Source organism: Corynebacterium rouxii, assembly GCF_902702935.1.
Lineage (GTDB): Bacteria > Actinomycetota > Actinomycetes > Mycobacteriales > Mycobacteriaceae > Corynebacterium > Corynebacterium rouxii.
In genome coordinates this window covers 859923-975265 of record NZ_LR738855.1, presented here as the reverse complement: position 1 = coordinate 975265, position 115343 = coordinate 859923, and the positions used below count along the sequence as shown (strand labels likewise).

The 115343-nt window shown below is 53.9% G+C and carries 109 protein-coding genes, 1 tRNA gene, 3 pseudogenes and 1 riboswitch (2 of these 114 cut by a window edge); of the genes and pseudogenes, 45 read left to right on the top strand and 68 right to left on the bottom strand.

Annotated features, from left to right (window positions below; all coding sequences use genetic code 11):
• The 3 genes in view from lysA to CIP100161_RS04975 are tightly spaced (at most 11 nt apart) and all read right to left on the bottom strand, a layout consistent with a single transcriptional unit that may run on beyond the window.
• Positions 1 to 905, bottom strand: partial view of a diaminopimelate decarboxylase gene (gene lysA, locus CIP100161_RS04985; RefSeq protein WP_155872400.1) — the 5' portion only. The gene continues 424 nt to the left of window position 1, outside the view; only the first 905 of its 1329 coding nucleotides appear in the window; it begins with the start codon at positions 903 to 905; its stop codon lies off the left edge, out of view.
• A 2-nt stretch (positions 906 to 907) separates the two neighbouring features.
• Positions 908 to 2560, bottom strand: a complete 1653-nt coding sequence (argS, locus tag CIP100161_RS04980) for an arginine--tRNA ligase (protein ID WP_155872398.1) — start codon at positions 2558 to 2560, stop codon at positions 908 to 910.
• A gap of 11 nt (positions 2561 to 2571) precedes the next feature.
• Entirely contained in the window at positions 2572 to 4230 is a 1659-nt protein-coding gene (locus CIP100161_RS04975; protein ID WP_155872396.1) for an L-lactate permease, read from the bottom strand.
• Between the two features lie 437 nt (positions 4231 to 4667).
• Between CIP100161_RS04975 and CIP100161_RS04970 the strand changes: the two genes are divergently transcribed.
• The 4 genes from CIP100161_RS04970 to CIP100161_RS04955 all read left to right on the top strand — a co-directional run bounded on the left by CIP100161_RS04970 (position 4668) and on the right by CIP100161_RS04955 (position 7816).
• Positions 4668 to 5453 (top strand): (Fe-S)-binding protein, encoded by a 786-nt coding sequence (locus tag CIP100161_RS04970; RefSeq protein WP_155872394.1) that lies wholly within the window; start codon positions 4668 to 4670, stop codon positions 5451 to 5453.
• Positions 5450 to 6994, top strand: a complete 1545-nt coding sequence (locus CIP100161_RS04965) for a LutB/LldF family L-lactate oxidation iron-sulfur protein (protein ID WP_014310310.1) — start codon at positions 5450 to 5452, stop codon at positions 6992 to 6994. Before CIP100161_RS04970 ends, CIP100161_RS04965 begins: the two co-directional genes overlap by 4 nt.
• A 1-nt stretch (position 6995) precedes the next feature.
• A complete protein-coding gene (locus tag CIP100161_RS04960) occupies positions 6996 to 7625 on the top strand; it encodes a LutC/YkgG family protein (RefSeq protein WP_155872393.1) in 630 nt (209 codons plus the stop codon).
• Between the two features lie 118 nt (positions 7626 to 7743).
• Positions 7744 to 7816: transfer RNA gene (locus CIP100161_RS04955), tRNA-Arg, on the top strand.
• Positions 7817 to 7964: 148 nt separating this feature from the next.
• On the opposite strand, the gene CIP100161_RS04950 is transcribed toward CIP100161_RS04955, so the two are convergent.
• Positions 7965 to 8165: a PspC domain-containing protein gene (locus CIP100161_RS04950; RefSeq protein ID WP_088774723.1), complete on the bottom strand. Its 201-nt coding sequence runs from the start codon at positions 8163 to 8165 to the stop codon at positions 7965 to 7967.
• A 105-nt stretch (positions 8166 to 8270) separates the two neighbouring features.
• Complete coding sequence (locus CIP100161_RS04945) at positions 8271 to 8753, bottom strand: MarR family winged helix-turn-helix transcriptional regulator (protein ID WP_155872391.1); 483 nt, start codon at positions 8751 to 8753, stop codon at positions 8271 to 8273.
• A gap of 244 nt (positions 8754 to 8997) precedes the next feature.
• On the opposite strand from CIP100161_RS04945, the gene CIP100161_RS04940 reads away from it, so the two are divergent.
• Entirely contained in the window at positions 8998 to 9528 is a 531-nt protein-coding gene (locus CIP100161_RS04940) for a YceI family protein (RefSeq protein ID WP_155872389.1), read from the top strand.
• A 77-nt stretch (positions 9529 to 9605) separates the two neighbouring features.
• On the opposite strand, the gene CIP100161_RS04935 is transcribed toward CIP100161_RS04940, so the two are convergent.
• The 4 genes from CIP100161_RS04935 to CIP100161_RS04920 are packed head-to-tail and all read right to left on the bottom strand — an operon-like array spanning position 9606 to position 17234.
• Complete coding sequence (locus CIP100161_RS04935) at positions 9606 to 12170, bottom strand: AAA family ATPase (RefSeq protein WP_155872387.1); 2565 nt, start codon at positions 12168 to 12170, stop codon at positions 9606 to 9608.
• Complete coding sequence (locus CIP100161_RS04930) at positions 12170 to 13291, bottom strand: metallophosphoesterase family protein (RefSeq protein ID WP_155872385.1); 1122 nt, start codon at positions 13289 to 13291, stop codon at positions 12170 to 12172. The genes CIP100161_RS04935 and CIP100161_RS04930 overlap by 1 nt, the downstream gene beginning before the upstream one ends.
• Before the next feature lie 31 nt (positions 13292 to 13322).
• The gene (locus CIP100161_RS04925) at positions 13323 to 14144 is read right to left on the bottom strand and encodes an SWIM zinc finger family protein (RefSeq protein WP_155872383.1); all 822 of its coding nucleotides are present in this window, start codon (positions 14142 to 14144) and stop codon (positions 13323 to 13325) included.
• Positions 14145 to 17234, bottom strand: coding sequence for a DEAD/DEAH box helicase (locus CIP100161_RS04920; protein ID WP_155872381.1), 3090 nt, complete (start codon positions 17232 to 17234; stop codon positions 14145 to 14147).
• Positions 17235 to 17453: 219 nt separating this feature from the next.
• On the opposite strand from CIP100161_RS04920, the gene putP reads away from it, so the two are divergent.
• The 3 genes from putP to CIP100161_RS04905 are packed head-to-tail and all read left to right on the top strand — an operon-like array spanning position 17454 to position 20174.
• On the top strand, positions 17454 to 19019 hold the full coding sequence (putP, locus tag CIP100161_RS04915) for a sodium/proline symporter PutP (protein WP_155872379.1): 1566 nt from the start codon (positions 17454 to 17456) through the stop codon (positions 19017 to 19019).
• Between the two features lie 39 nt (positions 19020 to 19058).
• A complete protein-coding gene (locus tag CIP100161_RS04910) occupies positions 19059 to 19649 on the top strand; it encodes an HNH endonuclease family protein (RefSeq protein WP_155872377.1) in 591 nt (196 codons plus the stop codon).
• Positions 19650 to 19697: 48 nt separating this feature from the next.
• The gene (locus tag CIP100161_RS04905; protein ID WP_155872375.1) at positions 19698 to 20174 is read left to right on the top strand and encodes a DUF2269 family protein; all 477 of its coding nucleotides are present in this window, start codon (positions 19698 to 19700) and stop codon (positions 20172 to 20174) included.
• 126 nt (positions 20175 to 20300) lie between these two features.
• Here CIP100161_RS04905 and CIP100161_RS04900 read toward each other — a convergent pair whose 3' ends face one another.
• Together CIP100161_RS04900 and CIP100161_RS04895 are read right to left on the bottom strand one after the other, a co-directional pair.
• Entirely contained in the window at positions 20301 to 20711 is a 411-nt protein-coding gene (locus CIP100161_RS04900) for a hypothetical protein (protein ID WP_155872373.1), read from the bottom strand.
• Between the two features lie 87 nt (positions 20712 to 20798).
• Entirely contained in the window at positions 20799 to 22832 is a 2034-nt protein-coding gene (locus CIP100161_RS04895; RefSeq protein ID WP_155872371.1) for a DEAD/DEAH box helicase, read from the bottom strand.
• A gap of 288 nt (positions 22833 to 23120) precedes the next feature.
• On the opposite strand from CIP100161_RS04895, the gene CIP100161_RS04890 reads away from it, so the two are divergent.
• The gene (locus tag CIP100161_RS04890) at positions 23121 to 23912 is read left to right on the top strand and encodes an Eco47II family restriction endonuclease (RefSeq protein WP_155872369.1); all 792 of its coding nucleotides are present in this window, start codon (positions 23121 to 23123) and stop codon (positions 23910 to 23912) included.
• Positions 23913 to 23976: 64 nt separating this feature from the next.
• Here CIP100161_RS04890 and dcm read toward each other — a convergent pair whose 3' ends face one another.
• The 6 genes from dcm to CIP100161_RS04860 form a co-directional block, all read right to left on the bottom strand.
• Positions 23977 to 25212 (bottom strand): DNA (cytosine-5-)-methyltransferase, encoded by a 1236-nt coding sequence (dcm, locus tag CIP100161_RS04885; RefSeq protein WP_155872367.1) that lies wholly within the window; start codon positions 25210 to 25212, stop codon positions 23977 to 23979.
• A 182-nt stretch (positions 25213 to 25394) separates the two neighbouring features.
• Positions 25395 to 26624, bottom strand: a complete 1230-nt coding sequence (gene galK / locus CIP100161_RS04880) for a galactokinase (RefSeq protein WP_155872365.1) — start codon at positions 26622 to 26624, stop codon at positions 25395 to 25397.
• Positions 26608 to 27738 carry a galactose-1-phosphate uridylyltransferase gene (galT, locus tag CIP100161_RS04875; RefSeq protein ID WP_155872363.1) on the bottom strand — a complete coding sequence of 377 codons (1131 nt, stop codon included), beginning with the start codon at positions 27736 to 27738 and terminating at the stop codon, positions 26608 to 26610. The genes galK and galT overlap by 17 nt, the downstream gene beginning before the upstream one ends.
• A complete protein-coding gene (locus CIP100161_RS04870) occupies positions 27738 to 28019 on the bottom strand; it encodes a hypothetical protein (RefSeq protein WP_155872361.1) in 282 nt (93 codons plus the stop codon). The genes galT and CIP100161_RS04870 overlap by 1 nt, the downstream gene beginning before the upstream one ends.
• A gap of 12 nt (positions 28020 to 28031) precedes the next feature.
• On the bottom strand, positions 28032 to 29690 hold the full coding sequence (locus tag CIP100161_RS04865; protein WP_155872359.1) for a sodium:solute symporter family protein: 1659 nt from the start codon (positions 29688 to 29690) through the stop codon (positions 28032 to 28034).
• A 36-nt stretch (positions 29691 to 29726) separates the two neighbouring features.
• Positions 29727 to 30644: an aldose 1-epimerase family protein gene (locus tag CIP100161_RS04860; RefSeq protein ID WP_155872357.1), complete on the bottom strand. Its 918-nt coding sequence runs from the start codon at positions 30642 to 30644 to the stop codon at positions 29727 to 29729.
• Positions 30645 to 30947: 303 nt separating this feature from the next.
• On the opposite strand from CIP100161_RS04860, the gene CIP100161_RS04855 reads away from it, so the two are divergent.
• Positions 30948 to 31490: a hypothetical protein gene (locus tag CIP100161_RS04855; protein ID WP_155872355.1), complete on the top strand. Its 543-nt coding sequence runs from the start codon at positions 30948 to 30950 to the stop codon at positions 31488 to 31490.
• An 8-nt stretch (positions 31491 to 31498) separates the two neighbouring features.
• Here CIP100161_RS04855 and CIP100161_RS04850 read toward each other — a convergent pair whose 3' ends face one another.
• Genes CIP100161_RS04850 through CIP100161_RS04840 form a run of 3 tightly spaced genes read right to left on the bottom strand, consistent with a single transcriptional unit; the run spans position 31499 to position 34772 of the window.
• On the bottom strand, positions 31499 to 32311 hold the full coding sequence (locus CIP100161_RS04850) for a hypothetical protein (protein ID WP_155872353.1): 813 nt from the start codon (positions 32309 to 32311) through the stop codon (positions 31499 to 31501).
• 49 nt (positions 32312 to 32360) lie between these two features.
• Positions 32361 to 33170 (bottom strand): (2Fe-2S)-binding protein, encoded by an 810-nt coding sequence (locus CIP100161_RS04845; protein ID WP_155872351.1) that lies wholly within the window; start codon positions 33168 to 33170, stop codon positions 32361 to 32363.
• Between the two features lie 18 nt (positions 33171 to 33188).
• Positions 33189 to 34772, bottom strand: coding sequence for a carboxylesterase/lipase family protein (locus CIP100161_RS04840; protein WP_155872349.1), 1584 nt, complete (start codon positions 34770 to 34772; stop codon positions 33189 to 33191).
• A gap of 19 nt (positions 34773 to 34791) precedes the next feature.
• On the opposite strand from CIP100161_RS04840, the gene CIP100161_RS04835 reads away from it, so the two are divergent.
• The 4 genes from CIP100161_RS04835 (at position 34792) to CIP100161_RS04820 (ending at position 44168) form a co-directional block, all read left to right on the top strand.
• Positions 34792 to 35604 (top strand): shikimate 5-dehydrogenase, encoded by an 813-nt coding sequence (locus CIP100161_RS04835; RefSeq protein ID WP_155872347.1) that lies wholly within the window; start codon positions 34792 to 34794, stop codon positions 35602 to 35604.
• A gap of 109 nt (positions 35605 to 35713) precedes the next feature.
• The gene (locus tag CIP100161_RS04830; RefSeq protein WP_155872345.1) at positions 35714 to 36544 is read left to right on the top strand and encodes a hypothetical protein; all 831 of its coding nucleotides are present in this window, start codon (positions 35714 to 35716) and stop codon (positions 36542 to 36544) included.
• 7 nt (positions 36545 to 36551) lie between these two features.
• The gene (locus tag CIP100161_RS04825) at positions 36552 to 40292 is read left to right on the top strand and encodes an ABC transporter ATP-binding protein (RefSeq protein ID WP_155872343.1); all 3741 of its coding nucleotides are present in this window, start codon (positions 36552 to 36554) and stop codon (positions 40290 to 40292) included.
• Between the two features lie 162 nt (positions 40293 to 40454).
• On the top strand, positions 40455 to 44168 hold the full coding sequence (locus CIP100161_RS04820) for a multifunctional oxoglutarate decarboxylase/oxoglutarate dehydrogenase thiamine pyrophosphate-binding subunit/dihydrolipoyllysine-residue succinyltransferase subunit (protein ID WP_155872341.1): 3714 nt from the start codon (positions 40455 to 40457) through the stop codon (positions 44166 to 44168).
• Positions 44169 to 44225: 57 nt separating this feature from the next.
• Here CIP100161_RS04820 and CIP100161_RS04815 read toward each other — a convergent pair.
• A pseudogene (locus tag CIP100161_RS04815) lies at positions 44226 to 44906 on the bottom strand (hypothetical protein).
• A gap of 50 nt (positions 44907 to 44956) precedes the next feature.
• Positions 44957 to 45466 carry a general stress protein gene (locus tag CIP100161_RS04810; RefSeq protein WP_155872338.1) on the bottom strand — a complete coding sequence of 170 codons (510 nt, stop codon included), beginning with the start codon at positions 45464 to 45466 and terminating at the stop codon, positions 44957 to 44959.
• 125 nt (positions 45467 to 45591) lie between these two features.
• Between CIP100161_RS04810 and CIP100161_RS04805 the strand changes: the two genes are divergently transcribed.
• From CIP100161_RS04805 to CIP100161_RS04795, 3 genes are read left to right on the top strand one after another with little or no spacing between them, the layout of a single operon-like run.
• Positions 45592 to 46881 carry a magnesium transporter MgtE N-terminal domain-containing protein gene (locus CIP100161_RS04805; protein ID WP_155872336.1) on the top strand — a complete coding sequence of 430 codons (1290 nt, stop codon included), beginning with the start codon at positions 45592 to 45594 and terminating at the stop codon, positions 46879 to 46881.
• Positions 46882 to 46884: 3 nt separating this feature from the next.
• Positions 46885 to 47481, top strand: a complete 597-nt coding sequence (locus tag CIP100161_RS04800) for a DUF1003 domain-containing protein (protein ID WP_155872334.1) — start codon at positions 46885 to 46887, stop codon at positions 47479 to 47481.
• A 12-nt stretch (positions 47482 to 47493) separates the two neighbouring features.
• Positions 47494 to 48627 carry an Mrp/NBP35 family ATP-binding protein gene (locus CIP100161_RS04795; protein ID WP_155872332.1) on the top strand — a complete coding sequence of 378 codons (1134 nt, stop codon included), beginning with the start codon at positions 47494 to 47496 and terminating at the stop codon, positions 48625 to 48627.
• Positions 48628 to 48630: 3 nt separating this feature from the next.
• On the opposite strand, the gene tatB is transcribed toward CIP100161_RS04795, so the two are convergent.
• Genes tatB through sigE form a run of 3 tightly spaced genes read right to left on the bottom strand, consistent with a single transcriptional unit; the run spans position 48631 to position 50210 of the window.
• Positions 48631 to 49074: a Sec-independent protein translocase subunit TatB gene (tatB, locus tag CIP100161_RS04790; RefSeq protein WP_155872330.1), complete on the bottom strand. Its 444-nt coding sequence runs from the start codon at positions 49072 to 49074 to the stop codon at positions 48631 to 48633.
• A gap of 30 nt (positions 49075 to 49104) precedes the next feature.
• Entirely contained in the window at positions 49105 to 49518 is a 414-nt protein-coding gene (locus tag CIP100161_RS04785; protein ID WP_155872328.1) for an anti-sigma factor family protein, read from the bottom strand.
• Between the two features lie 41 nt (positions 49519 to 49559).
• Complete coding sequence (sigE, locus tag CIP100161_RS04780) at positions 49560 to 50210, bottom strand: RNA polymerase sigma factor SigE (protein WP_166443143.1); 651 nt, start codon at positions 50208 to 50210, stop codon at positions 49560 to 49562.
• Positions 50211 to 50365: 155 nt separating this feature from the next.
• On the opposite strand from sigE, the gene CIP100161_RS04775 reads away from it, so the two are divergent.
• On the top strand, positions 50366 to 51043 hold the full coding sequence (locus CIP100161_RS04775) for an O-methyltransferase (RefSeq protein ID WP_155872324.1): 678 nt from the start codon (positions 50366 to 50368) through the stop codon (positions 51041 to 51043).
• A 58-nt stretch (positions 51044 to 51101) separates the two neighbouring features.
• Here the strand turns inward: CIP100161_RS04775 and glgC are convergent, their stop codons facing one another.
• Entirely contained in the window at positions 51102 to 52328 is a 1227-nt protein-coding gene (glgC, locus tag CIP100161_RS04770; RefSeq protein ID WP_155872322.1) for a glucose-1-phosphate adenylyltransferase, read from the bottom strand.
• A gap of 93 nt (positions 52329 to 52421) precedes the next feature.
• Here glgC and glgA point away from each other — a divergent pair, with 93 nt between their 5' ends.
• The 3 genes from glgA (at position 52422) to CIP100161_RS04755 (ending at position 55822) form a co-directional block, all read left to right on the top strand.
• Positions 52422 to 53594 carry a glycogen synthase gene (glgA, locus tag CIP100161_RS04765; RefSeq protein WP_155872320.1) on the top strand — a complete coding sequence of 391 codons (1173 nt, stop codon included), beginning with the start codon at positions 52422 to 52424 and terminating at the stop codon, positions 53592 to 53594.
• Positions 53595 to 53659: 65 nt separating this feature from the next.
• Positions 53660 to 54400 carry an acetolactate decarboxylase gene (gene budA / locus CIP100161_RS04760; RefSeq protein WP_155872318.1) on the top strand — a complete coding sequence of 247 codons (741 nt, stop codon included), beginning with the start codon at positions 53660 to 53662 and terminating at the stop codon, positions 54398 to 54400.
• 9 nt (positions 54401 to 54409) lie between these two features.
• The gene (locus CIP100161_RS04755; RefSeq protein ID WP_155872316.1) at positions 54410 to 55822 is read left to right on the top strand and encodes a GH32 C-terminal domain-containing protein; all 1413 of its coding nucleotides are present in this window, start codon (positions 54410 to 54412) and stop codon (positions 55820 to 55822) included.
• 58 nt (positions 55823 to 55880) lie between these two features.
• Here CIP100161_RS04755 and CIP100161_RS04750 read toward each other — a convergent pair whose 3' ends face one another.
• The 7 genes and pseudogenes from CIP100161_RS04750 to dapE form a co-directional block, all read right to left on the bottom strand.
• Positions 55881 to 56750, bottom strand: a complete 870-nt coding sequence (locus CIP100161_RS04750) for a methyltransferase domain-containing protein (protein ID WP_155872314.1) — start codon at positions 56748 to 56750, stop codon at positions 55881 to 55883.
• 26 nt (positions 56751 to 56776) lie between these two features.
• Positions 56777 to 56944: a DUF3117 domain-containing protein gene (locus tag CIP100161_RS04745; protein ID WP_003850969.1), complete on the bottom strand. Its 168-nt coding sequence runs from the start codon at positions 56942 to 56944 to the stop codon at positions 56777 to 56779.
• An 86-nt stretch (positions 56945 to 57030) separates the two neighbouring features.
• Positions 57031 to 57309 carry a hypothetical protein gene (locus CIP100161_RS04740; RefSeq protein WP_155872312.1) on the bottom strand — a complete coding sequence of 93 codons (279 nt, stop codon included), beginning with the start codon at positions 57307 to 57309 and terminating at the stop codon, positions 57031 to 57033.
• Between the two features lie 4 nt (positions 57310 to 57313).
• A pseudogene (locus CIP100161_RS04735) lies at positions 57314 to 57985 on the bottom strand (glycosyltransferase).
• Positions 57982 to 58606: pseudogene (locus tag CIP100161_RS04730) on the bottom strand (dihydropteroate synthase). The pseudogenes CIP100161_RS04735 and CIP100161_RS04730 overlap by 4 nt, the downstream one beginning before the upstream one ends.
• A complete protein-coding gene (locus tag CIP100161_RS04725; RefSeq protein WP_155872310.1) occupies positions 58599 to 59363 on the bottom strand; it encodes an LOG family protein in 765 nt (254 codons plus the stop codon). Before CIP100161_RS04725 ends, CIP100161_RS04730 begins: the two are co-directional and overlap by 8 nt.
• A 7-nt stretch (positions 59364 to 59370) precedes the next feature.
• Complete coding sequence (dapE, locus tag CIP100161_RS04720) at positions 59371 to 60468, bottom strand: succinyl-diaminopimelate desuccinylase (RefSeq protein WP_155872308.1); 1098 nt, start codon at positions 60466 to 60468, stop codon at positions 59371 to 59373.
• Between the two features lie 80 nt (positions 60469 to 60548).
• Between dapE and CIP100161_RS04715 the strand changes: the two genes are divergently transcribed.
• The 5 genes from CIP100161_RS04715 (at position 60549) to CIP100161_RS04695 (ending at position 66617) form a co-directional block, all read left to right on the top strand.
• Positions 60549 to 61460, top strand: coding sequence for a DapH/DapD/GlmU-related protein (locus tag CIP100161_RS04715; RefSeq protein ID WP_155872307.1), 912 nt, complete (start codon positions 60549 to 60551; stop codon positions 61458 to 61460).
• A gap of 69 nt (positions 61461 to 61529) precedes the next feature.
• Complete coding sequence (locus tag CIP100161_RS04710; RefSeq protein ID WP_155872305.1) at positions 61530 to 62894, top strand: amino acid permease; 1365 nt, start codon at positions 61530 to 61532, stop codon at positions 62892 to 62894.
• Positions 62895 to 62904: 10 nt separating this feature from the next.
• Positions 62905 to 63879 (top strand): 2,3,4,5-tetrahydropyridine-2,6-dicarboxylate N-succinyltransferase, encoded by a 975-nt coding sequence (dapD, locus tag CIP100161_RS04705; protein ID WP_155872303.1) that lies wholly within the window; start codon positions 62905 to 62907, stop codon positions 63877 to 63879.
• A gap of 61 nt (positions 63880 to 63940) precedes the next feature.
• The gene (locus CIP100161_RS04700; RefSeq protein WP_155872301.1) at positions 63941 to 65353 is read left to right on the top strand and encodes an amino acid permease; all 1413 of its coding nucleotides are present in this window, start codon (positions 63941 to 63943) and stop codon (positions 65351 to 65353) included.
• Positions 65354 to 65441: 88 nt separating this feature from the next.
• Complete coding sequence (locus CIP100161_RS04695) at positions 65442 to 66617, top strand: HNH endonuclease signature motif containing protein (RefSeq protein WP_155872299.1); 1176 nt, start codon at positions 65442 to 65444, stop codon at positions 66615 to 66617.
• A gap of 6 nt (positions 66618 to 66623) precedes the next feature.
• On the opposite strand, the gene CIP100161_RS04690 is transcribed toward CIP100161_RS04695, so the two are convergent.
• From CIP100161_RS04690 to typA, 9 genes are all read right to left on the bottom strand, one after another.
• Positions 66624 to 67181: a GtrA family protein gene (locus CIP100161_RS04690; protein ID WP_155872297.1), complete on the bottom strand. Its 558-nt coding sequence runs from the start codon at positions 67179 to 67181 to the stop codon at positions 66624 to 66626.
• Between the two features lie 327 nt (positions 67182 to 67508).
• On the bottom strand, positions 67509 to 67682 hold the full coding sequence (locus CIP100161_RS12550; RefSeq protein WP_232053189.1) for a pseudouridine synthase: 174 nt from the start codon (positions 67680 to 67682) through the stop codon (positions 67509 to 67511).
• Between the two features lie 57 nt (positions 67683 to 67739).
• Positions 67740 to 67973, bottom strand: coding sequence for a pseudouridine synthase family protein (locus tag CIP100161_RS12545; protein WP_155872295.1), 234 nt, complete (start codon positions 67971 to 67973; stop codon positions 67740 to 67742).
• A complete protein-coding gene (gene dapC, locus CIP100161_RS04675; RefSeq protein ID WP_155874530.1) occupies positions 67933 to 69030 on the bottom strand; it encodes a succinyldiaminopimelate transaminase in 1098 nt (365 codons plus the stop codon). Before dapC ends, CIP100161_RS12545 begins: the two co-directional genes overlap by 41 nt.
• Positions 69031 to 69062: 32 nt before the next feature.
• Positions 69063 to 69380, bottom strand: a complete 318-nt coding sequence (gene fdxA, locus CIP100161_RS04670) for a ferredoxin (protein WP_003850933.1) — start codon at positions 69378 to 69380, stop codon at positions 69063 to 69065.
• Positions 69381 to 69429: 49 nt separating this feature from the next.
• A complete protein-coding gene (locus tag CIP100161_RS04665; protein WP_155872293.1) occupies positions 69430 to 69810 on the bottom strand; it encodes a hypothetical protein in 381 nt (126 codons plus the stop codon).
• Positions 69811 to 69836: 26 nt separating this feature from the next.
• A complete protein-coding gene (mshB, locus tag CIP100161_RS04660; RefSeq protein WP_155872291.1) occupies positions 69837 to 70718 on the bottom strand; it encodes an N-acetyl-1-D-myo-inositol-2-amino-2-deoxy-alpha-D-glucopyranoside deacetylase in 882 nt (293 codons plus the stop codon).
• The gene (locus tag CIP100161_RS04655; protein WP_155872289.1) at positions 70718 to 72247 is read right to left on the bottom strand and encodes an ABC transporter family substrate-binding protein; all 1530 of its coding nucleotides are present in this window, start codon (positions 72245 to 72247) and stop codon (positions 70718 to 70720) included. Before CIP100161_RS04655 ends, mshB begins: the two co-directional genes overlap by 1 nt.
• A 10-nt stretch (positions 72248 to 72257) precedes the next feature.
• The gene (typA, locus tag CIP100161_RS04650; RefSeq protein WP_010934703.1) at positions 72258 to 74168 is read right to left on the bottom strand and encodes a translational GTPase TypA; all 1911 of its coding nucleotides are present in this window, start codon (positions 74166 to 74168) and stop codon (positions 72258 to 72260) included.
• A gap of 357 nt (positions 74169 to 74525) precedes the next feature.
• On the opposite strand from typA, the gene CIP100161_RS04645 reads away from it, so the two are divergent.
• From CIP100161_RS04645 to CIP100161_RS04630, 4 genes are read left to right on the top strand one after another with little or no spacing between them, the layout of a single operon-like run.
• Entirely contained in the window at positions 74526 to 75212 is a 687-nt protein-coding gene (locus tag CIP100161_RS04645; protein ID WP_155872287.1) for an Rv1157c family protein, read from the top strand.
• A 3-nt stretch (positions 75213 to 75215) separates the two neighbouring features.
• The gene (locus CIP100161_RS04640) at positions 75216 to 75749 is read left to right on the top strand and encodes a DUF402 domain-containing protein (protein ID WP_155872285.1); all 534 of its coding nucleotides are present in this window, start codon (positions 75216 to 75218) and stop codon (positions 75747 to 75749) included.
• Complete coding sequence (gene arsC, locus CIP100161_RS04635) at positions 75746 to 76090, top strand: arsenate reductase (glutaredoxin) (protein WP_155872283.1); 345 nt, start codon at positions 75746 to 75748, stop codon at positions 76088 to 76090. The genes CIP100161_RS04640 and arsC overlap by 4 nt, the downstream gene beginning before the upstream one ends.
• The gene (locus tag CIP100161_RS04630; RefSeq protein WP_155872281.1) at positions 76091 to 76819 is read left to right on the top strand and encodes a S1 family peptidase; all 729 of its coding nucleotides are present in this window, start codon (positions 76091 to 76093) and stop codon (positions 76817 to 76819) included.
• Positions 76820 to 76940: 121 nt separating this feature from the next.
• On the opposite strand, the gene CIP100161_RS12540 is transcribed toward CIP100161_RS04630, so the two are convergent.
• The 14 genes from CIP100161_RS12540 to CIP100161_RS04560 form a co-directional block, all read right to left on the bottom strand.
• Positions 76941 to 77096: an integrase core domain-containing protein gene (locus CIP100161_RS12540; protein WP_155872279.1), complete on the bottom strand. Its 156-nt coding sequence runs from the start codon at positions 77094 to 77096 to the stop codon at positions 76941 to 76943.
• On the bottom strand, positions 77077 to 77595 hold the full coding sequence (locus CIP100161_RS04620; RefSeq protein ID WP_155872277.1) for a DDE-type integrase/transposase/recombinase: 519 nt from the start codon (positions 77593 to 77595) through the stop codon (positions 77077 to 77079). The genes CIP100161_RS12540 and CIP100161_RS04620 overlap by 20 nt, the downstream gene beginning before the upstream one ends.
• A 281-nt stretch (positions 77596 to 77876) precedes the next feature.
• Positions 77877 to 78194, bottom strand: coding sequence for a hypothetical protein (locus CIP100161_RS04615; RefSeq protein WP_232053095.1), 318 nt, complete (start codon positions 78192 to 78194; stop codon positions 77877 to 77879).
• Positions 78195 to 78282: 88 nt separating this feature from the next.
• Positions 78283 to 78870, bottom strand: coding sequence for a hypothetical protein (locus CIP100161_RS04610; RefSeq protein WP_155872275.1), 588 nt, complete (start codon positions 78868 to 78870; stop codon positions 78283 to 78285).
• 4 nt (positions 78871 to 78874) lie between these two features.
• Positions 78875 to 80023, bottom strand: a complete 1149-nt coding sequence (locus CIP100161_RS04605; RefSeq protein WP_155872273.1) for a hypothetical protein — start codon at positions 80021 to 80023, stop codon at positions 78875 to 78877.
• A 1-nt stretch (position 80024) separates the two neighbouring features.
• A complete protein-coding gene (locus CIP100161_RS04600) occupies positions 80025 to 80720 on the bottom strand; it encodes an ATP-binding cassette domain-containing protein (RefSeq protein WP_155872271.1) in 696 nt (231 codons plus the stop codon).
• A 2-nt stretch (positions 80721 to 80722) separates the two neighbouring features.
• Positions 80723 to 81130, bottom strand: coding sequence for a hypothetical protein (locus CIP100161_RS04595; protein ID WP_232053092.1), 408 nt, complete (start codon positions 81128 to 81130; stop codon positions 80723 to 80725).
• A gap of 315 nt (positions 81131 to 81445) precedes the next feature.
• Positions 81446 to 83128 (bottom strand): dipeptide ABC transporter ATP-binding protein, encoded by a 1683-nt coding sequence (locus CIP100161_RS04590; protein WP_155872269.1) that lies wholly within the window; start codon positions 83126 to 83128, stop codon positions 81446 to 81448.
• A gap of 2 nt (positions 83129 to 83130) precedes the next feature.
• On the bottom strand, positions 83131 to 84084 hold the full coding sequence (locus CIP100161_RS04585) for an ABC transporter permease (RefSeq protein WP_155872267.1): 954 nt from the start codon (positions 84082 to 84084) through the stop codon (positions 83131 to 83133).
• Complete coding sequence (locus tag CIP100161_RS04580; RefSeq protein WP_155872265.1) at positions 84077 to 85003, bottom strand: ABC transporter permease; 927 nt, start codon at positions 85001 to 85003, stop codon at positions 84077 to 84079. The genes CIP100161_RS04585 and CIP100161_RS04580 overlap by 8 nt, the downstream gene beginning before the upstream one ends.
• An 88-nt stretch (positions 85004 to 85091) precedes the next feature.
• Positions 85092 to 86681 (bottom strand): peptide ABC transporter substrate-binding protein, encoded by a 1590-nt coding sequence (locus CIP100161_RS04575; RefSeq protein ID WP_155872263.1) that lies wholly within the window; start codon positions 86679 to 86681, stop codon positions 85092 to 85094.
• A gap of 247 nt (positions 86682 to 86928) precedes the next feature.
• Positions 86929 to 87399: a nucleoside/nucleotide kinase family protein gene (locus tag CIP100161_RS04570; protein ID WP_155872261.1), complete on the bottom strand. Its 471-nt coding sequence runs from the start codon at positions 87397 to 87399 to the stop codon at positions 86929 to 86931.
• A complete protein-coding gene (locus tag CIP100161_RS04565; RefSeq protein ID WP_155872259.1) occupies positions 87396 to 88151 on the bottom strand; it encodes an energy-coupling factor transporter transmembrane component T family protein in 756 nt (251 codons plus the stop codon). Before CIP100161_RS04565 ends, CIP100161_RS04570 begins: the two co-directional genes overlap by 4 nt.
• Positions 88148 to 89527, bottom strand: a complete 1380-nt coding sequence (locus CIP100161_RS04560) for an ABC transporter ATP-binding protein (RefSeq protein WP_155872257.1) — start codon at positions 89525 to 89527, stop codon at positions 88148 to 88150. The genes CIP100161_RS04565 and CIP100161_RS04560 overlap by 4 nt, the downstream gene beginning before the upstream one ends.
• Positions 89522 to 89634, bottom strand: a riboswitch (TPP riboswitch). It overlaps the preceding gene by 6 nt.
• 36 nt (positions 89635 to 89670) lie before the next feature.
• Between CIP100161_RS04560 and CIP100161_RS04555 the strand changes: the two genes are divergently transcribed.
• On the top strand, positions 89671 to 90846 hold the full coding sequence (locus CIP100161_RS04555) for a chloride channel protein (protein ID WP_155872255.1): 1176 nt from the start codon (positions 89671 to 89673) through the stop codon (positions 90844 to 90846).
• A gap of 11 nt (positions 90847 to 90857) precedes the next feature.
• Here CIP100161_RS04555 and CIP100161_RS04550 read toward each other — a convergent pair whose 3' ends face one another.
• Both CIP100161_RS04550 and CIP100161_RS04545 read right to left on the bottom strand, forming a co-directional pair.
• Positions 90858 to 91451 carry an ECF transporter S component gene (locus CIP100161_RS04550; protein WP_155872253.1) on the bottom strand — a complete coding sequence of 198 codons (594 nt, stop codon included), beginning with the start codon at positions 91449 to 91451 and terminating at the stop codon, positions 90858 to 90860.
• 141 nt (positions 91452 to 91592) lie between these two features.
• Positions 91593 to 92486, bottom strand: coding sequence for a 2-dehydropantoate 2-reductase (locus CIP100161_RS04545; protein WP_155872250.1), 894 nt, complete (start codon positions 92484 to 92486; stop codon positions 91593 to 91595).
• A 79-nt stretch (positions 92487 to 92565) separates the two neighbouring features.
• Here CIP100161_RS04545 and CIP100161_RS04540 point away from each other — a divergent pair, with 79 nt between their 5' ends.
• Entirely contained in the window at positions 92566 to 93480 is a 915-nt protein-coding gene (locus CIP100161_RS04540; protein WP_155872248.1) for a DUF808 domain-containing protein, read from the top strand.
• Between the two features lie 74 nt (positions 93481 to 93554).
• Here CIP100161_RS04540 and ychF read toward each other — a convergent pair whose 3' ends face one another.
• Positions 93555 to 94640, bottom strand: a complete 1086-nt coding sequence (gene ychF, locus CIP100161_RS04535) for a redox-regulated ATPase YchF (protein WP_003850882.1) — start codon at positions 94638 to 94640, stop codon at positions 93555 to 93557.
• 353 nt (positions 94641 to 94993) lie between these two features.
• Here ychF and CIP100161_RS04530 point away from each other — a divergent pair, with 353 nt between their 5' ends.
• From CIP100161_RS04530 to CIP100161_RS04515, 4 genes are all read left to right on the top strand, one after another.
• Complete coding sequence (locus CIP100161_RS04530) at positions 94994 to 96643, top strand: sodium-dependent transporter (RefSeq protein ID WP_155872246.1); 1650 nt, start codon at positions 94994 to 94996, stop codon at positions 96641 to 96643.
• Positions 96643 to 96813 carry a methionine/alanine import NSS transporter subunit MetS gene (gene metS / locus CIP100161_RS04525; protein ID WP_155872244.1) on the top strand — a complete coding sequence of 57 codons (171 nt, stop codon included), beginning with the start codon at positions 96643 to 96645 and terminating at the stop codon, positions 96811 to 96813. Before CIP100161_RS04530 ends, metS begins: the two co-directional genes overlap by 1 nt.
• A gap of 87 nt (positions 96814 to 96900) precedes the next feature.
• A complete protein-coding gene (locus tag CIP100161_RS04520; RefSeq protein ID WP_155872242.1) occupies positions 96901 to 98322 on the top strand; it encodes an AI-2E family transporter in 1422 nt (473 codons plus the stop codon).
• A gap of 66 nt (positions 98323 to 98388) precedes the next feature.
• Positions 98389 to 99180, top strand: coding sequence for a DUF6542 domain-containing protein (locus CIP100161_RS04515; RefSeq protein WP_155872240.1), 792 nt, complete (start codon positions 98389 to 98391; stop codon positions 99178 to 99180).
• 63 nt (positions 99181 to 99243) lie between these two features.
• Here CIP100161_RS04515 and CIP100161_RS04510 read toward each other — a convergent pair whose 3' ends face one another.
• Positions 99244 to 100239: a 4-hydroxy-3-methylbut-2-enyl diphosphate reductase gene (locus CIP100161_RS04510; protein WP_155872238.1), complete on the bottom strand. Its 996-nt coding sequence runs from the start codon at positions 100237 to 100239 to the stop codon at positions 99244 to 99246.
• 112 nt (positions 100240 to 100351) lie between these two features.
• On the opposite strand from CIP100161_RS04510, the gene xseA reads away from it, so the two are divergent.
• Together xseA and CIP100161_RS04500 are read left to right on the top strand one after the other, a co-directional pair.
• Complete coding sequence (gene xseA, locus CIP100161_RS04505; RefSeq protein WP_155872236.1) at positions 100352 to 101593, top strand: exodeoxyribonuclease VII large subunit; 1242 nt, start codon at positions 100352 to 100354, stop codon at positions 101591 to 101593.
• Between the two features lie 28 nt (positions 101594 to 101621).
• Entirely contained in the window at positions 101622 to 101879 is a 258-nt protein-coding gene (locus tag CIP100161_RS04500; protein WP_155872234.1) for an exodeoxyribonuclease VII small subunit, read from the top strand.
• 9 nt (positions 101880 to 101888) lie between these two features.
• Here CIP100161_RS04500 and CIP100161_RS04495 read toward each other — a convergent pair whose 3' ends face one another.
• Positions 101889 to 102467, bottom strand: a complete 579-nt coding sequence (locus tag CIP100161_RS04495) for a DUF4245 domain-containing protein (RefSeq protein ID WP_155872232.1) — start codon at positions 102465 to 102467, stop codon at positions 101889 to 101891.
• 302 nt (positions 102468 to 102769) lie between these two features.
• Between CIP100161_RS04495 and glpX the strand changes: the two genes are divergently transcribed.
• From glpX to CIP100161_RS04475, 4 genes are all read left to right on the top strand, one after another.
• Positions 102770 to 103786, top strand: a complete 1017-nt coding sequence (glpX, locus tag CIP100161_RS04490; RefSeq protein ID WP_155872230.1) for a class II fructose-bisphosphatase — start codon at positions 102770 to 102772, stop codon at positions 103784 to 103786.
• 256 nt (positions 103787 to 104042) lie between these two features.
• Positions 104043 to 105446: a class II fumarate hydratase gene (locus CIP100161_RS04485; protein WP_155872228.1), complete on the top strand. Its 1404-nt coding sequence runs from the start codon at positions 104043 to 104045 to the stop codon at positions 105444 to 105446.
• 144 nt (positions 105447 to 105590) lie between these two features.
• Positions 105591 to 106238 (top strand): TetR/AcrR family transcriptional regulator, encoded by a 648-nt coding sequence (locus tag CIP100161_RS04480; RefSeq protein ID WP_155872226.1) that lies wholly within the window; start codon positions 105591 to 105593, stop codon positions 106236 to 106238.
• 1 nt (position 106239) lies between these two features.
• Positions 106240 to 107805, top strand: a complete 1566-nt coding sequence (locus tag CIP100161_RS04475; RefSeq protein WP_155872224.1) for an MDR family MFS transporter — start codon at positions 106240 to 106242, stop codon at positions 107803 to 107805.
• 2 nt (positions 107806 to 107807) lie between these two features.
• On the opposite strand, the gene CIP100161_RS04470 is transcribed toward CIP100161_RS04475, so the two are convergent.
• Together CIP100161_RS04470 and CIP100161_RS04465 are read right to left on the bottom strand one after the other, a co-directional pair.
• Entirely contained in the window at positions 107808 to 108374 is a 567-nt protein-coding gene (locus CIP100161_RS04470) for a GNAT family N-acetyltransferase (RefSeq protein WP_155872222.1), read from the bottom strand.
• Between the two features lie 79 nt (positions 108375 to 108453).
• The gene (locus CIP100161_RS04465; protein WP_155872220.1) at positions 108454 to 109134 is read right to left on the bottom strand and encodes a LysR family transcriptional regulator substrate-binding protein; all 681 of its coding nucleotides are present in this window, start codon (positions 109132 to 109134) and stop codon (positions 108454 to 108456) included.
• A gap of 64 nt (positions 109135 to 109198) precedes the next feature.
• Here CIP100161_RS04465 and CIP100161_RS04460 point away from each other — a divergent pair, with 64 nt between their 5' ends.
• Positions 109199 to 109543, top strand: coding sequence for a DUF5997 family protein (locus CIP100161_RS04460; RefSeq protein ID WP_155874528.1), 345 nt, complete (start codon positions 109199 to 109201; stop codon positions 109541 to 109543).
• Positions 109544 to 109613: 70 nt separating this feature from the next.
• On the opposite strand, the gene glyA is transcribed toward CIP100161_RS04460, so the two are convergent.
• A complete protein-coding gene (gene glyA, locus CIP100161_RS04455; protein WP_155872218.1) occupies positions 109614 to 110903 on the bottom strand; it encodes a serine hydroxymethyltransferase in 1290 nt (429 codons plus the stop codon).
• Between the two features lie 208 nt (positions 110904 to 111111).
• On the opposite strand from glyA, the gene coaA reads away from it, so the two are divergent.
• Entirely contained in the window at positions 111112 to 112038 is a 927-nt protein-coding gene (gene coaA, locus CIP100161_RS04450) for a type I pantothenate kinase (RefSeq protein WP_155872216.1), read from the top strand.
• On the opposite strand, the gene CIP100161_RS04445 is transcribed toward coaA, so the two are convergent.
• The 4 genes from CIP100161_RS04445 to mca are packed head-to-tail and all read right to left on the bottom strand — an operon-like array spanning position 112035 to position 114687.
• Positions 112035 to 112535, bottom strand: a complete 501-nt coding sequence (locus tag CIP100161_RS04445) for a hypothetical protein (protein WP_155874527.1) — start codon at positions 112533 to 112535, stop codon at positions 112035 to 112037. The genes coaA and CIP100161_RS04445 overlap by 4 nt on opposite strands.
• Before the next feature lie 46 nt (positions 112536 to 112581).
• Positions 112582 to 113379: an isoprenyl transferase gene (locus CIP100161_RS04440; protein WP_155872214.1), complete on the bottom strand. Its 798-nt coding sequence runs from the start codon at positions 113377 to 113379 to the stop codon at positions 112582 to 112584.
• 24 nt (positions 113380 to 113403) lie between these two features.
• Positions 113404 to 113745: a hypothetical protein gene (locus CIP100161_RS04435; protein WP_155872212.1), complete on the bottom strand. Its 342-nt coding sequence runs from the start codon at positions 113743 to 113745 to the stop codon at positions 113404 to 113406.
• Positions 113746 to 113799: 54 nt separating this feature from the next.
• Entirely contained in the window at positions 113800 to 114687 is an 888-nt protein-coding gene (gene mca / locus CIP100161_RS04430) for a mycothiol conjugate amidase Mca (protein WP_155872210.1), read from the bottom strand.
• A gap of 301 nt (positions 114688 to 114988) precedes the next feature.
• On the opposite strand from mca, the gene CIP100161_RS04425 reads away from it, so the two are divergent.
• A protein-coding gene (locus CIP100161_RS04425) for a DUF4307 domain-containing protein (RefSeq protein WP_155872208.1) crosses the window boundary here: on the top strand, positions 114989 to 115343 show its 5' portion. It continues 113 nt past the right edge of the window; 355 of the gene's 468 nt are visible here — the first part of the coding sequence; its start codon is at positions 114989 to 114991; its stop codon lies off the right edge, out of view.

Sequence of the window (115343 nt, the reverse complement as noted above, 5' to 3'; positions counted from 1 at the left end):
CCAGCAATAGCTCGCCCAGGTTCAACTAGTACTTCCGGCGCACTGATTCCAATTTCATCAGCCGCAGACTGTACTGCTTTGAGCAAATCTTGAGCCACAGCGGCCACGTCCAATGGTGTTTCACCTTCAGTATATGCAATTCCATATCCGCCACCGAGGTCAAGCTGCTCCAAATCCACACCGAGCTCACTGTGAATCCGAGAATACAATTCGAGAACACGCTGGGCGGCTAAACTGAAGCCTTGGGCATCAAAAACCTGTGAGCCCACGTGGCAATGCAAACCAATCAGATACAACGAATCCGATTCAATAGCGCGTGCTGCTGCAGCGTACGCCGAGCCCGACGCCAACGAGAAACCAAACTTCTGGTCTTCGTGACTGGTAGCAATGAACTCATGGGTATGCGCCTCGATACCGGGTTTAACACGCACCATCACTGGCTGCTGAATTCCTGCTGCACCAGCAATTTCTTCTAAACGTTCGAGTTCTACCATCGAGTCGATCACGATGTGACCAACGCGGGCGTCGACAAGCGCTTGCAAAAAGGCACAATCTTTATTGTTACCATGTGCCGTTATGCGTTGCGACGGAAAACCTGCCCGCAGTGCTACCTGGAATTCCCCATGAGAAGCAATATCAAGACTTAGGCCTTCTTCCTCAACCCATCGAGCGATTCGACGTGTAAGAAAAGCTTTGGAAGCGTAATGGACTTTATCCGCGCCGCCAAATGCTGCTGCCATATCACGACACCGGCTACGGAAATCTGCCTCATCAACGACAAAGACAGGGGTTCCGTATTCCTGAGCAATGGACGCCAACGACACACCGGCGACGCTGACATCTCCCCCAGCCTCACGCGCAGCATGACGTGGCCACACGTGGGAAGGCAACGCGTTGAAATCCATGACTACATACGCTCCGGTGCAGAAACGCCAACCAGCCCCAAAGCGTTAGCCAATACTTGGCGCGTAGCGCTTGCCAGGGCCAAACGTGCAGTGTGAATAGGCTCTGCCGACTCACCGGCCTTAGGAAGGATCTGGCAGGAATCGTAGAAACGGTGGAAGGTACCTGCTAGATCTTCAGCAAAGCGGGCAATTCGGTGTGGCTCACGAAGCTCGGCTGCTGCCTTAACCACAGCTGGGAACTCGCCAAGCGTACGGATGAGGTCACCTTCACGCTCATGAGTCAGGAGTGAAAGGTCGGGATCAATTGCGGTCACACCGAGATCAGCCGCCTTACGTGCAATCGAGCACAAACGTGCGTGACCATACTGAACGTAATAGACAGGGTTATCGCTGCTTTGCTGCTCCCACAGCTGCAAGTCAATATCCAAGCTGGAGTCGACCGAGGAACGAATCATCGAGTAGCGAGCACCATCGATTCCGATAGCTTCCACCAGGTCGTCCAAGGTGATAACGGTGCCTGCACGCTTAGACATCCGGACTGCTTTGCCATCACGGACAAGGTTCACCATCTGGCCGATAAGGACCTCAACGTTAGAAGGCTCGTATCCCATCGCAGCTGCCGCTGCACGAAGACGAGAAATATAGCCGTGATGATCCGCACCGAGCATGTAGATGCACAGGTCATGGCCACGGTCGAACTTGTCTGCAACATATGCAATGTCGCCCGCAATGTAAGCAGCATCGCCATCAGACTTGATTACTACACGATCTTTATCATCACCATATTCAGAGGACTTAAGCCACCAAGCACCCTCATTGAAGTACAGGTTGCCGTTATCCTTCAAAGTCTGGATAGCTTTGTCTACGGCACCAGATTCAAACAACGAGTTCTCATGGAAGTACACATCAAAGTCGGTGCCAAATTCATGCAGGGATTCCTTGATGTGTGTGAACATCATCTCTACACCAGTAGCTCGGAACGTCTCATTAAGCTCTGCTTCTGGGAGGTTCAAAACATCTGGATGCTGTGCCATCACGGCATCTGCGATTTCCTTGATGTAGTCTCCGCCGTAACCATCTTCCGGAGTTGGCTCCCCCTTAGCCGAAGCCACCAACGAGTTAGTAAAACGGTCAATCTGGCGACCATGGTCGTTGAAGTAGTACTCACGGGTAACTTCGGCACCAGAAGCCTCAAGCACACGGCCCAATGAGTCGCCCACAGCAGCCCAACGAGTGCCACCTAGGTGAATTGGACCGGTGGGATTCGCGGAAACGAATTCGAGGTTCACACGGCGGCCTTGGTAAAGATCGGAATGACCAAAGGAAGCCCCCGCTTCCAAGATCTTTGCCACGATTTCACCTTGGGCTGCTGCTGCAAGTCGGATATTAATAAAGCCAGGGCCTGCGATCGACGCCTCGTCGATTGCCGTGTTGGCAGCGAGGGAGTCGGCAAGCACCTGGCCTAACTCTCGCGGATTCATCCCAACTTTTTTAGCAATCTGAAGAGCAACGTTGGTTGCATAATCTCCATGCTCTGGGTTGCGTGGGCGCTCCACCACGACAGTTTCAGGGAGCACCGTGGTGTCGAGCTCACGCGCCGACAAAACATCAATTGCTGTTTGTTTAATTAGTTGAGAAAGATCCGCAGGTGTCATGGGTTAGAAGTTTAGCCCACAACCATCCATCCGAGAATTGGGGTTGACTGAAGGTACGCAATGATGCAGATGTAGACCAGAAGTCCGAGGGAGTACTTCCAAGCCTGCGCCATGATCTTGCGTTCGCCATTTTCCATGTTGACAGCGTTGGCGGCAATGGTCAGGGTCTGTGGACTCATCATCTTACCCAAGGTTGCACCAGCAGTATTAGCACCGACCAACAGGGTTGGGCTTACACCCACCTGGGTTGCGGTAGTGGACTGCATTTGTGCAAACAGTGCGTTAGCAGAGGTTGCAGAACCAGTAACCCACGTACCGATCCAGCCCAGCAGTGGCGACAGCAGTGGGAAGATAGTGCCCGTTGCAGCCAAGAATGCACCGATGGAAGCGGTCTGACCTGACAGGTTCATGACGTATGCAAGTCCCATCACGGCAGCAATAGTCAGTGCCGAGTAGCGCATCTTGTATGCACCTTCGGCGAGTTGACTAAATCCTGCTTTAAAGGACATCGGATACTCACCATTGCTGTTCTTTGCAGCCAGAGAGTAGACCAGTACGGTGATCAAGCCACAGAAGAAGAGAATCGTGCCAGGGGTAGACAGCCAGTTGAAATTAAAGATGGTGTTAGGAATTGGCTCACCAGCTTGGTTAACCAAGTGACCGTGAAGTCCAGGCCACTGAACCTTGATATCGGTAGATTTCAGAGCAGCTGGGATATTAACGCCGATCTTCCATAGGCTGGTGATCGAGAAAACAACAACCACAAGCAAGTATGGGAACAAGGCAAGGAATGCTCGATCGCCAGAAAGGTGAATGGTTGATGCATCAATCTCGGAGGCTTGATCTTCTGGAGTCTTTGGCTTCCAAACACGAAGGAACGCAACGCCACAAATGAGGGAAAGCAGGCATGCGACCACATCGGTAAGTACATAGGAGAAATAGTTAGAAGCCAAGAACTGGCCGCCACCGAAGGTGATACCCAACAGTAGTGCCATGGGCCATGTCTGGCGAACACCACGAGTGCCGTCCATGATCAGCGCCAAAATGAACGGGACGATCAAGGCAATGAGGGAAACCTGTCGTCCGGCCATAGCAGCTACCTGCTCACCTGGAATCTGCGTAAGCAGACCACCGGTAGTAACAGGAATACCCATGGCACCGAATGCCACAGGCGCACAGTTAGCAACAAAAGTAACAAGAACTGCCTTCATTGGCTTCAGGCCAATAGCAAGCAACATCGCCGCGACGATCGCAATTGGAGCACCAAATCCAGCAAGCGCCTCCAAAAGACCACCGAACGCGAAGCCGATGAGCATGGCCTGAACGCGCATATCGCCGCGGCCAATCTTGGAGAAAATCGTGCGAAGATCTTCAAAACGGCCCGACTTAACGGTGAGATCGTAAACCCAAACAGCCATCCAGATGATGTACACGATTGGGAATAAACCGAAGGCCACGCCTTCGGTAAAGGAAAGAAATGCGAGATTGGCAGGCATCTTGAAGAGGAAAATACCAACGAGAAGTGCCACGCCCACACTTGAAAGTGCAGCCCAGTGGGCTTTCATCTTGAGGACCATCAAGAATATGAAGAAGCCGATCAACGGCAGGATCGCGCATAGCGCCGAGAGACCGAGGCTACCGCCTACGGCATCTATGACTGGTGTAAACACGAGGCTTAACTCCCATCATCGGGGGGACAAAAAGTTCACTCATTATTGTGCGCTTTTTTAGCTCATAAGTCATATTTAGGGATAATTATGACTTCAACCACAGAGTTTGGGTGGTTAATATAGTTGAAAAATCGCCCCTCCGCCTTGTATTTATCACCACAATTTAGGCACCCATTTAAGCATTGAGCACCCACCCCCTCGGGTGCCATCAGAGGTCGATTGTTACATATCCGCACCCTATGCCCATTTCCGTTCGGAAAATCGGAATTAGAAAACAAAAAAGTTTCGTTAATAACCGCAGGTTAGGGCACGCTTACACACTTTGTTTTTCTGGTTTCATCAGTAAGATTGGTTATGTCCAGTGGCATGTCACGCTTCCGATTCTGTGGAAGTAAAAGAACCAAAGCCACATATCCACAAAGCAAGGAGCAAGTACCGTGAGAGTTGCGCTCTTTTCCACTTGTATCGGCGATGCAATGTTCCCCGATGCATCCAAAGCAACCGCACTTGTGCTTTCACGCCTCGGCTACGAAGTCGTATTCCCTAAGGGACAGACATGCTGCGGCCAGATGCACGTCAACACCGGCTACCAAAAAGAAGCCATTCCGCTCATTAAGAACTACGTGGACGCATTTGCCGACGATTCCATCGACTATGTTGTGGCACCTTCCGGTTCCTGCGTCGGCGCTGTTCGCGAGCAACACGAGCACATCGCAGACCGCTACGGCAACGCTGCATTGAAAGATGGCGCACACATCGCCGCAAAGAAGTCCCTCGATCTGTCAGAATTCTTGATCGATGTTGCAGGCGTTGAAGATGTCGGAGCTTTCTTCCCACACAAGGTCACCTACCACCCTTCCTGCCACGGCCTTCGTTTCATTGGCCTAGGTGACCGCCCATACCGACTGCTGCAAAACGTTGCCGGCATGGAGCTTATCGAGCTTCCAAACAAAGAAGAGTGCTGCGGCTTCGGCGGAACCTTCTCCCTGAAGAACGCAGAAACTTCTGCCGCCATGGTGTCTGATAAGACCCGCAACATTGAGCTGACCGGCGCCGAGTACATCACCGGTGGCGACTCCTCCTGCCTGATGAACATTGCAGGCAATCTGTCCCGCAAGCATGTAGGTATCCGGGCCATCCATATGGCCGAGATTCTTGCCTCCACCAAGGAGCACCCTTGGACCCCAACCACTGCCGCTTACTCCCGAGAGGTCATGCTGTGAGTATTTCACTTGGAACCCCAGCGATGCCGCCACGCGCATCGGAGCGCAGCCAGCTGCGCGGTGACGAGAACTTCGTCCACGCCGCTCACCATGAGCTGTACAATGCAACCCAGCGTCGTAACCTCACCAAGGCAACGACCACCATTCGTACCAAGCGCCTTAACGTCACTGCTGAAATGCCTGACTGGGAAGCAGTTCGTGAAGCAGGTTCTGGTATCAAGCGCGATGTTGGACAGCGCCTCGACGAGTTGCTCGTACAGTTCGAGGAGGCCGTTACCGCCCGCGGTGGCCATGTCCACTGGGCTCGTGACGCAAAGGAAGCCGGCGACATCGTCACCAAGCTGGTAGAAGAAACCGGCGAGAAGAACGTCGTAAAGATCAAGTCCATGGCAACCATGGAAATCGATCTGAACAACCGCCTTCGGGAAGCTGGCATTTCCGCCCGTGAAACCGACTTGGCTGAGCTTATCGTTCAGCTAGGCAAAGACAAGCCATCTCACATTCTGGTTCCGGCAATTCACCGCAACCGCGCTGAGATCCGCGACATCTTCATCCGCGAAATGCCCAACACCGACGACTCCCTTTCTTCTGAGCCTGCAGAGTTGGCAGAAGCATCCCGCTCCTTCCTACGCGAGCAATTCATGAAGGCAAAGGTTGCTATCTCCGGCGCCAACTTTGGTATCGCCGAAACCGGCACCGTAACCATCATGGAGTCTGAAGGCAACGGCCGTATGTGCTTGACTCTTCCTGAGACCCTGATCTCGGTCATGGGTATCGAGAAGATCATCCCAACGTTCCAAGACCTCGAGGTCTTCTTGCAGTTGCTGCCACGTTCCTCCACCGGTGAGCGCCAAGCACCATACGTTTCTACATGGTCCGGCGTTACTGAAGGCGACGGCCCGAAGAACTTCCACATCGTGTTGGTTGATAACGGCCGTACCGCAGTGCTCTCCGACGAGATCGGCCGCGAAGCACTCAAGTGTATTCGTTGCTCTGCATGCCTCAACGTATGCCCAGTCTACGAACGCGCTGGTGGCCACGCTTACGGTTCGACCTACCCAGGTCCTATCGGCGCCATCTTGTCCCCACAGATGACTGGTATCAAGGATAAGCACGATCCAAACGCTTATCTTCCATACGCATCGTCTTTATGTGGCCGCTGTAACGAAGTTTGCCCAGTGAAGATTCCATTTACTGACATCCTTCTCGAGCTGCGTCACAAGAAGATTCAGACCGACGCTCCAAAGATTGAGAAAGCCATGATGGGCGCTATGCAGCTCGCATGGGGCAACTCAACCATGTGGAACATGATCACCCGCATGGTATTCATGGGTCGCATCATGGGCGGTGCAAACGGCAAGATCACCCACCTGCCAAGCTTCTTGGCTGGCTGGACAGACGTTCGCGACACCGCAGTCCCACCAAAGAAGTCCTTCCGCCAGTGGTTCGAAACTGAGGAAGCACAACAGCTGCTTGCCGACGCTCGCCGCGACGGCATCCACCCAAATAATCCAGAAGTTAACCAGAAGAAGGAGAACTGAGATGGATGCCAAAACCGAGATCCTCGAGCGTATCCGTAATGCTAACAAGCTAGCCAAGGCTCCTGAAGGCGCATACCCAGTTGTCCGCGAATACATCACGAACACTGATATGCCACGCGAAGAGCTCAAAGAGCTCCTCGTTGACCGTCTCTTGGATTACAAGGCGCAAGTTGTCGAGTGCACCGACGCTGAGCTGAACGACACCGTGGCTAAGATCCTCAACGATCGCGACGCTAAGGACATTCGCTTCGCACCAGGCCTCGACACCGCACTGTTCGAGAGCTTCAACGGCACTGCTACCCCAGACTCCGCAGACGTTGATCCTCGTACACTTAACGATGTCGATGCAGTCGTAACTGACTCTCACGTGTCGTCTGCACAGACCGGCACCATCTGCTTGGTTTCTAATGAGGTCTGTGGCCGCCGTGCCCTGACTCTTGTACCAGACTGCCACGTGTGCATCGTCCGCATGGACAACGTTGTCTACGGCGTTCCAGAGATGGTTTCCCGCCTAGACCACACCCGTCCTAACACGATGATTTCCGGTCCTTCCGCAACCTCCGACATCGAGCTCAATCGTGTTGAAGGTGTGCACGGTCCACGTACCCTCATCTGCGTAGTCGTCAGCTAAATTCCGTTTTAGGCTGAAATAAACCACGCGGCCCAAAGTCTTTCCTTGCTTGGCTTTGAGCCGCGTCGCTTTTTTCTTTCAAATAGGTTAAAATAAACCCCGCTGCTTAATACAGCCTGTCTCCGTAGCTCAGTGGATAGAGCATTGGTTTCCGGTACCAAAGGTCGCAAGTTCGAATCTTGTCGGGGACACATTTCCAGCAAAAGGTGGAACGTAGTATTAACTACGTTCCACCTTTTGCCTTCTATTCTGCGCGCATCTCCACCCGAACGATTTTGGACATATAACGCAGATACTAAAGGCGTACACGGTAATTCGTGTACGCCTTTACTACCCCTCCTAGCGACGCGGCATAATCAGCCAAGCAATCACATAAAGGATGACTTGTGGCCCCGGTAGGAGGATGGAGCAAACAAACAAAACGCGAAGAAGCGCAATATTAATGTTGTAAGTCTCGCCGATTCCCGACAGCACCCCTCCTACCCATTGCTGGCTATTGCTGCGGGCGAGCGGACGGTTGAGGCTGTTAGAGGAATTCATTATTTGAGCCCTTTCATACGGTTCTAGCTGTTTGCGCTTACATCGTTAATTATCCAAATGATAGAGCTCATTTACATCGGGGAAGTCCCTGAATAACACCCTGATTTAATCGTCTAATGGATTACCCGTAGATGTCTCATATTCAACATCAATCACCTTTTGGAAGTATCCGCCTAAAACTTTCGCCTCTTCTTCGGTCATGACATCAAAAATGAGTTTGCGAACTATTTCCACATGACCAGGAGCTGCATCACGTAGCCGCTTCTCTCCCTCCGGAGTTAACTCTACAAAGACGCCTCGCGCATCATCAGAGCATTTGGTTTTAGTCACCAGCCCACGGCGTTGCATACGGGTAATTTGATGTGACGTTCTGCTCCTATCCCACTGGAGAGACTCACACAGGTCTCGAAGGCGAATCTCATGCCCAGGGCGTTCCGAAAGACTAACTAGGACAGAAAACTCGGGAGTCGTCAGCCCTTGGCTGGACTGAAGTTCTTCATCGATCCCTCGTGTTACTTTGCGCTCCATTGCCAAGAAAAGTCGCCATAAAGATTGTTCGTCTTGCGTTAGCCATCGTGGGGTTGTCATGTGGTTCAGATTAGACCGAAATTCCGTAAATGGAAAATAAACATAATGGCCCCTGCCTGCGGATTAGCCATAGGATACAAAATTTTTAACAGTTTTGTTGACATGTCACTCGTATCGTGTATAGTAGTCTACGTCAGGGCGAGGATGACATGACAACATAGTCATTTATGTTTTACCTATCTCCCTGATTCTGATCCATTTAGATATTCGTAATCTATTACCAACTTTATTTAGGAGATCCCCCATGCATAACCTCAACGGAACCTACGTTCTTGACCCAGCCCACACCGTTATCGGTTTTATTGCTCGTCACGCAATGGTCACCAAGGTTCGCGGCAGCTTCGGCGAGTTCGAGTCTTCCTTCACCATCAACGATGAAGATCTACAGGCTTCTGCAACTATCAAGTCTGCATCGATCACCACCGGCAACACTGATCGTGACGCACACATTCGTGGCGATGATTTCTTCTCCACCGAGGCTTTCCCAGAGCTTACTTTCACTGCTACCGATGTAGTAATCAAGGATGAGGATTCTGCAAAGGTCACCGGTGATCTCACCATCAAGGGTGTTACCAAGTCTGTAGTACTTGACGTTGACATCGAGGGCATTGCAGAAGATCCATTCGGCAACGTTCGCTTAGGCTTCGAGGCCAAGACCAAGATCAACCGCCGCGATTTTGGTATCGATTTCAATGCACCTTTGAAGACCGGCGGCATGCTGGTTTCCGATGAGATCAAGATTGAGATCGAAGGATCTGCAATCAAGCAGTCTTAATACATTCCTTCCGATATCTAGGGTTCTAGGTCGGTGGCCTCCTCAGTTTCATGCAGCGTAGGCCACCGGCCTTCTTTTTATTCCATAAGGTCAGAGATACGCAGCTCATGCTTTCCAGCTACATAGTCGTAGCGTTGCGGCATACAAGTGAGTACGAACACTTGTTGGTTTTGGCCTTGACGCGAAAATAAGGTAGCCATCATCTCCAATCGGCTGGAATCAGTGGAGCCTAAAGCATCATCAATAAATACTGGAACTGTTTCTCCACCTTGTGCAGCAAGATCTGCAACTGCAAATCGTTGCACGATAGATAGCTGTTCTTGAGCACCTCCCGACAGCTCATCTACCCCAACGGTTTGCTCCTTCATAGTACGTTTAACCACACTAAGGTCTGGGTCGAGCTCGAAAGCTACGCCTTTACCAAAAACTGGTGCAGCAAACTCAGTGAGACGCTGTGTAAACGGAGCAGCATATTTCTGTCGCGCTATATCGCGGTGCCGAATGAGAGTCGTGTACAACAACATCGCTGCCTGTGCCCGTTGTTGCACTGCCTCGAGAGTTCGTGATGCTACATCTCGTTGGGCTAACGCAACGTCGAGTTGCTCAGCCGCTCCTGCGGCGTAATCGATCTGTGTTTGGAGTGCTTTGAGATTCGCTTCGCAATCTCGAATTGTGTTTTCTAGCGACTCAACTCTCGCAGCGGCGCCAGCGTAAAGGTCTTTAGCTACTTGAAGATTGTCAGTTTCTCTAAGCTCCGCAAGATGTTCGTGCTGCCTTTTAAGCTCAGCTGATACGGACTGAAGCTCAGAGTGTAAAGCTTCAAGTGGCCGTTGCTCTTCTTGTTCCTTGATCTTGTGATCACAGCGATCAAGATTTTCACGTTCGGCTTCCACACGCGCTTTCACCGTTGCATAGCGCACCTGAATGTCGTTGGAATCCCAAGCCCCCAATTCTTTCTGATACGCATCTGCATCTTGTTGATATTGGAGATACTCTTTTTCTGCATCATCGATGAGCTGCTGGAGATCATCTGTTTCTTGAATGTCAAGCTCAGCTACTTGCAGCTCCGCATCAGCGATTTCACGCTCGAGATCGGCCTTGTCGCCAAAGAGTGTCGCTATCTCGTTTTTGCGTTTATTAAGGCGTTGAAGATCTTTTTCTGCATCAACCCACGCTTCGCGCTGAAGACGAAGCATTGCGATATCTTTCGCATCGCCTAGAGCTGCACGGAGAGTCTCTTGAGTTTCTGCTCGTTTTTGTTCGAGTTGTTCTCCTTGTTCACCTGGTTCAATGGTGAGGGAAACATCACCGATTACAGCTGTAAGTTCCGAAGTAATCCGTGTAGTCCAGTCTGCTTCACTTAGTGATACCTCTTCACCACCGACCTGAATAGTTACGGGTTGAGCTGCGTTTATACGCATAGTAGCGGCTTGAGCTTCAATCACATATGCGGCAGCCTTGGCTCGATCATTGGCTTCTTCCGCCGCGCTTAATTGAGCACTAGTCACTTCGGGAACAGTGCGAAGCTCTTCTAGTTGCCCTGAGATAGCGACTAGTTCTTTGTAAGAAGTACGCAATGTGTCAAGCCGCAGCGATTCTTTAAGTCTTTCGAACCGTTGCCGCATTTTTTCAGCATCGGAGCGTGCCTTTTCATGCTGAGTACGCAGTTTTTCGCGTTCCTCGCTCAATGACTCGGCCTTGTCTTTCAGATCCGATTCCTCTTGGATTCGTATTTGAAGAACTTCGCTTAATCGACTTTGTTCTTTACGCAATTCCTCACGGGCGTCAATATCAGCTTGAAGAATCCGTTCTTGATCTTGGGCAATTTTTAATTGAGCTCTGGCATTTTCAAGCTGTTGGGCGGCCAATTCTGCGGCCTTGAGTTCTTGTTGCCGAGTAGTCAGTGTTTCATGTGCGTTTGGAAGATCTTGTTGGGCACGATCACGGTCACGTTGAAAACCTGCTACTGATTCGACACGTCGATCTAGGATTTCTTTCTGCTCAGTGGCCACAAGTACAGCTTGTTCCGCTTCAGCAACAGCTGTTTCAGCTATGCCTAATTCGCCACTTTTTTTAGTGGCACCCGATTTGGTGAAGTAGCGATCTTTTTCTTTTTCCACAGCCAAGATCAAAGAGTTGTCTTCACCACCTGTCTGGTCAGCGGTACCACCGAGCGCTTGGGTAACAGAGGAAATACCTGCGGCACTCAACATGGAGGTGATGTCGCCTTGCTCCACGAACAGCGCGGAAAAAAGGTCGTGATCAAGGTGGACATCAAGAAGCCCAGATAGTTGCGAGTCTGCTTCTTTTCCCGTGTAATTTGCGGGTTGTGGTTCAAAAATCGTCAGTTCGGAACTTTTCTTTTTGTTAAACACCTTGTTCATGCGGAATCGCACTGGGCCTAAGTCTGCTTCCAAACAAATGCGGGTTCCAACGTCGTGGCCTTTGGGTTGGATAGCTTTGACACTTTGCTTGTTGGTGTCATGATTTTCACCCAACACCAACTTGATTGCTTCCATGATCGTTGATTTACCGCGCTCATTTTCGCCACTGATAACGATGACGCCGTTGGAAGGTAGGTCTTTTAATACCAAATGTGAGATGGCACGCATGTGCTCGATCTCAAGGGAACGGATACGCACTAATCTTCCTTTGCTAGTCGAAACAGTAGTTTGAGGGCATCATGGGCAACCGGATCGTCACTATCGACGAGCTCGTGCAGCGTTTGTTGAGCAAAACCACTAAGCCCCAATTGGTCAAGCTCGTCTTCGCGAGGTTCTAGGTATAAATCCATGAGTCGTCGCCGCTCATAGAGTGCCGCAAAGATAGGTCGTAATTTTTCACACTCTGTTTCGAGGTATTGCATCGTCTGCATAGAAACAGTGCCACGTAGCGCGTATTTCACCACGGTATCTTCCTTATCGGAATACGCAGACAAGTGTGAAATAAAAGCTTGTGCGTCTTCGAAAGAGTTAATGTCCCACGTGACAGCCTCAAAGTTCCACTTTCCAACTGGCACTTTTTCTACAGATACTTGATGATTTTCAATGGCAACCACCAGCACATTTCCTGAGTCAATTTCCCCGCCACCACTAGGAAACTCAATAAAATCTGTTGTTTCTGGAGCACCGGAGTACCAAACCTTTCCTGTGGACCCCAAACTTTCTGTCGAGTGAGTGTCCCCAAGGGCCAAGTAATCGATAACCCCTTCATTAATACATTGCTCAACGAAAGCGAGATCAATAACATCCGGTTTCATCTCATTATCACGAGAAAGCGTTTGCCCATGTCCTACAGCGATACGAGTTGTGGTTCCCGAAGGCGAAAGTGGCTCCAGAGCTAGCCGAACGAGATCACGCGTTGCTGTTTTTGCCGTCAGCGGCGCCCCCACCAATTCCACTCCTGAGCGAATAACTATAGGATCCGAATGCGAAATGACATGAACATGTTCGAGCACTTCGGTTCGCGCAAGTTGTGAATCCGCAGTGAGGGGATCATGGTTGCCAGGCAAAAGATATACCGGAACAGGCACCTTCTTTAAGGCTTCCATAGCACGACCAAATGTGGCGGGTTTCAGAGAGTTATGTTCGAAGATGTCTCCTGCCATCACAATGAATTCACAATTGTGTTGGGCCGCAATCTCCCCCAGTCGCGTAATGGCGGCGATACGGTGGGCGTCGAAACGCGATTGTGCGTCTGAGTCGAGGAATTGCCGAATCATGCCGATCTGGAGATCGGAGGTGTGAAGGAACCTAACTGTCATGAAATTGTTCTATCATTCTCCCGTGACACGCTTACCCCTTTTCGTGGGTAAGATGGTAGTACATGTCTTCGATGTCGCTGACTGCGCGAAGCTCATCAATGTTGGTGTAAGACACCAGTCTCATAGCTTTATGCAGCAACGATGCATCAGAATCGTCTAAAGCTGGGGCGATTTTAGGCTCCGGCAAAGATGGTAAATCGCGGCCTTGCCAGAATCGTTCTTTAAGGTCTTGCGTACTTGCAGCACGTGCTTGCATGGTTACGGCTTGCTCAAGCTGAGCTAAATCGAGCCCACGAAGACGAAAGGCCAACAATGGATCCGCTTCAACTTTTTCTGAGGCCACCGTCGCAACAGCGACTGCATGTTTACAGCACACGACATGATCTGGGCAATCACAACGAAAGGTCACTTGGGTACCAAGCAACAAATCCAAAATCTCTTCTGATAGTCGGCCATGACGTGCAGCGTTGAGGCCATCAGGCGAAGTAGCAATGTACTGAGTGATCTGGCTTAAGCCGTCGGTACTTAAATATGGAAATGCGATGCTGACTTGGAATGGGAGGTTTTGGGATCCGGCAACGTCGGCAGTAATCAGCGAGTTTCCAAATTTTACGTTGAGCACATGGCCGGAACGTGCATAATCACGCCCACGCTTTAACCGGCCAGCGTCTACTTCCTGCCTAGCCAAGTCGCGGATTCGCAGAGCTACTGGGGAAAAATTGCGGGACTCGACGATCTCAGGTGTCTCAGGTTCAGTGCGAACCGTCGTTTTTGCACCAAAATTGGCATAAATAACGTTGTCGACTCGCGCGTGTCGACGTCTCTTGCCCTGGGGTGGTTCCTGCTGTGCCATCTATTCCCGTCCTCGATAACTCATGAGCATAGCGAGTTCTTCCGCAGACAGCTCGGTAAGCCAGCCTTCGCCTTCCCCAACTACGGCTGAAGCCAATTGAGTCTTACCATCCAAAATATCTTGAATGGATTCTTCAAGAGTGCCAGCGGTAATCATCTTGTACACCGTGACATCCTTACGCTGGCCAATACGAAACGCTCGGTCCGTAGCTTGGTTTTCTACAGCAGGGTTCCACCAGCGATCCATATGCACCACAATAGAGGCATTGGTGAGGTTAAGACCCGTACCTCCGGCTTTCAGCGACAGAATCATTGCGGGTGGCCCATCTGGTGTTTGGAATTCTTCTACCATTCGATCGCGTCCGGTTTTACTCACTCCGCCATGAAGGAATGGAATCGTGGCGCCAAAATAGTCACTGAGATACGGAACGAGAAGATCACCAAAGGCACGGTACTGCGTAAAGATCAGAAGTTTTTGATCGGAATCAACGGCGTCATTGATCACGTTCATCAACTCAGCAACTTTGCCAGACCGGTGTTTGCCTTTAATCGTCATGGCCGAGCCATCGCCAAGGAAGTGCGCTGGGTGATTGCAAATCTGCTTGATCTTGGTTAGGGCAGACAACACCAGACCACGCTTATTCATACCCTCAGCCTGATCAAGCTGGTTTTTCACGCTATCTACGTATGCTTTGTACAAAGCAGCTTGCTCCGAGGTCATATCTACCGTCAAAACAGTTTCAGTCTTTTCCGGAAGATCATTCACGATCGCAGAATCGGTTTTCAGGCGCCTCAAAATAAAGGGTGCAGTTAATGCTCGCAAGCGCTCGGTCATGTCTTCGTCATGTTCACGTTCAATGGCACGTGCGAAATGATTACGGAAGAACGAAGCGCTGCCTAATACCCCTGGGTTGCAAAAATCTAGAATAGATCGCATCTCTGATAGGCGATTTTCTACCGGTGTTCCGGTCAACGCAACTCGGTGTTCTGAAGGCAGCGAGCGTACTGCTTTGGAGACCTTAGTTGCCGAGTTTTTAATGTGCTGGGCCTCATCAAGCACCACGCGTCGCCACGTGATCTTGCCTAACAACTCAAAGTCACGGGCCGCAGTGCCATAGCTGGTCACGATCACATCGCTTGACTGCGCTAACTTAATAAAATCATCATCGGTTTTACGCGTAGAACCATGATGGACGGCAACCCGCATGGTGGGTACAAATTTTCGCGCTTCCCGTGCCCAGTTTCCCACGACAGAAGTAGGCGCGACCACGAGCGTGGGACCGCGCTGGTGCTCACTGCGCTCAACTGCTTCTAAAGAAAGCAGCTGAAGTGTTTTGCCCAAACCCATGTCATCGGCGAGAACAGCTCCCAAGTGATTGTGTGCCATCCAGTAGAGCCAATCTACTCCCCTGCGTTGATATTCACGCAGATCAGCATGAACAGTTTCGGGGATCGAAACGCGTTGAGGTGCCGGTGATTCCTTCCCCATGGCCCCACCTGCAAGGCTGGCGTGCCATGGAGAGCCTGTATAGGCAATCGGCTCATTTTCTTGTGCTTTGAGCGCGAGTTCACGTAACTCTGCGAGCGTTACTTGTCCGAATTCCGCGAATTCATTGTTAAATTCCTCGGCAAGTTTTTCTGCACGCGCCTCCAGCATCGGCCACCGCGGGTCGTCGTTAGCTTTGGCTAGTTCCGCTTCCATCACCGCAGTATCAAGGGCTTGCTTTTTACGTTTACGCGATTGCGCAGCGACGTCCTTCATGTAGTCGCCGATACGTCGAATCGCTGCAGTATCTGCCATAACCCATTCACCACGCAAATGGATAAGACCAGACTTGGAACGAACAAGTTCCACCATTTCAGCTTCGGTTAGCTCGATGTCTCCGACCGACATGTGCCAGTCGTAATCTACGATCTTGTCTAAACCGATAGTGGCCTGGGTCGATGCTTCTGCGGGATCACTGAGACGCAAGTGAGCTTTCGTTTCTTGCTGGTCCCACGAACGCGGCAGCAAAACGTTAAACCCGCGAGATTTCAGCTGTGCCGCGGCATCACCGATAAATTCGACAAGCTGATCTGTTGTGACATAGCAATCCCAGTCCCCTGCACCTTCCTCACGTTGCAGTTCAAATAGCTGAGTGGGCGTGACGTTGGAATCAGTACCCTGTTTTTCCAAGATCGGGGCAACAAGAATTGCTTCACGTCTCAGTGCGTTTAAGCGTTCCCTTGTGGCTGAGTCGTAATGCGACAACATGATCGGCTGCGGGGAATCCACCCCGGAGCGGACTCGGACGCGAATGGGCCAGAGCATGTCGGCTGGGTCGATACGATCTTCACGATCTTTCGAGGGTTCTTCCACGATAAAAACCAGTTGAACGTTGACTGATGTCATGGAATCGCGCCACTCATTAAGGGCTGACACAAGTTGCGCCGTACCACGCCGTAACGGAGTGCTACGCATAAGAGCTTCGGGGAAGCTATGCCATTCGCTCGAACGCGGATTATCAAGCAAATCCTGCAATAAGGAGTTAGCTATCCAATGCGGAAGCTCATCAGCGATATCCTCTGCCACTGACGATCCGGCATTAGCGATCAGCACTCCCGGCGCGGCTGCCGTCATTTGTGCAATCCATCCGCGTTCTTGAAGTCCCGCAGATAGCTGCCATGTGGGCCACCATTGATGGTCAGCATATCCCAGTTTGATAGTCAACCGACCAGCGCGAACAAATTGTTCTAGGCCTTGATAAAGGCGCACCATCCACATCAAATCCGGTGCTAAGGTTGCGCGTTGGGCACTGCTTGCCATCATGGGCGTGATCGCTGCGATTTGTGAAAGGACTCTGACGGCTTGCTCTGGAGTAAAAGCTATGGTGGGCAGTTGGAGGGTAACCTCCCTCCCCTTGGGGGTAAGCAGCTTAGTTTTAACTTGGTGTGTAAATCTCTTGCCGTGAATCAGCGTTGCGACGCTATCTGGAAAAGTGTTATCCGGCACCGCATCAGATAACACAATTTTGTGCCCTTCCACCTGCTCAATCCACAAATGCAGGCCAGAATTCTTCAGCCACAATGCATGGAGTAGGTGCGTGCTCATTTCATCATTTCTACCAGTTCGGAGACTTTTGGGGAGTAACGGCTTTAAAATACACCGCTTCTTCTCTATCTTCCTCCGACAGTCTTTCCGTGAGTGTCACGACTACAGGGTAAAGTTTTCACGTCAATTGTTTTTCGTCGCGTTCGTCCAGCACACGGTTCTTATACTTCTACCTCCGTGCGTCGTTCGATCAGGCACCACGTGAGGAGGCTAGAGAGGATGACCGAACATACGTGGTTCATCGTCGCCATCATTATTTATATGGCGGTGATGTTGGCTATCGGTTATTGGAGCTACCGCAAAACTGACCAGTATGACGACTATGTGCTGGCGGGTCGCGACCTCAACCCCTTTGTTGCCGCGCTATCTGCCGGTGCTTCTGATATGTCCGGTTGGCTGCTCATGGGTTTGCCCGGCGCGTTGTTTGTCACGGGCATGTCTGAGCTGTGGATTGCTGTGGGCTTGTTGATCGGTGCGTGGGCGAACTGGCGCTGGGTAGCACCTCGCTTGCGCTCTTACTCGGAGATTGCTCAGAATTCGATTACGCTTCCGTCATTTTTTGAGAATCGACTCGAGGATTCTTCACGGATTCTTCGTATTGTCAGCTCGTTGATCATCATTGTGTTTTTCACCTTCTATGTGTCCTCGGGCATGGTTTCGGGTGGCCGCTATTTCGAGTCAACTTTTGGCGGTGCGTATCTCGACGGCATGTTGATCGTTGCTTGCATTACGGTGATTTACACGTTTATCGGTGGCTTTTTGGCTGTGTCCTATACGGATGCCGTTCAGGGTTCCATCATGTTTGTGTCGCTCGTTCTCGTTCCGCTAGCAGCGTTGTTGTATCTGGATGATCCCAGTTCGATTTGGACGTGGGCGACATCGCATGACTACGGCCCCTACATGGATGGCGTAGGTAATCCGCATTATTTCTCGATGATTTCTGGTGTCTCAGTCGCTGCGGTGATCGGTAATCTTGCTTGGGGTTTGGGCTATTTTGGCCAGCCACACATTATCGTCCGTTTTATGGCTTTGCGTAAGCCATCGGATGCGGGCCAAGCTCGGTGGATTGGTACCGCATGGATGTTGTTGTCCATTTTGGGTGCAACGTTTACCGCGATTATTGGTACGGCATTCTTTGGACAAAATCCTCATGTTGAGGTTGTTGATAAAAAGGCTTACGAGACAATTTTCTTGGACATGGGTCGCGTACTTTTCCACCCGCTTATCGGCGGTTTGATTCTTACCGCGGTTTTAGCAGCGATTATGTCGACGATCGCTTCACAGCTCCTAGTCACCTCCACCTCGTTGATTGAAGACCTATTTAAGGCCTTTAAAAAGAACCTTCCCAGCGAGACTGTGATGATCAATCTTTCTCGTACCGCCGTCATGGCAGTAGCTATTGTGGCCGGCGTATTGGCTATTGACCCCCAAGATTCTATTTTGAATCTGGTGGGCTTTGCGTGGGCAGGTTTCGGTTCAGCGTTTGGCCCGCTGGTATTGCTCACCTTGTACTGGAAGCGTTTGAATTTCGCAGGCGCTATCTCAGGCATGCTCACTGGTGCTGTGGTCTCGTTTGCATGGGGAATGTCTCCGCTAGGCGATAGTTTGTACGAGATTGTCCCAGGATTCTTCGGGAGCTTGTTTGTCATGGTTGTTGTATCTCTTGCCACCCCAGCGCCATCGACGTCGGTACGCGCGGCTTTTGATCGTGCGACGGAACTGACAAAGGTCTCACAGGCTCACCCTGAGCTAGAAGTCAGCGAAGTTCAAGAAAAGTTACTCTAATAGGGAACCAGAGAGTGCGCTTTATACGTCCAAACATGTATGAAGCGCATTTTCTTTACCCTCCTAGTCGCGGCTACGTGTTTCGCCGTGTATATATCGATTCCCCACGGCTGGCACTTTCATGACCTGCGAGAAGTTTCGCATCGCGTCACAGTTATCGGATATGAGCGCTCCCAATTTGGCGAGGGCTGGGGAATCCAAAGCAGTGGATGCTCCACACGAGACGAGGTGCTAGCAGCCACGCTTATCGACGCCCACCTCAGCGTCGATTGCATGCTTACGCAAGGACACGGCGACGATCCGTATTCGCTTCGTCCGATTGCCGTCAACGCTCGTGGCAATCAAGAACCAATTGAGCTCGACCATGTGTATCCGCTCTCCGCCGCTTGGGACATGGGTGCCTACGCTTGGGATAAGGAACGGCGAATATCGTTTGCTAATGATCCGTTGAATCTTGTCGCCGCTTCCAAACAACAAAATCGTCAAAAATCTGACAAGCTTCCTAGTGAGTGGCTACCCGCGGCACACAAGCAACGATGCTGGTACGTCAACCGATTAGCCGATGTGGCACGTAAATACGATCTACCTCTAAGTTCTGCAGATCTGAAGGTGATGCGGCGGCAGTGTTAAGATGTGTTTTTAATCTCACCCATTGTATGAAAGGCTCGTGCGGTTCCCATGAACTCCGTCCTAATTTTGCTGCATATCGTTACAGCTATTTTGTTCCTCGGCCCCGTTACGGTGGCTGTTTCCACTTTCCATACCCGTGCCTTCGCTGCACACAACGGCGATGAGACTGCCAAGGGTGCTGCTGCAGTGTTGTACAAGATCACGCAGACCTACGGCATGCTCTCCCTCCTAGTGCCGCTGGTGGGCTTTGCTGTGATGTTCACCAGAGATTCCTACTGGAGCAACGGTGTTTACCACGCTTCGATGGCGTTGTCTGTCATCGCATGGGCTCTGCTAATTTTTGTCATTATGCCTAAGCAAAAGAAGATGATGGGCAACTTGGGCCTCCTAGAGGCTGACGAGCAGGCCGAGGGCGGATTTGAGATCGCCGATTGGAAGAAGGCTAAGAGCCAACTGTCAATGTTTGGCGGCATCTTCTCCTTGATCTGGGTGATCGTAGCAATCCTGATGGTTGTTATTAAGTAGTTGTAATCACTCATAAAAATCCACACCGGCGATGTTTTACTGCCGGTGTGGATTTTGTATTTCTAGTGCTGAAGCGACTGCCACGCTGGCTCTAGCCCAGCTTTTGGTTTTCTCTTCGAGAGCGTTTTACTGAACTTCCCACCCTGCTGGTGTGGAGGTTAGAGTCAGTGCGTCGACGTGGTCAAAGGGGTGTGTGCACAAATCCATGGCGCTGCGCTTGTATTTGTGTGTTTCATATTCACCGTTGGCAGCATGCATGACAATGAAGTTGTCGGTGTCTTTGGCGCCTTCTTCAGGAATGTTGAGGTTTTCCATTCCTAGGCGATCTGCAGCGGCTTTACGATCTTCGAAGGGGCATATGGAGCTGACGCTTACCCATTCGCCGTCATAGACGTCATTCACTGTGACTGTGACTGGCGATTGTTGTCCTTTGAGCGCCTGCTCTAGGGGGTCATGGCGCAGAAGCCAGACCATTGTCACACCAAGGGCCAAAAAGGCGATAAACACTGAAATTACTGCAAAGATGTTGCGTTCCATGGTGATTGTCTCCTATCGAGTCGGAGGCTGCTGGAATGAAAAAGGGAGCACGGGTAATAACCGTACTCCCTTATTCCAAATTTCTTATTAGTCGCGGTATCCGCCGCGGCCACCACGGTAGCCACCGCGATCTCCACGGTCGTTGCGGTCACGTCCGCCTCGTCCGCCACGGCCGCCTCGTCCGCCACGACGATCATCACGATCGAAGCGGTCGCCGCCGCGGTATCCACCGCGGTCGCCATCGTCGTTGCGACGTGGTGGTCGGCCGTTATCCTTTTCGATGTGGATCAGCTGGCCGGAGATGCGAGTGTCGCTGAGACGATCGATCACGCTTGGGTCCATGTTCTTTGGCAGCTCAACCAAGGTGTGATCAACGAAGATGTTGATGCGACCGAAGTCCTTGTTGGACAGGCCACCTTCGTTTGCCAAAGCTCCAACGATGGCACCAGGGCGAACATGCTGGCGCTTACCAACCGCAAGGCGGTAGAGCTGCATGTCGTCGTTACGCTCGAAACGAGAGCCACGGTCGCGTCCGCCACGGCGATCATCACGATCGAAGCGGTCACGTCCACCACGACGGTCGTCGCGGTCACGACGCTCACGACGCTTCTCTGGTGGCGGCTCCTTCATCAAGAATTCGGAGCCAGCGCGTGCCTGAGTAGCCAATGCTGCAGCGATGTCTTCTAGCGGAACATCGTGCTCTTCGGCGTAGGACTTAATCAAGTTACGGAAGATTGCTACCTGATCGTCTTCAAGAGATTCGGTGATCGAGTCAGCAAACTTGGCCTTCCGAGACTCGTTAACCTCGTCAACGGTTGGCAGATCCATTTCGATCAGCTTTGCGTTGGTGGCACGCTCGATGGAACGTAGCATGCGGCGCTCACGAGGGGTAACGAACAAGATTGCTTCGCCGGAACGACCAGCACGGCCGGTACGACCAATGCGGTGGACGTAGGATTCCGTGTCGTTAGGAATGTCGTAGTTGAACACGTGGGTGATACGTTCCACGTCCAAGCCACGGGCAGCAACGTCGGTAGCTACGAGGATGTCAAGACGACCGTCCTTGAGCTGATCAACGGTGCGCTCACGCTGAGCCTGAGCGATGTCGCCGTTGATAGCAGCAGCGGAGAATCCACGTGCGCGAAGCTTTTCAGCGACCTCTTCAGTCTCGTGCTTGGTGCGCACGAACATAATCATGGCCTCAAACTCGGTGACCTCGAGAATACGGGTCAAGGCATCGAGCTTGTTGCGGTGTGCAACGTTGAGGTAACGCTGAGTGATGTTCGTGTTGGTGCGCGTCTGCGACTTCACCTGGATCTCATGAGGATCCTTCATGTAGTCGCGAGACAAACGACGAATGCCGTTTGGCATGGTGGCAGAGAACAGCGCAACCTGCTTGTCCTCTGGGGTGTCCTCCAAAATGCGCTCAACGTCTTCTTGGAAGCCCATGTTGAGCATCTCGTCTGCCTCGTCCAGAACAAGGAAGCGGAGGTTGGAAATATCAAGGGAGCCCTTCTCCAAGTGGTCGATCACACGGCCTGGAGTACCCACGATGATCTGTGCGCCACGGCGCAGGCCGGACAGCTGAATGCCGTATGCCTGACCGCCATAAATTGGCAGCACGTGGATGTCGCCCAAATGATCTGCGAAGGACTGGAAGGAGTCTGCAACCTGCAATGCAAGTTCGCGAGTTGGGGCGAGGATCAACGCTTGTGGGTGGCGCTTCTTGACGTCGATACGCGACAAGATAGGCAACGCGAATGCTGCCGTCTTACCTGTACCCGTCTGCGCGAGGCCCATAACGTCATGACCCTGCATCAGCACCGGAATGGTCTGCGCCTGAATTGGGGATGGCGTTTCGAAGCCAACCTTAGCGACTGCCTTCAGGATTGCGTCTGGGAGACCTAGAGCCTCGAATCCATCTTTTTCTGCACTGTCCGCTTCTTGCTGAGCGGAGTCGGTGGCCTCAGAAGCGTTCGCAACCCTGGAGTCGTCTACATCGGCAACGACATCATTATTGATGGTGGTGCCTTCGTCTACCTGCGAATTATCCTGAGATTCCGACAAAATCTTAATATCCAGCTCGTTCTCGCCGCTGGTGGCGTTATCGGTAATGCTCATTGCCCCACCACGCTACGCCACATCCACGCGTTTTACCTAATCATTGAACATTTAGTGTTACACCTTACAAAGATGCACGCTTTGCGACGTTTCGCCCACTTCTAAATTGACTCAGCCCAATGACACTGCGGAAGCAATAAGGGAAGTTAAGGGAAATCTAAACCGCAATTTGTTATAACTAGACAAAATTAAGACAAATTTTAGGATAACGCATAGTCCCCTATACTAAACCTAACATTTATACTCAATTCGTGATTTAAAACACTCGCATTTTTAAGAAAAATAATAATGCTCCTGGTAAAATTTCACATAAACGATTCGAATTCGAGAGGAAATATACTTACTAATAGACAAAAGAATCTCGACTGGATAGATTATGATCGACTACTCGAGATCACGAAGAAGAATTTTTCCCGATCTTTAAATAGATCACGGGAAACCCTCACCGATGCAAAAACAGAACCTACGTTGAATATTCTTCGAGGCTATTTGCTAAACATGTCAAAAGAAGAAATAGGAACAATTGAAAAAAGCGTTGCCCTTACCAAGACTTTTCAAAACGCAATCGGCGACTTCCATCAAGAAGTACTAGGCTCCGCTAAAGGATGGCGCTCCACTGGAACGTCCGGAGGAGTTCTCGACATCATGAGCGACAATCCCATTAAACAAGCTGGCAATAAAAAGATTCTCGCCGAAGTAAAAATGCGTTACAACACGATTAAAGCTTCAGATGAAAAAAACACCTGGGATAAGCTGGATCAAGCGGCTCGCCTTCATGGTTTAAAAGATCACGTATCCTATATCATCCAGATCGTGCCGAAAAAGCGAGTTGCCTATGACCAGCCATGGAAAGTGACAGGACGTGATCTGAGAGAACACGTTCGTTGCATCGACGGCACCACCGCCTATTACTATGTAACAGGTCAAGAAAATGCTTTAAAAGATCTTTTACTCCTACTCCCCGACTTACTATCTGAAGCTTTCCCAGGGGAAAATAAGATCGAAGATTCAAATAATTTTGTATCTAACTATTTCGATTTAGCACTTCCTCCACGCCCTTTCAAAATAAATCTCCCTTAAAGAAATGTTGCTTTCCTAATTTAACTCAGGACAGCAACATTTCTTTCACAATTTTACTTAATGATTAAGCCATTCTTCCTAAGTCTTCTTCAATTTCATAACCTTCAGGAATATTACCGTTAAGCATGGCTTTAATTCCAATACCTAAATGGTATGCAAGATTACAAGGAACAGCGTTTCCGATTTGTTTATATTGGTTCGTCACGCCCCCCTGAAACTCCCAACTGTCAGGAAACGTCTGGATACGTGCATACTCCCTTACTGTTAAAGGTCTAGTCTCAGAGGGATGACAACGCTCAGTCTGTTTCTGAGCCGGATTACAAGTCAAAGTCAATGAAGGTTCATCCCAAGCTAATCGACGCGCCATTCCCGTTTTACCTCCTGTATGAAAATAACTAGCTTTCATATACGATCTTTGAATTTCATCTGGAAGATCACGCCAATATCCCCCTTCAGGCACTAGCTTCATAACATCACGTTTCCAGTCTGCGTATTTAGCTCCGTCACTAACTGGGCATCCTTCCAATGCGTCCCGCAACGAAATTGTGTAATCTTTTTCTTGGGGAAAAAGAATATTTAAATTAAGATCGTCTCGAACAGCAATAAGAATCAGTCTCTCCCGCTTTTGCGGAACATCAAAATATTGAGATTTCATGAGCCTAAAAGCAACTCGATACCCAATATTTTGTAGTGTTTCAACCATTACCTTAAAAGTTCGGCCATTATCATGAGTCAATAGTCCTCGGACGTTTTCACCCATAGCAACCTTAGGTTTAATTTCTTGAACACACCGAGCAAATTCATGAAACAGCGTTCCGCGTGTATCAGCAAACCCCCGTCTATGACCAGCATAACTAAATGCCTGACATGGAAATCCCCCTTCGACTAAATCTACTTTCCCGTTAAACTTTGTAAAATCAAGTTCATGAATATCGCCATGAATCACGTTCCATTCTGGCCGATTTAAACGAAGTGTTGCAGCGGCATGCTTGTCAAACTCGTTAACTAAAATATGTTGAAACCCAGCATTAGCAAGTCCTAATGCTGTACCCCCAGCCCCCGCAAATAGATCCACAGAAGTTAACTTTGTTGGTTCCGATACGAGAACCCGATAATGATTCTCGGAATCTTCTCCTGATAACTTACGTTGCAGCCGTTGAATCTCCTTAAGGTTAAATCGTCTGTTATTATTCTTATCCCTTCCTCCTTTTATCAAACCCTTTTTCTCCCACCTTCGAATGCTATCCACAGAAACATTGAGAAGATTTGCAGCTTCCGATACGCTAACCAATTCCACCATGATCCACTTTCACATATTGTAACCCTTACCTAGGCAGAGGTTACAATATATATCTTTTGATTCAAAATTCCTCCATTTTGAACCGATAAAACTCAAGATGGATGCATGATTTTTAGCTAACCTGTGGACTAGTTGGAGCCCTTCGCAATCACACATGATTGCGAAGGGCTCTCCCCTATGTATCAGCTCAGACGTCGTGCGCCTTGGCCTGGCGAGGCCACCACAAATGTGGGTTCTGGGTAGCCCTGGCGTTGCGCAGCGTCTGCAATTGCTGTTGCAACCTCTTCTACTCGGTTAGCTGCGACGAAGGTAATCACCGAGCCGCCGAAGCCACCACCTGTCATTCGTGCACCATATTGCCCAGCTGCATCGAAAGCTGAATCAAGCTCGGGTGTAGACACCTCATATTGGTCCCGTAGTGAGATATGGGAGTCCTTCATGAGCTCACGGAAGCGGTCAAAGTTCCCCGCATCAAGCGCGGTGGCAGCTTCTGCGGTGCGCTCAGTTTCCTCAACGATGTGCTTCACCCGCCTTACTACGACATCCACATCTTTGCCGTTGGCAGTCGCCCAATCGCGGGTGCGATCGAGAATGTCACCATCGCTGCTCACGCTGCGAATGGTGGCCGCTTCCCCTCCTAGAGCATGAGCGACTTCATCTGTCACACCGCGTCGAGAAGCATATTGGCCGTCGTTAAGCGTGTGTGGCGCATTCGTATCCGCGATAAGTAAAACAAGGTCACGCGATTCTAGATCAAAAGGTACGAGCCGGAATTGGTCGGTGTGGAAGTCAATAACAAGAGCTTTGTCTTCTTCGCCAAAAATCGACGCCCGTTGGTCAAGCCCGCCTGTCGACGCCCCCACGACCTCATTTTCCGCACGAATTGCTGCTTCGACCAGCCCGGCGCGAGCAGCTGCGTCTGGTGTGCGTCCGACCGCGAGTTCGTATGCCGCTACTCCTATGGAGCATTCCAGTGCGGCTGAGGAAGATAGCCCGGATCCTACGGGAACATCGGATACGATGGCGATATCGAGGCCATCGCACTGTGGGATTACGCCTGATTGCACGCCCGCCCAGATGGTTCCTACAACGTATCCTGCCCAGGTGGTGGGATTTAGAGGGCCGACTTGATCCAACGCGATACTAAATCGTGCAGGTTCTTGTGCGCCGGGGATGAGAGATACGAGGTTGAGGAGGGCGTCGTTACGCCTGCGTACTGCCACTGCCGTGTTTTGTTGCAGTGCAAATGGGATTGATATTCCGCCGGCGTAATCAACGTGGTCGCCAATGACGTTCACGCGCCCTGGTGCTGCCCATACGCCTTCCGGGTCGTTACCGAAGACTTTGGTAAACAGTGCTCGGGCATCGATGTCTAATTGTTCGGGGCTTCGGGTGTTAATCCAGCGTGGCATGTGGCCATACCTCCTTGAATCGTTGTGCAATGCGTTCTGGGGTGGTGTCGTTGATCCAGACCCCTTGGCTTGATTCGGAACCAGCGAGGAACTTCATGCGGTTAGGCGATCGCATGAGAGAGAACAGTTGCAAATGAAGACGACCGAATCGTCGTATTTCGGGGTCAACTGGCGCTTGGTTCCAGCCAGCAATGTATGGAGTCTTTGCTACCCCTTCGAAGAACCTATCCACTGCCGTGTAGAGGCGCTTGAGCAGTGCCGCTAAATCATCGCGTTCAACGTCAGCGAGTTCAGTGAAGTCAGCTACTGCACGAAGCGGCATGACCATTGCTTCTACCGGCCACTTTGCGGCTGCCGGGACGAAGGCGATGAAGTGCTCTGTGCGTTCAATTACGCGTGTTTGAGCCGCAGATTCCTCACGGATGATTGCGCCGAAAAGATCGTCGCCATCGTGTGTTTCGGCGTAGCGTTGCGCGTTATCAACAATCGCTTGCAGCCGTGGCGAAAGGAACGGGTAGGAGTAGATCTGACCATGCGGGTGCTGGAGAGTTACGCCGATTTCTTCTCCCCTGTTTTCAAAGGGGAACACTTGCTGCACACCAGGTAACTGGGAAAGAGCTGCGGTTCTGTGCGCCCACGCGTTGATCACCGTGCGGATGCGTGACACCGGCAGATCCTTGAAGGACTTATCTACATCTGGGGTAAAGCAGACAACCTCGCAGCGTGCAAGCGCAGGACGACGCGGATAGAGATCAATGCCGTCGACGTAGTCTTCCCAATCCTCTCCTACAGCAATGTTCATAGAAAACGATGGGAAACGGTTTTCAAACACGACAACGTCATAGGTAGGCGACGGGATCTCCGTGGGGAGGTGGCCAGGTGTGGTTGGTGCCAAGGGATTTTCATTTGCCGGTGGCATGAACGTGCGGTTCATGCGGTGAGCGGCGTAGGCGACCCACGTGTCGGTGAGTGGATCGTGTCGGATCTCCGAGAGCGGCTGTGTATGGGGAAGGTCCCTAGAATCGTGAAGAACTCGTTCTCCCTCGCGCAGCTCGTGGTCATCGAAGTAGATGATCTCGCGACCGTCGGCAAGCGTGGAAGTAGTCACGTTCATTATTTTTCACCTACGGATTCTTCAATAACGATCGGGCGAAGTTTTGCCCAAGCAAAAAACACCACGCCAACAATGACCATGGCAAGGCCCGCCCACAAATTGTCCTGAGCATTCTTAGCCACACCTGTATCAGGATTAATACCTGGATCGAGTGCAAAGCTGCAGACCACCAAAATCACACCATAGAGGCCAATCAATGCTCCGATGACGTTCCTAATATCAAATGCGCCGGCGAGGTGAGCCCGCGATCCCGCTGGTTTTTGCGTTGTAGTGTTGTGCATTTTCCTCTCCTCCTAGGCAAAGATGACGTTGAGGGCTATGACCATTACCAAGCACAGCATTCCTAGCGGAACAGTGCGGCGGTACCAGGGCTGTCCTTCTTCGGAGTGATCCTCGAAATGATCCTTTGGGGTAACAGACTTTACAAAACCCACCAGCTCGTGGTCCGGCTTCGGCTGGGTGAACATGGTAACGATCACGGAGACGAGGATATCGACGCTAAACGCGATACCGGCAGCAACGAATGCGGTTCCCTGCCCTGGCAAATTAAGCAGCGTTGCAGAAGATTCAGTAAAGGTAGCCAAGTACCAGTAGAAGATTGCCGACGCAGTACCTGCCACAAGGCCGGTCCAACCTGCGTGAGGAGTCATGCGCTTCCAGAACATACCCAAGATGAAGGTGGCAAACAGTGGTGCGTTAAAGAAGCCGAACAGTGTTTGCAGGTAGTCCATGATGTTGCCAAAGTTCTGGGCGAGCAACGCAGTAAACACTGCTATCAGGGTGGCAGCAACTGTGGCAAGGCGACCGAACTTCAGGTAGTAGTTATCTTCGCGATCTTTGACCACATAGGTTTGCCAGATGTCATAAGAGATCACGGTGTTAAATGCCGAAATGTTCGCAGCCATACCAGCCATGAACGAAGCCAACAGACCAGCGATGGCAACACCCAACAGACCGTTCGGGAGAAGGTCACGCATGAGATACAAGATGGCATCGTTAGGCTTGCCGGCTGGATTATCACCAATCAGCTCAGCAACAGTGACCGATGCGACCATGCCAGGAAGCACCACGAGGAACGGAACAAACATCTTGGGGAATGCGCCGATAATCGGAGTCTTGCGCGCAGCAGAGATCGACTCCGACGCCATAGCACGTTGCACCTCAACGAAGTTGGTTGTCCAATAACCAAATGACAGCACAAAACCCAAGCCGAAGGTAATACCAATCACAGAGATCACCGGATTATCAAAACCCGAAATCTCTACGCCTGGCCACGTGTGGAAGTTGTGCTCGATTGCAACCTGCTCTTTTAGGCCCTGCCACCCTCCTACTCGATTAAGACCAATGATGGTGATAGGAAGCAGCATGGCAAGAATGACAAAAAACTGCAGCACCTCGTTATAAATCGCGGCAGACAAACCACCCAAAGTAATGTACGACAGCACAATGACCGCAGCCAATACGAGGGCGACCCACAATGGCCAACCGAGAAGTGCGTTAACAACCTTCGCTAAGAGGAAGAGGTTCACACCGGCGATCAACAGCTGTGCCACAGCGAAGGACACAGCATTGACCAAGTGGGCTGCGCTGCCGAAACGGCGGTGCATGAATTCAGGAACGGAACGCACTTTAGAGCCGTAGTAGAACGGCATCATCACGATTCCGAGGAACACCATGGCAGGTACTGCGCCGATCCAGAAATAGTGCATGGTTTGAAAACCATATTGCACGCCGTTGGCCGACATGCCGATGATCTCCACAGCACCTAAGTTGGCGGAGACGAAAGCAAGACCTGTGACCCAGGCCGGCAGACCTCGCCCTGATAGGAAGAAGTCAATGGAGGAGGACACGCGTGCTTTCGCTGCCCATCCGATGCCCAAAACAAATACAAAGTACAAGGCGACGAGTAGGTAATCGACCCACGTCGCGTCTAGCCTCAATGCGGTATCCATGAGGATCATCCTTATGTCGTTGATCTTTAATGCTGGTTAAGAGTGCTTGTTATATGCGGAAATCGTGATCGTTCCGTGCCACGGAGATGCCGTACCAATCGTGTCGATTCCCAGATTCAGCCCGTTGGGAGACGTTGTCATCGGTTCCACAGCCACCGACCGACCACGCCCTGGATATGGCAATTCCCATTGCGGATCTGGGGTAAAAATCTGGAACCACGAGAACTGCTCGCTGCAATGCATTTCTACGCCTTGGCCATGAGCCTCTAGAACGGTGGTTACGGGAGTGCGACTGGCAAAGAAGCAATCGTCGAGAAGCTTTCCTGCTATGGGTACCCCACTTGCGACGTCGATAGTCGGTTGAACGAGCTCACCGGTAGGAAGGTTTCGATCATCAAGCATCCATTGCTTATCGACGTCCACCCGAAGCGTGGTCTTATCAACCTCTGCACCTTGGGCCGATAAATACGTGTGCCATCCAAAACCAAAGGGCACAGCCTCATGCGGCGTGGTAGCCGTGAACTGTGCCCTTAAACCCGAATCCGTAAGTAGATAATCAGCCGCAAGCTCAATAGCCCAGGGCCATCCCTGCTGTGGCTCAATAGTGGTAGAAAGCAATACCCTCGCTGGTCGAATTAGTTCAACCTTCCACACAATGTCTGCCACAAAACCATGGATCGCATTATTTCGATCCGGCTCGGTGATAGATAATTGATAATCTTGGCCCTGAAAACTAAACGCCCCAGCATCTGTTCGATTAGGCCATGGTGCTAAAACAACGCCCGCGTTGAGTGGCGGAAACTCATCGTCTGGGTAGGTTTCCACCAACGGGCGACCGTCGTAAGTAAGGGATTTAATTCCGCCACCATAGGTGGCAATCTGCGCTAGATAGTACCCAGAAGAAATAGTAATAACGGGGGCACGGTTGCTTGGTTGTTCTCCTAGTGAATCCATTTCATGTAATCCTCCCTCGTCAAGCAGACTTCCTATAGTTCGGTTTACGCTTGTTATAACCAGAGCGCAACGGTTTGCACTTAATAGGTCTGACATATCGAGGAGGTCACATATTTCTACCCCCATAATCGGCAAAAATCGCACCAATACTGGGAATGACTTTCAAACCACCCTGCAAACATAAGCGTTAAGAGGTCTTATACATCCCCCATCTTCGACAAAATAAGCACCTCATTGCTTTTTCGAACACTTGTTTGTACGATAATGCGTATACATGTTCGATGGAGGTTGTAGTCTCAAGCCATGAAATTCATTCAGAACCTAACAAAGATCCACCAATCCACCCCTCATATGGCACATGCACACCGAAGTAACAGTGCTGTCGATTCCCAGGTCGCTTCTACTTTGCGCGAAGACACTGTGGCACGTTTTTCCATGCTTATGAAGCACCCTCGTTCCCTCGCCCGCCCCACCGTAACGTGGCGTCCGCCTTCTCTTAAGCTTGTTGGACTTCACAGCACCATATCCCCGCAACCCCACCTAGTGGCTTCTATTAGCCGGCGACGCATTGGCCCAAATGTCAAAGCACGGCTCAAAGGTTTTGGCGTGCGCCAACAACCCGCTTATGTCATGAGCGTGCGGATAAGCGATTCGAAATCCAATATAGTGTCATTCGAACACGCAGAGCAATGGATGCTTGAGCTCGTGGGGCCCCAATACGCCGAATGCATCCATATGATCACAGATCATGGACAGTGCCCAGTGTTCGTCTGGATCGTCGGAGGAGATTTCCAACCACTGCCATCACCGGCGTCGATGTTTCAGACGTTCCAAGCAGCTGCCTAGCCTAGGCGCTATGCATCCGCGTCTTCGTCATCCTCGTCGAGATCATCAAATTCAAGGTCGTCATCATCGTCTAGCAAATCCTCAGACTCAAAGCTGGTTCCCTCGGACTCAAGATCAGCCTCTGCAGATTCCAACGGAGCCAGCTGTTCTTCCCAATCATTAGCATTTTCAAGAGCAACGGAGAGGACATCAAACAACTTGTCACAATCAGAATAAGAACCTAGCTGCAGAACTTCCCCAGCCTCTTCTGTCAGTTCAGCTGCAACATCATAAAACAAGCGATCGCGCTCTTCGTTACTGAGTGAATCATGGGACTGATCACTCCACAGCTCATCGATTGCTTGGTCCACCAGATCGTCAAAGCTCTCGCCAAACGCTACAAAAGTAACGGTAGCAAGCGCCTCGCCATCGACCACGTCGACAACGACCTGCAGCTCCGAGTTTTCAGCGACTTCAGCATGCACCATATGTGGATCATGTGGATCCTGGAAAAACTCCAGCTCCGCAATGCGATCATCAGTGCCTTCCAACAGATCGCGCAGCACCGTAACTACTTGGTCAGTGGCCACATGCTCGGCAACCGTACGCACAGCATCCTCAACCGAGAACACAACACTGACCAGTGCCGCCTCAAATTCATCGTCATCTTCGTCTACGTCGGCGGCAGCGATATACACATTTGCTGCTGGCACCACCGAGTCGATCTCCACAAACTGAATCTCAAGATCAGAAGTAATAGGAACAAACAACACGTCATCATGTACACGAGACTCAATACCCTCGTTATCAAGTGCCGTGGCCAAATCTTCAAAGAAGCTCATCGTGTGTTAACCCTTTCTGAGGTGCTCAATGCCGGCCCCTAGCCTATCGTTAAAAACTCTCCGAAGCAGCAATCAGTGCATTCTTTCGCACATCTTTGTCCTGATGCGGGCACGATGTGCACTTACCAGCCGTAGGCGAATGATAAATCATGCAACACGACACACGGTGCGCAACCACATAATCAGGTTCAACACTTGGATCGATAGGAGCAAAACAACCATCGCAGATCTGCTCAAAGTTATGCTGCGGTATCGCGGCTTTAAACTCTGCTACGTCCCCTCCTAGAGAATCAACCCCCTTGCGAAGGCCCACCACCAATTCACGAGCCGTATCTAACGCCCTTACAGTTTCAAAGTCATCATTCCCAGCAGCTATAACAGGCTGCACAGCAGCATCAGTTACCACCGCCCACAACGGTGCTGGGCGCATACCAGTCAGCCGACATATGGTAGCTATCAATGGTGCAACGGATACCGCCAACGCACGGCCAGACTCCCGCACACTATCGGCGCAGACGTGGGGACGAAAACCAAACCAATACCCAGTATCGTCACGATGGAATACAGTCGATTGGCGTATATCCAGCAACGGCACCACATCAATGCTGACCATCGCCGTTACCGACGGATTGAGGGCGTCGCCAAGCAAACTAAAAAGCCACAACTGCGCAGCGTGCTTATCCGTAGGCACTCCAAAGATGTGCTGCGAAGCGGCAATGGCCGTTTTCACCGTATCTTCCGAATACAACTGCGCAACATCCACCACGTTTCCCTGCGAAACGCTGGGATCCAACGAAGGGCGAAAACGCTCATGCTCAGCCATCAATCGATCAAATGCAGCATCTAGAACCGAGTCCATATCCGCCTTTCTACGAAGCTATTGTTCTAATTCCAACGGAGCAAAATACGTGGGTTCCTCATACAATCCCAGAGCGCGCAGTAAATCCTCGCGCCCCAAACCCCACTCGGTCATATCGTATTCTGACCACGCACGGCGGCGCTGGGAATACGGGTCGTAAATCACCCGCGATTCCCGATCAAATACCATTGTTGCCCGTCCAGGCTCCGTATCGCCAGCAGTATGATACGACGGCCAAGCCTCACCAGGCTGACCATGATGAATAAACCGCGCCCAATGAAACTGCATCTGCTCACCAAGCTGTTCTAAAGCAACCCGTGAATTCCGAACATTAAGACTCGACATCCGAGAAGCATTCATGTCACCAAAAATCGGGGTCAACTCCATCGAATGCATAGCCCCCAACCCCAACCAGCGCAACAAAGCAGGCGCAAAATCAAAGCGATACATCCACGTCTGAGCAACCGCCGAATGAGCCTGAGCCGCTGCAATACTCGGCGCCCAAAAAACACCATCCGCAATCAACTGCGCAAAATCTCGCCGCCGCTTAGCACCCTGATACACACCCAACACATGATCGGCGCTATGAGGATCAAAGGCAGAAAGCACTCGGTGCGCCGCCCTCGTGCGCGCCTTGGAACGCAAATACATACCCTTAGCAAAAGATGTCTCATCCACATTCGTTCCCACTAGGAGGGGAACTTTTAGCTGCTGCCCACGCTCAAACACCTTCAACGGATGTTCAAACAACGTAGTGCCGTCCACCGTTGGCGAATAACACGAATTGAGATAAATCAGTTCCCTACTCCGCCACATCATCGACTGCCCGGCGCGGATGATGTCTGCCACCGGAAGGCCGCGGAGCTCTTTCAGAGTGTTTACTCCTAGACGCTGCGCGAGCATCCTCGCCCACAGAGTCGACTGTGCTTTGGAATGAATAGCTGCGATGGGTGGTGATTGCGCGATGGCTTTGTGGAAGAGTCCCGTCGCGGTTGGCGTACACATCAAAGTAAGCACTGCCGCACCACCGGCGGATTCGCCCATGACGGTGACGTTAGTGGGATCCCCGCCGAATGCGTGGATGTTCGCTTGAATCCATTTCAGGGCAAGAAGCTGGTCCAAGATTGCGGGGTTGGCTACGCAATCGTCTCCTAGTGAGCGCAGGTCGAGGTATCCCAATGCGCCAAGGCGGAAGTTGATGGCAACGTAAACAACATCCATGCTGGTTGCTAGGTGGTGCCCACGTAAGAGTTGCTCGTGGCTGGATCCGTAGACGAAGGATCCACCGTGAAAGTAGACCACGACGGGAAGTGGGCGCTCATGGTCTGGTCGCACGATGTCTAGGTTGAGGCAATCCTCGGTACCACGGATACGGTCGCTAGGCCCGTATGTGGGCTGGGCTGCAACTGAGGCATAATTAGTGCAGTCTCTTATTTCCTTCCAGGGCTGCGGGGAAGTTGGAGCGCGGAAGCGGTCAGCCCGCCCGTAGGGAACGCCGCGCCAAGTGCGCACCGCTGGAGTGATGTCGGTGGCGGTGGTGCTTAACCCTCCTACTCGACCAGACGTGGTGCGTACAACGTCGTTGGGGGTCCAATCACTCATATGTTTTAGAGTAGGTGACATGGTAAATCTCGTCGACCGAAATACCGTTTTGTGTGTCTCATTGGCTGCACGCCCCTCAAATCATGGGGTGCGCTTTCATAATTGGCTATATGACCGGTTGGGATTGAACTTTATTTATAAGGCTATTGCGCCTGCAGATATTACTGCTGCGGTGGCAGGCATTCGTGGTTTGAATATCCGCGGTGCAGGAGTATCCATGCCGTATAAGCAAGATGTTATTCCTCTTATCGATGCTCTTCACCCCTCGGCTAAACGCATTCATGCTGTAAACACGATTGTTAATGACGACGGCGTACTCACCGGCTATAACACCGACTATGTTGCCGTTGCCTCGTTGCTAAAATCCCATGATGTTTCTGCCAGCCTCAGCGTTGCGGTGCGTGGTTCAGGTGGTATGGCCAATGCGGTTGTAGCAGCACTGGCTGACCATGGCATGGCGGGCACTGTGGTTGCTCGCAATGTGGAAACTGGTTCCGCATTGGCGCAGCGCTACGGTTGGACCCATGCCACCGAGGTTCCTGCTGGTACCGATATGTTGGTCAATGTCACTCCGCTAGGAATGCACGGTGATCATGAACATATACAGGCATTTAGCGATGCTGAGATCGACGCTGCTCAGGTGATCTTCGATGTTGTTGCGTATCCGGTAGAAACCCCACTCATCAAGGCGGCTGAGTCCAAGGGCAAAAAGATTATTAACGGTGGCGAGGTGATCTGTTTGCAGGCCGCTGAGCAGTTTGCACTTTATACCGGAGTCACGCCTTCTGTGGCGTTTGTGCGCGCGGCTGAAGATTACGCTCAGCAGGGTTAATCCCCTCCTAGAGGCGATCGTTGCAGGATTGTGATCAATTGTTGGAACGATCGCTGCCCGCCGTCCGTTGAACCATGCGTAACCTCGAACACAATGAAGGAAGAGCATTATGGGTTTTGTACGAAAAACGCTGGGATCCCTTGGAGATTCTGTGATGTTTGGTCGCCGCGATTCCAACGAGCAGGCGGTCACCGACGCATTAGGTTCTGATTCTCAGGCCTTGATTGCGGAATCCGGCATGGCGGGCAAAATCTTGGTTACTTCCTTGGATCGCGTGGTTCATCTTCAACGCAGTGCCATCACCGGCTATGTCGATTGGTTGCGTTCTAAAAACCCAGAGGCGAGCCCTGCAGAGATCCAAGACTTAATGAATAAGCACTTCGTCCGTCTAGCAACAGGTACGGGAGCTGGCGCAGGTACAGCAGCGGCCATCCCAGGAATTGGTTTTGTTACCGGTGCTCTTACGATTAGTGCGGAATCTTTAGTGTTCCTTGACGCCGCAGCGTTTTATACGGTGGCATCGGCTTATGTGCGTGGTGCAGACATCACCGACCCAGAGCGTCGCAAAGCGCTTATCTTGGTGGCATTGTCCGGATCACAAGGCACCGCACTTGTCGACGCCTCCCTCACCGCCACTAGTTCCGTCAGCGCAATTTCGCGTATGAGCCCTAGCAACGTGCGTGAGGTCAACAACCAGCTAGTCAAGATTGCACTGAATCAGATCAGCAAGCGCATGAAGCAAGCGTGGATCGGCAAGATCATGCCTATGGGAATCGGCGCAGTTTTGGGCACAATGGCCAATCGTAAGCTAGCCACTAAGGTAGTGCACAGCACCTCGGAATCTCTTGGCGCATTGCCCAGCGCTTTTGATACCCCAGCACCGAGCGAAGACGAGGTCCAAGAACCCGTCGCCTTGCTCGCCTCACAAGTAAAGGAATAAACCTGAAATGTCGCCCAACGTTGGCTCCAAACTTCGTGCCATGTTGTGGCGACAACCGTGGATCGTCGTCGCTGCCGTTGTCTCCACTGTGATGACCACGCTTTTCGACGCCACCATCCCCCTCCTAGCGGGCTCCGCAGTAGATACTGCCACCGGTTCTCTAGGAGGAGGCAATGCCGAAGTCCAGCGTGTGGTCTGGATTTTGGTCGCCACCGCTCTCGCCCGCTACGTGTTCCAATTCGGGCGGCGATTTTTCGCCGGCGTGCTATCCAACACCTTCCAGCACACCCTGCGCGTCAGCGTTCTTGATTCTTTGCAGCGTCTCGACGGCCCCCAACAAGACAAACTGCGCACCGGCCAGATTGTGTCGCGCTCGATCTCAGACCTCAACCTTGCTCAAGCAATGGTAGCCATGTTCCCACTGCTCATCGGGCATGTGCTCAAAGTGGTCATCACCATTGGTATTTTAGCGTGGATCAACGTCTGGCTGATGTTTATCGCAGTCGCCTGTATTCCACCGCTGGTGTGGCTCTCGCTCCGATCGCGCACCACATTGTTTGCCGCAACGTGGTCGGCGCAGCACAGTGTGGCAAATTTGGCCACGCACATCGAACAAACCGTTAGCGGAATCCGCGTTGTTAAAGCATTCGCGCAGGAATCGCGCGAACTCGATCGCCTAGACGAGCTCAGCACGCAGGTCTATGCCGAGCAGATGCGCTCAGCACGTCTTTCTGCCCGTTACCGACCACTCGTTCAGCAACTTCCTACACTCGCACTGGTCATAGGCATTGGTTTAGGCGGATGGCTCGCCCTTGATGGTCATATCACTATTGGTACATTCCTCGCTTTTAGCACCTATCTCACGTCCATGACATCGGTGGTGTCCATGCTTGCCGGCATGGTCGTACAGATGCAGATGGGATTAAGCTCCTTCGACCGTGTGATGGATGTTGTGGACATGGCTGCCGAGCACCCCGATCCGGAGAATCCTCTCAACCTTCCCGCGGGGCCGTTGTCACTCGAACTTGACCAAGTGCACTTTGATGGGATTCTCAATGACACGACCTTCACAATTCCAGCAGGTCACACCGTAGCTCTGGTCGGACCCCCTGGTTCGGGCAAAACCATGGCTGTACAACTACTCTGCGGATTCTATCGTCCCGATAGTGGGCAGATCCGACTAGGAGGAGTGGATACCAACCAGCTACGCCGCCACGACCTACGCAGCGCCATTTCCTGTGTTTTTGACGACCCATTTCTGTATTCCGCCAGTATCCGCGACAACATTGCCATGGGACGAAACGTCACCGATGTTGACATCGAACGCGCTGCCCGCATCGCACAAGCCCACGATTTTATTAGCGCGCTTCCCCACGGGTATGACGAGATCGTCGGCGAACGAGGCCTTACGCTTTCTGGCGGGCAACGCCAACGCATCGCTATCGCACGCGCAGTATTAGAACGTCCCCGAGTGCTCATTTTGGACGATGCAACCTCGGCCATTGATGCCACCACTGAGCACGCCATCTACGAACAGCTCAGCAGTGAACTATCGGACGTCACCATCATCGCAGTAGCGCACCGGAACTCTACGCTGTCCCTAGCAGATTCGGTTGCGCTTATAGAAGACGGCAGTATCGTCGATCACGGCACCCTCACCCACATGCGTGCAAACCCTCGGTTCGTCTACCTCATGGATGTGCAAGAACACCTCCGCGAACACAACTCCGACGAGCCTTTTGTTCCTTTCGACGACGGCACTGAACCCGAGTGGTCACAACTATGGCCACAAGTCACGCGTGCTCAGCAAGACAAGCGCCTCACCATCAACTCCTCAACCATGAAAGCGGCCGCATCCGTAGCAGGCGCCAACCCCGCAGCGGGCGGACGCGGACGAGGTCGCGGCGGCATGGCGGCGTCGATACCTGCAACTCCCGAACTCTTAGCCCGCGTGGATGCCCTCCCTCCTACTCGCGACACCCCAGGACCACGCCCACTCCTCGATCACGACCACGGCAAAGTAACTGCCCATCAACTTTTTGCCTCAGTACGTTGGCTCATTGTGGTTGTCATCGGCCTCTACATCGTGGGTGTGACAGCAAGCTTAACCATCCCCACCTTAGTGCGTGCTGCCATCGACCGCGGCGTCACAGCTCATAACCCGTCAGCGCTGTGGATTGTCACAGGAATAGGAATCGGCGTGGTGATTGTGGCATGGCTTGCCGATATCGCGACCACGATCGTGACCGCCCGCACCGGCGAACGCCTGTTGTACCACCTACGGTTGCGCTCCTACGCACAACTACAACGTCTTGGCATGGGCTACTTCGAAAAAACCATGTCGGGAACCATCATGACCCGCATGACCACCGACATCGAAGCCCTCAATAGTTTCTTACAAACAGGGCTTGCCCAAACGGTCGTCTCCCTCACCACGCTGGTAGGAATCCTCGCCCTCCTAGGCGCGACCAGCCTGCAACTGTTTGCCATCGCGGTCATCGGCGTTCCTCTCATCGGCGTTGCCACCGTCGTTTTTAAACGCATCTCGTCACGGCTGTATACCCAAGCTCGCGAACAAATAAGCGGAGTCAACGCATTATTTCAAGAACACATCGGCGGTCTAAGAAGTGCCCAGATGGCGCGCATGGAAGATGTCGCACTCGCTGATTTCTCCGCGCAAGCAGCGCGCTATCGCGCTACCCGCATCAAAACCCAAACCGCAGTCGCCGTATATTTCCCAGGTATTAACGCTGTGAGCCAAATCCTGCAAGCCGCGGTACTCGGAGTAGGTGCGCACCTGGTAGCAAACGGAGAACTCGCCACCGGTGTGCTCGTTGCTTTTCTACTGTATTTGGACCGCCTCTACGGCCCGATCCAGCATCTCTCCCAAGTTTTTGACTCCTACCAACAAGCACAGGTTGGTTTCCGTCGAATCTCCGACCTGCTTTCTACACCGAGTAGCGTTCCCAACGATGGGCGCCTGGTTCCGGCTCAGAGAACAGACCAAGGAGCCGATATCGCCTTCAACGACGTCAGTTTTTCCTACTCTTACGACAGCGCACCCGTGATCGACAACCTGACATTGACGATCCAACCTGGTTCCACAGTCGCCGTAGTCGGCCCAACCGGCGCTGGAAAATCGACCATCGTAAAACTTATCGAGCGCTTCTACGATCCAACAACGGGCGAGGTGGCGTCGAAACGCCACGATATTCGCAACTACGACATCCAAGCGTGGCGACGCACCGTAGGTTTCGTACCTCAAGAAACCCACCTGTTTACCGGCACCGTTGCCGACAACATCGCTTACGGGCGACCCGACGCCACCGCTGAAGAAATCACCGACGCTGCCCGCCGAGTCGGGGCCCTGCGTGCGATCGCTGCAATCGACGGCGGCTTCCGCGCTACTGTCGGCGAACGCGGCCAAGGATTATCTTCAGGACAACGTCAGCTCATTGCCTTAGCGCGAGCAGAGATGATGGAGCCAGAAATCTTGCTTCTCGACGAAGCCACCGCCACCCTTGATCCCGCAACCGAAAAAACAATCTTGTCTGCCGCCGAACGGCTCACACAGACGCGGACATCTGTCATTGTCGCCCACCGATTAGCCACCGCTGCAAAAGCAGATCGGATACTTGTGATTGCAGACGGAGCGGTCCTTGAAGACGGCGATCATGCAAGCCTACGCACTAATGGGGGTATTTACGCCACAATGTGGACACACGGCGAACAAGAAATCCCGCGATAAAGGCGCGTACAATAGGTGAAATCCCACTGAGCACGCATGGGGAGGCGATTTTCTTTCTCGACAGTTCACAGTTCGAGGAAGAAAACCGATAGCCTGTAGTGAAGCTATTACAGTGTGAATAGACGTTAGAAATCTCACAAAGAAATGAGGCGAGCACCTGCAGTGAGCAGCGCTAGTACTTTCGGCCAGAACGATTGGCTGGTAGACGAGATGTTCCAGCAGTTCCAAAAGGATCCGCAGTCCGTAGATAAGGAATGGCGCGACCTTTTCGAGAAGCAGGGTGCCCCGAGCACACCGGGAACTGAGGCTAAGAACACCTCCTCACAGCCAGCCGCCCCAGCAAAAAAGCAACCAGCACCAGCCAAGAAGCCAGCACCAACTACGGCTTCTGCCCCAGCGTCCAGCGAAGCTAAGGTTGCACCAAAGCCAGAGAACAAGAAGCCTGCCAAGAAACAGCAGCCTTCCCCACTCGAGCGTGCAGGCGAGCTGCCCACAGCTGGTTCCTCCGCAATCAAGGGCATTTACAAGGCAATCGCTAAGAACATGGACGAGTCGCTCGAGGTTCCTACCGCGACCACCGTGCGCGATATGCCGGTAAAGCTGATGTGGGAGAACCGCTCCATTATCAACGAGCACCTCAAGCGCACCACCGGTGGCAAAGTCTCCTTTACCCATATCATCGGCTACGCCGTGGTCAAAGCGACCATGGCACACCCCGATATGAACAACTTCTACGACGTTGTTGATGGCAAGCCAACTCTGAACACCCCAGAGCACATCAACATGGGCTTGGCTATCGATGTTCAGCAGAAGTCTGGTGCACGCGCACTGGTCGTTGCTGCTATTAAGGAAGCCGAGACTCTTTCCTTCGCAGAGTTCGTCGCCAAGTACGAGGACATCGTGGCACGCTCCCGCGTGGGCAAGCTCACCATGGATGACTACTCCGGTGTCACCATCTCGCTAACCAACCCAGGTGGCATTGGCACCCGTCACTCCGTACCTCGCCTGACCAAGGGCCAAGGCGCCATCATCGGCGTTGGTTCCATGGATTACCCAGCCGAATTCGCAGGTGCATCCGCAGACCGCCTCGCCGAACTAGGTGTTGGCCGTTTGGTTACCATCACCTCCACCTACGATCACCGCATCATCCAAGGCGCAGAATCCGGCGAATTCCTGCGCACCATGAGCCAGCTGTTTATCGACGACGCATTCTGGGATGAGATCTTCGAGTCCATCGGAATCCCTTACGCACCAATGCGTTGGGCATCCGATCTGTCTAATACCGGCGTCGATAAGAACACCCGCGTCATGCAGCTCATCGAGGCCTACCGCTCCCGCGGCCACCTCATTGCAGACACCAACCCACTGCGCTGGCACCAGCCAGGCATGCCAGTCCCAGATCACCGTGACTTGGACATCGCTACCCACGGCCTAACCCTGTGGGATCTTGATCGTTCCTTCAACGTGGGCGGTTTCGGCGGCAAGGAAACCATGACTCTGCGCGAGGTGCTCGGTCGCCTCCGCAGCGCTTATACCCTCAAAGTGGGCTCGGAATACACCCACATTCTCGACCGCGACGAACGCCTCTGGCTACAAGACCGTATCGAAGCCGGCATGCCAAAGCCTTCCTACGCTGAGCAGAAGTACATCCTGCAGAAGCTCAACGCCGCACAGGCCTTCGAGGACTTCCTCCAGACCAAGTACGTTGGCCAAAAGCGTTTCTCCTTGGAAGGTGCAGAAGCACTGATCCCGCTGATGGACTCCGCCATCGACACCGCCGCAGGCCAAGGCCTCGACGAAGTTGTTATCGGTATGCCACACCGCGGCCGCCTCAACGTGCTGGTCAACATCGTGGGTAAGCCACTCGCAACAGTATTCACCGAGTTCGAAGGCCACATTGAGCCAAAGGCAGCCGGTGGATCCGGTGACGTGAAGTACCACCTCGGCGCCGAGGGCACCCACATCCAGATGTTTGGCGACAACGAGATCAAGGTTTCGCTTGCCGCTAACCCATCACACCTCGAAGCAGTCGACCCAGTCATGGAAGGTATTGCCCGCGCAAAGCAGGACCTCCTCAACAAGGGCGACTCCACTGACGGCTACTCCGTCGTTCCAATGATGTTGCACGGCGACGCCGCATTCGCAGGCCTTGGCATTGTTCAAGAAACCTTGAACCTCGCCCAGCTGCGCGGTTACACCGTCGGCGGCACCATTCACATCATTGTGAACAACCAGATCGGCTTTACCACCACCCCAGACTCCGGTCGCTCTAGCCACTACGCCACCGACCTAGCTAAGGCCTATGGCTGCCCTGTCTTCCACGTTAACGGTGACGATCCAGAAGCAGTGGTATGGGTTGGTCGCCTCGCCACCGAGTACCGTCGCCAATTCGGAAAAGACGTCTTCATCGACATGATCTCCTACCGTCGTCGCGGCCACAACGAAGCCGATGACCCATCGATGACGCAGCCAGAGATGTACAAGCTGATCGACGCCCGCAAGACTGTGCGCGAACAGTACAAGGAAGACCTCCTAGGCCGTGGCGAGCTCACCGCCGAGGATGCTGAAAAGGTACAGCGCGATTTCCACGACCAGATGGAATCCATTTTTAACGACGTCAAGGAAACCGAAAAGAAGCCATTCGAGGCACAAGCTGGCATTACCTCCTCCCAAGAAGTTCCACACGGCCTCGAAACCAACATCACCCGCGAAGAACTCGTAGAAATCGGACAGGCCTACGCCACTGCTCCTGAAAACTTCGAGTTCCACCAGCGTGTGGCACCGGTGGCAAAGAAGCGCCTTGAGGCAGTTCAAAACGGTGGCATCGACTGGGGTTGGGGCGAACTCATTGCCTTCGGCTCCCTCGCAGCAGGTGGCAAGTTCGTTCGCCTCGCCGGCGAAGACTCCCGACGCGGAACCTTCACCCAGCGCCACGCAGTGGTTTACGATCCACGCACCGGTGAAGAATTCAACGGCCTTAACGACCTCGCTGAGCGCAAGGGCAACGGCGGTAAGTTCCTCGTCTACAACTCTGCGCTAACCGAATACGCGGGCATGGGCTTCGAATACGGCTACTCCGTCGGCAACGAAGATGCCGTTGTCGCATGGGAAGCACAGTTCGGTGACTTTGCCAACGGTGCCCAAACCATCATCGACGAATACATCTCCTCCGGTGAGGCTAAGTGGGGCCAGACCTCCTCCGTTATCCTTCTTCTGCCACACGGCTATGAAGGACAGGGGCCTGACCACTCCTCCGCACGTATCGAGCGCTACCTGCAGCTCTGCGCCGAAGGCACCATGACCGTGGCACAGCCCACCACCCCAGCCAACTACTTCCACCTCCTACGCCGCCACGTCCTCGGTGGCCTGAAGCGACCACTCGTCGTGTTCACGCCAAAGTCGATGCTGCGTATGAAGGCCGCAACCTCGAGCGTGGAAGACTTCACCCAGGTGAAGAAGTTCCAGTCCGTTATCAACGACCCACGCTTTGTTAACGGCGAATTGGACAAGAACAAGGTCAAGAAGATCATGCTGGTCTCCGGCAAGCTCTACTACGACCTTGCTAAGCGAGCACAGAAAGACAAGCGTGACGACGTAGCCATCGTCCGCATCGAAATGCTCCACCCAATCCCATTCAACCGTCTCAAGGAAGCCTTCGACTTCTACCCGAACGCCGAAGAAATCCGCTTCTGCCAAGACGAACCAGCAAACCAAGGCCCATGGCCATTCCTGCACGAGCACCTGCCAGAGCTCATCCCAGGCATGCTGCCAATGAAGCGCGTCTCCCGCCGCGCACAGGCCTCCACCGCAACCGGCCTATCCAAGGTCCACGCCGTGGAACAACAGCAATTGCTCGACGAAGCATTCGCTAACTAAGAATTGAAAGTGCGGCTCCCTCCTAGGAGGGAGCCGCACTTTTGTTTACTGTACTTTCTACTCACCAAACAGCTTGTCATTTACAGCCGTTGCCGCACTACCATGCGACTGCGCATAACTAACTAACTCATCGAAATCAATCTGTGCCAACCGTGCAGTCATATGATTCAACGTTGCTAACTCATCACGGTTAAACACCGGCATGCGATACAACGGCACAATACTTTGCGGAAGAAACTCCTGCTCGTCTTTACAGGCCATCACATTGGAAGGATCCGTCGCATCAACGCGGTTACCTAAGCGAGCCATCAGCTCCTTATACGTACGATCACGCCACTTCCCACGGTTGGAACCAAAACGGTCCTCATCAGCAGCATACTCTTTGCTCAAAGTAACAGCAGCCTTCGCATCATGCGACTTAAGCTCTCGACCAGTACAACCGATGTACAAGTCAGCACGCCCAGTAGACAACATGCTCACCGAATCCGCGCTGTCTCTCTCCCCAACACGAACATGCACAACCGCTAGGCGACCTGCATCTTTAGTTAACGCCTGCTTGTATGCCTCGCCAAGAACTGCCTAAGTCCAGTCGTCAGGATCAATCACGATGGAGACAACCTTGGTCTGATCAAAATTCTTTGGGGTTTCCGGCTCAAACTCAGCGCACGCAGCCCCTCCTAGTCCCACTGCGGCAACAGTGCCTAGGAGGAGGGTTTGGGTCACACGACCTCGTTTCATAGCGCCAACCGGCCCCTTTCCGCGTTTAACAACGTTCATCTGCGTATAGCTTATCGCGCGGAGCGCATGTAGTTAGCAATGGCATCGCGTGCTTCTCGTGCAGCGCTCGGATGGCAGAGGACGTCGTAACGCCCCGCAACGATATGTGTGCTGGAAGCAAAGTCGCGTTTCCCGTTCGTGGAAGCGTATTGCACGGCGGCAAGCCCCATGCCAAATACGACACCAAGCGGGATGCCCATCATAAGCGCGGTTCCCCATGTTCCCGACACCATACCCATAACAACGGCGACAAAAAGACCCATCCATGCGCCAGAAGCAGCTCCGCCAATGAGCACCCTTCCCCATGTGAGTTTGCCCACTACTCGCTCTACTTCCATGAGATCTACACCCACGATAGTGAGCTTATCCACCGGAAAGTTGTTGTCCGCCAACATGTCCACGGCCGCCTGAGCCTGCGCATAGGACTCAAATGAACCAACCGGCCAGCCTTCAGGCTTAGCACGATCACGCAGCTGGGCTGGGGTATTGTCGCTAGGACGAGCATTGAAGTTGAGGGCCATCAGTATTCTCCTCGTGCGGTACGCACAACGTATTCGTTCGGTGGTGTTCTCCTCCTAGTCAACGACTGAGTCACAAAGATAGTTCCAATGTGGTTCATCGCCTTGAACCACGTAGACTGGCCGTTATGAGTCAAGTGACACGTGTGTATGCAGGACGTCTCGCCGGCATGATTGTCCGCGGACCCGATACTGATGCCATAGGCCGTGTACGCGACGTAATTGTCAATGTTCGCCCCAACGGCCAACCCTCGCGCGTTTTGGGTTTGGTTGTCGAGATGATGAACAATCGGAAGATTTTCCTTCCCATGCTTCGCGTTGCTGCTATCGAGCCTCAGGAAATTACGCTGGTTTCTGGATCAGTGTCGTTACGCGCATACAAACCGAGAAACGGCGAGGTGGCGATCATCGCCGATATCGTCGGCTCCAAAGTCCACGTCGACGACCCCGAACTTGACCACCTCCACGGGCGCCCCGTCGAAGTCGCAGACATCGAACTGGAACGCACCCGCACCCGCGACTGGGCAATCTCACGTGTTGCTGTCATTGGCGAACGTCCCAAATTCGGACGCCGCCCCGAACTGTTCACCTGCCCATGGTCGCACGTCCATGGCATTTCCGCGGGCGGTGTAGGCATCACAGACGCAGCCGCCGAACTCATCGCAGAATTCGAAGACATGCGCCCTGCCGACATCGCCACTGCACTCTACGAGCTACCCGACGCCCAGCGCGCCAACGTAGCCAAAGAGCTTGACGACGACCGCCTCGCCGACGTCCTTCAAGAAATGTCCGAAGACCGCCAGGCAGAACTCATCGAAACCCTCGACATCGAACGTGCCGCCGACGTCCTCGAAGAAATGGACCCTGACGACGCCGCAGACCTCCTAGGCGAACTCGATGACGACAAAGCCGACGTCCTCCTAGAGCTGATGGACCCCGAAGAGTCCGCCCCCGTGCGCCGCCTCATGAGCTTTAGCCCCGACACTGTCGGTGCACTCATGACCCCCGAACCGCTCATCCTCTCCCCACAAACCACCGTCGCAGAAGCTCTCGCCCTAGCGCGCAACCCTGACCTGCCCACGTCACTGGCCAGCATTGTGTTCGTCGTCCGGCCGCCTACAGCGACCCCTACCGGCAAATACCTAGGATGCGTGCACCTACAAAAACTCCTGCGCGAACCTCCTAGTGAACTCGTCTCGGGCATCCTCGACCCAGACCTGCCACCCCTGTGGGCCAGCGACTCCCAAGAAACCGCCGCACGCTACTTTGCTACCTACAACCTTGTGTGCGGCCCCGTCGTGGACAACGACAACCACCTCCTAGGCGCGGTGGCCGTCGACGATCTCCTCGACCACATGCTCCCCGACGACTGGCGCGACACCGGCATTCGCCCCGACGAAACACCAAAGGAGGTGTAGCTCATGGCGGAATACAACAACCGTTCCGAGCTCGACACCCCATTTCTCAAGCAGCGCCGCACCTTCCTCAAACTTGACGACGACACCATCGGCGCCTACGCCGAAAAAATCGCACGATTCTTCGGCACCGGCACCTACCTCATGTGGCAAACCGTCTTCGTGGTCCTGTGGGTTGCACTCAACTGCGGTGTGTTCGTCTGGCAATGGGATCCCTACCCTTTCATCCTGCTCAACCTCGCATTCTCCACGCAGGCAGCCTACGCAGCGCCCCTCATCCTCCTAGCGCAGAATCGCCAAGAGGACCGCGACCGAGTCTCCTTAAACGAAGATCGCCGTCGCGCATTTGAGACCAAAGCAGACACGGAATTTATTACCCGCGAGCTCGCCGGCCTGCGCCTTGCCGTCGGTGACATGGTCTCTCGCGACTATCTGCGACACGAGCTCGAAGACCTACAAAACATGCTCGACCGAATCGAAGCCAAACTCGATGACGAAGCCGCATCGCGTGTCGCACTGATCCACCAAATTAACGAATCCGGCCACGAAGAGATCTCCGACCCCACCCAAGGAGACCTTCGCGAGAACGACAAAAACGAGTAACCTAACACATCGATGACACATATACTGACTGAATCTGACGTGCGCGCAGCCCTCGCGCGCGTCGAAGACCCCGAAATCGGCAAACCGATCACCGAAATCGGCATGGTGAAATCCATCAACATCGACGGCAACAACGTCGACGTAGACATCTACCTCACCATTGCCGCCTGCCCCATGAAAAACACCTTGGTCACCAACACCAAGGCCGCAATCGAAGACATCGACGGCGTTGGCAGCGTCAACGTCGGAACCGATGTGATGAGCGACGAACAACGCCGTGAACTTCGCATGTCACTGCGAGGCAACGTCGATGAGCCAGTTATTCCCTTCGCACAACCTGACTCCACAACCCGAGTATTCGCAGTAGCATCCGGCAAGGGCGGCGTCGGCAAGTCCTCCATGACCGTCAACCTCGCCACCGCACTCGCCGCCCGCGGACTCAAAGTAGGTGTCCTCGACGCCGACATCTACGGACACTCAGTACCAGGCATGCTCGGCTCCACCGACCGCCCCCACGCCGTCGACGACATGATCATGCCGCCCCAAGCACACGGCGTAAAACTCATCTCCATCGCACACTTCGTCGAAGGAAACGCACCCGTCGTATGGCGCGGCCCCATGCTCCACCGCGCAATCCAACAGTTCCTAGCCGACGTATTCTGGGGCGACCTCGACATCCTCCTCCTAGACCTCCCCCCAGGAACCGGCGACATCGCCATCTCCGTGGCACAACTCGTCCCCAACGCAGAACTCCTCGTGGTCACTACACCACAATCTGCAGCAGCCGAAGTCGCCGAACGCGCCGGATCCATCAGCATCCAAACCAACCAAAAAATCGCCGGCGTCATCGAAAACATGGGATCCATGGTTCTCCCCGACGGCAGCACCATGGATGTGTTCGGCAGCGGCGGCGGACAAGCGATGGCAGATCGGCTCAAGACCCTCACGGGTACCCCCGTCCCCCTCCTAGGCAGCGTGCCACTCGATCCGCGATTGCGCGAAGGCGGCGATACCGGCACTCCTATCGCAGTCAGCGCCCCCGAATCACCCACCGGCGCAGCGATCCATAAGATCGCAGACAAACTCGTCGTCCGTCGTGATTCCCTTGCTGGAAAACCACTCGGACTAGGAGTTACCCGCCACTAAAACCTAGGTGATGTCATCCCAGCTAAAGCCCGACTTTGGCTGGGGTTCTTTTTGCGCTTGATTCTGCTGTTGAGAAGCTGGATCGACGACCGGCTGGCTGGCACCGCGCTGACGATATGCTTCACCTTCAGTACCACTAGCCATAATCTTTTTCGGATCAAAGTTATCCATGAAGTTCTCGTCCTCATCAAACAATGCTTTGGTGAGGACAGCCTTGGGCCCCATACGTTGAATGGAAGCGATCTTATTGATCGGTTCACGGAACTCATCAAATTCCGCCCCTAGATTGCCGTTAAGCTCTTCTTTGGCATTGTTAATGGCCTTTTTTGCCGCATAAATCGCAGCGCGAACGTCCTCGATAACTTTCGGGAGTCGCTCAGGACCAATGATGATCAATCCGAGAATGAGGACCGTGAAGATTTCTGGCCAGCCAATGGAGGAAAACACCCCTCCTACTCTAGCCTGTTGACCGAAATTTTAACGTTCGTACTGTCGCAAGGCTTCGTTGCGTGCCTCACGAAGAGTCTTTGTAGTTTTGTAAATATTCCTAGCAACCCCATCCAATTTGTCTAGGAGGGATTGGGGGGACGACGGTACTTCCTCCGCCGTAGGCCCATCTGGGCAACAAGCAGCAATCGATTGCAGTTTGGCGATCAAATCAGAAGAAGGCCGCATGTCCGAGTTGTTGCCGTCGCGAAGCCGATCGGCGGCTCGACGCTGACGATGGATTTCCTCCCTGCACTCGGGACAATGAACCAGATGAATTTTGGCGCGGTGTGCTGCCGCGGGGCTGAGCTCGTTGTCAACAAAAGCTGCCACAGCCTCGGGGTTGAGATGCTCCACTGATGCGAAGCGACGCACCTTGTTTTTAGGGGAGTGTTCTTTTTTCATCTGGTAATAGTCACCTCCGCCATCGAACTGTACCCCGATTTTTATCTCCCAGTGGCTAGGAGGAGTTGGGCACCTTCATCGCTGGTTGCTTGGTTCTCCAAATGTGCACGCAGTTGGGAGCGTCCGCGGTGGATTCGGGAGCGAACGGTGCCCATTTTCACACCTAAGGTGTCTGCGATTTCGTCATAGCTCATGCCAACGACGTCACAAAGTACGACGGCCACACGGAAGTCAGGGCTGAGGTCGTCGAGAGCCTTTTGAAGCGCTGGGTCCAAGTTAGACACGTTATAGGCCTGCTCGGGCGTCATGTCGGTACCAGGGACGCGCTCGTAATCCTCTGGGAGTGCTTCCATACGGATCTTGGCGCGGTGACGCACCATGTCAAGGAAGAGGTTGGTAGTAATGCGGTGCAACCATCCCTCGAAGGTTCCCGGTTGGTAGCCCTTGAGCGACCGGAATACACGCATGAAAGTTTCTTGGGTTAAATCTTCTGCGTCATGCTGGTTGCCGGACAAACGAAATGCGAGACGATAGACGCTATCGGCGTGTTGGGCAACGAGTTCTTGCCATGAAGGCATGTCGCCAACGCCCGCGTCGAAAGCTGCGGTTCCAGTCAACTCCTCGGTGGCTACGTCGGCGTCGATGGTGACGTCGTCGGTGCTAGGGAGGGCGGAGCCGTGCGTGTATGTCATAGTTGTTGATTGTGCCGGACTGTTCTGAGGAAAACCAGCCAAGTTTCTGTAAAAACACTGGCAAAGCACAATTGTTCTCAGATTGTGACCTTATGGTGATCTGCTTTGCAGCATTCACACTGTTAACAGGCGTCACAACCTTTGAAGTTGGGCTCATGTCGCCACCACAATCCCCTCCTCCTAGACATACACTGTCGATTGTGAACGCTCCATCAGACTTTATTCGCAACTACATTGACTCCACGACCGACGTGAGTGAGGCTTTAGCAACCGCGCGCGAGGATGCGCAGGAATTTGGGCTCCATGTCCCCGATTCCATTACCGGCCAGCTTTTAACCACATTGGCGGGGGTATCGCGCGCCCACGGAGCTATTGCGGTTACCCCAACAGCAAGTGTGGTGGGCCTCCACCTCCTAGCGGGTCTTGGCGAAAAAGGAATTTTGACCTGTATCGATCCTGAGCCTGAGCACCAAAAGCGCGCCAAGAAAGCTTTCCACGACGCGGGCTATGGTTCCTCACGGATTAGATTTTTGCCGTCCCGTCCCCTCGACGTGATGGGACGATTAGCACGGGGTCAGTATCAGGTCATTTTCGGCGAAGTAGCCCCTCTCGACCTTCGCGCATTTATCGACGCTTCCCTACCGCTGCTTGCCAGCGGCGGCGTCCTTGTTCTGCCTGACGCGCTTCTCGACGGCACCGTGGCAGATTCCACGCGTAAGGATCGCGAAACAGTTACAGCGCGTGAAGCAGATGAATATGTTCGCAGCCTCGATGAGGTCGTCGTATGCCGCCTTCCTCTAGGAGGGGGAACGACACTTATTACCAAACTATAACGCTCGGTGGAAACCGCAGAGGGAGGCGTCGACAAGCAATCGATGCCTCCCTTAGGTTTTATACGACGGAGTTCTTACCGACGACTACCACGCCACCTGGGCTGATCTGGAAGCGCTGCTCATCGCGCTCGCGATCAACGCCAATGACTTGACCGTCAGAGACCACCACGTTCTTGTCCAATATGCAGTGACGCACCACTGCCCCCTTGCCGATGCGCACACCTGGCATAATGACGGAGCCCTCGACTGTTGCGCCTTCTTCGACCACAACATCGGTAGAGACCACCGAGTTACGCACAGTGGAACCGGACACGATGGAGCCTTGGGCAACCATAGAAGCCTGCGCGATACCTCCTTGAACGAACTTCGCAGGTGGCAGGTCACCACGCTCGGTGGAACGAATAGGCCACTGCTGGTTATAGAGGTTGAACACTGGGTGAACAGAGATCAAGTCCATATGCGCTTCATAGAAGGCGTCGATAGTACCAACGTCGCGCCAGTAGGCCCGATCGCGGTCGGTGGAACCAGGCACAACATTCTTGTTGAAGTCGTAAACATTGGCCTGACCCATGCGCACGAAATACGGGATGATATCTCCGCCCATGTCATGCTCAGAATCAGAGTTATTCTCGTCTTCCTTGAGCGCTTTGATAAGGGCATCCGTGGAAAATACATAGTTACCCATAGAAGCGAAAGTCATCGACGGATCATCTGGAGTGCCAGGTGGATCTGCTGGCTTTTCCAAAAACTCGGTGATGTTGTTGTCTTCATCTGCTTGGATGCAACCAAAAGCGCTTGCTTCTGAACGTGGCACTCGGATACCGGCAACAGTAACGGCCTTTCCGGACGCGATGTGATCGGCCACCATCTGCGCAGGATCCATGCGATAAACGTGATCAGCGCCGAACACCAAAACATAATCGGGACGTTCGTCGTACACCAAGTTCAACGACTGCAAAATTGCGTCCGCGGAGCCCATGTACCAGCGCTTCCCCAAACGCTGCTGCGCCGGAACTGACGCAATATATTGGCTGGTCGGACCGCTAAATTGCCACGCTTGGGAAATGTGGCGGTCGAGGGAATGAGACTTGTACTGAGTCAGCACACAAATCTTTAAATATCCGGCATTGACTAGGTTAGACAACACGAAATCGATAAGCCGGTAGGTACCGCCGAAAGGAACAGCTGGCTTGGCACGATCTTCGGTGAGCGGGAACAGCCGCTTACCTTCTCCACCGGCAAGGACAATTGCTAAAACGTTCTGTTTACTCCTCACAAAGCCCAATGTATCGAGAATTTCCGCCCCGCGGGCAGATTTGCCAACAATAAGACACAGAACACCCCACAAAATGGTCCACAGCCCGTTACTCTCGGAAGTATGAGAGTTGCGATGATGACCAAAGAATACCCACCTGAGATCTACGGCGGTGCAGGAGTTCACGTCGCCGAGCTCACCCGCCATATGCGCGACATTGTCGACGTCGACGTCCATTGCATGGGCGCTCCACGAAACGAAGACAACGTCTACACCTATGGCGTTGACCCTGAACTCGCTTCCGCCAACGCTGCCCTGCAAACCATGTCCACAGGACTACGCATGGCACACGCCGCAGCCCGCGCTGATGTAGTCCACTCCCACACGTGGTACACAGGACTAGGAGGGCACTTAGCGGGGCTCCTCCACGAAGTACCCCACATCGTCACAGCTCACTCACTCGAACCCGACCGCCCATGGAAGCGGGAACAACTCGGGGGTGGCTACGATGTCTCCTCATGGTCAGAGCGAAACGCCATGGAATACGCAGACGCTGTGATCGCAGTGTCTGCCGGGATGAAAGACGCTATTCTGCGTGCGTACCCGCGTATCGATGCCGATAAAATCCGCGTCGTACTCAACGGCATCGACACACAGCTTTGGCAACCGCGTCCCACTTTCGACGACGCCGAGCACTCAGTACTCCGCGACCTCGGAATCAACCCAGACCAGCCCATAGTCGCCTTTGTTGGCCGAATCACACGCCAAAAAGGCGTGGAACACTTAGTCAAAGCCGCTCGCCACTTCAGCCCAGGCGTCCAGCTCGTCTTGTGTGCCGGTGCTCCCGACACCCCAGAAATTGCGGCACGCACCCAACACCTCGTAGAAGAACTACAAGCAGAACGCGAAGGCGTTGTCTGGGTACAAGAAATGCTCAGCAAAGACAAGATCCAAGAGATCCTGACAGCCGCTGACGCTTTCGTCTGCCCCTCCATCTACGAACCACTTGGAATCGTCAACCTCGAAGCCATGGCCTGTGCTACCGCCGTTGTCGCCTCAGACGTGGGCGGAATCCCCGAGGTCGTCGTCGACGGCACCACCGGAAGCCTAGTCCACTATGACCCCAATGATACCGACGCCTTCGAGTACGATCTCGCCGAAGCCGTCAACGCCATGGTCGCCGATCGTAAACGCGCTGCGGCTTTCGGTGTCGCCGGACGCAACCGCGCAGTATCCGAGTTTTCATGGAGCTCCATCGCACAACAAACCGTCGATGTGTACTCCTCCCTCCTATAGAAAATAGGGGTCCATTGTAACGGGTTCCCTGCAAAATCCCGCCCACACGACTATTGTGGGCAGGCATGGATGACCATAACGCGCTGCTCGCTGAGCGCCATACGATTTTCCAAAGCTCACTCATGACCGCCCTCCTAGACGGCATCTACGACGGTGAGATTTCCATCGGCGAATTATTGGGACACGGCAACTTCGGCATAGGCACATTTGATGCCCTCGACGGGGAAATGGTCATCCTCGACGGAGTCTGCTATCAACTTCGCGGCGACGGATCCGCCAGTGAAGCAGCGCTCACACAGCGCAGCCCATTCGCCATCGCCACAAATTTTGTGCCACGGCTTAAAGCTCACGTACCGCACGGTATGCACAGGAGCGAACTCAGTGACTTCATCACCTCCCTCCTACCCAGCGAAAACTACATGTATGCAGTACGTATCTCTGGGGTGTTCTCATCAGTCACCGTGCGCACGGTGACCAAACAAGAACGTCCCTACCGCCCGATGACGCAAGCGACTGGTGACGACGCCGAACTCGAATTCACCAACGTCTCCGGTGTTGTAGCCGGGTTTAGAACCCCAATCTACGAAAAAGGCATCGGCGTACCTGGCTGCCACGTCCACTTCATCGACACCGACCGCACCAGCGGCGGCCACGTCCTCGACTTCACCATGTCAGAAGGCACCATCGAAGTCTGCCCAGGAACCGACCTCCAGCTTCGTCTACCGCTAACCCAAGACTTCAGCAATGCATCCTTGGCACCAGACGACCTCGACGCACAAATCCACGCAACCGAAGTGAAAGGCTAACCCACTGCGATGACACATCGGCCAGAACTCCACGTCACCCCAGAAATCGGAATCCTCGATGCCCCCGCAGGTGCGCTTTTCGACGGCACCACGTGGCACCTCTTCCATCAATTCCGTCCTAAAGCAGGAGCACCCTCCCGCTGGGCCCACGACTATGCCAACACCGACCCATTCAACTGGGAAATCTGCGACGACGTCATCGCACCACTAGGAGACGAAATTCGTCTGCGCGCAGGCTCTGTCACCTCCGACGGAGACACCACTCGCCTCTACTTCACCAGCATCACCGACAACGGCGACTCGATCCACCTCGCCGAAATCACCGACCTCGATGCCACCACCTATGATGTCAACGATGACGCGGCAACCACCGACCCCCACGTCGCTAGGCGTGGACAAGTAATCGCCGACCAAGGCGGCTACACCAACTTCCGCTCCCCCTGCGTCGTTCCCAACTGGGTCACCGCCGACGACCGTGACGAAGGCCACTCCGGTTGGATCATGCTCGCCGTCACCGGCGACATGGACGAACCCACCCTCGTCATCCTCGACTCCGAAAACGGAACCGATTGGGAACTACGCGGACCACTCAAAGTCGTAGGAAACTCCGGTATCGAAGGCGAACGCCTCGTCGCACCACGAATCATTCGCCTCCGCGACGAAATCGACCAAAACGTCTACGACATCCTCATCGTCACCATCGAAATCGGGGGCATCGACCGCTCCGGCTACCTCGTCGGCAAGCTCCACAACAACATCTTCACCGTCGTCTCCTCCTTCACCCGCATCGACTACGGACACGACTTCACCCGACCACGCAACACCAACTACACCTCCCACCTCAACAGCAGCGTGGCCCCCGAACACCGCTACAGCCACGCCCACGTCTTCGGACTCATGAACGGAATCGGACGTCTCGACGACGCCACCACCCACCTGAGCTTCCGCGAAGAACAATGGGCCAACTGCCTCTCACTACCACGACGCATGACCCTCCAAGGCGGAAAAATCTACCACACCCCCGTCGCAGGGCTTCCCGACGCCATCCGCGACTCCGACCATGCGATCATGTGGACCGGCCTCCTAGACGTTCCTCTAGGAGAGAAAGTAACCGTAGAGCTTGTCGATACCGCCGGAAATACTGCAGCAAAGATCACCCACTACGGCGACCTCCTAGAGCTCGACCGCTCTATGAACCCCCACCACGAGGGCGACGACATAGCGGTTGCGCCGCTAACAGAAGATGACACCGACTCCGTGACGATCATCGTCGACGGTTCCACCGTGGAAGTCTTTGCCGACGGCGGACAAATCGCCATGGCCAGCCGAGTGTACTTCAACGGCTACTGTGAAGCCTTTACACCACAGGCAAGCGACGGCGCAGACATCCTCCGCAGCGACGTGACAAAGCCACTCGGCTAGGCGAACATAAAAGGTGGCGACGGGAATAACTTCCCGCCGCCACCTTTTTGATTAAGAACTAATCGATCTTGGCAAAACGCGTGATCATCGCACGCGCAGTCACGTCCATGACACTAGGAAGGGTGGCAATCCTCTCTCCTAGTACATCGGGGTGAATATGGCGAGCCGAGGGGCTCATACCGATCTGGGAGGCGATGGAGACTTGGTCTAAGTGCATGGTGAACTCGATCGGTTCTGGATCAGAAACAGGAACAAGGTTGCCTGCTGCTTGATCGATCATGCGTTGGACCTTACCCTTTTCCACGCCGATAATGCCAAGAGGCTCGCGCAGTTCTTCGAGATGGCCGGCGTCTGCGGTTAAGACGATAACCTGACCACCTGGTTTGAGCGCACGGGCGAACTCAGAGGCATTACGTGGTGCAAACACGACCGTGATGGCATCGATGGAAGCATCCCGAAGTGGTAGACGTGACCATGCGTCCGCTACGACAGCGCCCACGCGTGGATGGCACTTGCTCAGCATCTTCGCTGCTGGCACAGAGACGTCAATGCCGATGCCGCGAGAATTCTCGATGTCATCGAGCGCATGCGCCAAATAGTAGCCAGTTCCCGCGCCGACCTCACAAATCACAGGAGAGGCATCCTCAGGTACATGAGCCTCATCCAAGGCGAGGTGAACGGAATTACTCACGGCCTCGACGAAAGGTGCGAAATGACCACCCGATAGGAATGTCTCACGGGCGTGGATCATCGAAGAATCGTCACCAACATAACGAATACCCGCGCCACCAGCGAGGGTGACATACCCTTGGCGTGCAATATCAAAACTATGGCCGGTCTCAGATACCAGACGGCGGTTATCGTCGACAAGTGTCAACGCAGAGCCATCAATCGGATCCGCAAGAACATCTACAACATGCGACAGCACCTAGGGCTACTCCTTATTGTGCAAAACTACTGCGAAACTTCTGTCAGCAAAGCACCCAGCTCTGCTGCCTCTTCTTTATTCATCTCGATGACCAAGCGGCCACCACCATCGGTAGGAATACGCATCACAATCTTACGACTCTCAAAAACCGCCTCCATTGGACCGTTTCCCGTGCGGGGTTTCATGGCTGCCATGCAGATCACCGATTCCTTACATGCTTATTCAAATAATAGAAGCCGCCACATATCACAAAGATACGAGACTAGATTTCAGTCTACCCTCATTTGAAACCCCGTGTCTGCCCCTTGAGCTGGTCAATCTCAGACTCCAAGGCGGCAATCACACAATCTACCTGCTGCTGGTTATATCCCCACAACGCCGAATCAAAGCGGACATCGTCGATCACACCCCGACGCACGGCCTGCTCATTAAGCGCCGTCAACCGATCGACCTCCGGCAACTCCACGCCATCGCCACGACCAAACACCGAACCAAAAGCAAAGGTTAACACCACCACGGCCATCAACATGACTAGGAGGAGAACAATCCACCACAGCATCAACTCACCCCTCTCCTACAGAACAACCCAACGACGACAACGCGGGGCGATGCCCCACTTCATTTAACTCACAAACCACACCAGCAAGTTGCAAAATTGTCGACGCCACCACACGCGCCATAGGAGCAAGCTCACGCAACGGGCGATGACGGTGACCGCGGTGCCCAGCCTCAACCTCCACGATCGATGTTGCACCGAAGCGGCGGAAGACGTCGATAAGCAAACCACCCTCCACACCGTAACCGCCAACAAACGGCAACTCGAGAGCTGCGCTGCGACGAATAGCATACTCCCTTCCTAGAGGCTGACGCACAAACCCTAGCTCAGAGAAGAACGCCTCTAGGAGGGGACGGGCGGTCAACTCGGTCACTCCCCCGCCGCCGCCAGACGCATCGCCACGGGTGCAGGCGTAATTTCCGTGAGATCAGCGTCAAGAAAACCACCACGTCGCCTGTCACTGCAGCGACGCCGCGCCACAAAGCTTCACCCTTGCCAGGGGATCGGAGGAAGCGGGAGTACAATCACGCGCGCACCAGCCGCGTGGGCGCGGACAGCGGTGGCGTCTGTGGAATCGGAGTTGATGACGATGACCTCGTTACCCCCTCCTAGACAATTCGACCACGCTGGCAACGGTTGTTTCCCCGTTGAGAGCGGGAATTACTACGCTAATGTTCACGCAAGCCCCCGAGTGGTTGCTAGCGGCGGAACTTGGCCTTGGATGGCTGCAGTCATACGAATTACGTCGACGGTTTCCGCGACTTGGTGAGAACGAAACGCTGCGACTCCGTGGGCAGCTGCCCAGCGGTAGCTGCTAGAGTTCCGGCTACGCGCTGGTCGACGGGGCGATCCAGCATCTCTCCTACAAAATCTTTGTTGGATAGGGCCATAAGCACAGGCCAGCCGTTTGTAACGATCTCGTCTATCCGCCGTAAGAGTTCCAGTCCGTGGAAGGTGTTCTTGCCAAAATCATGGGTGGGTCGATAAGAATGCGGTCCTCAGGCACACCGAGCCGAACCGCACGTTCGGCCTGTGTGGTTGTTTCCGCAATCACAGACGCAACAATGTCGTCGAAACGCGCGCGGTGAACCGCATCGATCACTGGAACCACCCGATCGATCTCTTCATTGGGAGAGACGTAGGGACCAAGGCCTGCCTTCAGATCACATCACCAGCGCGAGAAAAGGCATCTGCTAGCGCATGCGTAGCCCCATGATCATAAAAGGAATCCGGAGTGCGGTTGACCGGTCGCCATGACCGTCGCGCACTCAGGATTTTGTTGAAACGCACTCCTAGTCATGTGCGTTCATTAATCGGCGATGTGATTGGCGAATAAACTCTATGGCTTCGTCGACTGAATCTGTCACGAGGAACAATGACAAATCTGATTCAGAGATCATGCCCTCTCCTACGAGGCGTTGCTTGATCCAGTCGACGAGCCCACCCCAGAAACTGGTGCCCAGCAAGACGATCGGAAAATTGGTCACTTTACCGGTCTGTACCATGCACAGCACCTCAAAAAGCTCATCAAGAGTGCCCATGCCACCAGGAAGGCACACGAAGGCCTGAGAATACTTCAAAAACATCGTCTTGCGTGCAAAGAAGTACCTAAAGTGCAAGCCCAAATCAACGTAGTCGTTAATTCCTTGCTCGTGAGGAAGTTCAATGCCCAAACCAACCGAATAGCCTTCTGCGTCAAAAGCGCCCTTATTGGCTGCCTCCATAAGGCCGGGGCCGCCACCCGTGATCACAGCGTAGCCAGCACGCACCAACCCCTCTCCTAGACAAACGCCTTGCTCGTAGTACGGATGATCCGGTGCAACGCGGGCGGAGCCGAACACTGTGACAGCTGGTGGCAGTTGCGACAAGGCATCGAAACCTGCGACGAATTCGCTTTGGATTCGAAGCACACGCCAAGGATCTGCGTGCAACCAGTCGTGATCAGCAGGAAGCTCTAGGAGGCGTTGGTCATAGGTTCCAGGTGACTGGTTCTTTTTGCCGCGGACTAGCACTGGCCCGCAAAGGTGCCGCTCATTGCGTTGAGGTTGCGTGGTCATAGGATAATCAGGCTCCGGTTGTCGTTGTATGGGAACTCGTCAAGTATTGCACCAACGTGTCTGACACATCGGTAATCATGTGCACTGGGCACTGTTCGTCTTTTTTGTGGCAGTAGGAAGGATCTCCTGGACCAAAGTTCACTGCGGGAACCCCGATCTCGGAGAACCGAGACACATCGGTCCAGCCATACTTTGCGCGGAACTTGCCACCGGTCGCCTCTAGGAGGGCGGCGGCAGCGGGCCGGTCTAAGCCAGGACGGGCTCCTGCGACGGCATCGTCGATGTCGTAGGTCACGCCCTCGGGAAGATCCATGACCTCGAGCATGTGGGCAAGTGCATCGTCGATGGTTCTGTTGGGGGCGAAACGGAAGTTGACAAACATCCATGCTTCATCGGGGATGGTGTTGGTGGCAACACCGGATTCGCAGTGCACTATGTTGAGGCCTTCGTGGTAGAGGCAGCCGTCGACAAGCACTTCTTTTGCGTCGTAACCTGCAATGTTGGTGATCACCGGGGCTAGTTTATGCATGGCGTTATCTCCTAGCCACGATCGTGCCGAGTGTGCGCGCACACCATGGGCGGTGATACGAAGGCGAATCGTGCCTTGGCAACCGGCCTCGATCACCGCACCGGAAGGCTCGCCTAGGAGGGCGAGGTCGCCACTCAACCAGTCGGGATGTGCCTTCTGAACATGCCCCAACCCGTTAAATTCGCTGGCTACTTCTTCGCCCTCGTAGCAAACCACCGTAAGGTCTTTCGATAGCGCGGGGTGGTTAGCCAAGGTGGCAAAGGCGTTGAGATAGACCGCCATACCCGATTTCATATCTACCGTGCCGCAACCGAACATGATGTCGCCTTCCATGTGACTGGGGACGTTGTCGGCAATTGGGACGGTGTCAATGTGGCCGGCGAGGATCACCCTCTCTCCTAGTCCGCGGTGAGTACGGGCAACCAGCGTGTTGCCGTGGCGTAGCACTTCAACGTTGTCGATGGTGTGAAGCGCCTGCTCGATGGTGTCAGCTATGTCTTTTTCGTGATGGGACGGGCTTTCTATATCAACGAGAGCGCGGGTCAGTTCAATGGGATCTGTAGTCAAATCGAGCATGGCATCGACAATACCGCGCCTCTAGGAGAGAGGATTGCTAACTTCTTCAATGCAGGCCTGCTCCGATAAAGTATTTAATTATGAGTCAATTCGGTGCCACTGCCATCGGTATCGCCAACATTGCCATGAACGGCGAAGTCCTTGATACCTGGTACCCAACCCCAGAATTAGTCCCTGCCAGCGGTTCCTCCTCCTACACGGAACGACTAGGAGCACAGGATTTACCGCCTAAGCTTTTGAGCCTTGTGCGTCTCGACGAAGACCGCTTGGTGGAGCAAGTTGCCGTACGTACCCATATCGGTGATCTGGATTCCCCGCCTATCGACGCCCATGATGTGTTTCTGCGACTACATCTGTTATCGCATCGATTGATGCGTCCGCTCGAGATCAACATGGATAACGCGATGAGTATCTTGTCTCGGGTGGTATGGACGAACAAAGGTCCTTGCTTGCCGGAGAATTTTGAGAACATCAGAATGTCGCTGCGTAACCGTGGTCTTATTCACGTCTATGGCATTGACCGTTTGCCCCGCATGGTTGATTATGTGGTTCCTACAGGGGTAGAAATCACCGAGGCGGAACGCGTCCGGTTAGGCGCTTATCTAGCAGAAGGAACCAAGGTGCTGCGTGAAGGGTATGTTTCTTTCAACGCGGGCACTCTTGGCGCTGGCCGAATTGAAGGCCGTTTGTATTCAGGAACCGTGGTGGGCGATAACGTCGACCTCGGTATTTCTGCATCGATCGTTCCTAGTAAGCCCCATGCTCAGCTGTGCGTCGGTGCTAACTGCGTGTTCGGATTGGGATCAGCTGTGATGGGGATCAACCTCGGCGACAATGTGCACGTAGGCAACAATGTGGTGATTGATAAGGAGACAATGGTCTACTTTGCGGAACGTGGCGAAACCGCGCCAGCAGCGATTCTCGACGGCCAATCGGATTGGCAAATTCATGCCGAAAGCGGCCATCCGGAGCCTGTCGTCCGCCCCATTTAGACACCCCCGCATAAAATTAACTTGCCATAGATTATATGCGACGGGCCTTGGGAGTTTATTCTCAGATCTATGACACAAGCAACCACTGAGACCGAGCTCGGCACAGGCCTGAAAACTCGGCACCTAACAATGATGGGACTCGGCTCCGCCATCGGAGCCGGCCTCTTCCTAGGAACAGGGGTAGGAATTGCAGCCGCAGGACCCGCCGTTCTTATCGCCTACGTCCTCGCAGGCATCTTCGTCGTATTCGTTATGCAAATGCTCGGCGAGCTCGCAGCAGCCCGCCCAGCCTCCGGATCATTCTCCGTCTACGCCGAACAAGCCTTTGGCCACTGGGCTGGCTTCAGCATCGGCTGGCTTTATTGGTTTATGCTCACCATGGTCCTCGGTGCCGAAATGACTGGCGCCGCCGCCATCATGGGCCAATGGTTCGGCATCGCACCATGGATACCAGCTCTTATCTGCGTTATCTTCTTCGCAGTCGTCAACCTCGCCCGTGTCAGCGGCTTTGGCGAATTCGAATTCTGGTTTGCATTTATCAAGGTTGCCGTCATCATCTTCTTCCTCATCATCGGTGTGCTGCTCATCTTCGGGCTGCTCCCTAACCATGAGTTCGTAGGAACCCAACACTTCCTCGGCGACGGATTCATGCCCAACGGCTTCTCCGGTGTAGCCACCGGCCTCCTAGCCGTCGCCTTCGCCTTCGGTGGCATCGAAATCGTCACCATCGCCGCAGCAGAATCCGAAGACCCCAAGACTGCCATCGCCACAGCCGTGCGCTCCGTGATCTGGCGCATCTCTTTCTTCTACTTGGGTTCCGTTCTCGTGATCTGCTTCCTCATCCCGTTCTCCAGTATCGGAGGCGCCAAGAGCGCAGCAGAATCCCCCTTCACCATCATCCTTGGCATGGCCAACATCCCAGGTGTTGTCGGATTCATGGAAGCTGTAATCGTCCTCGCGCTGCTCTCCGCATTCAATGCCCAGATCTACGCAACCTCCCGCATCGTCCACTCCTTCGCAGAACGCGGCGACGCCCCCAAGATCTTCGCAGCCACCAACCCCTCCGGCGTACCAATGCCAGCCGTCCTCCTCAGCATGTTCTTCGCATTCGTCTCCGTAGGATTGCAATACTGGAACCCCGCAGGCCTCCTCAACTTCCTCCTCAACGCTGTAGGAGGATGCTTGATCGTCATCTGGGTCATCATCGCATTCGCATACCTCAAACTGCACCCAGAACTCGTCCGCAACGGCGAAATCACCCCTGTGCGCATGTGGGGCTTCCCATGGCTCGGATGGATCACCATCGCAGGATTCCTCGGACTGACCGTCCTCATGCTGACTGACGACGCCTCCCGCAGCCAAATCACGTCCGTCACGGTCGTATTCCTCCTACTCATAGTCGTGTCATTCTTCACCAAGAAAAAGAGTAAGTAGACTTCCACCCATGACTTCAGCACTAGCAACAGGACTTGCCACCATTACCGCCGACGGCACCGTTCTCGACGCTTGGTTCCCAGCGCCAGAGCTCACCAGCGTCGACACCACCGGCACCACAGTATTAGACGGAGACGACATCCCTGAGCATCTCCGCCTCCTAGTCGGAGAAGACGCAGACCGCGGGGTGCGTCGACAAGCGATCACCACGTCAATCGCAGACCTCGGCGCAGCCCCAACCGACGCCTACGACGCCTACCTGCGCCTCCACCTCCTCTCACACCGCCTGGTTAAGCCACACGGCCAAAACCTCGACGGCATCTTCGGACTGCTCACCAACGTCGTGTGGACCAACTACGGCCCCTGCGAAGTAAAAAACTTTGACATCACCCGCGCCAAGCTCCAAGCACGCGGCCCCGTCACCGTCTATCTCGTCGACAAATTCCCACGCATGGTCGACTACGTCCTGCCCAGCGGCGTACGTATCGGCGACGCAGACCGCGTCCGACTCGGCGCACACCTCGCCGAAGGCACCACCGTCATGCACGAAGGATTCGTCAACTTCAACGCAGGAACCCTCGGCAACTCCATGGTCGAAGGCCGAATCTCCGCAGGCGTCGTGGTTGACGACGGCTCCGACGTCGGCGGCGGCGCATCCATCATGGGCACCCTCTCCGGCGGTGGCAAACAAGTCATCTCACTAGGAAAGCGCTGCCTCCTAGGCGCAAACTCCGGATGCGGAATCCCACTCGGCGACGACTGCGTCATCGAAGCCGGCCTCTACGTCACCGCAGGCTCCAAAATCATCGTCCGCGGCGCCGTAGCAGAAGCCACCGGCCTCAACGACGGCGACACCACCAAAGCCCTCGAACTCGCCGGAGCCAACAACGTCCTCTTCCGACGCAACTCCATCAGCGGCGCCATCGAAGCAACCGCGTGGAAATCCCAAGCAGTCGAACTCAACGACGCGCTCCACGCAAACTAACCGCACACCACCAAGGGAGCCCCTCCTAGAGAGCGGCTCCCTTTTTACCGCAGAAAAACACATGACCGAACACACCGCCCCCACCCTCACAAAAGGGCTCAAAGTCCGCCACCTCACCATGATGGGGCTCGGCTCCACCATCGGCGCCGGCCTCTTCCTAGGCACCGGTGTAGGAATCAAAGCAGCAGGACCCGCCGTACTCATCGCCTACATCATCGCCGGATTCATCGCCGTCATGATCATGCGCATGCTCGGCGAAATGGGCTCCGTCGTCCCCGCCTCCGGCTCCTTCTCCGAATACGCCGACGCAGGTATCGGCCACTGGGCAGGATTCATCCAAGGCTGGGTCTACTGGCTCGCCACCGTAGCAGTCCTCGGCGCAGAAATCACCGGAGCCTCCGGATTCGTCGCCTCATGGCTCGGCGTCTCGCCCTGGGTACCAGCACTCGTATTCGTCGCCTTCTTCGGACTCGTCAACCTCATGCGCGTCCGAGCCTTCGGCGAATTCGAATTCTGGTTCGCCTTCATCAAAGTGGCAGTGCTCGTCATCTTCCTGGTTGTAGGCTCCCTCCTAGTGCTCGGCCTCCTACCGAATCACGACTTCGTTGGGCTCAGCAATGTTCGCAACGAAGGATTCGCGCCTACCGGACTAGGAGGGATCGCAGCCGCCCTCCTAGCCGTAGCATTCGGCTTCGGCGGCATCGAAGTCGTCGCCATCGCCTCCGCAGAATCCGAAGATCCACAAAAATCGCTCGTCAACGCCGTGCGCACCACCATCACGCGCATCAGTATCTTCTACCTAGGCTCAGTGGCCATCATCGTCTTACTCCTGCCCTACTCGTCACTAGGAAAGGCAAAAAGCGCAGCGGAAAGCCCCTTCTCGCAGGTGTTGGCCATGGCCAACATTCCAGGAGTAGTAGGTGTCATCGAAGTCGTTATCGTGCTCGCACTGCTATCGGCATTCAACGCCCAGATCTACGCTAGCTCACGCATGATGATGTCCCTCGCGGAGCGTCGACAAGCACCCAGCATTTTCGCACGCGTCGACAACCGCGGTGTACCACTGCCCGCCATCGTGCTCTCCGTCGCACTCAGCGTCATCATGGTGATCCTCAACTACGTCGACACCGGCTGGCTCCTCACCTTCCTACTCAACTCCGCCGGCGCCTCCCTCCTCACCGTCTGGACCTTCATCGCCGTCTCCCAACTCAAACTACGACGACGCCTCGAAACACTCCAAGGCGACCTAGCCGTACGCATGTGGGCCTTCCCAGGACTCACCATCGCTACCCTCGTCATCCTCTTCGGCCTCGCCGTCCTCATGCTTAGCGACGCCGGCGCACGCATCGAACTGCTCTCTGCTATCGCCATGGTCGCCATCCTCTTCGCGATCAGCCTTATAGCACTAAAACGGCCCTTTGACAAGGCCCTCCTGCCCGGCGAGGCGAGTTATCCACAGAACTCCCCCTCCTAGAGAACGCCTCTAGGAGTTATCCACAGAAATCGCCACCAGGCCTGTCTCCACCACTAGGAGGCGGGCCATCGTCGTTACCGTGCGAAGTATGAACACACACGCAGTACTCCAATACCTCTCCGGCAACGGAATCGCCATCCTCCAGTTCTTTCACCAACTGATCCTTCAGGGCAAAACTCAAGACGACCTGACACGCGACTATGCGCTCGACCGAGCGTGGGTGGGCTCGGTAATGAAGCTCGCCAAGGAGCTGTTCGCTCCCCGCCCCTCTCCTAGTCGCGAGGAATGTATAGCTGTTGCTACGGAGCTAGGACTGGGGATTGAGGTTCTCAAAGCCATCAATCCTGCACTAGGAAGACTCAACAAGAAAGCCAGCGTCACCAAAGACGATCTCCGCCTCCGACTTTATCGCGAAGCCCGCGGCATGACGCCCGCCGAAGCAAAAGCACACGCCAACACCCGCGTCGTCGCACTCAACGACGCATGCGGAGCCACCCCGCGCAAACCCGCCGTCCGCATCTCAAAATCCACCGACGCAGCAGGACAACGCCACATCCATGCATCGCTTGACGACGCCACCGCCAGCGCCGTCGCCGAAAAACTCCACGCCGGCGCCCGCTGGCTCACCAAGAAAACCCCCTCCCTCTCCTACTCACAGGCCATGGCGGAAATCTTTGCCATGTCCATCCTGGACAGCCCCGCTCTAGGAGGGAGGAAACGTCGCGAAGGGCTCATCCTCCTACCCGCCGACGGCTACACCCACCGCGGTAATGGAATGCTCGCAACGACGGACGGCAGCCTGATTCCTGCGCACAAACTCGCCGAACACCTCCTAGAGGAATACGGCTATGCCATGTTGTATGCGCTTAATGATGAGGGCGTCCCTGAACCGGTCGACCTGTATCGCACAAAGCGATACGCCAACGATAAACAGCGGCTCATGATCACGGCAGACCAGCTCACCTGCAGTCATCCGGATTGTCATCGGCTAGCCAATAACAGCCACATCCATCACTGCACTGCGTGGGAGCATGGCGGCGAGACCAACGTGAACAATTTGGTTGCCGCCTGTGCTACGCACAATCGTCGCAACGATGACGACCCAGAACGGCACAAAAACGGCTACTTCCGACGCATGCCGCACAGCGGATGCGCAGGATTTCAGCCGGCAGACCCGAGCCTTCCTCCTAGACGCACCAGAGTGCCCTTCGCTGCCTATTCTGCGCGAGTGTGGGCATGCGACCACTTCGGAGTCGCCGTCTAGCTCCTCCTAGTGAGGGTCGGCGGCAGCGACCACTTGGATCTTGGGATTACGGAAAGTCCACAGCTTATTGATCACAAAATTGACCGGCATAGCAACCAGAATTGAAAACGCGTTCGCCCAGTAGAATTTGGTGCGCAGCCCAGAAGAATCGTCGAAAATTTCTGTAGGAAGGGACAGAGGCGACTCAACATTCATGAGCAGTGTGCCCACAATCTGGCTAACAAAGAACGCACCAAGGCCAGTGATCAAGAAGGGGAAGAAACCACGCCACCACGACAGCATCGTCGCTGATTTAAACGTCCACATGCGATTGAGTTGATAATTCCACGTGTTGGCGACCAAAAAAGCAATCGTCATAAAAACGTGATACCAGCGGATATGAAACGCCGTGCCAAAAAGATTAAAAAACGGCTCATGCTCGCTAATGCCAGCAGTCCACCAGGCAACCTTCTTTGACAACACCGCGACTAGGAGGTTCACGATCGTGCCCGAGCCACCAACGAGTCCAAACATAATGAACTGACGAAGATTGCCCAGCACTGAATCAGTTGCTCGGTTGGTCATGTCTTTCCTCCTAGAGACAGCGAACTTTTTGATTTTAGCCTCTAGCGAATCTCCTAGTCACATTGGACACGGGATCAACGAACTCCAAAGACGTGGCGTACACCTCTAATTTCTCGGAAAAATCATAAATACTGCGCCGCCGATCGAGAGGATATGTGTCGTCGCCAATGATCGGGCACCCCGCCCACGCTAGGAGGACGCGAAGCTGATGAGTATGGCCTGTGGCCGGCTGGAGCTCAACAATTCCCTCTCCTAGTCGACGCACCATCGTGCGAGTAAGAGTACCTGTGGGATCGACGATGACCCGTGGCCCTCTCTTGCGCTTTCCTAGTGCGATCCCTGTCCATTGTGGACGGAATGGAATCGGGCCGCAACGTGAGCAATACAGCGTTTGGTGATCGCCCTATTCTGGAAAAGTTGCTGGTAGATAGCACGTGTCTCTGAGTTGGTAGAGCACAACAAAACGCCGGTGGTGAGGTGGTCGAGACGAGGTAGCGGCACAATGTGCGGGTTATTTTCGCGGATTCGTGCACGAGTTTGGACCGTCTCTACCACGATTCACCCATTAGACGTTGCCGGCAGAAAACACGGGTTATCCACCACTAGGAGGTCGGGGATCCGCGCAATCACCGTGTAGTCGAACGGGATAGGTTTCTCTAGGAGGGTGCCGGGGCTAAAGGGACTATCGCCTGCCGACGCCGCCATGTACTCGTCTTCGGGGACGACATCATGGAGGACGACCTTTTGGTAGCTAATTCCCCTCTTGGAGGCGGGCCGCCACTTTTTCGGCATTGTCATCTGTGGTGGTCAGAGCGACGCGCACGAAGTTGTGAGCGTCGGGGCCGTAGAAGTCGCCTGGGGCGACCAAGATGCCGTGAGAGGCAAACCAGTCGACGGTGGCACGACAGTTTTCGCCGCGGGTGGCCCACAGGTACAGACCGGCTTCGGAGTGTTCGACGGTGAGGCCGGCGTCGATAAGCGCGCGCATGAGGAGGGCGCGGCGACGAGCGTAGCGAAGCTTTTGGAGCGCTTCTTGGTCGTCGTCACGCAAGGCTTCCACCATGGCCGCTTGAATCGGCCCCGGGACCATGAGCCCAGAGTGCTTGCGAATTTCCGTGAGCTCGGCAATGAGCGCCTCATCGCCGGCCAAGAAACCGGCGCGATACGACGCCAGATTTGATGACTTAGACAACGAGTGAATCGCTAGGAGGTTGGACAGGTTGCCGTCGTTGACGCGCGGATCCAAAATCGACACCGCTTCCCCATCCCACGACAGACCGAGATAGCACTCATCCGAGGCGACGATCACGTCGTTAGCTTGAGCCCACGCGACAATAGACCGTAGCTCCTCAACAGAAGCCACACGGCCCGTAGGATTCGAAGGGGAATTGATAAAAACCAGATCGATATCATCATTGGACAGCTCTTGGGGGGCGTCGCAACGCAACGGTGTCGCCCCAGCCATCAAAGCACCTACCTCATAAGTCGGGTATGCCACCTCGGGGATGACGACCGTACCGCGAATCCCTAGGAGGGTGGGAAGCAAAGCAATCGCTTCTTTAGTACCAACTACCGGCAACACCCCTCCTAGAGAAGGAGCATGATAGCGGCGCTGGAGAGAATCAACAATGGCAGCGCGCAGCTCAGGGGTGCCAATAGTCTGCGGATAACCTGGCGCGGCCGCAGCCTCTGCCAGCGCAAGCCGAATCCCAGGAGCCACCTCGTCGACAGGGCTGCCGACTGAGAGGTTAATCAACCCATCGGGGTGGGAACTTGCCGTCTTTTTTGCGTCGGCAAGCGAATCCCACGGGAAATCAGGCAAAGTAGCACCAAGAGGTACGCGCGTCATCATCGATCCTTACAACTAGCGAGGAAAAGTGGCTAAACCTGCGGTGGAAGCGACGCCACCAAAGCAGCATCGAAATCCTGCGGCCCAAGCTTCGCCGCACCACCAGGGGAACCAAGAGAATCGAAAAACGCGGCGTTCGCATCGTTGTAATCGATCCATTCATCAGGGACATCGTCTTCGTAAAAGATAGCCTCGACAGGGCATGCAGGCTCGCAGGCGCCACAGTCCACGCACTCATCGGGGTGGATATAGAGTGAGCGCTTGCCCTCGTAAATGCAATCCACGGGGCATTCTTCAACGCAAGCTCGGTCCATGACATCAACGCAGGGCTGTGCGATTGTGTACGTCATCGGTTAGATATTCTCCAATTCGAGTGATTGAGTGATGCGATTCATTATGTCACCTCCTAGACAAAAGAGGCCAACTGCCCCCAGCAACGCCAGCGCCTAGGAGGAGGATTGCGCGCAAATTCTGCCCCACAATCTGATCCCCAGTAATCTCAGGAGTCATGGTCAAAACCACAAAACCCGCGATCCAAGCAAAAATTGGGATCAGAGCAATCGCGGGGGTACGCGACCACAGCAGTGATGTTTTAGTCAAAACTCTATTGAATAGAAATGCCACCACAATGGTGTAGGGCACTGGAAAACCGTCGATACGCGTATCGAGGTACACCACCTCTAGGAGGAGGGAGGTCAAAGCCCCAAGCGTGATCCAGAAGATTCCCCACGTAGCCTCTGCCCTGCTGAATCCTTGATAAACATACGATTGATCGGCCATTCCTACCTCCTAGAGAAACTTGGGTGTTAGCGGATGCCCTCGGTGGGGTCATTAGAGGTCAGGGGCACTCCCCCTCCTAGTTGATAGCATTCGATATCTAGGAGGGGTTGGGCGATGAGGTTGCTGAGAGCAAAGACGAGAGGCGCAGCCTTGGGATCGGCAACTCCTGCGATGGCGGCGTGGGGGTTGACGTCGGAGGTGGTGGCGTCGGCAAGCCATAGTTGGGTGGCATGTGCGCGCATAGCTGCGGCTTTGGCGGCAAAGGCGTGGTCGTCGAGTGCGATGGTGAGATCGACGTGGTCGACGCAGGCGACTTCGCCGGGAAGTGCACGGCGCCAGCCACTAGGAAGGGTGGTGATTGCCGCCATCCCCTGTTCCAGTTCGGTACGTGGGGTAACCGCCCACAAGATTCGTGGGATGTCTATTTTTTCAGCCACAGCGTGGGTGATGTTGTGCGCACGAATGTGGTCAGGGTGTCCGTAGCCGCCATCGGGACCATAGGTGATCACAAGGTCGGGTTGGAGGCGCTCGAAGATCTCAGTGAGTTGCTCGATAGATTCGTCGCCGGAGCCGATAAAGGCGCGGGGGTGTTCGTTGGCGGGGTCGCCGATCATTCCGGAATCGCGCCAGCATCCCGCCCCTCCTAGAAACTCGCCGCGCACGCCTAGGAGGGAGAGGGACTTGTGAAGCTCGTGGATACGGAATCCGCCGAGTTGGTCAGCATTTTTGTTAGTGAGTCCTTGGTAGGGTTCACCAATGACTTCGCCTTCTTCGCCGAGGGTGCAGGTGACTACGGTGACGTCGGCACCTCTGGCAGAGAGGTTGGCGAGGAGACCTCCGGTCCAGATGGCTTCGTCGTCAGGGTGTGCGTGTACTGCTACTGCTTTAAATCCGATGAGATCTCGCATTATTCCTCGTTGATGATCCATTGCCCGATGGAGATAAGTCCCATGGGCCAGTTGGTAAATTTCGTTCCTTTTCCTTCGGATGATGTTCCAAGGACTAGGAGGCGGGTGTCAGGCGCAATGACCGTGGTGAGATGCTGCTGGTGGTCTACGTTGGAGGCGTAGGAATTGAAGTCTTCATGCGTCATGGCGCCGCTGAGCACGTCGCTAATGTGTTGGTCTGTGTCTGGGTCGCACCATAGTGCAATGTTGGCGTTGGTCGGAGTTGGAGCGCACTGTAGTTTTTCCATCGCGTTGGCGGCACTCCACGTGATGATGGCATCTACTGCAGAGGACGCGAGTTTTGAACCGATGAGGTCGGTGGTATCGGTTTCGACCAGCTGGGTTTTCACCGATTTTCGAGCCAGAACATCCGAGAGCACTCGCGCAGCCATCTGGGCTTCTGGATCACTGGGATCCACACCGATTCGCACCGGCCTTCCTAGAGACATCAAGTGATCCGCATGTGGCTCATACGGCTGGTCACCAACACCAAGATCAGCGCTTCGCCCCATGGCGATGCGAGCAACGGTGTGGACGTCGATAAGCGATTGAAGATCGGCACGCTGCTCAAGAGTCAAATGGGTATTAGCAATCAGCTGAAGATTGAGCGAAGTGGTGGTCGTGCGCACCTGTGTGTTCGGCATGAGCTCAAATGCTTCCCTTGCCACCTCAGTAGGAGTGATATCAAGGAATTTGATCTGCCCCGTACGTAAAAGCTCGCGGCCTTGGGCAATATCAGTCACCTCGCGGAACTTAATATTTTCCACGGTAGCCGGCTTTTCTCCCCAGAACCGATCATTGCGATTCAAGGTGACAATCCCCCGCTGACGATCAACGCCTGCAAAAGAGTAGCGACCAGCGGAAGCAGGAATGCCATCGGCAAGCACGGTTGAAAAATCAGAGTCCCCACCACGAAGCACGTGACTGGGCAACAGACTATTAAAAAGAACGCGCCAATCGTGAAGCGGCTGAGCCAGATCAACCTCCACAGTTCGGCCACCATCAGCCGAGCGGATTTGCTCGATCGCACGATAATACGGCGCACCTAGCGCGCCGGGCGTTTCGACGATCGCATGCCACAGGTATTCAAAGTCAGACACCGTAATCGGCGTGGCATCCGACCATTGTGCCTCTGGGCGGATCTTGTAGCGGATTGTTTGTACCGCCTTCGATCCACTAGGAGGGGGAACGTCGTCCACGCTCTCCAATAGATCACTATTGAGCTCACCATCAACATAGGCACTCGGCAGCACTAAGGATGCAAGCGACCTGACGAAGGTGGAGTCGTCGGCAAGCATGTGCGGGTTGAGGCCGCCGTTGATGGGATCGATGCCCACCGCGATCTCGGAGGTCTTTTTCGCCTTTTTCGCAGGCGTGGCGGTCGTGGAAGTAGGTTGTTCCTTTTCCACGGGGGCAGGGCCTGGATTGGCTGAACATGACACAAGCACCGTAGCCAGTAGTGGAACGAGGATACGGTGCTTGTTTGACATGGAACCTATCTTACTTGTTACGAGCCTTTTCGCGTGCACGTGCACGGCCACGCTCAGTTGCGTTTAGGATGACCTTGCGTACGCGCAGTACGTCTGGGGTAACCTCAACGCACTCGTCTTGGCCGCAGAACTCCATCGCTTCATCCAAGGAGAGGCTACGTGCCTTAGCCAGAGTGACGGTTGCGTCTGCCGTTGCGGAACGCATATTGGTCAGCTTCTTTTCACGGGTGATGTTAACATCCATGTCCTCGTCACGGTTGTTAGCACCAACAACCATGCCCTCGTAGGCTTCAGTGCCTGGCTCGACGAAGAAGTTACCGCGGTCGGCAAGCTGCTGAAGTGCGTAGGCAGTGATCTGACCAGAGCGGTCAGCCACGAGAGAACCGGTAGCACGGCCCTTGATCTCGCCAGCCCACTCGTCAAGACCCTCGGAGTAGGAGTTTGCGATACCGGTACCGCGGGTTTCGGTCATGAACATGGTACGGAAAGAGATCAGGCCACGAGCCGGAACCTTGTATTCCATACGAACCCACTCATCGGAGATGTTGTCCATGGACAACATCTGTCCCTTCCTAGCGGCCATGAGCTGAGTGACGTTGCCTTGGTACTCGGAAGGAATGTCGATGACCATGTGCTCGTATGGCTCGAAGAGCTTGCCGTCGACAGTCTGGGTAACAACCTGTGGCTTGCCCACAGTCAACTCAAAGCCTTCGCGACGCATGGTTTCAACGAGAACGGACAGAGCCATTTCACCGCGGCCCTGAACCTCCCAAGCGTCTGGACGTTCGGTAGGCAAAACGCGCAGAGAAACGTTACCGATGAGTTCCTGCTCAAGACGTGCTTTAACCACACGTGCAGTGAGTTTGTCGCCGCCACCACGGCCAGCAAGTGGCGAGGTGTTCACACCGATGGTCATGGAGATCGCTGGCTCATCGACGGTGATACGTGGCAGAGCCACTGGATGCTCAAGATCAGCGAGGGTGTCACCGATCATGATGGAGTCGATACCGGAGATAGCAGCAATGTCGCCTGCAACAACCTCGTCTGCAGGAACACGGGTCACGCCAACGGTGCGCAGGAGCTCTGCGATCTTAGCGGTCTTGGTGTGCTGGTTGCCTTCTTCGTCGTAGTGAATCCACGCAACCTGCTGGCCCTTCTTCAAAGAACCGGAGTGAACACGGATCAGGCCGATACGACCCAAGAAGGAGGAGGAGTCCAAGTTGGTCACGTGTGCCTGCAGTGGGCCATCTACGTTTACGGTTGGCTCTGGCATGACCTCGTAGATCACGTCGAACAACGCTTGCAAATCCTCAGCGTCTGGGACGTTTCCGTTGCCGGGGTTAACGGTGCTTGCCTTGCCCTCACGGCCGGAAGCGTAAAGAACTGGCAGGTCGAGCAGCTGTTCTGCAGCCTCGGCAGCTTCTGGATCATCGAGTGCCGATGCCAGCTCTAGGAGGAGATCCTGAGACTCTTCGACGACCTCATCGATACGAGCGTCTGGACGGTCGGTCTTGTTCACCAAAATCACGACTGGCATCTTGGCAGCCAAAGCCTTGCCCAGCACGAAGCGGGTCTGTGGCAGTGGGCCCTCGGAGGCATCAACAAGCAAAACAACGCCGTCCACCATGGACAGCGCGCGTTCTACCTCGCCACCGAAATCAGCGTGGCCTGGGGTGTCAATAACGTTAATAACAACGTCATTGCCATCTTTGCCGGCACCACGGCGACGCACAGCAGTGTTCTTCGCGAGGATGGTGATGCCCTTTTCTTTTTCAAGGTCACCAGAGTCCATCACGCGGTCAACAAGCTCAGCGTGCTCGTCGAAGGCTCCGGACTGGCGCAGCATGGCGTCGACAAGCGTGGTCTTTCCATGGTCAACGTGCGCGACGATAGCGACGTTACGAAACTCTGGACGTGTCAAAGAAATCTCCTGAAAAATTAAATATGCACTCTCATACCTCAATGGCCGCCTTTCGACGGAAGGTCTTGCAACCACCATCATGGGGAAGTACGTCGAAATGAGCGCTTAGTACAGCGTTGATACATTACTCCACCGCAGCTTATTTCGCACCTCCTCCTAGAGAATGCATTTATTACGAATTGGTAACACTACCGCGGGTGTAGCCGATATCTCCCATAGAGATACAGTCCAGACGCAAAAACACTTGAAACCCGTCACCCCAAGCCTCTACTGTGAATAAAGTATATTTATGTGACTGATGTTGCGTATGTGGTCTAAGGATTAGGATTCCCACATCACGCCAAAGAAGGGATTTTCGTGGGACGACACGCAACCACCGCACTAGCTGCCACACTCACAGCATTACTCCCCCTTAGTGTGGCAACCACCCCTATCGCGAGTGCGCAATCAAGCCAGCCGGTTACGTCGACAAGCAGTACGTCGCCACTGTTTCCCCTCGACGAACTCGGACGCCCCAAACCAGAAATCCTCGATGCCGCCCGCCATTTCGCAAGCACTCTCCCACCAGCACTGCAAGCCCCTCTCCTAGCCGCAGTCACATTCTATGAAGGTACCGGCACCCCAGCCGTCGCGTTACCCAAACAATCCCCACGATTCTTCCAAGGATTCTGGCCAAGCATTTCCCCACGCTGCATTAAAGGAAACCAAAACTCAGTAGGTTCCGCCATCGCAGTACCTGGCCCCACAGCGATCCCAGCACCAGGAGCTGGAGCTGGACAAGCTGCCTTCGTTTTCACCGCCCTAGGCACAGCCCCCGCAACCAACACCCACACCATGACCGTGCACTGGTTCAACCTCTCCACGCTGCAAGGAGGTGCGGCACCATTAGGCAACCACGGAATTAACCCAGATGGCCCAGCCACAATCTCCGGAGTAGCCAACACCGGTCGCGGGCGCGTAATCGCGATGGTATCGGGCACCGTGGGAACCGGCGATGGCCCCTGCACATTCCTCCCTACGACCATGTTCTTCGAGGTGAACTAGCCTATGACAGACCTGCACCCAGTCAAAGAAGAAACCTTTGACATCACGGCAATGGACAACATCGACCCCAAAGGTTTTCACCGCGACGTAGACACCTACTCCGAAACCGAATTCGGCCTCTATATGGCCCGCGGCGCCAACCACCCGCGCTTCGGATACCTCGAATCTTGGCTTCTGCCTGAGATCAACCTACGGGCCAACATCTTCCACTTCCGCGACGGTATCGACGAACACCAAGACTTCTACTTCGACATCGCCGAAATTAGCCACGACGGCCATACATGGCACACCCGCGACCTCTATGTCGACCTCATCAGCGTGGTAGGCGAACCAGTACGCGTCGACGACACCGACGAACTCGCCGCCGCCACCTCCGCAGGGCTTATCACCGCAGAAGACGCCGAAAAAGCCATCGATGCCACCCTCCTAGCCGTCGACGGCATCACACGTCATAACGACGACCCCATGGCATGGCTCGCCGCTATGGGATACCCACTAACGTGGGCAAAAAACATCACGCTCAAGGAGGCCGAATGATTACCGTCTACCACAACCCCCGCTGCTCCACCTCGCGCAAAGCTTTGCAATACATAGAGGAACACAGCGACGACGAGGTGACCATCATCCGCTACCTCGACACCCCTCCTAGTGAACAAGAGCTGCGCACTTTGCTTGCCGACGCCCACCTCAGCGCGCACGACGCGATCCGCACCAAAGAAGCCGAATACAAAGACCTCGGACTCAGCTCAACCACCCCCGAATCAGAGCTGATCAAGGCCATGGTCACCCACCCACGCCTCATTCAGCGCCCAATTGTGGCAACATGCAAGGGAACGCGGATCGCCCGACCAACCGAAATTCTGAAAGAAATTCTCTAGATGAAGAAACTTCGTACCCTAGCCGTAACTCTGACCGCAATCGCAGCATCAGCCATGGCGACCATGCCAGCACAAGCAGTGATCAGTCCGACACCGTCACATCAAGTTTCGCTAGCGTACGTGACTTTTGACAACATGCAGTGCACTGGCACACTCGTCAGCCCCACAACGGTGCTCACAGCGCGACACTGCCTCAACGGCGGACTCGGCCACGTCCGACTCGGTGCACAACACTTCACAGCAGTACGCGCCGTAGCACACCCCCAAGCAGACCTCGCCGTCCTCCACCTCGATCGCCCAGCACCAATAGCGCCATCCGCAATCTCTGGACGCCACACCCAACCAGGTAACCGCTTCGGAGTTGCCGGCTACGGAAGCGCCTTCACCGGCATCCCCATGGCAGCAGCTGCGACCATGCAACGCCGCGTCACCGACGTCCCCAGCCCCGACCGCCAAGCAGTCATGATCGAAAACCACATCAGCCAAGGGGTACTACGCCCAGGCGACTCTGGCGGCCCCCTCCTAGAGGGCAATCACGTCGTAGGAGTACTCAGCATGAGCAGTGCATCCGGCCGCGTCGGCTGGTACATCCCCACCGCAGAACACGCCGACTGGATCGCGGCGGCAGCCGGAATCCCCGCACCGGGAAGCGTCGACAAGCCCGCCCCGCTCGTCGACGCCACCGCCTTCCCGACGCAAGAGCCAAGCCTCGTTAGCCTATCCTCCTAGCCGAATCGTCAGCGATCTCGGAAGCCAAGGAATCCTTCGGCATGTTAAAAAATGTGAAAGTTTAATGCGGGCACAAACGCGTTGAAAGAGTGAATCGGCCTGATTTTTTGACAGTGGCGTGTTACGCGGCGTGAAGGCCTGCGTAGTTTTCTCGTTGGTAGTTGGTGTAATGCTCGATTGGCGGGATATACCCAAGCCAGGAACGCAACCGCTCGTGATTATACCAATGGATCCACCCGGCTATGGCGCGTTCCACCTCAGCCCAGTCCGTCCACATCCCTGCTTCCGAAATCAATGAGCTCAAACTTGTACAGCCCGATCGTTGACTCCATCACAGCGTTGTCGTAGACGTCGCCGACGGTGCCGATAGACCCATCCATCTGATAGACGACCAACAGCCGGCGCAGATCTGTTGAGGCGTACTGTAAACCCACATCCAAGTAATGGATCACCCCGGCCGACTCAAAGTACGGATCCTGGCGCTGGCGTAGCACCAGTGCCAGGCGTAGCGCACGGATGACCAAAGATGTCGTGGCTCGGGTATCCACAACATACGCCAGGATCTCACGGGTGAACACGTCGGTGACAAAAGCCACGTAGCTGAAACCACAGCTGGTGTGCACATACGCGAAATCCGCGACCCACCACTGATCGGGGCGCTGAACCTGCGACCAAGCCCGTTGAATACGAACCGAGAAACGCTGCGCGGTGGGATCAGCAACGGTGGTGCGTGTGGTCTTGCGTCGGAGTACACCCGCGATTCCAAGGATATTCATGAGGCGTTGCACCTAGTCACGGCCGATGGTCCAGCCTGCCCGGTGGGCGGCTTTCCGTAGTTTTCCTCGCCCGTAGACCCGCCGATTGGTCTGCCACAGCTCAAAGAGCTGATGCGCGGTGTACGCCTCGTCCAGCTCGGCAGGGGGTGGACCCGAAACCACGGGCTTGGAAGTAGTAGAACGTTGCTGGTGAAATAGCGTAATTCATGCTCGTTGAGCACGCGGCATATCCGCTCGATGGAATACAGGTGCCGGTAAGGGCGGAAAAGTCCACGATCACTTCAGTTTGCGGTCGAGCTCCACCTGGGTGAAAAAGCTGAGGCCAGTTTCAGGATCTCGTTGGTTTCTTTGAGCCGGGCATTTTCTTTGCGCAGGGTAATAAGTTCCGCGTTTTTCTCGGCGTCGGTTTGCTTGACGGCGACGTCCACCTTTTTCTCTTCTGCGCGTGCCCGGTTGCGGATAGTGGATGTTTTGATGCCGATGACAGCTTTGACAGCGGGTAGTGCGGCTGCCTTGGATGAAGCACCGTCAACAAGTTCCTCGAAGTACAGGCGCACCGCCTGTTGGCGGGTTTCTTGGTCGTAAGGGCTGATAGGCATGATGTTCCTTCTGTGTTACATCATGCCCTCTCACCAACCCAGGCCGGTTTATAATTGAGGACAAATGCCTTTAGTCTGCATACATCAACTACCGACCTAATTTATTTGTTTTAAGTGGATCTCTCACCCATATAAGGCTAATTACAAACAAAGAAACGCTAATAATAAACGCAACTTTCAGTGGTGGTTGATTTACGGCAAACATAATGAAGCGAATGGGCAGATTTCTGACGCTCTGCCACATCACTGTCTGAAGCAAAAACTGGCCAATAATAAACAATATTAGGGTATCTGATCTTAAAAATTGTCCTACTACAACGGCCAGAGTTATTGAACAAGTAGCAATATACGCAAATTGACTTGCTGGCCTAAATATCCCACACGTTACCCATGGTACAATCCATAAAATTAGCAGAATTACACCATTAATCAGTCGCCACGGGAATAAAGAAAAAAGCTCTAACCTCGTTCCTTCATTCCGAAAAAGCATTACCGGTGTCGCGCCATACGCTATCCCCGCCACCCCGTTAAGAGTCACAAGATTTGTTCCATTTAACCAAGGTATATAAACAATCATATGACCTGCAGGCACTACTATCGCCAATAATATTAAAATAAAGCTTGTTACCTGAATAACACGATGTGCCCTACAGTAAAGTCCAAATCTCGATTGCATATGCTTATAACCTCGTTGGACACAAAGAATGTTCAAGGCGATGCTCGACCGCCTCGATAGATACCAATTCCTCTGGGTTCCATGCAAGGCCGCTGCGAACGATCCCAATTTTTTCTAATGGCGTACCGCATATTTCAATTCCCGTTCTGGCCAACTCGATCGAACCAACATAGTCCACATAGTCTCCCAATACCCCAGGAAGAGTCCGTTGACCACTAAACTCAATGCTTGATTGATCGTCAGTTTCTCCCCAAACCACAGGCGCTGTTGCATACTCGCTCCATTCATTAGGAATAATCTCAGCAAACTTTTCCCGAGCACGAGCATTAAGTGCGATACTATCTTTTGGTATTTCAGGCCAAGCACACACTCCGTCTATACAGACAAGGTCTGCACGGTTACGTGCTATCAAACCATTGTCAGTCAACGAGTGATTCGCCACCGCACTAATCACAATCAGAGCAACTCCTGCACAGCATGCCATCACCGGTAACGTTTTAGATGATTGCACTTTAATGAGGGAAAACAACGCAATACTGAGCATACTTACACCCAAAATTACGCCACCTGCAATGACCGCAGCACGGCGATCCAAATCTGCATCAAGTGAACAACATGCTAGGAAGTCGCCAGACAACCGCCGTATCGCTCCGGGAGCAATCATAGAAGGCAGAAGTGCATACCATCCGTATGACAGTACGCCAGCTAAGCCTACCGATATAGCTGGACGTAACGAAAAGCCTATTACGGTCCCGACAACTACCCATCCAATACCAAGTATGCAGGAATAACCAAGCATACCTATAAAAATAGAAGAATTGAGAGCTGTCAGATTTCCTGCAAGAAAAATAACCGACGTTGTGTAAGCAAGCGGAGGGAATAAAGCAAACCAAAGCAGTCGATCCAAAAGAATTTTTCGTACGGAATTAGCGACTACCCCAATCACAGGCCGAAACCGAGATGCTTCCCATGCCACTGCCACAGCCATTGCTGGAATGATAATGTAAAACACGATCGTAGCATTCGCTAGAATCGAAGGAGTATATGCCACTACAGTCCACTGAGATAGCGGCAAAAAACATACTAAAAGAGCGCCTACACAACACCATAAAGAGGGACGTTTTATCCAGTGCGATCTAGGGAATTTCCACATACTACCTACGCTCCCTTTTCTTGAATGCTTTAGAAAGTATATGGGCTGGAGAATCTCCTTGCTGCAACGATAGATCTTGAAACTCGGCACATGAGCCATCAAATCGGACTTGACCAGCATCGAGAACGATCACGCGCTCAAACGGGAACTTCAAATCAGCGCTATCGTGAGTTGACACCAATAACGATTGCCCATATTCGACTATTTGACAATATAAGTCGCTAATCGCTTGCTTACTCACTGGATCTAATGCAGCGCTGGGTTCATCTAAAAGCAACATATCGGCACCGGAGTTTAGTGCGGTAGCAATGGCTAAGCGCGAACGTTCACCACCGCTTAGTTTTTCACAACGCTGATGCATTAGATGTTCAATTCCAACAAACTCAAGCCAGTATGACGCCTTTTGACGTGCAACTGACCAAGCTTGTCCACCCAACCAGCTAACATATGCACAGTATTCAACACACGTAAAACCAATGATGGGTTTAAATTGCTGCTCCACACTAATAACCGATTTAGATCCGATTACACGCCCCGCAGAAGGTGCTAAACGACCTGCCAAAATTGATAGAAGTGTTGATTTTCCTGCGCCGTTTACCCCCAATAAAAGTGTGGCACGAGAATCGATCTTTAACGATGGTACATCGAGTAAAAGCTTTCCGGAGCGTCTAACTTTGACATTCTGAAGCTCAAGCATTGTCAGTAAACTACCTTTAGCCAGTTAATAGTCAGGCGATTCCAATCAAAAGTACCCACAACAGCATAGTAGTCACCAGCAGAAACTCGTCCCCAGTTACCACGGTCCCACTCCCTATAGCATCCGTTAAGAGTACGGGTACCCAAATCATGATCCGGCAACACTGGAATCTTTTTCTTCAGAGTAAATTCAACCCTACCTGGCGATCCGTGAGGATTATTCAAACAATTAGCGGCTGTAATTTCGGTGTTATACCCATCATAATTACGGTCATTCCAAGAGCGCGTAATAAATCCTGTACGCACACCATCGAGACGAGTCTCAAAAAAACCTTCTGCATGTGCTGAAATAGGCGATATGAGGGTAGTTGACGCCAGTAATGCGGCAACTAGGTAGTTCGTTGCTTTCATAGATTTTCACCAACCCTTAGGGAACTTGAGGCTAATCGATAATGGGTATGATTATCATGTCGGTTAAAGAAGTATTGCCTGCACCTCCCCCCCCCCCAACACGGTTGTACGTTTCCAACATCTTTGACACGACCGCCTTCTAAAGGTCCTAATCATCACTTACACAAACTGCACGAACAGGACTAATTAATTGTTAGTGATTACGGGTGGCGCGTAACTCAGCAACGAACAAACACATTGCTTTTACCTACCAATTGGTGCGTCCATGCAAGCAGGCCTATTTCATGGCAGCTCTAATCCGTCACTAAGAGGAAATTACAGGTTTTCTCCCGTACCGAGCTCAACGCCAAGACCTGGAACAGAGTTGATCAGATCACGGGTGTAATCTTCGTGTGCGTTGAGGAACAACTCATCGGTGGTTCCTTGTTCTACGACGCGACCTTTTTGCATCACCACGACTTGATCTGCTGTTTGACGCACAACTGCAAGGTCATGGGTGATGAACAAGTAGCTCAAATCCAGCTCCTGTTGGAGATCGGCCAGCAGCTGCAGAATCTGGTTCTGAACAAGAACGTCAAGAGCCGAAACTGCCTCATCGAGCACAATCACCTCAGGATTCAGCGCGAGCGCTCGTGCGACAGCGATACGCTGGCGCTGACCACCGGAAAGCTCATTCGGGTAGCGACGCATCGCAGAGCGTGGCATAGCAACCATATCAAGCAGCTCAGCGACGCGCTTCTCCCGCTCTTTCCGGCTGCCCACCTTGTGCACTAGGAGGGGTTCTTCGATACAGCGGAAAATCGAATACATCGGGTCCAAAGAACCATAAGGGTTCTGGAACACCACTTGGAGCTTACGGCGCATGTCGAAAAGCTCCTTCTTTCCTAGTGTGGAAAGATCGGTGCCTTTGTAATAGACCTTGCCCGTCGTGGGATCGATGAGGTTGAGCACCATGTTGGCCACGGTGGTTTTTCCGGATCCGGACTCACCCACCAACGCCAATGTGGTGCCCTTTTTCAGGCTGAAGCTGACGTCATCAACTGCTTTGAGTTCAGCTTTGTCTCCGCGTTGGCCGCGAACGTTGAAAATCTTGGTGAGGTTTTCAACACGGATAATTTCCTCATCGGTCTTCTTTTCCGTTGCAAGGATCTCCGAGCTTTCAACGCCCTTTTCTTGAGCAGATTGGATGCGCGCTGATGCCAGTGATGGTGCAGCTTTGACCAATCGACGGGTGTAGGGGTGCTGAGGGTTTCGCAAGATATCAAGCGACGGGCCTGATTCCACGATACGACCACGGTGCATGACCACGAGGTGCTCTGCACGCTCGGCAGCTAGGCCAAGGTCGTGGGTAATGAAAAGCACCGCGGTGCCTAGCTCGTGGGTGAGATTTTCCAAGTGATCGAGGATACGCTTTTGCACGGTGACGTCGAGAGCAGAGGTCGGCTCGTCGGCAATCAAGAGCTTAGGACGTGCGGCGAGGCCGATACCGATCAAGGCGCGCTGACGCATACCACCAGAAAATTCGTGTGGGTACTGCTTGGCGCGGCGGGCAGCGTCGGGAAGCCCCGCCTCCTCCAATAGCTGCGTTACGCGCTCGTCCATTTGGGAGCCCGGCACCACGTTGTTGGCTTTGAGGGATTCTTTCACCTGCGTACCAATGCGCCACACAGGGTTGAGGTTGCTCATCGGGTCCTGTGGCACCAAACCAATGTGGGAGCCACGCAGCTCCTGCATTTGTTTTTCGCTATATGTGGTGATGTCTTGACCATCGAAAATGATCTGTCCATCGGTCACTTTGCCGGTGCCTGGCAGCAACCCGATGATGGACATCGCCGTTGTAGATTTACCCGATCCAGACTCACCGACGATTGCCACGGATTGTCCTGGGTAAATAGTTAGATCAATTCCACGGACTGCTTCAACGGTTCCGGTGGTGGATGTAAAAGCGATGCGAACATCACGCATCTCTAGAAGCGGCTGTTGATTTTTTTCAGACATGATTATCGCTTCCTAGACTTTGGATCGAGGGCGTCGCGGACGGCGTCGCCCATCATGATGAAACTCAAGACGGTAAGGCCAAGGGCAACGGCAGGATAGAACAGCACCATGGGCTGTGTGCGTAGCGACGCTTGCGCCTTGGCGATGTCGCCACCCCACGACACAATGCTCGGTGGCAAACCAATTCCTAAGAAGGACAAGGTTGCCTCTGCCACGATGAAAGTGCCCAATGCCACAGTGGCATACACGATGATGGGTGCTGCGGAGTTAGGAAGTACGTGAGTGGTGAGAATACGCCACCTTGAGGCACCAACCGCGCGAGCAGCGGTAACAAATTCTTCGTTCTTAGTGGACAACACCGCACCGCGAGTAATGCGGGCAATGTTGGTCCAACCGAACAAAGCGAGCACCACAACAACAGTGATGATGGAGCGAGACTCTTTGAACATCTGCATCACAACGATGGCGGCGAGCACGAGAGGCACAGCGAAGAAAATATCTGTCAGACGCGACAGCAAGGTGTCTAAGAAACCACCGATGTAGCCTGCTGCGGAACCGATCGTAGTGCCGATCAGTACGACTGCGATGGTGGTGAGCACGCCTACGGCAACGGACGCGCGTGCACCATAAATCATGCGGGAGTAAATGTCGCAACCTTGACGATCGAAACCAAAGGGGTGACCAGGTGCTGGCTTTGCCAACGACTTGCCCAGTTCACAGAACTGCGGGTCCGTGGAGGTGAAAAGCTGTGGCACGATTGCCATGAGCAAAGCAATGAAGATCAAAGCTGCTGAAATCCAGAACAAAGGGCGGCGTCGTAAGTAGGTCCATGCTTCGCCCCACAAGGAGGTTGGTGCCGACTCATCAGCAACGGCGTCGACAGCACCTAGGCCGGTTTCGTCGACACTGGAAACGAAATGCTCTTGGCCACGACGGGAAATGTTGTTGTTATGCATAGCGAATCCTTGGGTCGAGCAGGGCGTAGATTAAGTCCACGACCAAGTTGGCGATGATATAGACGATCACAAGAACAGTGGTGAAGGACACCACAGTGGTCGGTTCGCCCTTCAAAATGGCGTGGTACATAGTTCCACCAACACCATTAATACCAAAGATGCCCTCAGTGACAATGGCACCGGCCATCAAAGCGCCTAAGTCGGCACCCAAGTATGTAGCAACGGGAATCAACGAGTTACGCAACACGTGGCGCATCGTCACGGTCGACCCCTTCAAACCTTTAGCCCGCGCAGTACGCACGTAATCGGCAGTCAGGTTTTCCGATACGGACTGCCTTGTCAAACGAACAACATAGGCAAAAGACAACGCGCCCAATACGATGGCCGGCATAAGCAGTGACTTCACCGAGACATTTGAGCCGACGGTGACGGGGAGCAATCCCCACTTCACTCCGACAAAGTATTGGAATACAAAGCCAATCACAAAGGATGGCACTGCAATAACGAGGAGCGAAAGCACCAGCACGGTGGAGTCGAAGAAACCACCGCGACGCATACCCGCGATGACACCGAAAATCACACCAAAGACGGCCTCGAAGATAAGGGCCATCACGGCTAGTTTGATGGTGACGGGGAATGCATGAGCCATAGCCTCTGCCACTGGGCGACCGGAGAATGTAGTACCGAAGTCCAGTTGGAAGATGCCCTTAATGTAGAGCAAGTATTGAACGAGGAAGGGTTTGTCCAAGTTGTACTCGGCTGTGATGCGAGCGCGGGCTGCTTCGGATAAGCCCCTGTCACCACCGAGGGCGGCTACTGGATCGCCGGGCATCAAGAAGACGAGTGCGTAGAGCAAAAGGGTTGCACCAAAGAACACTGGGATCATTTGGAGCAATCGGCGCCCGATATAACGCAACATATGTGGTTCCTTATTTCAACATCTAGATCCGTCGTGAGCCCCGCGTCACCACACGCGGGGCTCACGACGGAGTTCACGGGCAGGAGTGTTATCCCTTGGTGATCTGTTCGTATGCTGCAACGGACTTCCAGTTGAAGATCACGTTGGAGACTTTGTCAGAAGAGCCACCGTTGACGTTTGCGTACCACAGTGGGATTACAGGCAGATCCTTGAAGAGGATTTCTTCTGCTTCTTGGTAAAGCTTGAGGCCTTCTTCAACAGACTTAGCGCCTGCTGCTTCTTTCAACTTGGCATCAAATGCAGGGTTGCTGTACTGACCACCGTTGGAGCTTGCGTTCGTAGCGTAGAGAGGCTGCAAGAAGTTACCGAGCAGTGGGTAGTCACCCTGCCAACCGGTACGGAATGCTCCGGTAATGGTGCGGTTAGTGACTTCATCGCGAAGCGACTTGAAGTCTGGGTATGGTTTACCGCTAGCCGCAATGCCAAGGTTGTTCTTGAGTTGGTTTGCTACTGCATCAACCCACGACTGGTGGCCACCATCAGAGTTATAAGCAATAGTGAATTCTCCGGTGAACTTGGAGATCTTGTCAGCTTGAGCCCACAGTTCCTTTGCCTTTGCGGAATCAAACTTGACTACCTCAGAGCCCTTCAGACCTTCCTTGTAGCCGTCTACGACTGGCGAGGAGAAGTCCTTAGCTGGGGTGCGGGTGTCTTGGAAGATGGTCTTGGTGACTTCTTCACGGTTAATTGCGTGAGAGATTGCTGCGCGGCGCAGTGCACCTTCTTCACCGGAGAAATGCTCCAGCTTTTCTGGAATGGTGAACGACTGGAAGACAGCTGCCGGCTGGTTAACCGCGCGATCGCCTAGCTCATCCTTATATGTGGCGAATGCGGAGTCTGGAATTTGGTCGAGAACATCCAAGTTGCCTGCAAGCAGGTCGGAGTATGCAGCGTCTTGGGAGGCATAGAAGACGAACTTCACACCGTCGTTTTTCGCTTTGCGATCACCCTGGTATTCCTCGTTAGGAACAATGGTCAAAGACTCGTTGTGGTTCCACTCCGCTAGCTTGTAAGGACCGGAGGATACTGGCTTTTCACCAAATGCCGCCATGTCGTCGAAAGCTACATCTGGCAGTGCGAAGAAAGCAGAGTAACCCAGACGGGATGGGAAGTCGGATTCTGGCTGAGCAAGCTCAACGGTGAAAGTCTTGTCGTCGATTACCTTGAGGCCTTCGAGCTCCTTGACACCTTCTTTAAAGCCCTTGATACCTTCAAAGAAGGAGGCGTTGAGCTGATCGTTGGCGACAGCATAGTTCCACGTCTTAACAAAGTTCTCTGCCTTGATTGGGGTACCATCGGAGAACTTCAGGTCATCTTTCAAGGTGATCTTGTAGGTGCGATCGCCTTCAAGCTCGATGGACTCTGCCTGCTCGTTATGGGCTTTTCCGTTGGTGTCGTAATAGACGAGACCACCATAGATGATGTCGATGACACGGCCACCACCGGTCTCGTTCGTATTGGCCGGAATCAGAGGGTTTTGTGGCTCTGATCCGTTTGCCAAAACATAGTTGTCACCCGAGCCGCCAGTGCTTCCGGACGAGGAATCCGAAGAACAGGCAGTCAGGCCTAGAGCTAGTGCCGCGGTCATGCCAACGGCGAAAGTCTTCTTTAGCGTCATGTGAGACCTCCCAAGGGATGTGGACATCATTCGCAACAGCATCCGCGCATATGGCTAGAGGGAAACTATCGTTGCTTGAGCAAGATCCTATCCCGTAACGCACATCACGGCTAAGCCATAAAGACCCCTTCAGGTCACTAAAACTATCAAACAATAGGTTTAATTCATTAAAAATACCTTAGACCTGCATTTTTAATAAGACGTGATTACATTCACAATAAGGACGTAGCGTCGACATGATCACCCCCTAAAGTGCCCCCGCCAAGAATACCCGTGTCACATCCGGCGTCTCTACCGTCGCAAAATGTCGAGCTTCTTGCGCAGCCCACATATCCCACCATGGTTCATAAAAAGGATCCCTGGCAAGCGCCCTTTGCCGTCGTATCTGCTCAGGGCCATCAAACAGCATGGTCAATACTGAACCGTGCTGTCGCGCCGCCCGAACAACGCTGGGGGCAAGACTTCCCACCCCCTCGATAATAAGATTCCGTTCGGACACTTCCACCCATGGCCCCGCGGTGTCGTTCTCCCAGTCCCAACGGTGATACCCTCCCGCCCCCTCTAGGAGGGCAGTAACAATCTCAACTCCAGCAGCCAACCCATGCCATCCTGGGTACAGATCATCAAAATGCACAATACGCATTCCTAAAATCTCCCCAAGAAATCCCGCGAAGGTGGTTTTCCCAGAACCGGAGGGGCCGTCGATAAGCACGATCATGCGCCGAGAAACCTAAAACTTCCCGTAACGACCGCCGCCACGATCGCGCTTGTCGACGCTGCCAAGCACACCAGCAACAACATCGCATCAGCGGCACCCACGGTGGATTCCCGTGCCCATGTCCGTTCTGGTCGCCGACCAAAACCGCGCGCCTCCATGGCAGTAGCCAACTTGGAGCCACGACGAATAGCCAACACCAACAGCCCAAACACCATAGAAAAACCCGAGCGAATTCGATTCGAATCGTCGATACCCCGCACCCGGCGCGCACGTCGCATCGACTGCCAGTCTCTAGCAAAAAGGCTGATCATCCTAGTACTTGCTACAGCTGAAATAACGAAACGGTGTGGCAGGCGCAGGATTTGAGCCAACCCATCTCCTAGTTCAGTGGGGTCGATGTGTGCCAGTAGGACGACAGCGGGTAGCCCCACCGCCAGCACACGGAGCATGATGGCTGCGGCGAGTTGGAGGGAATTATCGGTGATATGGGCGAACAAGAAGGAGAAGTATTCGTGTCCTTCGGGGCGGCCATAGAGCGCCATAGATACTCCGGCGATGGGCGTTGCAATGAGAAGCGGGAACCCTCGACGCAGCAGCGTGCCCACTCCAACTCCTGCAAGTGGTGACAGCACAATCGTTAGTACTAGGGATACGGCCGCTGATACAACATCGACGCTGAGTAATAGCGGGGTGGTCAACAACATGAGTGCTGCGACTCGGGTAACGGGATTAGTGGCGCTGAGAAGGTTCATAGTGCGATCTCCTTATCGCCCAAGTAGCGGCGGTAGAGCTCATCGTGGGTGATAGACACAACCGTGGTGCCAGCATCGGCTAGTTCTCGCAGCAGTGTGACTAGTTCGATAAAAGTCGTGCGGTCTTGCCCAAAGGTGGGTTCGTCGAGGAACACCACATCAGGTGTGTTGACCAAGATGGTTGCTACGGATAGTCGGCGTTTTTGCCCGCCCGACAAGGTGAAAGGGTTGGCCTCAGCTAAATGATCAAGACCAAGCCGCTCTAGGAGCATGTCAGCCCTAGCGAAGTCTTGGGGATCGCGAAGCCCCACGCGCATTTCCTCACGAACTGTTGCGGCAACGAATTGGTGCTCAGGATCTTGAAACACAAATCCAAACCGTGAGCTCAACTCTTTGGATTTCCAGCACAATGGGTTTGGCCCTAGACCACGGGCGATGGCAGCAGCGACCTCGACACGTCCACCATGTGCGGGCAGCAGCCCTGCAAGGGTAAGTAGGAGGGTAGATTTTCCTTTTCCATTAGCACCGGTGATTACTGTGGAGGCACCAGCGGGAATATCAAAGCTGTACGTTCCTAGCGGGTGGTTCCAGCCAACGGTAAGTTCATGCGCACGTATCACTGTTTCGGTATGCGTAGAATGCAGCGCCGGTGGCAGTTCGGGATCGTTTTCTGGTACCCAGATTCCCAATTCGCTGAGCTCGCGGCCGTGGGTGGCGATCACGTCGCGGGCGGGGCCGTCGGCAAGTACCCTGCCATCAGGTCCTAGTGCGATAATGCGATCAACATGATCGAGCCATGTGCTCACACGATGTTCCACGACGATCATGGTCGCACCGGTTGTATCTACTACCCTGCTGATGTTCGACACCACCTCCTTAACGCCCTCTGGATCAAGATTGGCGGTGGGCTCGTCGAGAAGCACAATGTCTGCCCCCATAGCGATCACACCTGCAAGCGCCAAGCGTTGTTTTTGGCCACCAGAGAGCTCAGATGTGGGATGATCCACCGGTAAATCGAGCTCCACCAGCGACAATGCTTGGGTAACTCGCGTCCAAATCTGATCGCGCGGAACGCACATATTCTCGCATCCAAAGGCCACATCATCGCCCACACGGGAGGAAATTACCTGCGAATCTGGGTCCTGCAACACCATGCTGGGGATTCCCGATACTTCAAGTTCGCCACTATGCTCGCCGTCCTCATCAGCCAAAACACCTGCGATAGCAGCCAGCAATGTTGATTTACCGGACCCAGATGCGCCTAAAAGCAAAACTCGTTCCCCACGGGGAATCCTGAACGTAAGATCGACAAGTGCAGGATTGCGCCTACTCGCATGCCGAAAACTAAACGCATGGGCGATGACATGATCAGTCACAGTATGAAGTCTTCCTATCGCTGGTATTACCCAGATCAGGTTCTACGGTTCGGCAAAACAGCCGTCTCAGCCATGTACAGCAAGCACATGGCACCCGGGCATCTCGTGTGTGCACCGGCGTTGATCGTAGTCGGAACGCGCCGATGTGTCATTCTGAAAAGGTGAGTAGGAACGCAATCATTAAAGAAATCACCGGCGTCATCGCTGTCGGCGCAGCCACCGGGCTCATCGGGATCCTCACCACACTCCTCCTTCACACCGCAGAACACCAGCTCGCCCACGTCACCCAATCCACCATGGCAGTGATTAGCCTAGGAGTAGGAGCACTAGCAGGAATCTGCTGGTGGGCACTACGCCGGCGCGGCCCCATCGTCTCAGTTACCACAGCGCTGTCTACCGAAACCCAGCTGCCTTGGTGGCGCACGCTTGCCGACGCCCTCCTACAACTGTTCATTGTCACCGCCGGTGCCTCCCTCGGCAAAGAACAAGCACCCCGACAACTAGCCGCCGCTATCGCAGAACGCATCATCCACACCCGTACCGACGCCGATGCTCAACGTCGTAACCGGTTGCTCGCTGCCGCAGCCGGCGCCGGTCTTGCAGCCATGTACCACGTACCCATTGCCGGAATGCTCTTCGTCCTCGAGCTCCTCCCCGTGCGACGCGATCGCGCCACCGTTGCTACCACCATCGCAGTATGCACAATCGCCACCGCAGTCGCCGCACCCGTGGTTCCAGCGCCGCTGTATGCGTTTCCCCACGAAACTCTAGGAGTAAATGACCTTCTCCCCCTCCTAGTCGTGACTATTGTTGCCACAGTGGTTGCTGTGGTGTGGCGTCGTCTGACGGTCACTCAGCTCCAACGTCGTTATACCGGCCCTTGGCTTGTGATTACTCTTCCGCTAGCACTTGCGACCACGTATGCGGTGGGAACGTGGTTTCCTGCGGTTCATGGCAACGGCCAGCTCGTACTCGATGTTGCCTTTGGCACGGACATCACCGCTTTGATGGCGTGTGCACTTCTCCTAGTCAAAATGTCGGCCACGCTTGTGTGCATTCGTGCGGGAGCCGTTGGCGGTGTGCTTACTCCCTCGCTTGCTGTTGGCGCGGCCGCTGGCGTGTGCGTCGCGGTCCTTTTTGGTGCCCCGCACGCGGTCATGGCGTTGGTTGCTGCCGCTATCGTGCTGGCGATTGCGCAACGGGCTCCATTGTTTGGCGCGGCGATGGCTATTGAGCTCACCCACCCTGATATATGGCTTGCGGCCACTGTGGTGGTCACAGCGGCCGCAAGTTTTTGGTGTACAAGAAAAATCAGATAGAGAAACGATGGTTAGACCAGCGCGCGGGATTCCCTACCTGCCGCAAAACGGTCCAGTGCTCCAGTTCCTGCCAACGCCTTGACTAGGAGATAGCCGAACACGCCGGCAAGTATCGCACCAGAAATAGCCATGCTGCCTAAGTAGGTCAGGTTAAAGGCAGCGGTTTTAGCAAGGTTTCCGGAAGTGAAAAGCTCGAGGACGAAGGCACCGACGGCTGCTCCTACGCCAGAAAGCGCTGCAACGAGCAGTCCGAAGCGTCGATAGAGGAAGAAGGCGAACACGAGTTCAGCTCCTAGGCCTTGCGCAAGACCTGAGTAAATCGTCTCGATTCCCCACTGGTTGCCAATACCTGCGGACACACAGGCAGCAATGAGTTCGACGTAGATAGCTGCAAAAGGCTTACGAATAATCAGGCCGCCTAAAACACCACCAATGAGCCAGATTCCCACAGCGATACCGCCAAAGCCAGGGGTGAAAGCATCGGCAGCTGAGTACCACGCATAGCCGATGGTGTTCCACACCCAAAACAGCAGACCGGTTGCAATAGCAATGACGGAGGCGATCACGATGTCAATGACGCGCCAAGAATTCTTCGATCGGTTCATTATTCTTCCTATCGCCGGTATTACCCGGATCAGGTTCGACGGTTCAGGGCGTGCACGTATTTTTCGCTCTGTCTCAGCTTTGTGGCATTTCTCTGCCGTCCAGCACCCGTGGTTTATAAGATATGTGCGTTTAAAGCATACTCAGGCGTTTTGGTTATGAGAAAGTACGTTGCCCACAAGGTGATGGAGGCGAGCATCAACACCGACGCGTTGGGCCATGCGCACTACAGCACCAACTTGAGCATCGAGCTCACTAGGAAGGCCGTCGGCAAGATCACGCTGCATAGAGCTGGTGGCACCCTCCGGCTGAGCGTCGGCAAACGCCAACACACGATCAACCACATCTTCGGGAAAATCCACCCCATGTGCTTGACCGGCTGCTACAACCTCGCGGATGAGAGCCTCGAAATCATCACGGTAGGTGGTTCGTACCACTCCTAAAGGTTGATTGACCAGCGCACCTAGAGCACCAAAACAGGTAACAAACATCGCTTTGAACCAGATGTCGGTCATGATCGCAGGGTGTACCACAGGCTCGATACCGGCACGTTCTAAGGCATGGGCCAGCTTATCGACGACCCCACGCGTCACCTCGCTCATGCTCCCGAAGGTGAACGTAAAAATCCCGCCTGAGAACTCGGCTTCGGCTGGACCACGCTTGGTTAAAAAGCTACGTACCACGCCTGGTATTACTCGGTCGACACCCAGCGCTTCTACAGCGATGTGGGGCATTTCCACTGAGTTCTGAGTGGTAACCAACACGGCATTCTTGGGAAGATTTTTAGGCAAATCTACGCTGCCTAAGGTCTTAGTCGCCAAAATCACCACATCGGCGTCGGGGACGTGGCTTAGGTCTTCTACCACTGGAACGCGAATGTCGCGCACACCGGAGGCGTCGTGAAGCCTCATGCCGCGGCGCTGCAGCGCGTCCAGCGATTCCCCACGGGCAACAAAAGTGACCTTCGTGCCCGATTCGTGCAACAAACCACCAAAAAACCCGCCGACTGCGCCGGCACCAACGATCACAATATGCATGCCACCGACAATAGAGCAGTTCTGCAACGTAGACTAGGAGGAAAGTTGACCATGTCGCAAAGCGAAATTGAGGTTTCCCATGGCCGGTGGCCTAGCTGCCCTTTTAGATGATGTTGCGCTGATCGCGCGCACCGCGTCGGCAAGCGTCGACGATGTTGCTGCAGCAGCGGCAAAAACCAGCGCCAAAGCAGCGGGCGTAGTTGTTGACGACACAGCCGTCACCCCACAATATGTCCGCGGTGTTACCCCCGCCCGAGAGCTCCCCATCATTTGGCGTATTGCCAAAGGCTCGCTGGTAAACAAACTGTGCATTATCTTGCCCATCGCCCTCCTACTCAACGCGCTCGCCCCCTGGGCACTCACCCCCATTTTGATGCTAGGTGGCGCATTCTTGTGCTTCGAGGGTGCTGAAAAAGTCTGGGAGATGGTGACCGGAAAACAACATTCCAGCGAAGAAGAAGCCGGCGCAAAGGACGAAAACACGCTTGTGCGTGGTGCTATCACCACCGACTTGATCCTTTCTGCAGAAATCATGGTGATCTCGCTTAATGAAGTCGCAGACCAAACCATCTGGATGGAAGCGGCCGTTCTTATTGCAGTCGGTATTTTTATTACAGCCGTGGTATACGGAGCCGTCGCCCTCCTAGTCAAACTCGACGACGTAGGAATCTTCTATCAGCATAAAGACTCCGGTGCCGCTCGCGCCTTCGGTGCCGGACTTGTCAAGGCCATGCCTGTGGTTCTCAACGCTATTTCTTTCATCGGTATGCTCGCCATGCTCTGGGTTGGCGGCCATATCGTTATCGGCGGGTTAGATTCGCTCAACCTGTGGCATGCACCCCACGATGTAATCCATCACTTGGTGCATAACGTGGAACACCTAGGTGGCGCCGTGGCGTGGACAACAGAAACAGTGGGATCGCTGATCTTCGGCCTCATCTTGGGCTTTATCGTGGTGGCAGTTATCGTGCCCTTCCACAGGAAGAAGCACTAAAACCGTCCCCGCAAAAGAAACCGCGCACCTTCCTTTTCTCTAGGAGGTGCGCGGTTTTTTAACAGCTATGGTTTCTAGCCACCGATCTTGAAGTCACACACGTCGCCGTCGTGCATGACATAGTCTTTGCCTTCCATACGCATCTTGCCCTGAGCCTTGGCTTCAGCGATGGAACCTGCAGCGTCGAGATCATCGAAGGAAACGATCTCGGCCTTGATGAATTTCTTTTCAAAGTCGGTGTGGATCACGCCAGCAGCCTGAGGTGCCAAAGATCCCTGTTTGATCGTCCATGCACGTGATTCCTTGGGGCCTGCAGTGAGGTAGGTCTGAAGGCCCAAGGTTGCAAAGCCGGCTTTTGCGAGCGTGGCAAGACCAGGTTCGGTTTGGCCAACGGACTCGAGCAATTCGAGGGCTTCGTCCTCGTCGAGTTCGAGGAGCTCAGTCTCAGTCTTAGCATCGAGGAAGACGGCCTCGGCAGGGGCTACGAGGTCACGCAATTGCTGCTTGCGGGCATCGTCGGTCAGTACTTCTTCATCGGAGTTGAAGACGTAGAGGAAAGGCTTAGCCGTCATGAGGTGTAGTTCGCGGACCAGGGCGAGATCAATCTCGCCGTTCTTGGATGCTGCGAATAAGGTGCGGTCGTCTTCAAGGATGGCCTGTGCCTTCTTGGTTGCTTCCACGGTTTCAGCAAGATCTTTGTTCTTGCGGGCTTCTTTTTCAAGACGAGGCAGCGCTTTTTCTACTGTTTGTAGATCTGCCAAGATCAGCTCGGTATTGATCACAGAGATATCTGAGCTGGGATCAACACGGCCGTCGACGTGGATCACGTTGTCGTCAGCAAATGCGCGAACGACCTGACAAATGGCGTCTGCCTCGCGGATATTCGCTAGGAAGGCGTTGCCCATGCCTTCACCCTCAGAAGCACCTTTCACAATGCCGGCGATGTCAACAAAGGAGACCGTAGCAGGCAAGATGCGTTCCGATTGGAAGATTTCTGCGAGACGGTTCAGGCGAGCATCCGGAAGCTCGACAAGACCAACGTTGGGCTCGATGGTTGCGAAGGGATAGTTCGCCGCCAGAACGTCGTTGCGGGTAAGGGCATTAAATAGCGTGGACTTGCCAACATTGGGCAGGCCGACGATTCCAAGTGTAAGGCTCACGAACGATCATCCTAGCAAGCAGGCAGCAAAATGGCTCCCCACCAGCGCTGTGCACGTACATCAGGGGGAGCTATCACAGATAGCGTCGCAACGCTTAACATCCACTCCCGCAAAAATGAGATTATTATCTTGAAAAATCTCACACAACGGGATAAAAGGTGTTACCTTTAATACACCTCACTCCCTCGCAAGGTTACCTCACCCATAGGGCATACCTTATTTACCCTCTCCTAGAAACTTCGGCAGCACCACCTTTTCAGCCGCAATGATTCCCCACGGAAAAAGAGAGGCTCGTTTTGCATTCCTTCACACCGCGCACTGAGCGTCTGGGTGTTTGTACGAAAGGTGCGCTCATGACAAGCACACGTGAGCAAGGCCAGCGCCGTGAGGTGTTTTCCTCACGCTGGGTCTTTATTCTCGCTGCCATCGGCTCGGCTGTTGGCTTGGGCAATATTTGGCGATTCCCCTATGTGGCCTACCAAAACGGTGGCGGAGCGTTCCTCTTGCCTTACCTCATCGCGCTTCTCACCGCCGGAATCCCACTGCTGTTCCTCGACTTTGCCATCGGCCACCGCTACCGTGGCTCAGCGCCGTTAGCGTTTCGACGTATCAAGCGGTGGGCAGAAGTCGGTGGCTGGATCCAGCTCGGTATCGCCTTCTTTATCACCATTTACTACGCCGCGATCATCGCATGGGCAGCGCTTTATACCGTCAAGTCCATCAACCAGGCATGGGGTGATGATCCCAACGCATACTTCTTTGGTGACTTCCTCCAGTTCGATAAAACCGCAACGTTTTCCACCGACTTCGTAGGCCCCATCACCATTACCCTCGCCTTAGTATGGATCGCAGCGATCATCGTCCTTGCTATGGGAGTAGATGCTGGCATCGGTCGAGTGTCCAAGGTCTTCATGCCTATCCTCACCGTGCTGTTTGTCATCGTGGTCATTCGCGCCCTCTTCCTCGACGGCGCCGCCACCGGCCTCAACGCATTTTTCACCCCACATTGGGAAGCACTTAAAGACCCCACCGTATGGGTAGCAGCCTACGGGCAGATCTTCTTCTCGCTCTCCGTGGGATTCGGTATCATGCTCACCTACTCCTCCTACCTCAAGCCACGCTCCAACCTCACCGGCACCGGTCTAGTGACAGCCTTCGCTAACTCTTCCTTCGAAGTGCTCGCAGGAATCGGCGTCTTTGCCACCTTGGGTTTTATGGCAACTCAACAGCATGTTGCCGTCAACGAGGTAGCAACATCCGGAATTGGTCTAGCGTTCGTCGCGTTCCCCACCATCATTAATCAAATGCCATTTGGAGCCCTGTTTGGCATCTTGTTCTTCGGTTCGCTTACCGTGGCTGGTTTTACTTCCCTCTTTTCCCTCCTAGAGGTTGTGGTTTCTGGCGTACGAGATAAAACGAACCTGTCAAGGAAAGCAACGGCAGTAACCGTGGGTATCCTCATGGCGTGCTTGTCCATTGTCTTATTTGCTACTACGTCAGGCCTGGCCACGTTGGACATCATGGATAAGTTCACCAACAATGTCGGCATTGTTGCCATCGCACTCATCAGCATTGTGATTATCGACTGGATCTTGCGTCGAATCGATGAATTCTCTCTGCACCTGAACATGGTGTCGTCTTTCCGCGTAGGCACGCTCTGGCGTATCTGTGTGGTCAATGTGACCACGTTGGTTTTAGGTTTTACCCTCTTCCAAGAACTAGCCAGCCTGATTTCTGAGCCCTATGGCGGATACACCAGTACTCAAGTTGCTTGGTTCGGCTGGGGCGTCATCGCCTTCATCATCGTCAGCTCCATCGTCATGTCGATGATTGGCTGGCCTCGTAACACGCCTATCGACGGCCCACCGGGGTCCGATTTCGGCGTAGAGACGGAAAAAGAGCGCACTCCTAATAAGCCGCAAAAATATGACCACGGAAAACACGGGAAACGTCGTATCGCGGGCTTTGCGATCGAGCAATACAGCAAGGAGGAACTGCACTAATGTCTACCGCAGCTATCCTAATGATGCTCTTATTCATCATCGTCATCTGGGGCGGACTCGTACTCGCCCTCATCACCCTGATCAAACATCCCGATGAAACCTCAGGAATCCTCGGCGAACACGACTTCGCCACTGACGACGTACTGATTGCTCAAGAGCACACCTCTTAGCACCCACGAGGGATGGCATAGAAAAAGCCATCCCCCCTTGGGCATTGCTCTCCACGCTAACGCATGCGATGAGGCACAATAATTGCTGTGACTTCCGACATTCCCACCCCAGAAGAATCCGCACCAAGCTCGACACCACCTCATGCCGAGAACACCGGATCTTTTACCGAGGCAACCGATGTCTTCGAGGCCATGTCTCCCCACGACGACCACGCCCGCATCGACCGCTCAGAAGTCATAGCGCACGGCGTTAAAGTTCTCTCCACTTGGTGTATCCGCATTCTCATCATTGCAGCCACCGCATTTGCTACTTGGTATTTACTCAAGCAGGTCTGGCGCGGAATACTGCCCGTCATTCTGGCACTCATCGTCTGCACCGTACTATGGCCACCAACAATCTGGATGCGTCGCAAAGGCATACCCAGTGGTTTCGCTGCGCTGATAAGCATCTTGGCCAGCTTTGGGTTCTTTGGGTTCCTGATCTGGATTATCGCCCCAGATGTAGGACGACAATCTCAAACCCTTTACTTCCAAGCATTCGAAGGAATCCAAAAGATCCAACTATGGCTACAAGGACCACCGCTAAGCCTCGATTCTGAAGAACTCAACGACCGCATCAATGCCGCCGCCGGATGGTTCCAAAGTAAAAGCGGCACCATCGCTGGTGAAATCTTCTCTGGACTAGGAGTGGCAACATCCGTACTCGTCACCCTCGGCGTAGTCCTCGTTTTAACCTTCTTCTTCCTCAAAGACGGCGAAAAATTCCTGCCATGGGTACGTGGAATCGTCGGAAAGCGCGCAGGCTGGCACCTCACGGAGCTCCTCGCACGATCGTGGATCACTCTGTGCGGATTCGTACGCGCCCAAGCACTTGTTTCGCTTGTCGACGCCGTAGCCATCGGCGGCGGCCTTCTCCTCCTAGGCGTACCCATGGCACTCGCACTCGCGGTGCTCACCTTCATCGCTGGATTCATCCCCATCGTCGGAGCCTTTGTCGCAGGAACTCTCGCCGTCCTCGTAGCACTTGTGTCCTTAGGCCTTACCAAGGCCGTGATCACACTCATCATTGTGCTCGCAGTCCAACAGCTCGAAGGCAATGTGCTTTCCCCCATCCTGCAATCTCGCGCCATGAACTTGCATCCAGTGGTCGTCTTGGTATCCGTCACCCTCGGCGGCAGCCTCTTCGGTATCGTCGGGGCCTTCCTCGCAGTGCCCACCGCAGCCATGATCGCCGTCTTATTCCGCTACCTCCAAGACATGACAGCGCTACGAGCCGGTGAAAAAACCGCCGACGACATCAAATTTGTTACACGGGCAGGCTCCATCACCGGAAAATTCGGCGAACAAAAAAACCAAGAACTCATCGCAGCAAAACTAAAATCTCACTATAAGCAGTCCTCTCCCCCTCCTAGAGACGCAGAACCTCAACCGGAAGACGAGCACGCTGTCGTGTTGCAGAGCCTAAAAGCCAAAATTAGCGACCTCACACACCTGTTCCATAAGCCCTGATTTCTGGGGCACACGCCCACAGCAAAAGTTCCCAACCACAGATCCCCTTGAGTAGGATAAACATCCGTGCAGAACAAGACAGAACATAAACGCCACAGCCAGGCACACACCACCTATGCCAATGACCAATTTTTTGGCATCTCCTTGTGGTCTTCTCTTGTTCTTATGACAGCCGCGATGGTCACTGGGCTGCTTATTTCTCAAGCAACCGGCAGCGTCGGATGGCCATTTCTCGCGATCTTTGTTGCTTTCTCGCTGTTTACTGCGCTACTTACCCTTCCCAGTGGCCTGTTTCTCCTCGTGGCAAGCCTGCCGCTATTTTTCGGCGTAGGAATTCTTGCCACAGCATGGCTCATTGTCAAAAGCTCAGCGGCTGAAGGAACGCCTTTTAGCACAACGCAGCTTATTACTACTGTTTATCCCATTACTGAGCATTTCCCCCTCCTAGCGGCAACGACCATCGGTGCGGGACTGATTGCTTATCTTCGTGTGTCACTTCTCAAACGCAAATATAAGCGCGTTACCACTATCGCGGAGCGAACTCGACGCGCTCAAAGCGAGACTGACCGTCGGAATTATACGGCAGCGTCGAAGGCTCGTACCCAAGCACAACGTTCCAGCAAACCGCAGCGCACTCGGGCCAGCAGCCGATCTCGCCGCGACAACAGTGTGACTGTTGAAGAGCTGATGCGGCGTAGGCAAGAACAGAAACAAACAGGTGCTAAATCGTTCGCGCCAAGGCCTACACGTACTGCAGCTCAGCGTGAGGCCGCCGAGCGTGATTTGACTCGTCGCCTAGTAAATCCAGATCCAGAAATCCATAGGACTCGTACTTTCGACGACGACTTATACAGTTAAGGTCGAAAGTTATAACGCAAGAGGCGCCACGCATATCCCATGTGTGGCGCCTCTTGCGTCGCTCTACGTGCGCGAAGGGCGCAAATCTCTAGGAAGGGCGAAGGTGATCTTTTCTGCCGCAGTAGTAATCTCCTTAACGTCGTGGAAGCCACGCTCGTCAAGGAATTCCAGCACTCCACGCACCAAGATCTCTGGCACGGATGCGCCAGAAGACACGCCCACAGTGGTGGCGCCATCGAGCCAAGACTCATCGATCTGGTGAGCGTAGTCGACGAGGTAGGAAGCACCCGCGCCTGCTTGCAAGGCCACTTCAACCAGTCGTTTGGAGTTCGAGGAGTTCTGGGAACCTACAACGATAACAACATCTGATTCCGCAGCAATTGCTTTGACTGCCACTTGGCGGTTTTGTGTGGCGTAGCAGATGTCATCACTAGGAGGATCTTGAAGATGTGTGAAGCGCTCATGGAGCTTTTTCACAATTGTCATCGTCTCATCCACAGACAACGTGGTTTGCGATAGCCAGATAAGTTTTTCGTCGTGAAGAAATTCGGGGAGTTTGTCCACGCTTTCAACTCCGTCGACAAGGTGGGTTACGTCGGGGGCTTCCCCTGCAGTGCCTTCAACTTCCTCGTGGCCTTCGTGTCCGACTAGGAGGATGTGGTAGCCGTCGCGTGCAAACCGTTTCACCTCGTTGTGCACTTTGGTGACCAAGGGGCACGTTGCGTCAAGAGTTTTCAGGCTCAGTGCTTCTGCTTCTTTGTGTACGGCGGGGCTGACGCCGTGGGCAGAAAATACTAGGTGGGCGCCTTCTGGAGCTTCGGTTGTCTCATCGACAAAGATGGCGCCGCGTTCGGCGAGTGTGTCCACAACGTAACGATTGTGGACGATCTCTTTACGCACGTAGACGGGCGCGCCATATTTTTCTAGGGCCTTTTCGACGGTTTCGACAGCGCGATCCACGCCGGCGCAGTAGCCTCGTGGGGCTGCGACAAGCACACGCTTGTGTGCGGAGGCGGTGTCAGCGGACTCAGAAGCGGTGAGCTGATCGGGTGAAGTCATGCACACCAGCTTAAACTACTGTCCCACTGAGTGTGCTCTCCTGCCGTATGCTTGTGTGTTGGTTCCTGTTGAATACAGTTTGTTGCTCGCCATGAAGAAGGGGGTTTAAGGTTTGGCTGCACAACCGAATGCACCTGAAAGTGCATGGCCTGTTCGTGAGCTTAATTCCAAGGTAAAAAGTTGGATCGAGCGATTAGGTCATCTGTGGGTTGAAGGACAAATAACCCAGCTAAATATGAAACCCAGCTGGAAGTTTTCCTATATCACCCTGCGTGATCCTGAAGCTGAAGCCAGCGTGCAGCTCACCTGCGCTACTTCATTACTGCGCTCATTGCCTAGTCGGCTTCAAGACGGCGACCGCGTAGTGGTATACGGTAAGCCGGCGTTTTATGAGGGCCGTGGCTCTTTTTCCTTATGGGTCACCGATATCCGCCCTGTGGGCGTGGGTGAACTGCTCGCACGCATTGAAAGGCTGCGCCAGCAACTTGCCAACGAAGGGCTTTTTGATCCTACGTTGAAAAAACCATTGCCGTTTTTACCAAACAACATTGGACTCATCACGGGTCGTGGCTCCGCCGCCGAGCGCGATGTGCTAGCAGTTGCCCACAGTAGATGGCCTGAAGTGAAGTTCACCGTCATCAATACTGCTGTGCAGGGTGCGCGCGCGGTGCCCGAAATCATTGAGGCATTGCAGCGTCTCGACGCCGACCCCAGCATCGACGTCATCATCATTGCCCGTGGCGGTGGCTCAGTGGAAGACCTTCTCCCCTTCTCTGAGGAAGCACTTCAACGTGCCGTCGTTGCAGCGCACACACCGGTAGTGTCTGCCATCGGTCACGAACCAGACAATCCCGTTTTGGATAACATCGCAGATCTTCGGGCTGCAACGCCTACCGACGCCGCCAAAAAAGTGGTTCCAGATGTTGCTGCTGAACGCCAGCTCCTCGCCGAGCTTCGCTCCCGCAGCGCTGCTGCGTTACGCGGCTGGGTCCACAAAGAACGCCAACAACTTGCCGCCGTACGCAGTAGACCAGCCCTTGCAGATCCCGTACGTGCTATCACGCTGCATCGCGATGAGATTGCTCGGTCAATTGCTTCTATCCGGCGCGATATGCGTTACATGCTCAGCACTGAACACGCCACAGTGGCGTCGCTACGCCAACAAGTCGCAGCCCTTGGGCCATCGGCAACATTGGCACGAGGCTACGCAGTCATCCAAGTCGTGCCCCGAGACGGCAGCGCTCCCGAGGTAGTGACCACCATTGGAATGTCGCCACCTGGCAGCCAGTTACGCATCCGCGTTGCCGACGGCTCCATCACCGCCGCTGCAATGCAAACAACTCCAGCAGACTAAGACATACAACAGAAAGACGCACCTCCTCATGCCACATGACATCATCGGTCAAGGAACTGGAACCAACGCCTTTGCACCAGTAGAAGAACTCTCCTACGAACAAGCACGCGATGAGTTAGTAGAAGTCGTCCGGATCCTTGAACTAGGACAAATGGGCCTCGACGAATCACTCGCCTACTGGGAACGAGGCGAAGCACTCGCTAAAAGATGCGAAGAACACCTCAACGGTGCGCAACAGCGCATAGAAAAAGCCTTGGGCGAGACATCCCAAGGCCAAGAGCAGTAAAACCAGCGATTATTGTGAGGCGGGTCCAGGCAATGGGCTCGCCTCGATCATTTTGGTGATTACGCGATCGAATTCCTCACGGGGAGCTGCACCGCTGACAATCACACGTGCATCTCCTAGATCGACGACCCAAATGTCACGGACGTCTCTATCTTCAGAGCTATATTCCTCGACTACCTTCCCTCCTAGAGAATGCTCTCCGGAGCGGGTGCGCAGGTTGCCGTCGTAACGCTTAATGACATCGTCTTTGCTTACGCCTGTTTGAGTAAGTTGGACATACGAGTCTTTGTTGACAACCCATCCCACGACTGGGGCACTTGCTTTGGCGATAGTCATGCGCCGCGCCGAGTTGGCCTGCCAGCCCCCGATCTCGCCTGGATATCGCACAGCGAAGTCCGCCCCACGCGCTTCCATTTCGAGGAAGGTGCGGGCGTCTACTCGTTGAATAGGGGCGTTATCTTTATTCCCACGATCGAAGCTGCACATTCCAGTAAAACCGATGGTCACTGCAACAATGAGCAGAATCGAGCCGAGCGACAAAATGATGTCCCGGGCGCCTTGGTAAATGCGAGGTTTTTCTACAGCCACGCACAACAGTATGGCATGAGTGCGCGTTAATCAGCGGATACGCGTACATGGGTATAGCCGCAGTAATCGAAAGTGTCTGCAAGGTTACCTTTAAGATTTTTTGCCTTGCAGATCACAATTACCCTCTTTAAGGTGTGGTTTTCCGGTAAATTCTCACATAGCTTTGCAACAATTAGGCAGGTAGACAAAAACCGTGTGTTCGCGAGGATCTCCCCCATGTCCCCTCGCTATGCTGTTCGCGTCACCATATAAGCAGTTCCCACTATTGAGTTTTTATCGTCATCCACAGGAGGCATTCCCTTATGACCAACCTCAACCCAGAGATTCCAGATCGCAACCTCGCCCTCGAGTTGGTTCGTGTTACCGAGGCAGCTGCACTGGCGTCTGGCCGCTGGGTCGGTCGCGGCATGAAGAACGAGGGTGACGGAGCAGCTGTCGACGCCATGCGCAAGCTCATCAACTCGGTTCAGATGAACGGTGTTGTAGTCATCGGTGAGGGCGAAAAGGACGAAGCCCCCATGCTCTTCAATGGCGAGCAGGTCGGCACCGGCGAAGGTGCAGCAGTAGACATCGCCGTTGATCCAGTCGACGGCACCACCTTGATGGCTGAAGGCCGCCCTAACGCCATTTCTGTCTTGGCAGCCTCCGAGCGTGGTTCCATGTACGACCCATCTGCCGTGTTCTACATGCGCAAGATCGCCGTTGGCCCCGAAGCTGCTGGCACCATCGACATCAACGCACCGGTCGAGTACAACATCAAGGCCGTCGCCAAGGCAAAAGGCATCGCACCAGACCAAGTCACCGTTGTTGTCTTGGATCGCCCACGTCACGACAACCTCATCAAGGATATTCGTGAGGCAGGCGCCAAGGTACGCTTGATCCGCGACGGCGACGTCGCCGGCGCAGTTGCCGCTGCCCAAGCCACCAACTCAGTCGACATCATGATGGGTACCGGTGGAACCCCAGAAGGTATCATCACCGCATGCGCCATGAAGTGCATGGGCGGCGAAATCCAAGGTGTACTCGCACCTAAGGATGACGCCGAAGCCGCTAAGGCCCGCAATGCTGGCCACGAACTCAACCGCGTTCTAGGAACCCATGACCTCGTCTCGTCGGATAACTGCTTCTTCGTTGCCACCGGTGTAACCAATGGCGACATGCTCCGTGGCGTGAGCTACCGTGCCGACGGCGCAACCACACGCTCGCTCGTTATGCGTTCCAAGTCCGGCACCGTTCGTTTCATCGAATCCACCCACAAGCTGCACAAACTGCAGGAATACTCTGTGGTTGATTACTCCCAAATTTCCCCACGGAAGTAGCGGCGCCTAAAAAGTAATTTTTATCACCCACACCCCGCATCCTTGCCCTAAGCACAGGTGAACGGGGTGTTTCTCTTAGCTTACGCAGCCCCGTTCCCCTCGATTCATCTCACACCAGCAGTATTTCCCACATCTTTGCCACATTTGGCTTGGTTTTTGGGCATACTGGTAGGCATGCGTGCACGTGTCCCGCTAACCCGAGCTACCACGCGCACAGATTTCTGCAACCTTCTACTGACAAAGGTGGATACAACTTATGACTGAGCAGCAGTACCGCATCGAGCACGACACCATGGGTGAAGTTAAGGTGCCTATCGACGCCCTCTGGCGCGCACAGACCCAGCGCGCGGTTGAAAACTTCCCAATTTCTGGCCGTGGCCTCGAAGCCGCACAGATCCGCGCTATGGGTCTGCTCAAGGCCGCTTGCGCTCAGGTTAATAAAGACCGCGGACTTCTAGCTCCAGAGCAGGCCGACGCAATCATCGCCGCAGCTACCGAGGTAGCCGAGGGCAAGCACGATGACCAGTTCCCTATCGACGTCTTCCAGACGGGTTCCGGCACCTCGTCGAATATGAACTCCAACGAAGTTATCGCCTCGATCGCTAAGGCTAACGGTGTTGAGGTTCACCCTAACGATCACGTCAACATGGGCCAGTCCTCCAACGACACCTTCCCAACCGCTACCCACATCGCCGCAACCGAAGCAGCCGTCAAGGACCTCATCCCAGGCCTGAAGGTTCTTCACGCTTCCCTAGCTAAGAAGGCAGCCGAATGGGAGAACGTTGTTAAGTCCGGCCGCACTCACTTGATGGATGCCGTTCCAGTTACTTTGGGCCAGGAGTTCTCCGGCTACGCACGCCAGATTGAGGCTGGCATTGAACGCGTCGAGGCCTGCTTGCCACGTCTTGGCGAGCTCTCCATCGGCGGTACCGCTGTGGGCACCGGCCTGAACACCCCAGCAGATTTCGGCCAGAAGGTCACTGTCGAGCTCGTGAAGCTGACCGGCGTTTCCGAACTTCGCGAGTGCGTCAACCACTTTGAGGCTCAGGCAAGCCGCGACGGTCTGGTCGAGTTCTCCGGCGCAATGCGCACCATTGCCGTCTCCTTGACCAAGATTGCTAACGACATCCGCTGGATGGGATCCGGCCCACTGACCGGCCTCGGCGAGATTCACCTGCCAGACCTCCAGCCAGGTTCTTCCATCATGCCGGGCAAGGTCAACCCAGTTCTCTGTGAGACTGCAACCCAGGTTGCAGCTCAGGTTATTGGTAACGACGCAGCTATCGCCTTCGGTGGCGCACAGGGCGCGTTCGAGCTCAACGTCTTCATTCCAATGATGGCCCGCAACGTCCTCGAGTCCTCTCGTCTGCTGGCTAACACCGCCCGCGTTTTCGCAGAGCGTCTTGTCGACGGCATCCAGCCAAACGAGGAGCGCATGCGCACCTTGGCTGAGTCTTCCCCATCGATCGTGACCCCACTAAACTCAGCTATCGGCTATGAAGCTGCAGCAAAGGTGGCAAAGACCGCGCTGAAGGAAGGCAAGACCATCCGCCAGACTGTCATCGACTTGGGCTTTGTTGATGGTGAAAAGCTCACCGAGGAAGAGCTCGACAAGCGCCTCGACGTTCTCGCAATGGCCAACACCGATCGCGACAAGTAAGCCTTTAACCTGTCACATCTGACAACAGAGTGCACCTCCTAGTCATCTTCAGACTGAGAGGTGCACTTTCTTTTACCTGCAGTTTTGTAGACACATAAACTATCTTTTTGCACTCAGTGCACTTTTATACTAGGTTTACTTGCTGTGAGTACGCAACCAGATACATCCCTAAGAGCCACTAAGCGACTCAAAACCCGCATAAGCGTAGAAGATGCAGCCACCGCACTCGTGCTTCGCGACGGATTCGACAACGTCACCGTCGAAGACATCTGTGCCGCTGCAGAAATCTCCAAACGAACCTTTTTCAACTACTTCGATTCCAAAGAAAACGCCGTCTTCGGCGACACCCAAGTCGATATCCTGCCGCAGCTGCGAGAAGAATTCCTTTCCCATCCGCATGAGGATCTCCCCGAAGCCGTTATTCGGCTTCACATGAACCTTGTTTTTTCGGGCAAGGATTTCGACCCCCACACCCGTGGGGAAATAATCCGGCGCAGAAAAGCAATTCGACATAACAATCCAGAGCGCAGCTTTAACTACAACGCCTTGTACCACAAGGTGTTTATCAATTTTAAGACGCTGGTCAGCGATTATTTCGAGTGCTTCCCCGAACAACGCCGACTAGGAGGGGATGTGGATGTTGAAGCAACCGCAGTTGTTCTTTCGTCCAGCTACGCCATCCGCTTTGGTTTTACTTTATGGGCAGACAGCCCTTCCGCTAGTTTTTCCACCCTCGAGGAATCGTGCCTTGAGGCTTTGGTCCACCTTCGCACGATCAACAAAGGACTTTAACGTGAGTACTCAATTGTCGCCGGAAAATGTGCGCGAACCGGCCGCACACCATCACCCTGTGGGCTGGATTATTGCAGCTTTAATGCTCAGTATGTTGATGGGTTCGTTGGGGCAAATGATTTTTGCTACTGCGCTGCCAACTATCGTGGGCGATCTTGGCGGCGTGGAACACATGTCGTGGGTTATCACGGCATTTTTACTGGGTGAGACTATCGCTATGCCGCTATTCGGCAAGCTGGGCGATGTGATCAATCGCAAGCCGCTGTTTATTTTTGCCAACTTGTTGTTCATGCTGGGATCACTCATTGGCGGGTTGGCTACGTCAATGTCGATGCTGATTCTTGCGCGTGCTATTCAGGGCGTTGCTGGTGGTGCGTCGATGATTCTTTCACAGGCGATCACTGCCGAGGTCACCACTGCCCGCGAACGCGGTAAATACATGGGCGTGATGGGCACTGTTTTCGGTGTGTCCTCAGTGCTAGGCCCTGTGCTGGGTGGTTGGTTTACCGACGGCCTAGGTTGGCGCTGGGGCTTGTGGCTTAATCTTCCACTAGGAGCGGTGGCGGTCATCGCTATCTGGTTCTTGTTGTCACTGCCGAACAAGGATGTGAAGTTCCGACTGGATTGGTGGGGAACGCTCACCATGGCCATCGCTACGGCTTCACTAGTCCTATTTGTCACTTGGGGCGGTCACGATTATGCCTGGAGCGACCCCATCATTGTGGGTCTTATTGCATCGTTTGTGGTCTTCGGCATTATTTTTGTCGCCGTAGAACTGCGTGTCGACGATCCTTTGATCCCCATGACTCTCTTCCGAAATCGCAACTTCACGCTCACAACGATCGCGGGCCTTGCTATCGGTGTCATCATGTTCGGATCAATGGCCTACTTGCCAACATATTTGCAGATGGTGCACCACATGAGCCCCACCAAGGCAGGCCTGACCATGATCACAATGATGTCTGGACTTATGATCTCCTCAATCGGAGTGGGCAACCTTGTTTCACGCACGGGTCGTTATAAGACATTCCCACTAATCGGACAGATCATCACGTCGATCGCATTGGTATTGCTTTCTCGCCTGCATTACGACGATTCCCTTGTCACCATTGGAATATACATGTTCATCTTCGGTGTGGGCCTCGGCTGCACAATGCAAATCTTGGTCCTGATCGTTCAAAACTCCTTCCCACTCGCAATGGTGGGTACTGCTACCGGATCAAACAACTTCTTCCGCCAGGTCGGTGGCGCTGTAGGATCAGCATTGATCGGATCCATGTTCTTGACCAATCTCAAAGAGCAGATCGGAACAAACCTGCCAACGGCTGTTCATCAGGCGGTGGCTCAGGGATACCCGATGGATGCCGTCGAGAAGCTGCAAAGCGCAAGTAGGCTCACACCTGCGTTTGTTAGCCACCTACCGCAGGTGATTCAAGATGCCATTGCAGTGTCGTACAACGACGCGCTTACCCCCGTCTTCCTCCTAGTCGCGCCGTTGTCGATTCTAGCGGTGATCTTGCTTGCCCTCGTTCACGAAACTGAGCTAAGCCAGACCATCGAGCGTTAGTTTTAAGGCTCTACAGCTGCTGCCTCATGATCAGCGAGTTCTGGCTTGGGCAGCAGTTTTTCCCAAATATCAGTGTCGCGCCATTGGCCTGCCATTTCTCCGTATGTCATCTTGGCGAGGTGGCTGAAAGTACCCACTTTTTCAAATCCGCGGGACGCATGCAGTCCTGCGGATCCTTCATTTTCGGGGAAGATCCACGAGTGGATTGCCCAGAATCCGAGATGCTGGCAGACGTCGATAAGCTTGTCGACGAGCGCTCCCGCTACGCCACGGCCTCGGGCATCTGGGTGAATATAGATCGAATCCTCAACAACACCCCTAAAAACCGTCCGTGAGGAAATTGGGGCTGCGGATACCCAGCCGAGAACCTTGGAATCGTCGGTTTTCTCGACGGCAACGAACAATGTCTCTGCAATTTTTGAAGTAGAAAACTTTTCCCAGCTAGGGGCTTCAATTTCGTAAGAGGCATGACCAGTTTCCAAGCCCAAAAGATAAATCTGTTGAACTTGACCGAAGTCCGTCCTACGCAATGGACGGATAACAAAATCGGGCTGCGACGGTGCGTTCATAATTTCTATCCTTGCTGAAACGTCGGTACCAAAGCAACCGAGTGTATGCGAATACCCAGCAATTGCACACCTTGTACGCTTAGCGCTTACGGCGACCCCCCTTACGCACGGGTTTCTTCCCTGCCTCTTGTCGACGCTTCTGCTTCGCCAGAGTCTTTTCACGAGCTGATAATTTCTTGGCATTCGACTGCCTCGACGACTGGACAGTCCGCCCCTTCGCAATACCAACGAAATCTTGGATATCCTCGCCGTCGCGCTCCTTCTTCCACACCAAAGCAATGCGAGTACGCGCCTGTCCATATCGCTCAGGATCATTAAACTCACGATGTTCCACAAGCTTGCCGCTGAGCACCTTCAATAGCGGCCGCGGAGCGATAACCACGCCCACGTTAGCTGCCACCACCTGCAATTGCGCCCGAACAGCTGCGATGTCAACCTCAAGACTAGGAGGGGTGATGTAGTTAATCATCTCGTCCTCAAGGTCACTTGGCTCTACCACGTCCAGCAGCGTCAAGGTGTGTTCTTTGGGCAATGCCACACCCATCGACTCCTGATACAGCTCCACCACGTGCACGGTGTCGTCGTTGTCCACGCGAGAATCTGGGAGCCGAACAAGTGCTAGATCCGCGGTAGCGTCGGCAAGCAAAGCAACGGGATCATCATCGCTTAGGGTGCGCAATCCGCCATGGTCGGTGCGTTCCTCAAACCGTGTGAACCACTTATTCGGCTCGGTTCCAGTGGCGAAACTTAGTGTCAGCATAAGAATCAATGCTACCGTTAACCCTGTGAATGAAGAATCTGTAAGAAAGCCGTCCGGCACCGCAATGAAGCCGCAGACCGCTGCAAAGAAGCTGGGCATCTTCCTGCCCGCCACGCCAGAGGAGTTCCAGAACAACGCTTTGACTCACGACGAGTTCGTGGAACTGCAAGCAAATCCGCCTCAGTGGCTGCAAGATCTACGCCGTAATGGCCCACACCCACGCCCAGTGGTAGCCCAGAAGTTGGGCATCACGATCACCGCGTTGAAGCGTAACGACATGGACAAGGCTTTGACCACCGCCGAGATCAAATCCCTCCTAGAGAATCAGCCGGAGTGGCTTCGCGCTGCACGTACTTCGTTGGCAGAAAATCGTGCTACCGTAACCGGCAACGATCACGACGAAAACTAAGTTATAAAACACGAAAGCCGCACATTCTGAAGGGGTTTGACCTTCACAATGTGCGGCTTTTGCTTGAGCTTTAGAGGAGCTTCCAGTCCTCAAGACCCTCGTAGAGTGGGTACTGCTCGGCAAGCTTTGCGACGCGTGCGCGCAGCTGCTCGGTGTCAGCACCGGCACCTTGTGCCAATGCAGTAGCGATGATATCGGCAACCTCGGTGAAACCTGCAGCGTCGAAGCCACGGCTAGCCAAAGCTGGAGTACCGATACGCAGACCGGAGGTAACCATTGGTGGGCGTGGGTCGAAAGGAACCGCGTTACGGTTCACGGTGATTCCGACCTCATGGAGGAGGTCTTCAGCCTGCTGACCATCCATCTGGGAATTACGCAGATCGACAAGGACCAAGTGGACATCGGTGCCACCGGTCAGTACGTCCACACCTGCAGCCTTGCAGTCAGCGCCAGTCAATCGCTCGGCGATGATCTGAGCACCATCAAGAGTGCGCTGCTGGCGATCCTTGAACTCCTCAGTTGCAGCAATCTTCATGGCAACAGCCTTCGCTGCAACTGCATGCATCAAAGGTCCGCCCTGCTGGCCTGGGAAAACTGCGGAGTTCAGCTTCTTGGCGTACTCCTGCTTGGATAAGATCATGCCCGAGCGTGGACCACCCAACGTCTTGTGAACGGTTGTGGAAACAACATCAGCGTAAGGGACTGGCGATGGGTGCAAACCAGCAGCTACAAGACCAGCGAAGTGAGCCATATCGACCCACAGCTTAGCGCCGACCTCATCGGCGATGGAGCGGAATGCTGCGAAGTCCTGGTGGCGTGGGTATGCGGACCAGCCTGCAATCAGAACCTGTGGTTTCTCCTTCAAAGCCTGTTCACGGATCTTGTCCATGTCCAAGCGGAAGGTATCAGGCTCCACCTCGTAAGCTGCAACTTCATAGAGCTTTCCGGAGAAGTTCAAGTGCATGCCGTGGGTCAGGTGGCCACCATGAGCCAAGGACAGGCCCATGATCTTGTCGCCGGGGTTGGCCAGTGCCATCAACACAGCGGCATTAGCCTGTGCACCTGCGTGAGGCTGCACGTTGGCAAACTCGGCGCCGAAGACCTCTTTGGCACGGTTACGCGCTAGATCTTCAACGATGTCGGCGTTTTCACAGCCACCGTAGTAGCGACGCCCTGGGTAACCTTCAGCGTATTTGTTGGTGAATACGGATCCTTGTGCCTGCAAAACTGCGCGTGGAACGAAGTTTTCAGAGGCGATCATCTCGAGCGTGGAACGCTGGCGGTCAAGCTCACCAGTGATTGCAGCCGCAACCTCTGGATCAAGCTCGGTTAGCGATTGGTAACGGATGTCATCTGTCATGGCTTAAGGCCACTAACCCTTTCATCGTTTGTGGTCATATGTGCGCATCATGGATGTTAGCGAGCGAAACGCAAGTAAGCGACTTTTGCGCTATATCTGCATCTTAACCATATGTCTAACCATTGATAGATTTCTATACCCCGCTCCCCTTTATGGTGTTTTTCGCACTAATTTTTCCTCACGGGCTACGGAAGGCACAATAGAACCCATGGCTCGCGACAAAGACCTCAGCCCGTATCTCGACTTTGATCGTGAGACGTGGCGTCATTTGCGCATGTCGATGCCCCAAGTTCTCACCGAACAAGAGGTTGTGGAATTACGCGGTATCGGAGAAAACATCGACCTCGACGAAGTCGCGGAGGTTTATCTACCACTGTCGCGTCTAATCCATCTCCAAGTCCACGCGCGCCAAGAACTCACGCAGGCAACCGAAACCTTCTTGGGCGAAAAAGCACCTCATATTCCGTTTGTTATCGGCGTTGCCGGATCCGTGGCAGTAGGAAAATCCACCACTGCACGTTTACTCCAAGTCCTTTTACAGCGATGGGAGGAACATCCTCGCGTGGATTTGGTCACCACCGATGGTTTCCTCTACCCCACTGAGATTCTGAAAAAACGCGGCATTTTGGACCGCAAAGGATTCCCAGAAAGCTACGATCAGCGCACACTCCTGCGCTTTGTCACTGATGTGAAAGCTGGAAAAGCACACGTTAAAGCACCGGTGTATTCCCACACTTTGTACGACCGTGTAGAAAACGAGTGCGTCACAGTCAGCCGCCCCGACATTTTGATCGTCGAGGGTCTTAATGTTTTGCAGACCGGCCCTACGTTGTCGGTCAGCGACCTGTTTGACTTCAGTGTCTATGTCGACGCCGCTCTCGAAGACATCGAACGCTGGTATATCGATCGTTTCCTGAAACTCCGGCAGCTAGCATTTCGCGCCCCCAATGCCCACTTCTCGCACTACGCCGACATGGGCGATCGCGCAGCGACCGACGAAGCACGACGAATCTGGCAAACTATTAACCTACCCAACCTAGTGGAACACATCCTGCCTACTCGGGTACGAGCGTCCCTAGTGTTGCGCAAAGGCGCAGACCACAAAGTTGCTCGCGTGCGCATGCGCAAGATTTAAGCGCGGTTCTGACGTTCCAACACCCATCGCTCAATCGCGTCCAGCTCGGAAAAATCTACCCAATCGGTATCGCGTTGGAACATAGAAATCATGCTCTTGTCGTTTGCGCTTTTTATTGGCTTAGCAGCCACCAATGCGACTATCGACGCCATAGTCGCCTTATGCGCCGGTTGCATCGTGGAATACTTCAAGCTGCCAGGAAGATAGAACCGTCCCCACGAAGCTGGCACCATCGACGCTAGGCAGTCTTTGGAGCAAGCGACACTAGGAAGGGTCATACCCACAGCAGCAACGGCAATCTCCCGTGAGGAAACGCTGCGGGCAAATTTAACCGCCGGGATGCTAGGACCGTGCACGGGACTAAGAACTACAAGTGGCTGTGCATCGTGAGGAACTGGTGTATCAAACTCACGAGCAGTGGTGCCCAAGCGGCACGCTAGCTCGTGTGCGTAGCGTGCCGTGGAGCCATAAATGGAGTGGAAGCGAACATGAACCATGGCTGGGAAGTAGTCCTCCTCCTCAAACAAGACGAATGCGTATGCGTTATTTACCGAAGCGACGGCTTCGCTTTGAGTATTCTCGCAATGCTCGCAAAAAATCAACGCGTCGGAAAGCTGGCCAGTACGTATCGGTGAACCAGATTTCTGAATACGCAGCCTGCCACAACAAAAAGCCAGAGAGGCGTTGTTCGCCTGAGGTACGGATCACGAGATCAGGATCAGGCTGGCCTGAGGTATAGAGGTGTTTAGAAATGGACTCGACGGAGATTTTCTCGGCCATTTCTGTAGCTGTTGTTCCTGCCGCAGCTTCGGCGTCGATAAGCTCGCGCACCGCATCGACGATTTCTTGGCGGCCACCATACCCTACTGCAACGTTGACGGAGACTCCGGTGTTGTCGTTGGTGCTGTCTTGAGCTTGTATGAGACGGCGGGAGACCTCGTCAGGCAGCAAATCAAGGTGTCCGACAAGCCGCAGGCGACAATTGGTTTCCGGTGAAGCGAGCTCATCTACGACGTCGCCAATGATGTCGAACAACATCTGTAGCTCGTCGGAGGCTCGACCAAGGTTTTCCGTCGATAGCAGGTAGACGGTTACGAGTTCAACATCAGTATGCGCGCACCACCGCACCATTTCGCCAATTTTCTTGGCACCTACGCGATGCCCATGGGTAACATCGGCAAATCCGGCCTCACGAGCCCACCGGCGATTGCCATCACACATGATGGCAACGTGCTCAGGCTGCCGCACCCCTTGAATCTCTCGCAGCAATCGCTTCTCGTAGAAAGGATATGCAGCGTTATAAGCAAGGTCGCGGAGAGAGAACTTTTTTAGTGTGCGCATTATGATGTCTACTCCCTTAAGTAATCACAACCAGTACTTTTTGCTTTGATCGAGAACTCCTGCTTCAGCCATCGCTTTGTCAATCGCCTCATGATCAAACGGGTCGATCCCGTGAGTTTGCGCAAATAGGTTCCTACGGTGCATGCGCGTGTAGCGGCGTCGAAACGCCCATCCGATGTAAAGCACCACGGCAAGCAGCGCTACAACGACGAACCAACCGATGGGTGAGGCTTTGCCAAATTCCGACCCCACTGGCCCAGCACCATCTTGCTGTGCCACGATCAGCACCGTGTTTGCTATGTCCACAAATTGCTGTGTCACAGTTCTTCCTACTTCTTTCCACTCGCCGGAGTACGGTAATCGCATTCATCTTATGCGTAACGCGCACAAACCTCTAAGCAGAGGCCACTGTTTGCTAGCTTAATCTGCCGAGGTATCGATTCCTTCAAAAAGATCATCCTCCGGCAAGGAAGTAGAAACGCGTGTGCGAGCCAGCTCAAATTCTTCTGTAGGCCACAATTGTTGTTGGGCTTCAATCGGTGTAGCAAAAAATGTGCCTGCCGGATCAATTTGCGTGGCGTGAGCTTTAAGAGCGGCGTCACGACGATCAAAATAGTCTGCGGCATACACCTGCGTTGTCACTCGTGCCATGATGTCTGCACGGTGCTCAAGCCAACGATCTAAAATCTCCTCATAAGGACTCGTTTTCCCCTGCTCAACCAGCAGATTATGGAACATCTCCATGCGTTGGCGAATAAAACCATGTGTGTAATAGAGCTTCAACGGAGCCCACGGCTGCCCTAGGTCAAGACGATAGTCGGGGTCACCCGCCAGATCCCACGCCAGCATCGATACCTCATGAACTTTCAGATGGTCCGGGTGCGGGTACCCGCCGTTTTCGTCATACGTAATGATTACGTGCGGGCGAAACTCACGAATAATCTCAACGATCTTCGCCGCCACTTCATCAGAATCTTCCCGTGCAAAACTGCCCGGTGGAACTGGTGGAAGCGGTTCGCCCTCTGGAAAACCCGAGTCGTGATACCCCAACCACCGATGCTGGACGCCTAATTCTTTGACTGCTTGAGCCATTTCTTCACGGCGAACCTCAGCAATTCTGCCCTCCACCGCGGTTTTATCAAGCGACGGATTAAGCACATCACCAAGTTCACCGCCGGTACAGGTCACCACCATGACCTCATGCCCCTCAGCCACATATTTCGCCATCGTGGCTGCACCCTTACTTGATTCATCGTCTGGGTGGGCATGAATAGCAAGCAGACGTGCCGGAGATGAAGGTGAGCTCATGATAGTTACAGTCCTTTTACCTTGGGGATCTACATTGCTAACAATGCGCAATCATCGCAGTTGCAATTAAGTTGTCATCCCTCTAAGGGTATCAACTTACCCCACTATGAGAAGCTGGAACTATTACGGCATCACACTTTGTATTTAGATCCCTAATAATCATAAGTCGCATACAGTCTCGCGCCCCTCGTTGCGGTTCTGAGCAAGAACAAGGCTACAATGAGGCACGCACCCCCTCATGGGCGGTGATCAGGAATGATCAATCGCGCAATTCATCCACGTCAAGGAGCAACTTTTCACGATGCCTACTCCTAAGAATGGCTCTGAGCAGCCCCAGTTTCAGCCGCGTCAGCGATACGCATCAGGCTCAGCTGCCGCCGCCTCAGATCGCGGCACACTATCAGGAAAGCTCTTGGCAGTACTCCTTGTCGTTATTTTGGCAGCAATCGTAGTGGCGTTGGCAAAATACGTTCAGCACTCACAAATGACCAAAATCAGTGGCCAAACAGCCAATGTTCGTGTCATTGACGATCACACTTTTAAGCTCACTGTAGACATCACGCGTAGCGACGTCTCCGTTCCCTCTTACTGCATTGTTACCGCGCTGAACTATGACATTGCAGAAGTAGGCCGTCGAGAAATCTTCCTTCCCGCCG

Excerpts from the sequence above, each read along its gene's own strand:
- glyA (WP_155872218.1), bottom strand. The coding sequence starts at position 110,903 with ATGACAGATGACATCCGTTACCAATCGCTAACCGAGCTTGATCCAGAG.
- CIP100161_RS04960 (WP_155872393.1), top strand. The coding sequence starts at position 6,996 with ATGGATGCCAAAACCGAGATCCTCGAGCGTATCCGTAATGCTAACAAG.
- CIP100161_RS04840 (WP_155872349.1), bottom strand. The coding sequence starts at position 34,772 with ATGAGTGATTGGACCCCCAACGACGTTGTACGCACCACGTCTGGTCGA.
- CIP100161_RS04585 (WP_155872267.1), bottom strand. The coding sequence starts at position 84,084 with ATGCATAACAACAACATTTCCCGTCGTGGCCAAGAGCATTTCGTTTCC.
- CIP100161_RS04500 (WP_155872234.1), top strand. The coding sequence starts at position 101,622 with ATGCCACATGACATCATCGGTCAAGGAACTGGAACCAACGCCTTTGCA.
- CIP100161_RS04615 (WP_232053095.1), bottom strand. The coding sequence starts at position 78,194 with ATGCCTATCAGCCCTTACGACCAAGAAACCCGCCAACAGGCGGTGCGC.
- CIP100161_RS04460 (WP_155874528.1), top strand. The coding sequence starts at position 109,199 with ATGAAGCCGCAGACCGCTGCAAAGAAGCTGGGCATCTTCCTGCCCGCC.
- CIP100161_RS04805 (WP_155872336.1), top strand. The coding sequence starts at position 45,592 with ATGAGTCAAGTGACACGTGTGTATGCAGGACGTCTCGCCGGCATGATT.
- CIP100161_RS12545 (WP_155872295.1), bottom strand. The coding sequence starts at position 67,973 with ATGCCGAAAAAGTGGCGGCCCGCCTCCAAGAGGGGAATTAGCTACCAA.
- CIP100161_RS04890 (WP_155872369.1), top strand. The coding sequence starts at position 23,121 with ATGCTCCTGGTAAAATTTCACATAAACGATTCGAATTCGAGAGGAAAT.
- putP (WP_155872379.1), top strand. The coding sequence starts at position 17,454 with ATGACCGAACATACGTGGTTCATCGTCGCCATCATTATTTATATGGCG.
- fdxA (WP_003850933.1), bottom strand. The coding sequence starts at position 69,380 with ATGACGTACACAATCGCACAGCCCTGCGTTGATGTCATGGACCGAGCT.
- dcm (WP_155872367.1), bottom strand. The coding sequence starts at position 25,212 with ATGGTGGAATTGGTTAGCGTATCGGAAGCTGCAAATCTTCTCAATGTT.
- dapC (WP_155874530.1), bottom strand. The coding sequence starts at position 69,030 with ATGACGCGCGTACCTCTTGGTGCTACTTTGCCTGATTTCCCGTGGGAT.
- CIP100161_RS04825 (WP_155872343.1), top strand. The coding sequence starts at position 36,552 with ATGTCGCCCAACGTTGGCTCCAAACTTCGTGCCATGTTGTGGCGACAA.
- sigE (WP_166443143.1), bottom strand. The coding sequence starts at position 50,210 with ATGACATACACGCACGGCTCCGCCCTCCCTAGCACCGACGACGTCACC.
- CIP100161_RS04945 (WP_155872391.1), bottom strand. The coding sequence starts at position 8,753 with ATGACAACCCCACGATGGCTAACGCAAGACGAACAATCTTTATGGCGA.
- CIP100161_RS04755 (WP_155872316.1), top strand. The coding sequence starts at position 54,410 with ATGACACATCGGCCAGAACTCCACGTCACCCCAGAAATCGGAATCCTC.
- CIP100161_RS04920 (WP_155872381.1), bottom strand. The coding sequence starts at position 17,234 with ATGAGCACGCACCTACTCCATGCATTGTGGCTGAAGAATTCTGGCCTG.
- dapD (WP_155872303.1), top strand. The coding sequence starts at position 62,905 with ATGACTTCAGCACTAGCAACAGGACTTGCCACCATTACCGCCGACGGC.
- CIP100161_RS04600 (WP_155872271.1), bottom strand. The coding sequence starts at position 80,720 with ATGCTTGAGCTTCAGAATGTCAAAGTTAGACGCTCCGGAAAGCTTTTA.
- CIP100161_RS04775 (WP_155872324.1), top strand. The coding sequence starts at position 50,366 with ATGTCGCCACCACAATCCCCTCCTCCTAGACATACACTGTCGATTGTG.
- glpX (WP_155872230.1), top strand. The coding sequence starts at position 102,770 with ATGACCAACCTCAACCCAGAGATTCCAGATCGCAACCTCGCCCTCGAG.
- coaA (WP_155872216.1), top strand. The coding sequence starts at position 111,112 with ATGGCTCGCGACAAAGACCTCAGCCCGTATCTCGACTTTGATCGTGAG.
- metS (WP_155872244.1), top strand. The coding sequence starts at position 96,643 with ATGTCTACCGCAGCTATCCTAATGATGCTCTTATTCATCATCGTCATC.
- arsC (WP_155872283.1), top strand. The coding sequence starts at position 75,746 with ATGATTACCGTCTACCACAACCCCCGCTGCTCCACCTCGCGCAAAGCT.
- CIP100161_RS04855 (WP_155872355.1), top strand. The coding sequence starts at position 30,948 with ATGAAATTCATTCAGAACCTAACAAAGATCCACCAATCCACCCCTCAT.
- CIP100161_RS12540 (WP_155872279.1), bottom strand. The coding sequence starts at position 77,096 with ATGTGGACGGACTGGGCTGAGGTGGAACGCGCCATAGCCGGGTGGATC.
- CIP100161_RS04470 (WP_155872222.1), bottom strand. The coding sequence starts at position 108,374 with ATGAACGCACCGTCGCAGCCCGATTTTGTTATCCGTCCATTGCGTAGG.
- CIP100161_RS04435 (WP_155872212.1), bottom strand. The coding sequence starts at position 113,745 with ATGCGATTACCGTACTCCGGCGAGTGGAAAGAAGTAGGAAGAACTGTG.
- CIP100161_RS04590 (WP_155872269.1), bottom strand. The coding sequence starts at position 83,128 with ATGTCTGAAAAAAATCAACAGCCGCTTCTAGAGATGCGTGATGTTCGC.
- CIP100161_RS04870 (WP_155872361.1), bottom strand. The coding sequence starts at position 28,019 with ATGCACAACACTACAACGCAAAAACCAGCGGGATCGCGGGCTCACCTC.
- CIP100161_RS04440 (WP_155872214.1), bottom strand. The coding sequence starts at position 113,379 with ATGCGCACACTAAAAAAGTTCTCTCTCCGCGACCTTGCTTATAACGCT.
- CIP100161_RS04865 (WP_155872359.1), bottom strand. The coding sequence starts at position 29,690 with ATGGATACCGCATTGAGGCTAGACGCGACGTGGGTCGATTACCTACTC.
- CIP100161_RS04695 (WP_155872299.1), top strand. The coding sequence starts at position 65,442 with ATGAACACACACGCAGTACTCCAATACCTCTCCGGCAACGGAATCGCC.
- CIP100161_RS04555 (WP_155872255.1), top strand. The coding sequence starts at position 89,671 with ATGTGTCATTCTGAAAAGGTGAGTAGGAACGCAATCATTAAAGAAATC.
- CIP100161_RS04655 (WP_155872289.1), bottom strand. The coding sequence starts at position 72,247 with ATGTCAAACAAGCACCGTATCCTCGTTCCACTACTGGCTACGGTGCTT.
- mca (WP_155872210.1), bottom strand. The coding sequence starts at position 114,687 with ATGAGCTCACCTTCATCTCCGGCACGTCTGCTTGCTATTCATGCCCAC.
- CIP100161_RS04845 (WP_155872351.1), bottom strand. The coding sequence starts at position 33,170 with ATGGACTCGGTTCTAGATGCTGCATTTGATCGATTGATGGCTGAGCAT.
- CIP100161_RS04620 (WP_155872277.1), bottom strand. The coding sequence starts at position 77,595 with ATGAATATCCTTGGAATCGCGGGTGTACTCCGACGCAAGACCACACGC.
- CIP100161_RS04910 (WP_155872377.1), top strand. The coding sequence starts at position 19,059 with ATGAAGCGCATTTTCTTTACCCTCCTAGTCGCGGCTACGTGTTTCGCC.
- CIP100161_RS04895 (WP_155872371.1), bottom strand. The coding sequence starts at position 22,832 with ATGAGCATTACCGATAACGCCACCAGCGGCGAGAACGAGCTGGATATT.
- CIP100161_RS04565 (WP_155872259.1), bottom strand. The coding sequence starts at position 88,151 with ATGAACCTTCTCAGCGCCACTAATCCCGTTACCCGAGTCGCAGCACTC.
- CIP100161_RS04530 (WP_155872246.1), top strand. The coding sequence starts at position 94,994 with ATGACAAGCACACGTGAGCAAGGCCAGCGCCGTGAGGTGTTTTCCTCA.
- CIP100161_RS04700 (WP_155872301.1), top strand. The coding sequence starts at position 63,941 with ATGACCGAACACACCGCCCCCACCCTCACAAAAGGGCTCAAAGTCCGC.
- glgA (WP_155872320.1), top strand. The coding sequence starts at position 52,422 with ATGAGAGTTGCGATGATGACCAAAGAATACCCACCTGAGATCTACGGC.
- galK (WP_155872365.1), bottom strand. The coding sequence starts at position 26,624 with ATGCCACGCTGGATTAACACCCGAAGCCCCGAACAATTAGACATCGAT.
- CIP100161_RS04570 (WP_155872261.1), bottom strand. The coding sequence starts at position 87,399 with ATGATCGTGCTTATCGACGGCCCCTCCGGTTCTGGGAAAACCACCTTC.
- CIP100161_RS04665 (WP_155872293.1), bottom strand. The coding sequence starts at position 69,810 with ATGGCCGATCAATCGTATGTTTATCAAGGATTCAGCAGGGCAGAGGCT.
- CIP100161_RS04925 (WP_155872383.1), bottom strand. The coding sequence starts at position 14,144 with ATGGCACAGCAGGAACCACCCCAGGGCAAGAGACGTCGACACGCGCGA.
- CIP100161_RS04950 (WP_088774723.1), bottom strand. The coding sequence starts at position 8,165 with ATGAATTCCTCTAACAGCCTCAACCGTCCGCTCGCCCGCAGCAATAGC.
- CIP100161_RS04715 (WP_155872307.1), top strand. The coding sequence starts at position 60,549 with ATGAGTCAATTCGGTGCCACTGCCATCGGTATCGCCAACATTGCCATG.
- CIP100161_RS04465 (WP_155872220.1), bottom strand. The coding sequence starts at position 109,134 with ATGCTGACACTAAGTTTCGCCACTGGAACCGAGCCGAATAAGTGGTTC.
- mshB (WP_155872291.1), bottom strand. The coding sequence starts at position 70,718 with ATGCGAGATCTCATCGGATTTAAAGCAGTAGCAGTACACGCACACCCT.
- CIP100161_RS04930 (WP_155872385.1), bottom strand. The coding sequence starts at position 13,291 with ATGACAGTTAGGTTCCTTCACACCTCCGATCTCCAGATCGGCATGATT.
- CIP100161_RS04510 (WP_155872238.1), bottom strand. The coding sequence starts at position 100,239 with ATGACTTCACCCGATCAGCTCACCGCTTCTGAGTCCGCTGACACCGCC.
- CIP100161_RS04830 (WP_155872345.1), top strand. The coding sequence starts at position 35,714 with ATGGGTTTTGTACGAAAAACGCTGGGATCCCTTGGAGATTCTGTGATG.
- CIP100161_RS04630 (WP_155872281.1), top strand. The coding sequence starts at position 76,091 with ATGAAGAAACTTCGTACCCTAGCCGTAACTCTGACCGCAATCGCAGCA.
- CIP100161_RS04605 (WP_155872273.1), bottom strand. The coding sequence starts at position 80,023 with ATGTGGAAATTCCCTAGATCGCACTGGATAAAACGTCCCTCTTTATGG.
- CIP100161_RS04785 (WP_155872328.1), bottom strand. The coding sequence starts at position 49,518 with ATGAAAAAAGAACACTCCCCTAAAAACAAGGTGCGTCGCTTCGCATCA.
- CIP100161_RS04900 (WP_155872373.1), bottom strand. The coding sequence starts at position 20,711 with ATGGAACGCAACATCTTTGCAGTAATTTCAGTGTTTATCGCCTTTTTG.
- budA (WP_155872318.1), top strand. The coding sequence starts at position 53,660 with ATGGATGACCATAACGCGCTGCTCGCTGAGCGCCATACGATTTTCCAA.
- CIP100161_RS04740 (WP_155872312.1), bottom strand. The coding sequence starts at position 57,309 with ATGCTGTGGTGGATTGTTCTCCTCCTAGTCATGTTGATGGCCGTGGTG.
- CIP100161_RS04835 (WP_155872347.1), top strand. The coding sequence starts at position 34,792 with ATGGTAAATCTCGTCGACCGAAATACCGTTTTGTGTGTCTCATTGGCT.
- argS (WP_155872398.1), bottom strand. The coding sequence starts at position 2,560 with ATGACACCTGCGGATCTTTCTCAACTAATTAAACAAACAGCAATTGAT.
- CIP100161_RS04640 (WP_155872285.1), top strand. The coding sequence starts at position 75,216 with ATGACAGACCTGCACCCAGTCAAAGAAGAAACCTTTGACATCACGGCA.
- CIP100161_RS04445 (WP_155874527.1), bottom strand. The coding sequence starts at position 112,535 with ATGGTTCATGTTCGCTTCCACTCCATTTATGGCTCCACGGCACGCTAC.
- CIP100161_RS04800 (WP_155872334.1), top strand. The coding sequence starts at position 46,885 with ATGGCGGAATACAACAACCGTTCCGAGCTCGACACCCCATTTCTCAAG.
- CIP100161_RS04795 (WP_155872332.1), top strand. The coding sequence starts at position 47,494 with ATGACACATATACTGACTGAATCTGACGTGCGCGCAGCCCTCGCGCGC.
- CIP100161_RS04690 (WP_155872297.1), bottom strand. The coding sequence starts at position 67,181 with ATGACCAACCGAGCAACTGATTCAGTGCTGGGCAATCTTCGTCAGTTC.
- CIP100161_RS04545 (WP_155872250.1), bottom strand. The coding sequence starts at position 92,486 with ATGCATATTGTGATCGTTGGTGCCGGCGCAGTCGGCGGGTTTTTTGGT.
- CIP100161_RS04860 (WP_155872357.1), bottom strand. The coding sequence starts at position 30,644 with ATGGATTCACTAGGAGAACAACCAAGCAACCGTGCCCCCGTTATTACT.
- galT (WP_155872363.1), bottom strand. The coding sequence starts at position 27,738 with ATGAACGTGACTACTTCCACGCTTGCCGACGGTCGCGAGATCATCTAC.
- CIP100161_RS04580 (WP_155872265.1), bottom strand. The coding sequence starts at position 85,003 with ATGTTGCGTTATATCGGGCGCCGATTGCTCCAAATGATCCCAGTGTTC.
- CIP100161_RS04575 (WP_155872263.1), bottom strand. The coding sequence starts at position 86,681 with ATGACGCTAAAGAAGACTTTCGCCGTTGGCATGACCGCGGCACTAGCT.
- CIP100161_RS04540 (WP_155872248.1), top strand. The coding sequence starts at position 92,566 with ATGGCCGGTGGCCTAGCTGCCCTTTTAGATGATGTTGCGCTGATCGCG.
- dapE (WP_155872308.1), bottom strand. The coding sequence starts at position 60,468 with ATGCTCGATTTGACTACAGATCCCATTGAACTGACCCGCGCTCTCGTT.
- CIP100161_RS04610 (WP_155872275.1), bottom strand. The coding sequence starts at position 78,870 with ATGCAATCGAGATTTGGACTTTACTGTAGGGCACATCGTGTTATTCAG.
- CIP100161_RS04850 (WP_155872353.1), bottom strand. The coding sequence starts at position 32,311 with ATGAGCTTCTTTGAAGATTTGGCCACGGCACTTGATAACGAGGGTATT.
- CIP100161_RS04595 (WP_232053092.1), bottom strand. The coding sequence starts at position 81,130 with ATGAAAGCAACGAACTACCTAGTTGCCGCATTACTGGCGTCAACTACC.
- CIP100161_RS04810 (WP_155872338.1), bottom strand. The coding sequence starts at position 45,466 with ATGGCCCTCAACTTCAATGCTCGTCCTAGCGACAATACCCCAGCCCAG.
- CIP100161_RS04745 (WP_003850969.1), bottom strand. The coding sequence starts at position 56,944 with ATGGCAGCCATGAAACCCCGCACGGGAAACGGTCCAATGGAGGCGGTT.
- CIP100161_RS04905 (WP_155872375.1), top strand. The coding sequence starts at position 19,698 with ATGAACTCCGTCCTAATTTTGCTGCATATCGTTACAGCTATTTTGTTC.
- CIP100161_RS04725 (WP_155872310.1), bottom strand. The coding sequence starts at position 59,363 with ATGACCACGCAACCTCAACGCAATGAGCGGCACCTTTGCGGGCCAGTG.
- CIP100161_RS04485 (WP_155872228.1), top strand. The coding sequence starts at position 104,043 with ATGACTGAGCAGCAGTACCGCATCGAGCACGACACCATGGGTGAAGTT.
- CIP100161_RS04550 (WP_155872253.1), bottom strand. The coding sequence starts at position 91,451 with ATGAACCGATCGAAGAATTCTTGGCGCGTCATTGACATCGTGATCGCC.
- CIP100161_RS04940 (WP_155872389.1), top strand. The coding sequence starts at position 8,998 with ATGCATAACCTCAACGGAACCTACGTTCTTGACCCAGCCCACACCGTT.
- CIP100161_RS04710 (WP_155872305.1), top strand. The coding sequence starts at position 61,530 with ATGACACAAGCAACCACTGAGACCGAGCTCGGCACAGGCCTGAAAACT.